Annotated in this window: 101 protein-coding genes and 6 pseudogenes (2 of these 107 only partly in view); 49 read left to right on the top strand and 58 right to left on the bottom strand. The window is 68.6% G+C overall.

Features of this window, described 5'->3' with window-relative positions:
• A protein-coding gene (locus tag OG963_RS02990; protein ID WP_371798306.1) for an RNA-guided endonuclease InsQ/TnpB family protein crosses the window boundary here: on the top strand, nucleotides 1-528 show its 3' portion. Its footprint begins 690 nt before the window's first position; 528 of the gene's 1,218 nt are visible here — the last part of the coding sequence; its start codon lies off the left edge, out of view; it ends in the stop codon at nucleotides 526-528.
• A gap of 671 nt (nucleotides 529-1,199) precedes the next feature.
• Complete coding sequence (locus OG963_RS02985) at nucleotides 1,200-2,366, top strand: alanine--tRNA ligase-related protein (RefSeq protein WP_371798305.1); 1,167 nt, start codon at nucleotides 1,200-1,202, stop codon at nucleotides 2,364-2,366.
• 213 nt (nucleotides 2,367-2,579) lie between these two features.
• On the opposite strand, the pseudogene OG963_RS02980 reads toward OG963_RS02985, so the two are convergent.
• Together OG963_RS02980 and OG963_RS02975 are read right to left on the bottom strand one after the other, a co-directional pair.
• Nucleotides 2,580-3,146, bottom strand: a pseudogene (locus tag OG963_RS02980) (amidohydrolase family protein); the annotation flags it as partial.
• Between the two features lie 395 nt (nucleotides 3,147-3,541).
• Complete coding sequence (locus tag OG963_RS02975; protein ID WP_030922574.1) at nucleotides 3,542-3,889, bottom strand: hypothetical protein; 348 nt, start codon at nucleotides 3,887-3,889, stop codon at nucleotides 3,542-3,544.
• Nucleotides 3,890-4,491: 602 nt separating this feature from the next.
• On the opposite strand from OG963_RS02975, the gene OG963_RS02970 reads away from it, so the two are divergent.
• On the top strand, nucleotides 4,492-5,250 hold the full coding sequence (locus tag OG963_RS02970; protein ID WP_371798304.1) for a hypothetical protein: 759 nt from the start codon (nucleotides 4,492-4,494) through the stop codon (nucleotides 5,248-5,250).
• Nucleotides 5,251-5,437: 187 nt separating this feature from the next.
• Here the strand turns inward: OG963_RS02970 and OG963_RS02965 are convergent, their stop codons facing one another.
• The 9 genes and pseudogenes from OG963_RS02965 to OG963_RS02925 form a co-directional block, all read right to left on the bottom strand.
• Nucleotides 5,438-5,986, bottom strand: a complete 549-nt coding sequence (locus tag OG963_RS02965) for a DUF1062 domain-containing protein (protein ID WP_319739892.1) — start codon at nucleotides 5,984-5,986, stop codon at nucleotides 5,438-5,440.
• 225 nt (nucleotides 5,987-6,211) lie between these two features.
• A pseudogene (locus OG963_RS02960) lies at nucleotides 6,212-6,532 on the bottom strand (IS5/IS1182 family transposase); the annotation flags it as partial.
• A gap of 13 nt (nucleotides 6,533-6,545) precedes the next feature.
• Nucleotides 6,546-6,725, bottom strand: a pseudogene (locus OG963_RS02955) (cysteine hydrolase); the annotation flags it as partial.
• Nucleotides 6,726-6,771: 46 nt separating this feature from the next.
• Complete coding sequence (locus tag OG963_RS02950) at nucleotides 6,772-7,317, bottom strand: hypothetical protein (protein ID WP_319739893.1); 546 nt, start codon at nucleotides 7,315-7,317, stop codon at nucleotides 6,772-6,774.
• 93 nt (nucleotides 7,318-7,410) lie between these two features.
• A complete protein-coding gene (locus OG963_RS02945) occupies nucleotides 7,411-8,205 on the bottom strand; it encodes an oxidoreductase (RefSeq protein ID WP_319739918.1) in 795 nt (264 codons plus the stop codon).
• Between the two features lie 276 nt (nucleotides 8,206-8,481).
• Entirely contained in the window at nucleotides 8,482-8,856 is a 375-nt protein-coding gene (locus OG963_RS02940) for a VOC family protein (protein WP_319739894.1), read from the bottom strand.
• Nucleotides 8,857-9,462: 606 nt separating this feature from the next.
• Nucleotides 9,463-10,080 carry a TOPRIM nucleotidyl transferase/hydrolase domain-containing protein gene (locus tag OG963_RS02935; RefSeq protein WP_093771275.1) on the bottom strand — a complete coding sequence of 206 codons (618 nt, stop codon included), beginning with the start codon at nucleotides 10,078-10,080 and terminating at the stop codon, nucleotides 9,463-9,465.
• A 277-nt stretch (nucleotides 10,081-10,357) separates the two neighbouring features.
• Nucleotides 10,358-10,603, bottom strand: a complete 246-nt coding sequence (locus tag OG963_RS02930; protein ID WP_093771277.1) for a hypothetical protein — start codon at nucleotides 10,601-10,603, stop codon at nucleotides 10,358-10,360.
• Nucleotides 10,587-10,838, bottom strand: coding sequence for a DUF6400 family protein (locus OG963_RS02925; RefSeq protein ID WP_093771279.1), 252 nt, complete (start codon nucleotides 10,836-10,838; stop codon nucleotides 10,587-10,589). The genes OG963_RS02930 and OG963_RS02925 overlap by 17 nt, the downstream gene beginning before the upstream one ends.
• 310 nt (nucleotides 10,839-11,148) lie before the next feature.
• Between OG963_RS02925 and OG963_RS02920 the strand changes: the two genes are divergently transcribed.
• Nucleotides 11,149-11,376: a hypothetical protein gene (locus OG963_RS02920; protein WP_143019970.1), complete on the top strand. Its 228-nt coding sequence runs from the start codon at nucleotides 11,149-11,151 to the stop codon at nucleotides 11,374-11,376.
• 276 nt (nucleotides 11,377-11,652) lie between these two features.
• Here the strand turns inward: OG963_RS02920 and OG963_RS02915 are convergent, their stop codons facing one another.
• Nucleotides 11,653-11,940 (bottom strand): YkvA family protein, encoded by a 288-nt coding sequence (locus OG963_RS02915; RefSeq protein ID WP_093771283.1) that lies wholly within the window; start codon nucleotides 11,938-11,940, stop codon nucleotides 11,653-11,655.
• 17 nt (nucleotides 11,941-11,957) lie between these two features.
• Entirely contained in the window at nucleotides 11,958-12,212 is a 255-nt protein-coding gene (locus OG963_RS02910) for a WhiB family transcriptional regulator (protein WP_093771285.1), read from the bottom strand.
• A 559-nt stretch (nucleotides 12,213-12,771) separates the two neighbouring features.
• Between OG963_RS02910 and OG963_RS02905 the strand changes: the two genes are divergently transcribed.
• A complete protein-coding gene (locus OG963_RS02905; RefSeq protein WP_176902070.1) occupies nucleotides 12,772-12,933 on the top strand; it encodes a hypothetical protein in 162 nt (53 codons plus the stop codon).
• A gap of 274 nt (nucleotides 12,934-13,207) precedes the next feature.
• A complete protein-coding gene (locus OG963_RS02900; RefSeq protein WP_256327999.1) occupies nucleotides 13,208-13,342 on the top strand; it encodes a hypothetical protein in 135 nt (44 codons plus the stop codon).
• Nucleotides 13,343-13,486: 144 nt separating this feature from the next.
• Here OG963_RS02900 and OG963_RS02895 read toward each other — a convergent pair whose 3' ends face one another.
• Nucleotides 13,487-14,326 (bottom strand): GntR family transcriptional regulator, encoded by an 840-nt coding sequence (locus tag OG963_RS02895; RefSeq protein ID WP_093771287.1) that lies wholly within the window; start codon nucleotides 14,324-14,326, stop codon nucleotides 13,487-13,489.
• A gap of 261 nt (nucleotides 14,327-14,587) precedes the next feature.
• On the opposite strand from OG963_RS02895, the gene OG963_RS02890 reads away from it, so the two are divergent.
• The 5 genes from OG963_RS02890 to OG963_RS02870 all read left to right on the top strand — a co-directional run bounded on the left by OG963_RS02890 (nucleotide 14,588) and on the right by OG963_RS02870 (nucleotide 20,807).
• The gene (locus OG963_RS02890) at nucleotides 14,588-15,850 is read left to right on the top strand and encodes an extracellular solute-binding protein (protein WP_371798303.1); all 1,263 of its coding nucleotides are present in this window, start codon (nucleotides 14,588-14,590) and stop codon (nucleotides 15,848-15,850) included.
• 26 nt (nucleotides 15,851-15,876) lie between these two features.
• Nucleotides 15,877-16,872, top strand: coding sequence for a carbohydrate ABC transporter permease (locus OG963_RS02885; protein WP_093771289.1), 996 nt, complete (start codon nucleotides 15,877-15,879; stop codon nucleotides 16,870-16,872).
• Nucleotides 16,873-16,982: 110 nt separating this feature from the next.
• Complete coding sequence (locus OG963_RS02880) at nucleotides 16,983-17,732, top strand: carbohydrate ABC transporter permease (protein ID WP_256328030.1); 750 nt, start codon at nucleotides 16,983-16,985, stop codon at nucleotides 17,730-17,732.
• A 57-nt stretch (nucleotides 17,733-17,789) separates the two neighbouring features.
• On the top strand, nucleotides 17,790-19,322 hold the full coding sequence (locus OG963_RS02875; RefSeq protein WP_093771293.1) for a beta-N-acetylhexosaminidase: 1,533 nt from the start codon (nucleotides 17,790-17,792) through the stop codon (nucleotides 19,320-19,322).
• A 48-nt stretch (nucleotides 19,323-19,370) separates the two neighbouring features.
• Nucleotides 19,371-20,807: a cellulose binding domain-containing protein gene (locus tag OG963_RS02870; protein WP_371798302.1), complete on the top strand. Its 1,437-nt coding sequence runs from the start codon at nucleotides 19,371-19,373 to the stop codon at nucleotides 20,805-20,807.
• Nucleotides 20,808-21,015: 208 nt separating this feature from the next.
• Here the strand turns inward: OG963_RS02870 and fabV are convergent, their stop codons facing one another.
• Nucleotides 21,016-22,227, bottom strand: a complete 1,212-nt coding sequence (gene fabV, locus OG963_RS02865; protein WP_371798301.1) for an enoyl-[acyl-carrier-protein] reductase FabV — start codon at nucleotides 22,225-22,227, stop codon at nucleotides 21,016-21,018.
• Nucleotides 22,228-22,767: 540 nt separating this feature from the next.
• Between fabV and OG963_RS02860 the strand changes: the two genes are divergently transcribed.
• Both OG963_RS02860 and OG963_RS02855 read left to right on the top strand, forming a co-directional pair.
• Nucleotides 22,768-23,571, top strand: a complete 804-nt coding sequence (locus OG963_RS02860; RefSeq protein ID WP_371798300.1) for an SDR family oxidoreductase — start codon at nucleotides 22,768-22,770, stop codon at nucleotides 23,569-23,571.
• A 410-nt stretch (nucleotides 23,572-23,981) separates the two neighbouring features.
• Nucleotides 23,982-24,155, top strand: a complete 174-nt coding sequence (locus tag OG963_RS02855) for a hypothetical protein (protein ID WP_158715936.1) — start codon at nucleotides 23,982-23,984, stop codon at nucleotides 24,153-24,155.
• A gap of 178 nt (nucleotides 24,156-24,333) precedes the next feature.
• On the opposite strand, the gene OG963_RS02850 is transcribed toward OG963_RS02855, so the two are convergent.
• Together OG963_RS02850 and OG963_RS02845 are read right to left on the bottom strand one after the other, a co-directional pair.
• Nucleotides 24,334-26,775 carry a phosphoketolase gene (locus OG963_RS02850; protein WP_371798299.1) on the bottom strand — a complete coding sequence of 814 codons (2,442 nt, stop codon included), beginning with the start codon at nucleotides 26,773-26,775 and terminating at the stop codon, nucleotides 24,334-24,336.
• An 814-nt stretch (nucleotides 26,776-27,589) separates the two neighbouring features.
• Nucleotides 27,590-28,327 carry an SDR family NAD(P)-dependent oxidoreductase gene (locus tag OG963_RS02845; RefSeq protein WP_218133074.1) on the bottom strand — a complete coding sequence of 246 codons (738 nt, stop codon included), beginning with the start codon at nucleotides 28,325-28,327 and terminating at the stop codon, nucleotides 27,590-27,592.
• Between the two features lie 535 nt (nucleotides 28,328-28,862).
• Between OG963_RS02845 and OG963_RS02840 the strand changes: the two genes are divergently transcribed.
• The 4 genes from OG963_RS02840 to OG963_RS02825 all read left to right on the top strand — a co-directional run bounded on the left by OG963_RS02840 (nucleotide 28,863) and on the right by OG963_RS02825 (nucleotide 32,581).
• Complete coding sequence (locus OG963_RS02840) at nucleotides 28,863-30,068, top strand: NAD(P)/FAD-dependent oxidoreductase (RefSeq protein ID WP_371798298.1); 1,206 nt, start codon at nucleotides 28,863-28,865, stop codon at nucleotides 30,066-30,068.
• Nucleotides 30,065-30,985 carry an RNA polymerase sigma-70 factor gene (locus OG963_RS02835; RefSeq protein ID WP_319739901.1) on the top strand — a complete coding sequence of 307 codons (921 nt, stop codon included), beginning with the start codon at nucleotides 30,065-30,067 and terminating at the stop codon, nucleotides 30,983-30,985. Before OG963_RS02840 ends, OG963_RS02835 begins: the two co-directional genes overlap by 4 nt.
• A 241-nt stretch (nucleotides 30,986-31,226) precedes the next feature.
• Nucleotides 31,227-31,835: a DJ-1/PfpI family protein gene (locus tag OG963_RS02830; protein WP_093771307.1), complete on the top strand. Its 609-nt coding sequence runs from the start codon at nucleotides 31,227-31,229 to the stop codon at nucleotides 31,833-31,835.
• Nucleotides 31,836-32,113: 278 nt separating this feature from the next.
• Nucleotides 32,114-32,581: a Rieske (2Fe-2S) protein gene (locus OG963_RS02825; RefSeq protein ID WP_093771309.1), complete on the top strand. Its 468-nt coding sequence runs from the start codon at nucleotides 32,114-32,116 to the stop codon at nucleotides 32,579-32,581.
• 188 nt (nucleotides 32,582-32,769) lie between these two features.
• Here the strand turns inward: OG963_RS02825 and OG963_RS02820 are convergent, their stop codons facing one another.
• Nucleotides 32,770-33,477 carry a DUF2470 domain-containing protein gene (locus tag OG963_RS02820; protein WP_319739902.1) on the bottom strand — a complete coding sequence of 236 codons (708 nt, stop codon included), beginning with the start codon at nucleotides 33,475-33,477 and terminating at the stop codon, nucleotides 32,770-32,772.
• A 140-nt stretch (nucleotides 33,478-33,617) separates the two neighbouring features.
• Between OG963_RS02820 and OG963_RS02815 the strand changes: the two genes are divergently transcribed.
• Nucleotides 33,618-34,124, top strand: coding sequence for a hypothetical protein (locus tag OG963_RS02815; protein WP_371798297.1), 507 nt, complete (start codon nucleotides 33,618-33,620; stop codon nucleotides 34,122-34,124).
• A 288-nt stretch (nucleotides 34,125-34,412) separates the two neighbouring features.
• Here OG963_RS02815 and OG963_RS02810 read toward each other — a convergent pair whose 3' ends face one another.
• From OG963_RS02810 to OG963_RS02785, 6 genes are all read right to left on the bottom strand, one after another.
• Nucleotides 34,413-35,123, bottom strand: coding sequence for a cytochrome b/b6 domain-containing protein (locus OG963_RS02810; protein ID WP_371798296.1), 711 nt, complete (start codon nucleotides 35,121-35,123; stop codon nucleotides 34,413-34,415).
• Entirely contained in the window at nucleotides 35,065-35,793 is a 729-nt protein-coding gene (locus OG963_RS02805; protein WP_256328001.1) for a molybdopterin-dependent oxidoreductase, read from the bottom strand. Before OG963_RS02805 ends, OG963_RS02810 begins: the two co-directional genes overlap by 59 nt.
• 2 nt (nucleotides 35,794-35,795) lie before the next feature.
• Nucleotides 35,796-35,942 (bottom strand): hypothetical protein, encoded by a 147-nt coding sequence (locus OG963_RS02800; RefSeq protein WP_176902072.1) that lies wholly within the window; start codon nucleotides 35,940-35,942, stop codon nucleotides 35,796-35,798.
• Between the two features lie 555 nt (nucleotides 35,943-36,497).
• A complete protein-coding gene (locus tag OG963_RS02795; protein WP_093771317.1) occupies nucleotides 36,498-37,094 on the bottom strand; it encodes a TetR/AcrR family transcriptional regulator in 597 nt (198 codons plus the stop codon).
• A gap of 154 nt (nucleotides 37,095-37,248) precedes the next feature.
• On the bottom strand, nucleotides 37,249-38,265 hold the full coding sequence (locus tag OG963_RS02790; protein ID WP_093771319.1) for an alcohol dehydrogenase: 1,017 nt from the start codon (nucleotides 38,263-38,265) through the stop codon (nucleotides 37,249-37,251).
• Nucleotides 38,266-38,677: 412 nt separating this feature from the next.
• On the bottom strand, nucleotides 38,678-38,854 hold the full coding sequence (locus OG963_RS02785) for a hypothetical protein (protein ID WP_319739905.1): 177 nt from the start codon (nucleotides 38,852-38,854) through the stop codon (nucleotides 38,678-38,680).
• A gap of 213 nt (nucleotides 38,855-39,067) precedes the next feature.
• On the opposite strand from OG963_RS02785, the gene OG963_RS02780 reads away from it, so the two are divergent.
• Complete coding sequence (locus OG963_RS02780; RefSeq protein WP_093772229.1) at nucleotides 39,068-39,493, top strand: Ohr family peroxiredoxin; 426 nt, start codon at nucleotides 39,068-39,070, stop codon at nucleotides 39,491-39,493.
• Between the two features lie 407 nt (nucleotides 39,494-39,900).
• Here OG963_RS02780 and OG963_RS02775 read toward each other — a convergent pair whose 3' ends face one another.
• Entirely contained in the window at nucleotides 39,901-40,977 is a 1,077-nt protein-coding gene (locus OG963_RS02775; protein WP_371800254.1) for a nitronate monooxygenase, read from the bottom strand.
• A 101-nt stretch (nucleotides 40,978-41,078) separates the two neighbouring features.
• On the bottom strand, nucleotides 41,079-41,696 hold the full coding sequence (locus tag OG963_RS02770; RefSeq protein ID WP_030922493.1) for a TetR/AcrR family transcriptional regulator: 618 nt from the start codon (nucleotides 41,694-41,696) through the stop codon (nucleotides 41,079-41,081).
• Between the two features lie 286 nt (nucleotides 41,697-41,982).
• Between OG963_RS02770 and OG963_RS02765 the strand changes: the two genes are divergently transcribed.
• From OG963_RS02765 to OG963_RS02755, 3 genes are all read left to right on the top strand, one after another.
• Nucleotides 41,983-42,285: a muconolactone Delta-isomerase family protein gene (locus OG963_RS02765; RefSeq protein WP_093771323.1), complete on the top strand. Its 303-nt coding sequence runs from the start codon at nucleotides 41,983-41,985 to the stop codon at nucleotides 42,283-42,285.
• Nucleotides 42,286-42,448: 163 nt separating this feature from the next.
• Nucleotides 42,449-43,093, top strand: a complete 645-nt coding sequence (locus OG963_RS02760) for a DsbA family protein (protein WP_030922487.1) — start codon at nucleotides 42,449-42,451, stop codon at nucleotides 43,091-43,093.
• Between the two features lie 490 nt (nucleotides 43,094-43,583).
• Nucleotides 43,584-44,300, top strand: a complete 717-nt coding sequence (locus OG963_RS02755) for a hypothetical protein (protein WP_371798295.1) — start codon at nucleotides 43,584-43,586, stop codon at nucleotides 44,298-44,300.
• A 287-nt stretch (nucleotides 44,301-44,587) separates the two neighbouring features.
• On the opposite strand, the gene OG963_RS02750 is transcribed toward OG963_RS02755, so the two are convergent.
• Nucleotides 44,588-45,622, bottom strand: coding sequence for a PQQ-binding-like beta-propeller repeat protein (locus OG963_RS02750; protein ID WP_319739908.1), 1,035 nt, complete (start codon nucleotides 45,620-45,622; stop codon nucleotides 44,588-44,590).
• Nucleotides 45,623-45,970: 348 nt separating this feature from the next.
• Entirely contained in the window at nucleotides 45,971-46,621 is a 651-nt protein-coding gene (locus OG963_RS02745) for a DsbA family oxidoreductase (RefSeq protein WP_093771329.1), read from the bottom strand.
• 763 nt (nucleotides 46,622-47,384) lie between these two features.
• On the opposite strand from OG963_RS02745, the gene OG963_RS02740 reads away from it, so the two are divergent.
• The 3 genes from OG963_RS02740 (at nucleotide 47,385) to OG963_RS02730 (ending at nucleotide 49,482) form a co-directional block, all read left to right on the top strand.
• A complete protein-coding gene (locus OG963_RS02740) occupies nucleotides 47,385-47,570 on the top strand; it encodes a hypothetical protein (protein ID WP_093771331.1) in 186 nt (61 codons plus the stop codon).
• A gap of 170 nt (nucleotides 47,571-47,740) precedes the next feature.
• Complete coding sequence (locus OG963_RS02735) at nucleotides 47,741-48,316, top strand: ABATE domain-containing protein (RefSeq protein WP_078878886.1); 576 nt, start codon at nucleotides 47,741-47,743, stop codon at nucleotides 48,314-48,316.
• A 299-nt stretch (nucleotides 48,317-48,615) separates the two neighbouring features.
• Complete coding sequence (locus OG963_RS02730; protein ID WP_319739910.1) at nucleotides 48,616-49,482, top strand: GNAT family N-acetyltransferase; 867 nt, start codon at nucleotides 48,616-48,618, stop codon at nucleotides 49,480-49,482.
• Between the two features lie 398 nt (nucleotides 49,483-49,880).
• Here OG963_RS02730 and OG963_RS02725 read toward each other — a convergent pair.
• Nucleotides 49,881-50,102: pseudogene (locus tag OG963_RS02725) on the bottom strand (GNAT family N-acetyltransferase); the annotation flags it as partial.
• A 128-nt stretch (nucleotides 50,103-50,230) separates the two neighbouring features.
• On the opposite strand from OG963_RS02725, the gene OG963_RS02720 reads away from it, so the two are divergent.
• From OG963_RS02720 to OG963_RS02710, 3 genes and pseudogenes are all read left to right on the top strand, one after another.
• Nucleotides 50,231-50,533 (top strand): hypothetical protein, encoded by a 303-nt coding sequence (locus OG963_RS02720; protein ID WP_093771335.1) that lies wholly within the window; start codon nucleotides 50,231-50,233, stop codon nucleotides 50,531-50,533.
• Between the two features lie 96 nt (nucleotides 50,534-50,629).
• Nucleotides 50,630-51,503, top strand: a pseudogene (locus tag OG963_RS02715) (IS5 family transposase).
• Between the two features lie 27 nt (nucleotides 51,504-51,530).
• The gene (locus tag OG963_RS02710) at nucleotides 51,531-51,812 is read left to right on the top strand and encodes a hypothetical protein (protein ID WP_093771337.1); all 282 of its coding nucleotides are present in this window, start codon (nucleotides 51,531-51,533) and stop codon (nucleotides 51,810-51,812) included.
• 51 nt (nucleotides 51,813-51,863) lie between these two features.
• On the opposite strand, the gene OG963_RS02705 is transcribed toward OG963_RS02710, so the two are convergent.
• The gene (locus OG963_RS02705; protein ID WP_371798294.1) at nucleotides 51,864-53,216 is read right to left on the bottom strand and encodes a mycothione reductase; all 1,353 of its coding nucleotides are present in this window, start codon (nucleotides 53,214-53,216) and stop codon (nucleotides 51,864-51,866) included.
• Between the two features lie 707 nt (nucleotides 53,217-53,923).
• Here OG963_RS02705 and OG963_RS02700 point away from each other — a divergent pair.
• The 5 genes from OG963_RS02700 to OG963_RS02680 all read left to right on the top strand — a co-directional run bounded on the left by OG963_RS02700 (nucleotide 53,924) and on the right by OG963_RS02680 (nucleotide 61,005).
• Entirely contained in the window at nucleotides 53,924-55,291 is a 1,368-nt protein-coding gene (locus tag OG963_RS02700; RefSeq protein WP_319740842.1) for an MFS transporter, read from the top strand.
• 27 nt (nucleotides 55,292-55,318) lie between these two features.
• Entirely contained in the window at nucleotides 55,319-55,924 is a 606-nt protein-coding gene (locus OG963_RS02695; protein ID WP_176902075.1) for a TetR/AcrR family transcriptional regulator, read from the top strand.
• Nucleotides 55,925-56,222: 298 nt separating this feature from the next.
• A complete protein-coding gene (locus OG963_RS02690) occupies nucleotides 56,223-56,675 on the top strand; it encodes a MarR family winged helix-turn-helix transcriptional regulator (protein ID WP_093771341.1) in 453 nt (150 codons plus the stop codon).
• Between the two features lie 990 nt (nucleotides 56,676-57,665).
• Nucleotides 57,666-58,655, top strand: coding sequence for a nitrilase-related carbon-nitrogen hydrolase (locus OG963_RS02685; protein WP_093771343.1), 990 nt, complete (start codon nucleotides 57,666-57,668; stop codon nucleotides 58,653-58,655).
• Nucleotides 58,656-59,574: 919 nt separating this feature from the next.
• Entirely contained in the window at nucleotides 59,575-61,005 is a 1,431-nt protein-coding gene (locus tag OG963_RS02680; protein WP_093771345.1) for a selenium-binding protein SBP56-related protein, read from the top strand.
• Nucleotides 61,006-61,293: 288 nt separating this feature from the next.
• Here the strand turns inward: OG963_RS02680 and OG963_RS02675 are convergent, their stop codons facing one another.
• A complete protein-coding gene (locus OG963_RS02675) occupies nucleotides 61,294-61,671 on the bottom strand; it encodes a nuclear transport factor 2 family protein (RefSeq protein WP_093771347.1) in 378 nt (125 codons plus the stop codon).
• Nucleotides 61,672-61,818: 147 nt separating this feature from the next.
• Here OG963_RS02675 and OG963_RS02670 point away from each other — a divergent pair, with 147 nt between their 5' ends.
• Complete coding sequence (locus OG963_RS02670) at nucleotides 61,819-62,643, top strand: glutamate racemase (RefSeq protein ID WP_093771349.1); 825 nt, start codon at nucleotides 61,819-61,821, stop codon at nucleotides 62,641-62,643.
• Between the two features lie 153 nt (nucleotides 62,644-62,796).
• On the opposite strand, the pseudogene OG963_RS02665 reads toward OG963_RS02670, so the two are convergent.
• Both OG963_RS02665 and OG963_RS02660 read right to left on the bottom strand, forming a co-directional pair.
• Nucleotides 62,797-63,275 (bottom strand): annotated as a pseudogene (locus tag OG963_RS02665) (cupin domain-containing protein).
• Between the two features lie 319 nt (nucleotides 63,276-63,594).
• Nucleotides 63,595-64,029, bottom strand: a complete 435-nt coding sequence (locus tag OG963_RS02660; RefSeq protein WP_093771351.1) for a tautomerase family protein — start codon at nucleotides 64,027-64,029, stop codon at nucleotides 63,595-63,597.
• Nucleotides 64,030-64,663: 634 nt separating this feature from the next.
• Here OG963_RS02660 and OG963_RS02655 point away from each other — a divergent pair.
• Together OG963_RS02655 and OG963_RS02650 are read left to right on the top strand one after the other, a co-directional pair.
• The gene (locus OG963_RS02655) at nucleotides 64,664-65,308 is read left to right on the top strand and encodes an HD domain-containing protein (RefSeq protein ID WP_093772235.1); all 645 of its coding nucleotides are present in this window, start codon (nucleotides 64,664-64,666) and stop codon (nucleotides 65,306-65,308) included.
• 26 nt (nucleotides 65,309-65,334) lie between these two features.
• On the top strand, nucleotides 65,335-66,285 hold the full coding sequence (locus OG963_RS02650; protein ID WP_319740844.1) for a GlxA family transcriptional regulator: 951 nt from the start codon (nucleotides 65,335-65,337) through the stop codon (nucleotides 66,283-66,285).
• Nucleotides 66,286-66,547: 262 nt separating this feature from the next.
• Here the strand turns inward: OG963_RS02650 and OG963_RS02645 are convergent, their stop codons facing one another.
• Both OG963_RS02645 and OG963_RS02640 read right to left on the bottom strand, forming a co-directional pair.
• Nucleotides 66,548-67,615: an aldose 1-epimerase family protein gene (locus OG963_RS02645; protein ID WP_093771355.1), complete on the bottom strand. Its 1,068-nt coding sequence runs from the start codon at nucleotides 67,613-67,615 to the stop codon at nucleotides 66,548-66,550.
• Nucleotides 67,612-68,358 (bottom strand): SDR family NAD(P)-dependent oxidoreductase, encoded by a 747-nt coding sequence (locus OG963_RS02640; RefSeq protein WP_093771357.1) that lies wholly within the window; start codon nucleotides 68,356-68,358, stop codon nucleotides 67,612-67,614. Before OG963_RS02640 ends, OG963_RS02645 begins: the two co-directional genes overlap by 4 nt.
• Nucleotides 68,359-68,557: 199 nt before the next feature.
• On the opposite strand from OG963_RS02640, the gene OG963_RS02635 reads away from it, so the two are divergent.
• The 5 genes from OG963_RS02635 (at nucleotide 68,558) to OG963_RS02615 (ending at nucleotide 73,955) form a co-directional block, all read left to right on the top strand.
• Nucleotides 68,558-69,766 (top strand): CaiB/BaiF CoA-transferase family protein, encoded by a 1,209-nt coding sequence (locus OG963_RS02635; RefSeq protein WP_093771359.1) that lies wholly within the window; start codon nucleotides 68,558-68,560, stop codon nucleotides 69,764-69,766.
• Nucleotides 69,763-70,857 (top strand): carbohydrate ABC transporter substrate-binding protein, encoded by a 1,095-nt coding sequence (locus tag OG963_RS02630; protein ID WP_371798293.1) that lies wholly within the window; start codon nucleotides 69,763-69,765, stop codon nucleotides 70,855-70,857. The genes OG963_RS02635 and OG963_RS02630 overlap by 4 nt, the downstream gene beginning before the upstream one ends.
• Nucleotides 70,854-71,657, top strand: coding sequence for an enoyl-CoA hydratase/isomerase family protein (locus tag OG963_RS02625; protein ID WP_319740846.1), 804 nt, complete (start codon nucleotides 70,854-70,856; stop codon nucleotides 71,655-71,657). Before OG963_RS02630 ends, OG963_RS02625 begins: the two co-directional genes overlap by 4 nt.
• 10 nt (nucleotides 71,658-71,667) lie before the next feature.
• Nucleotides 71,668-72,840, top strand: coding sequence for a fumarylacetoacetate hydrolase family protein (locus OG963_RS02620; RefSeq protein WP_319740847.1), 1,173 nt, complete (start codon nucleotides 71,668-71,670; stop codon nucleotides 72,838-72,840).
• Between the two features lie 74 nt (nucleotides 72,841-72,914).
• Nucleotides 72,915-73,955: a LacI family DNA-binding transcriptional regulator gene (locus OG963_RS02615; protein ID WP_371798292.1), complete on the top strand. Its 1,041-nt coding sequence runs from the start codon at nucleotides 72,915-72,917 to the stop codon at nucleotides 73,953-73,955.
• A 55-nt stretch (nucleotides 73,956-74,010) separates the two neighbouring features.
• Here OG963_RS02615 and OG963_RS02610 read toward each other — a convergent pair whose 3' ends face one another.
• On the bottom strand, nucleotides 74,011-74,703 hold the full coding sequence (locus OG963_RS02610; protein WP_371798291.1) for a ThuA domain-containing protein: 693 nt from the start codon (nucleotides 74,701-74,703) through the stop codon (nucleotides 74,011-74,013).
• Nucleotides 74,704-74,721: 18 nt separating this feature from the next.
• Complete coding sequence (locus OG963_RS02605; protein WP_371798290.1) at nucleotides 74,722-75,864, bottom strand: mandelate racemase/muconate lactonizing enzyme family protein; 1,143 nt, start codon at nucleotides 75,862-75,864, stop codon at nucleotides 74,722-74,724.
• Between the two features lie 268 nt (nucleotides 75,865-76,132).
• On the opposite strand from OG963_RS02605, the gene OG963_RS02600 reads away from it, so the two are divergent.
• On the top strand, nucleotides 76,133-76,882 hold the full coding sequence (locus OG963_RS02600) for a FadR/GntR family transcriptional regulator (RefSeq protein WP_030922404.1): 750 nt from the start codon (nucleotides 76,133-76,135) through the stop codon (nucleotides 76,880-76,882).
• A 54-nt stretch (nucleotides 76,883-76,936) separates the two neighbouring features.
• On the opposite strand, the gene OG963_RS02595 is transcribed toward OG963_RS02600, so the two are convergent.
• The 11 genes from OG963_RS02595 to OG963_RS02545 all read right to left on the bottom strand — a co-directional run bounded on the left by OG963_RS02595 (nucleotide 76,937) and on the right by OG963_RS02545 (nucleotide 92,430).
• Complete coding sequence (locus OG963_RS02595; protein ID WP_371798289.1) at nucleotides 76,937-80,359, bottom strand: carbohydrate-binding protein; 3,423 nt, start codon at nucleotides 80,357-80,359, stop codon at nucleotides 76,937-76,939.
• Nucleotides 80,360-80,550: 191 nt separating this feature from the next.
• Nucleotides 80,551-80,892: an L-rhamnose mutarotase gene (locus OG963_RS02590; protein ID WP_030922401.1), complete on the bottom strand. Its 342-nt coding sequence runs from the start codon at nucleotides 80,890-80,892 to the stop codon at nucleotides 80,551-80,553.
• Between the two features lie 158 nt (nucleotides 80,893-81,050).
• Complete coding sequence (locus OG963_RS02585; RefSeq protein WP_371798288.1) at nucleotides 81,051-81,893, bottom strand: carbohydrate ABC transporter permease; 843 nt, start codon at nucleotides 81,891-81,893, stop codon at nucleotides 81,051-81,053.
• On the bottom strand, nucleotides 81,890-82,801 hold the full coding sequence (locus tag OG963_RS02580) for a carbohydrate ABC transporter permease (protein WP_093771379.1): 912 nt from the start codon (nucleotides 82,799-82,801) through the stop codon (nucleotides 81,890-81,892). Before OG963_RS02580 ends, OG963_RS02585 begins: the two co-directional genes overlap by 4 nt.
• Nucleotides 82,802-82,803: 2 nt before the next feature.
• Nucleotides 82,804-84,069, bottom strand: coding sequence for an ABC transporter substrate-binding protein (locus tag OG963_RS02575; RefSeq protein ID WP_256328004.1), 1,266 nt, complete (start codon nucleotides 84,067-84,069; stop codon nucleotides 82,804-82,806).
• A gap of 84 nt (nucleotides 84,070-84,153) precedes the next feature.
• Complete coding sequence (locus OG963_RS02570) at nucleotides 84,154-85,599, bottom strand: hypothetical protein (RefSeq protein WP_371798287.1); 1,446 nt, start codon at nucleotides 85,597-85,599, stop codon at nucleotides 84,154-84,156.
• A 21-nt stretch (nucleotides 85,600-85,620) separates the two neighbouring features.
• Complete coding sequence (locus OG963_RS02565) at nucleotides 85,621-86,640, bottom strand: aldo/keto reductase (RefSeq protein ID WP_371798286.1); 1,020 nt, start codon at nucleotides 86,638-86,640, stop codon at nucleotides 85,621-85,623.
• Between the two features lie 5 nt (nucleotides 86,641-86,645).
• A complete protein-coding gene (locus OG963_RS02560) occupies nucleotides 86,646-87,668 on the bottom strand; it encodes a hydroxyacid dehydrogenase (RefSeq protein ID WP_327420035.1) in 1,023 nt (340 codons plus the stop codon).
• Complete coding sequence (locus tag OG963_RS02555) at nucleotides 87,665-88,894, bottom strand: mandelate racemase/muconate lactonizing enzyme family protein (RefSeq protein ID WP_371798285.1); 1,230 nt, start codon at nucleotides 88,892-88,894, stop codon at nucleotides 87,665-87,667. Before OG963_RS02555 ends, OG963_RS02560 begins: the two co-directional genes overlap by 4 nt.
• A 928-nt stretch (nucleotides 88,895-89,822) precedes the next feature.
• The gene (locus OG963_RS02550; RefSeq protein WP_093771391.1) at nucleotides 89,823-91,223 is read right to left on the bottom strand and encodes a glycoside hydrolase family 28 protein; all 1,401 of its coding nucleotides are present in this window, start codon (nucleotides 91,221-91,223) and stop codon (nucleotides 89,823-89,825) included.
• A 43-nt stretch (nucleotides 91,224-91,266) separates the two neighbouring features.
• Nucleotides 91,267-92,430 (bottom strand): GntR family transcriptional regulator, encoded by a 1,164-nt coding sequence (locus OG963_RS02545; protein ID WP_256328006.1) that lies wholly within the window; start codon nucleotides 92,428-92,430, stop codon nucleotides 91,267-91,269.
• 593 nt (nucleotides 92,431-93,023) lie between these two features.
• Between OG963_RS02545 and OG963_RS02540 the strand changes: the two genes are divergently transcribed.
• Both OG963_RS02540 and OG963_RS02535 read left to right on the top strand, forming a co-directional pair.
• Nucleotides 93,024-94,910, top strand: a complete 1,887-nt coding sequence (locus tag OG963_RS02540) for a right-handed parallel beta-helix repeat-containing protein (protein WP_371798284.1) — start codon at nucleotides 93,024-93,026, stop codon at nucleotides 94,908-94,910.
• 515 nt (nucleotides 94,911-95,425) lie between these two features.
• Nucleotides 95,426-97,861 carry a glycoside hydrolase family 95 protein gene (locus OG963_RS02535; protein ID WP_362277881.1) on the top strand — a complete coding sequence of 812 codons (2,436 nt, stop codon included), beginning with the start codon at nucleotides 95,426-95,428 and terminating at the stop codon, nucleotides 97,859-97,861.
• Nucleotides 97,862-98,183: 322 nt separating this feature from the next.
• Here OG963_RS02535 and OG963_RS02530 read toward each other — a convergent pair whose 3' ends face one another.
• Complete coding sequence (locus OG963_RS02530; RefSeq protein WP_030922368.1) at nucleotides 98,184-99,686, bottom strand: SulP family inorganic anion transporter; 1,503 nt, start codon at nucleotides 99,684-99,686, stop codon at nucleotides 98,184-98,186.
• 448 nt (nucleotides 99,687-100,134) lie between these two features.
• Nucleotides 100,135-100,767 carry a TetR/AcrR family transcriptional regulator gene (locus tag OG963_RS02525; protein ID WP_093771403.1) on the bottom strand — a complete coding sequence of 211 codons (633 nt, stop codon included), beginning with the start codon at nucleotides 100,765-100,767 and terminating at the stop codon, nucleotides 100,135-100,137.
• A gap of 55 nt (nucleotides 100,768-100,822) precedes the next feature.
• On the opposite strand from OG963_RS02525, the gene OG963_RS02520 reads away from it, so the two are divergent.
• Both OG963_RS02520 and OG963_RS02515 read left to right on the top strand, forming a co-directional pair.
• A complete protein-coding gene (locus OG963_RS02520; protein ID WP_371798283.1) occupies nucleotides 100,823-101,698 on the top strand; it encodes an ABC transporter ATP-binding protein in 876 nt (291 codons plus the stop codon).
• Nucleotides 101,685-102,446 (top strand): ABC transporter permease, encoded by a 762-nt coding sequence (locus OG963_RS02515; protein ID WP_371798282.1) that lies wholly within the window; start codon nucleotides 101,685-101,687, stop codon nucleotides 102,444-102,446. The genes OG963_RS02520 and OG963_RS02515 overlap by 14 nt, the downstream gene beginning before the upstream one ends.
• 257 nt (nucleotides 102,447-102,703) lie before the next feature.
• Here the strand turns inward: OG963_RS02515 and OG963_RS02510 are convergent, their stop codons facing one another.
• Nucleotides 102,704-103,192, bottom strand: coding sequence for a hypothetical protein (locus OG963_RS02510; RefSeq protein ID WP_371798281.1), 489 nt, complete (start codon nucleotides 103,190-103,192; stop codon nucleotides 102,704-102,706).
• Between the two features lie 748 nt (nucleotides 103,193-103,940).
• Here OG963_RS02510 and OG963_RS02505 point away from each other — a divergent pair.
• Complete coding sequence (locus tag OG963_RS02505; protein WP_093771411.1) at nucleotides 103,941-104,843, top strand: MBL fold metallo-hydrolase; 903 nt, start codon at nucleotides 103,941-103,943, stop codon at nucleotides 104,841-104,843.
• Nucleotides 104,844-105,262: 419 nt separating this feature from the next.
• Here the strand turns inward: OG963_RS02505 and OG963_RS02500 are convergent, their stop codons facing one another.
• Nucleotides 105,263-106,066: an SDR family NAD(P)-dependent oxidoreductase gene (locus OG963_RS02500; RefSeq protein ID WP_093771413.1), complete on the bottom strand. Its 804-nt coding sequence runs from the start codon at nucleotides 106,064-106,066 to the stop codon at nucleotides 105,263-105,265.
• 102 nt (nucleotides 106,067-106,168) lie between these two features.
• Here OG963_RS02500 and OG963_RS02495 point away from each other — a divergent pair, with 102 nt between their 5' ends.
• Nucleotides 106,169-107,011 (top strand): helix-turn-helix domain-containing protein, encoded by an 843-nt coding sequence (locus OG963_RS02495; protein ID WP_371798280.1) that lies wholly within the window; start codon nucleotides 106,169-106,171, stop codon nucleotides 107,009-107,011.
• A 154-nt stretch (nucleotides 107,012-107,165) separates the two neighbouring features.
• Here OG963_RS02495 and OG963_RS02490 read toward each other — a convergent pair whose 3' ends face one another.
• A complete protein-coding gene (locus tag OG963_RS02490; RefSeq protein ID WP_093771417.1) occupies nucleotides 107,166-107,582 on the bottom strand; it encodes an SRPBCC family protein in 417 nt (138 codons plus the stop codon).
• 52 nt (nucleotides 107,583-107,634) lie between these two features.
• Entirely contained in the window at nucleotides 107,635-108,645 is a 1,011-nt protein-coding gene (locus tag OG963_RS02485; protein ID WP_371798279.1) for an aldo/keto reductase, read from the bottom strand.
• A 138-nt stretch (nucleotides 108,646-108,783) separates the two neighbouring features.
• Between OG963_RS02485 and OG963_RS02480 the strand changes: the two genes are divergently transcribed.
• The gene (locus OG963_RS02480) at nucleotides 108,784-109,710 is read left to right on the top strand and encodes a LysR substrate-binding domain-containing protein (RefSeq protein WP_371800253.1); all 927 of its coding nucleotides are present in this window, start codon (nucleotides 108,784-108,786) and stop codon (nucleotides 109,708-109,710) included.
• 223 nt (nucleotides 109,711-109,933) lie between these two features.
• Here OG963_RS02480 and OG963_RS02475 read toward each other — a convergent pair whose 3' ends face one another.
• The 4 genes from OG963_RS02475 to OG963_RS02460 form a co-directional block, all read right to left on the bottom strand.
• Nucleotides 109,934-110,812 (bottom strand): ABC transporter substrate-binding protein, encoded by an 879-nt coding sequence (locus OG963_RS02475; protein WP_319740861.1) that lies wholly within the window; start codon nucleotides 110,810-110,812, stop codon nucleotides 109,934-109,936.
• Between the two features lie 139 nt (nucleotides 110,813-110,951).
• On the bottom strand, nucleotides 110,952-111,707 hold the full coding sequence (locus OG963_RS02470; protein WP_371798278.1) for an SDR family NAD(P)-dependent oxidoreductase: 756 nt from the start codon (nucleotides 111,705-111,707) through the stop codon (nucleotides 110,952-110,954).
• A 91-nt stretch (nucleotides 111,708-111,798) separates the two neighbouring features.
• The gene (locus OG963_RS02465; protein ID WP_319740863.1) at nucleotides 111,799-112,026 is read right to left on the bottom strand and encodes a hypothetical protein; all 228 of its coding nucleotides are present in this window, start codon (nucleotides 112,024-112,026) and stop codon (nucleotides 111,799-111,801) included.
• A gap of 817 nt (nucleotides 112,027-112,843) precedes the next feature.
• Nucleotides 112,844-113,512, bottom strand: partial view of a translation initiation factor 2 gene (locus OG963_RS02460; RefSeq protein ID WP_093771429.1) — the 3' portion only. It continues 342 nt past the right edge of the window; 669 of the gene's 1,011 nt are visible here — the last part of the coding sequence; its start codon lies off the right edge, out of view; the stop codon is at nucleotides 112,844-112,846.

Here is a 113,512-nt window from a genome sequence, read left to right as displayed (position 1 = left end):
TTCCCCCGAGTCCGCCGGGACAAGCGGACGAAGAAGCACCGCCTGGCGGTCGAGAAGGTCGCCGCCCTGCACGGCAAGGCGCGCCGTCAGCGCCTCGACCAAGCGCACAAGACCGCACTCGGCCTGGTCCGTCAGCACGATCTGATCGCGCACGAGAAGCTGACGATCCGCAACATGGTGCGCGCCCCTAAGCCCAAGCCCGACCCCGAGACTCCGGGCAACTTCCTGCCCAACGGGGCCGCTGCGAAGGCCGGGCTGAACAAATCGATCCACGACGCGGGTTGGGGGGTGTTCCTCGCGATCCTGACCAGCAAGGCTGAAAGCGCCGGCCGGACAATAATCGCCGTAGACCCCCGCAACACCTCCCGGACCTGCCCCGCCTGTGGGCACGTCTCAGCGGAGAACCGCACCACTCAGGAGAAGTTCCACTGCGTCGCCTGCGGCCACCTGGCGCACGCTGACACGGTGGGCGCGATCAACGTTTTGAACCGGGCCGGGCTGGTCCGCTGTGACGCCAACCCGGCGTAACAGGAAGCCCCGTCATTTATGGCGGGGAGGAGTCACGACGGCATTCTCCTCCAGCGCGATCGCGACCCACCGGCCCCTGACGATCCTCGTTCGACGACAGCGCCTGGCGGCCGACTGCGCTTCAGTCGGTGGGGGCCGGCGACACCGAGCGGTTCGCGGCGTGCTCGCGGAGTCACCAGGTCAGTTTCCGGCACGTTGTATGCCGGGAAGCTCACCTGGAGCAGCTGCAGGCGAAACCGCGAGTAGCGTTTCCTGGAACATCGCCACGTCCATCGGATTGACCGTCACGTCCCATGATCAGTCTGTGACCGTGCCCTCCGGTCGGCACCCGAGCGCTTCGTCCGTCCAGCGTCTCTGATGCCTCGCAGACGTGGTGAGAGGCCCCCACCACCTTGTCTCGCGGGACAGTCGCGTAGGAATCCTGGCAGCAAATTCGGATGCCGCGGTGGGCAGGAACGCGTTATGGTCATCCACATGAACGTCACCGGCCCAAGCACCATCGCGACCGCGCGAGCGACCAGCTCGCCGGTTGCCGCCGCCTGACCTTCCCCTCCTCCCGGCGACCGGAAACGGTCCGTCGGTAGTGCTGTGGCGCCCTTGGCCCCCGGCCGGGCGACTGAACGGTCCCGTTCTCCGGTGCCTCCCCCGCTACGACGCGAAGGAGTCATCCCATGAAGACAGAACAGCTGGTCAGTACGTTCATCGAGTACTTCGAAGAGCGCGCCCATCGCCGGATCGTCGGCTCGACGCTGCTGCCACCGTCAGGCGACCCCGTGCTCTTCACGACCTCCGGTATGCACCCGCTCACTCCATACCTTGAGGGGCGTCCCCATCCGCTGGGCAGGCGGCTGGTCAACGTGCAGCGCTGTCTGCGCACCACGGACCTGGAGGAGGTCGGCGACGCCACTCACCTGACCGTCTTCGAGATGCTCGGCACATGGTCGCTCGGTGACTACGAAGGGCCGCTCAGTCTCGACTGGGGATACGGGCTGCTGACCGAGGGATTGGGTATCGATCCCGGCCTGCTGCATGCCACGGTCCATGCCGGTGACAGTCAGACCGGGCCGGACACCGCTTCCCATCGGCTGTGGCAGGACCGCGGAGTCCCGGTCGAACTCACCGTGGAGGACAACTGGTGGTCCAACGGACCTGTCGGACCGTGCGGTCCTGACTCCGAGATCTTCCTGTGGAGCGGTGACTGCCCACCCGAGGCCACACCCACCCGCGACGACCGCTGGGTGGAGGTGTGGAATCACGTGATGATGACCCACCGCCGGCTCGACGACGGTTCCCTCGTGCCTCTTCCTCAGCGCAACGTCGACACCGGACTCGGCCTGGAGCGGCTGGCCTCACTGCTCCAGGGCAAGTCGTCCGTGTTCGAATGCGACGTCTTCGAGCCGTGGCACCGCCTCGTGCCGACCCTGTGGCCCATGGACGAGCCCTCGCTGCGGCTGGTGTGCGACCACCTGCGCTCCGCCGTCGTGGTGCTCGGCGACGGCGTGCGCCCGGCCAACACCGGACGGGGCTACGTGCTGCGCCGCCTGGTACGACGGATGCTCACCGTTCTCTGGCGGGACGATCCTTCGCGTGGTGTCGACGACCTGCCGGTACAACTGGTCGAGCACACCCTGGACCACTTCCGGCAGGACATGCGCCCAGGCGACGTGCTCCGGCTGTTGCTCGAAGAGGAGCGCCGGTTCCGTCGGCTCCTGGAGCGCGGTCGTCAGGTGCTCGCCCGACCCCGGTTCCAAGGCCGGCTGACCGAGGAGGACTTCCACTACCTCCACGACACCCATGGTCTGCCACGTGAGATGGTCACGAGCCTGCGGCAGGAGTGAGGCCCGCGGGGGTGACGCGCTCTTGCCGCGTGGCGCATGCGCATGGCTGACCGTGTCGTACCAGAGGCGGCCGACAGCCACCGAAGGCAGCTCGGGCGTCTCGGGGGATTCGAACGCCAGATGATTGTCGAGTCGGCGCGGCAACAATGGCAGCGCCCCGCCCAGATGAGAGGCCAGGATACGCATCCGCGGATAACGCACGGGGATACCCGCCAGGATCAGATGCATGACCGCCACCGTGTCCTCGACCGGAGCTCCGACCATCCACGTCATGTCGTGCCCGATGATGAGCGGGCTGGCGGCCCCTTCGCCGGCCGGGTGGATGTACAGGACGGCACCGCGCCGGTCGAGCTCCTCGTAGAGGGGTTCGAAGAGCGGGTCGGCGAGTGTGCGGCCGAGTACGGTCGTGGTCACGCCGACACCGACCGCGCCGAGGTCGTCCAGGGCATGGACGGCTTCACGCAGGGCCGCGTCGACATGGGGGAGGGGCAGCGCGGCGAAGGCGCGGAAGCGCCCGGGGAAACGGCCCACCAGCTCTGCGTACGACTCGTTCGCCGAAGCCGCCAGCGCCACGGCGTCGGATTCGCCCGTCAGGTGCGGGGACTGCGGTGCCACGGAGAGCACCTGAAGGTCGATGCCGGCCTGATCCATCAGTGCGAAACGGCGGTCCAGATCGGCCTCGGTGGCGTCGGCGCCGATTCCGCGCTGGGTGTCGGTATCGGTCTTCCCCAGTCGTTCGAGGCGGTCCAGGTACGCCGGGGTCCACAGATGGGCGTGCACATCGATACGCAGATGGGTCACCCTTCGATGAAACGCCCACCGCGCGGTGCGGGCCAGTCGGCGGTCCGAGCGTCACGCGTTAGGCGGCGCAGTCCGCGACCCGGCGTCGCAAGTCCGTCTTGGCCGAGCCTGCCATGGGTGGCACGGGGCCCAGGCCTTGGGCAATCAGACATGGGGCATGGCTGAGCACGCTCCTCGATCAGCCTGGCAGGCGAAGAGCCAGGTCCGCTCCGCGATCGCGGGGGCGGTTCGCCGAGGGAGTCGCGACCCTGGCCGGAGCCGCACGGTCCTTGCCCGCCGGTGTTCCCGTTCCCCCGGCCCCGGTCCGCCGCGGACATGCCGGAGTGGTCCAGGAATCCCTGGCCCACCCCGGCCTCGCGCTTCATGGCCTCGTGTCAGAGGCGGGGGGCGTCGTAATATTCACCGACCGCGTCGTGATAGCCCGGGTCGCCGAGGTGCTTGTCCTTGTCGAACTCGGGTGAATCCTTGATCTCGGCCTTCGTGCGCGAGACGTGGATCTTCTTCTCCGAGGCGTCGATGAGGGTGATGGTTCCGGCAGGCAGCAGTACGTGCTTGCCGAAGATCCAGACGCCGATGTCGACCACTATGCAGGAGGAGCCGACCTCATCGGAGTGCTTGTCGACCTTGCCGATGCTTCCGTCGGTCGCCTCGACCTTGTAACCGGTCAGGTTCGTCCCGGCGGTGTAGCCCGTGGTCGGCTGGTATCCCCAGATGTCGCTCATGCCTAGCTCCTTCATTTGGTGCGGGTCGAGAGATCTGTAGTCCGCCGTCGATCAGAGTCGGCGTCTCCCTCTCGATCATTCGCGTGCCCAACCTCGGAGCTCTCACACGGTCGGATCCACCCGCCCACAGGCATGTACCTCCGGGGCCCGGTGACGGTGCTGCGTACTGGCGGCCGTCAGCGCAGGGGACGGCTCCGCGCTCTCATGGCGCAGTACTGAGAAAGGCGCCAGCGGACCTCGTCAGCACCTCGTCGGTGTTCGAACCTCACGCATCGCATCCGGTCGGTGTCCTTTGAACTCGGCGCAGAGCTTGATTGCGTGGGGGCAGTCCTGGCCGACCTGTCAGCCTGTCCGCCGTACCAGCTGGACGCGAGTGGCCACCGAGGCGGTCCGGCGGGTCACCACCCGCTCATCCGTCGTTTCACTGGTTGCCTGGCCTCGGCAGATCCGGTGGGCCGTGTACTGCCGGCGGTGGGCATGAACGCTCATCGGCCGGCGTGCTCAAATATGTGTGCGGGGGACACGTGGGAAGAGTGAGGGGCGCGGTGGGGTCGGCGGGGAACAAGGCGATACGGACGGTGTCATGGCTGCTGATCGCTGTCGTGGCTCTCGTCTTGGGGGTGGCGACGGCCTTCGAGATCCGCGGAGCGCTGGAGCGGGAGCGGGAGTTCCGTGCCGCGCCGACGTGTGCCTCCGTCCCGGTGAAGGCGTCGAGGTGCCTGTGGAAGCAGGAATTCACCGTTCGGAAGGCCGACGCGCACCGCGGAGAGAGGAACGCGTCACCGGAGGCCGAGTTGTTGCTGCCATCCGGTATGCCGTGGAAAGTGACGTTCCCGCAAACTGACCCGGTGGTGTCGGAGATGGAGCCGGACGACAAGGTCGTCGGCCTGATCTGGCACGGGCAGGTCGTCGAGGTCCGGGACGCCGACGGACAGCGGCAGCAGACGTCCTCCGGGCCCGTGGGGCAGCCCGAGGACCGCCTCGGCGGCGCCCTCGCTTGTATCTCGATCGGCTTGACCGCCCTCGTCGGAGGGCTGTGGCCACTCTTCGCGCCGGGCAAGCGGCGTCACGCGAAAGCAGCGGCTGTGGTGCGGTGGCACGGCGTCGGCATGGGCGGCGCGGCCATCCTGACGCTGTGGGCGCAGGCTGCCAACGACTGGCCGCTATGGGCGATCCCGGCGATCTGGGGGCCGCTCGCGCTGCTCACCCTGGCATCCATGGTGGCCTTCGCCATCGCTGCCCTCCGCGGCGACTTCGATGACGACGGTCCGTCCGTCCCGCCGGTACCCCCGCCACTGCCGCCGCCGTCCGTGGGCCGACCGGACGGGGCAGCAAAGGGGCCAAGGAACGCTCACCCCTGATCCGGGATGACGTCGGCCTGTGAGGCGCGGAGGTGGCGGCGGAGGACCGGCCACGCGTTGAGGCGGACCCCTGCCGTACAGCAGTAAACGCAGCAGCTGCCATGACCGGAACCGAACTGAACAGTGGCGGAGGACCTGGAGCCTGTCCGGCGGTTCATGCCGGACAGGCCCCCCTGGACCCGCGGGCTCAGCGCTTGAGCATGAAGGTGAAGTCGTCGGAGAGCTTGCCGCTCAGCGGAACTGCCGAAACAAGCTTCCCCTCCGAGATCAGTCTCTCGACCTCCGCCCGCGAAAGACCGCAACCTTCAGCGATCAGTCGCACCGACCGGACAGGGATCCGCGCCGCAAAGCGGACCGAGACGTCGATCACCTCGTGGTCGAGTTGATCCGATCCGCCGGTGTCGAGGCGCCATGCATTGTCCCAGTCGAGGGCGATGCGATTACGGTGCCGCACGACCGGATCCTGGAGCAGCTCAGCCGTCAGGCCAGGGTCGTTGCCGTGCAGCCGGTCCAGCAGCTCAGGTCGTACGGAGCGCACATTCATCCGCTCCAGGACCGTGAACTTTGCAGTTTCCCCGCAAGTGGTACAGAGCGCGAGGAACCAGGCGTCGATGAGCTTGTGGTGCGCGTTGACGCGGAATTTGCCGTTTGCCCGGAAGCGCTCGGACGCGCACGCGTGGCAGCGCCGGAGAACGAGCGGCAGGCAGGTGGGCACGACCACCCAGTTTTTGAGCACAGAAGTACACCGGTTTCAGTGAGAAGTCCGCAGCAAAAAGGAGCGCGTCGCACATGCGCGACGCGCGACTGATCAGCGCTCGGGAGGACTCACAGGGTGTACAACGGAACGTCCTTGACTAGACGACGACTAGACGACGTGGATCGGCAGCACGGTAACGGCGCACAGTGGCGCCGTTCCACCGGTTTTCGAGCGCCTCACCGCCAGGTTCCGTCCGGCGGGCCATGGACGAAGCCAGAGCCAGATCGCGGCAACGGGACGTTGTCGTGGAAGACGTGGGCCCGTCTGCCGTACCTCGTGGCCACGGTCCGGGAAGTTCTTGAACCTGTTGGTCGTCCGCTCGCCCTCGCTCCCGCGCTCGTAGATCGTCTTGTCGAAGCAGGCAGGCCGACCACCTTTGCTGCCCCGGCGCTTGAGGTTGGCCCGCTGGTCCTTCGGCTCGGGGACGGTGTGCTCCATGTGGCGTCCGCGGAAGCAACGGCGGTTGCGGAGGGAGCTGTACGCCTGGTCGCCGCCGAGGTGATCGGGGCGGGTGCGAGGACACCCACTGCCCAGGCACCCGCCTTCTGACTTCCGGACGGCACGGACGTGACCCGATGACCATGTAGATCACGGGGAGGCTTGCCGCTCGGGCGCCGTCCATCGCTCGGCGCAGACGCGGGAGATATCCGGAGCGGCCGTCCGAGACGTCGACGACGTCCCGTCGGACGTCCATCACGAGGAGGGCGCGGTTTGCCATGCCTGCCGTCCCCTTTTCACCGGGGAACACCAGCAAGTACCGGGACTCAGTCGAGCTGTTGCGGGGGATCGCGGGGATCGTCATGAGCGCGAGTCCGCGGCGTCGAGGGTTGGCGCTCCCCTTCCTGTCGCCGCCCCGGCGGCCTGTGGGGTCCCTCATGAGACGGCAGAGGAAGCCCGGCGCGTATGGAGGGAAGCGTAAGGACTGCCGTGACGGCCGTGACCTGCCACACGGCGCCGAAGCCCAGGACCCCCGGGGCACCCAGGAGTGTGGAGATCGGCCCGGCGGCGGCCGGCCCGATGGGGCCGAGAGCGAATGCCCCGAAGGAGGCATAGGCGTTGGCGCGAGCGAGCATGCCCGGCGGAACCTGACGCTGCGTCGCGGTCGCGTAGAGAGTGCCGCACACCGCCGATCCGGCGCCGGCGACCAGCGTGGTACCGCAGACCCACGGCAGCGACCGACCGGTGGCGAGGGCGGCAGACGGCAAAGACCGGCCCGCCGTCGCCACCGTGGCCACGAGCAGTGGCCGGCGCGGTGGGCGGCCGAGCATCACCAGGCCGCCGGCCACCGCACCGACCCCGTAGAGGGCCATGAACAGATCCCACGAAGCGGCCCCACCGAGCCGCCGCTCCGCGATGACGGGGCCGAGAACAAGAAGCGGTACCCCGCTTCGCCCGAGCCCGCATCAGGTGGTCTTGATCTGGCCTCCATCAATGACGAATTCGGCACCGGTGATATTGCCGGCACGCGGGGAGGCAAGGAAGACAGCGAGGTCGGCCACCTCCTGGGGTTCGGTGATCCGTCCGGTGGAGATGCCCATCTGCTGGGGCACGACCTCGTCCAAGGCCTCCTCCGCTGTACGGTCCGTGCCGGCCGTCACCGTTTCGGCGAAGCCGCCGGGGGCGGTCCAGAACGGAGTGCGTACGGGGCCGGGAGCGATGGCGTTGACGCGGACACCGCGGGGGGCGAACTCCTCGGACAAGGCCTTGGTGAGATTGCTCAGGGCGGCTTTGGCTGCTGAGTAGTCCACCACCGTGGGAAAGGGCAGCCGGGCGTTGATGGAACTGATGTTGACGATCGCCCCTTCGCCGTGGGCCAGCAAGTGCGGCAACGACGCGCGGCTGGCACGCACCGCACTCAAGAGCGTCACATCGAGGGCACGTACCCATGCTGCGTCATCGACATCGAGGAAGCTGGAGCGTGGGCTGGTGGCGCCAACGTTGTTGACCAGCACGTCGATCCTGCCGTGCCGGTCCGCCGCCTCCTGGATCAGAGCGTCCCCGCCGTCGGCATCGGCCAGATCGACCGGATGAAAGGCCACGTCGAACCGTTCGCACAAGGCAGCCAGCTCAGGTGTTTCCGTGCGGCTGCCGACAACGACGCGCGCGCCCTCACGGCCGAATGCCTCGGCTACGGCCAGGCCGATGCCCTTGCTTCCTCCAGTGATGACGGCGACCTTGTCCGTGAGATTCAGATCCATCGGATTCTCCTCCGCGGCATACATCGCCACGATAAAGCAACGCGAACCAGGTGTTTTGAGTGAGTATCGGGCCTGGGTTCGGTACAGATGCCCATCGCCACGCGGCGACCGCTGAGGACTGCCGCCTCCGCCTACACCTGCCAGGTGGGCAACCGTCTCGCGCGCCAGGACCACGTCATCGGCTCCTGCATCTCACGACAGGTAAGGGCACCTCTCACAAGGTGAGTTCAGAGCTAAGGGAGGCAGAGCGTCGACTGGCGGATCGAGCACGAGCAGTCAGCGTTTGACCAGGCAGAAGGGATGTCCAGCCGGGTCGGTGAGGACCCGCGCCCTGTCCTCGTCATGAGGCTGGTGACCGGGCTTGCTCGCACCCAACTCCAGCAGCCGGGCCTCGGCGTCGTCCAGGTCGTCCCCGACGTCGAAGCAGATGTGAAGCTGCTGGGGGACGGTTTGGTACGGCCAGCTCGGAGCTCGGTAGGCGTCGACTCTCTGAAAGCCGATGAGGAGTCCGTCCTCACTGATGAGACCGGCGAAGTCGGCGTCCGACTTCGGATGAGGTTCGAGGCCGGTGGCCTGTTGATAGAACGCCGCCAGAGCCGGCGGATCGGGGCAATCGAGTGTTATCGCACCCAACTTCATCTGCAGAGGCATGGCATCTCCGGGCCGATCGGTGGACCGTTCGATGCACACCCTAAAGGCTGACCCGTATGTCCAACTCGCGCGTCGGGAACCCGGTGAGGCCACGTCGGTGAGGGATGAGCAGGCCGGTTCCCTGGTAGCCACCGGCGATGACCGAGGCGCCGCCCGCGTCGTAGGCCAGCGGCCGCCAGGGGCGACGCAGCGTCCACCACAACGGCCGGTTGCGGTCGCGTGGCGCCCCCTTCCGCCGGCCTCCTCCTGGTGAGAGCCCGCCGAACGACGCGACGATCCCACCTCGTCCAGGCCTTTGTGCTGTGACCACGGGCGCCGGCCTTCTCCCAGCACCCTGCTGTCAGCTTCGGTGGGCGCCTTTCGTCGGTGAGGCGGGTGGTGGAACACGGCCAGGGCGCGATCGCAGCCGGTCGTCATGACCAGGATGTCTTCTTCGAACTATGTCTCTGAGACGATGAGTTGGGCACCTCGACGAGGCGTGAGGCAGGCTGCTGGGGTGCTTCCTGCCCTGCTTGACTTGGCCGCGGAGCCCTTCAACCGTCCACCTCGGGTGGACGGGCGGGACGGGGCGCCCGAAGCGGCTTTGACGGCGCTTCCGTGCCTCGGTCACAGGCTCGTGACGAGGTTGTCCAGCGGGGCCGGTACTTGGCGGAGGTCGAGGGTCTCCACCAGGAGACGGCCGTAGCGGATCTTGCGGCCCTTCTTCGTGCCGAGGAAGCGCCGCAACTGTTGCTGCCGGGGTCGACCGTGTTGTGCAGGCTGGCGCAGGAAGGTCTGCCAGGCCCGCAGGTCGCCCTCGGTCCCGATGATCTCCTCCACCCGAGACGTGCCCAGCGCGCGGATGAGTTCGTCCTCCAGGTCCGCCACGCACACGAAGAAGCCCTGGTGCGGTGCCCGGGCCCGCTCCAGGCCACGGGCGTAGAAGCGCTGCTCGCGCTCGTCGCACAGTCCCGTCAGACGCAGGCCGAGACCGGGTGGCCCGAGAAGACCGGCGTAGCGGCCGACACTCATCGCCCCGCCCATCGGCACGACGCACACGCCTTCGGAGGCCAGGTCCCTGCCACGCCGTGCGGCCAGCGTCTCGACGGCTTCGAGGTCACTCGGTCCTTCCAGCAGCACCGCCGTCCGCAGCCCCAGTTGCACAGCCAGATCATTCGCTGCTTCGCCGGCACCGCCGGCCGCCCAGCGGCTGACCGCGTCCCGAAATGCCTGCATGTCCGCCATGGAGGGAGTCTGCACTCCGCCGACCGGCACTGCACGGAATATTCGACGACCTCGCTCGACATGTCCGGCCCCTCGTCACGTGGGACCAGTCGACCGACCCCGTCACTTGTGGCATCGAGTCGGCAGAGGCTCGGGATGCCGATGGCGGGTGGTCGGCCATCGGCTCACAACGCGGCCTGCGCCGCCGCAAAATTGCTCTGACCTGCATGAATGGCAGGACAGACCGGCCAGCGCCCAGTGCTATGACCAACAGGGCACGCCGTGGGCCTGCCGTCGGTCACCAATCGGTGGTGTTGTCGTCGCGGCGGGTGATGCCCGGCCGCGTGTTCACTGACCACATGTGTGTGCACTGCGGACACTGAAGGTGGACGACCGGTCCGTTGCTGGATATCAGGTAACGCCAGTGTTCACCGCAGTTACGGCGGTCGGCGCAGGGCCCGCAGTGGCGGGCGTCGTCGCAGACGGGGCAGGCGAGCCAGGCGCGGCGGGCGATGTCGGCCTGCGGATCAATGGGCAGCCGCACGGCCCGGCTCCCCTCCTGGCAGGACTCCGGCTGCCACGAGCAGGTCGTAGGTGCGCTGCTGCTCGGCGTCAAGGTTCGAGTAAAGGAGTGTGTAGGCCTCGTCCTCGCTCTGGAGAGCGGCGACCGGGTCCCAGTCTTGCCCGAGTGCGGTCACGACCTCTGCCCGTCGTCGAGCTTCCTCGAAGGTCAGATCGATGGTGAAGGGTATGTGACCGGTGAGATTTTCCTCGTTCATTGTGCGGCTTTCGATGAGCTGTCGGAATTACACATGTATCAGGCGACTGCGGCTACGGGGAAGGGTGGCCTAAGTCGACCCGGCGCGACGCAGGGCCCGGCGCGTCGACGGGGAACCCTCAGATCGGCCGACAGCGGCGGGCCGTTGTCGGCACGGGGTGCCCACGGCGATCACGGTCCCGCGCACGGCGATGTGACGTACTTCACGGGGCTGGCGCATGGATCCGGGTGCGGTGACACGCAAGCGGGCGGTGCAGGACCGGTGCGCTCCGCCAGGGACCCGGCACCGTTCGGCAGGGCAGGTGGCCGTGGTGGACTCCGCCCAGTTCGCCGAGGCCCGGGCTATCGCACCCGTCATGGCGGTACAGGACGGGCATGCCGGTGACTGGGGGCTGCACGTGGAATGCGAGGAAGCGGGCTTCGCGCACGTGCGGTGCTTCCCGCTCGGCGGTGGTGGCAGCCCACTCGGCACCGTACGGCCCGGCAAGGTCGGAGCACGCCTGGGCGCGCCCATCGCGCGGGCGCGATCGCCTCGCTGATCGCGACTCGCCGTCGGTGCCGGCGATTCCGGGCACCGGTATCTCTCGACCACCTGGAGGAGAACCTCGCGGTGAACGATCTCGGCCGCGGTGACGAGGCCCTCTCCGATCTGCGGGGCTGATGCGTCGGCGTCGGAGGCCGACTTGCCTGCCATACCCGCTTCGACCTGGACGACCTGCCGGCCGGGTTCGACCGGCACACCACCGGTCACCAGGAGGACAAGTCCGTACGCCACCGGTCGACCGGGACCCGGTCGGGCGTGGGGCGGGCCGCCCTTATGCGGGAGGGCGGCGCCCGAGTTGTCCGCGGCCGTGGGCGGAGAGCGAGCGCAGCGCCAGCAGCAGGAACCCGATGTCGTCGAGATAGACGGGGTCAGGGATGAGGTCGACGGGACACACGGTGTAGATCGCCGCCGCCCACACCAACGCCTTGTTCCGCAGCGGAATCCCTGCGTCGATCAGCAGCCTTCTTGCCCGGACCAGCCGGATCAGAAGGACGCCGGCGACCCCCATGGTGAGCAGTGCGGCGACCGCGCCGACGAGAAGCCAGGCCGTTGAGTCCATGGATGCATCATCCGTCCTTATCCGGATTCCTGAGCACGCCTGCGGGTGCGGCGCTTCAGCGCACGCCGTTCGGCCTCACCCAGGCCACCCCATACGCCGGAGTCCTGACCGTGTTCCATGGCCCACTCCAGACACAGCTCCCGAACCGGGCATCCGCGGCACACCGCCTTCGCCTCCTCCGTCTGCACGAGTGCAGGGCCGGTGCTTCCGATGGGGAAGAACAGATCGGGGTCCTCACCACGGCAGGCCGCCTGCGTACGCCAGTTCTCCATGTGCCTCACTCCCGATGGTCGTCCTCGTTCGGTTGATACGTTTCGGGTGACCTGCAACAGGCCCCTGAAACCCCATCGGCTTCTGTCGGCCGCAATGCAGACCCTCGTACAGGCGCACGCGCCTCCTGCGTCCATGGCAATCGTCACAAGAGGGCGCACGAGATCGGCGGGATCGGGTACGGCAGGGCGAACCCGCACAACTGACGTACCGGAGAAGCCGACACGACCGCGGAGTGCGCCGCGGCCTTCACGGACCTCGGCGAACGATGAACTCGCCGAGCGGCGCCGGGCATATGCAGTGACAGCTCGCCAGGTCCGCACGGCTGTTCGTAAAAACCGGCCCTACCTGCGCCGATTCGGGATACCATCCCGATCTGGAACGAATCCCGGGGGGGACGATGACCACCAAAGTACTACCACCGTCTGTTGAAATGCCCGCCGTGCCCGCTATGCCACCCGCGCCCGCACGGCCGTCCGCCGAACGACTGGTGACCCCGCGGTCAAAGGTCTCGTAGACCTGGTCCCAGGCGCAGGAATCGTCGAGGCTGCCTGAGCCGTCATGGCCGGCAGTGGCTTCGACGAACCGGCCACGTTCTCATTCACCGGCGCATCCGCCCTCACTGACGGAGTCGTTCGCACCACCGACACCGGAAGTTGGGGAACCGGAGGCTTCGACGACTTCGTCGACGGAACCTCCGTCTACGACGCCGCCGGGACGTAGCGGTCAACGGCAACTTCGGCCCCTCCGAGTACGCATAGGGGCACTGCATCGTCAAAGTCGCCGTCGATGACGTCCCGAAAGGCGAGAAGTTCCGTCAGGTCGAGGTGCCACACCGGAGGAAGGTCCGGCTCGGCGGCATGGAAGCCGAGGACGGCAAGCTCGCCATCACGCTAGGCCAGACATCACCGCACGACCGGGTTCCGGACCTCATGGCCCGGTGCCCGACTGCGGCCGCCGCCATTTGACGCGCTGCCGCAAACGAGAGGATGACCCTATGACCAGGCACACCGAGCCCTGCGGCGACCGCAGTTGCGTCTGCTACTGCTTCAGCGCCGCCCACTTGTGCGGCTGCGACTGCGGCCACGCCCGCGAGTGCGACTGCCTCGACTGCCTCGAAGAGGACGAGTAGTTCTTCATCGCAGGGACGGCCCCGGACCTCGTGGTCCGGGGCCTTCGCCGTTTCGGCGTGACGTGTGTCCGCCGGCTCGCCGGGGTCGGGCTCCGGCTGCCCCGCCTTCTTCGAACAGTCCGCGAAGTGCCTGACGGACCTGTGCTACCTGCCTGACTGCACATCTCCGACAGTGGACGAGGAGATGGGGTCGCGGTGTGCGAAATCCCCTGGAGGGATGCCGGGATGGTGCTCGCTGCGCGCCTCGGGGTCGGCGGGCGCCGGACCAAGGGTGATCCGGGAGACGATGCGGTAGCGGTCGCCGCGGTAGAGCGAATGGACGTATTCGACGGGGTGCCCTCCGGTGTCGGTGGTGAGCCGCTCGAAGAGCAGGGCGGGGGAGAGTTCGGGCACACCGAGCAGAGCGGCCTCCGCCTGTGTGACGACCGTGGGCTCGATGGCTTGGACCGCCTCATGGACCTGTACCTGGTGATGGTCCCTCAGGTGCTCGTAGAGGTCGCCGGCCTCCAGTTCCTGCTCCGACAGATCGGGTACGAGCTCTGCCGGGATGTGCAGATGCTCGATGGCGATGGGGGCGCCGTCGACCAGTCGAAGCCGTGCGATGTAGACGATCGAGGCCGCGGGGGACAGCTGCAGTTTGCGGCCCACGCGGGCCCCGGCCTGCACGGTCGCGAACTCGAGGAGCCGACTTGACCAGCTGCCGCCGGCCAGAGGCGCGCTCAGCGAATGCTGCCCGGAGACCAGCTCCTGGGTGATCTTCTGCGGAGCGACGAACATGCCGCGGCCGTGCTCGCGCACGAGAAGGCCGGTGGCCACCAGTTCGTCGGCTGCCGCCCGCAGGGTGGGCCGGGAGACGCCGAGCTCGGCGCTGAGTGCGCGCTCCGAAGGGATGGCATCGCCGGGCCTGCGGGCCTCGATCAGCTCCAGGATGTGGTCGCGCACCCGCTCCCGCTTGAGCAGAGTCTCTGGCGCCTTGTTGTCCATGTGTCGCCCTTTCTGGTCTGCCTCAAAGTTAACCAGTTGGTTGCGACGAGCTGCAATCGGCCTGCTGGTCAAACTGCTTCGGAGTCAAAGATCGGGGATGGCTGGTCCCATATTCCCGTCATGGGACGCCAACGGTGGCTTCTGCACGGGTACTTGACGACGTCAGTGGTCTATGCCAACTTCATCCACCACCGATAGGTAAGTTGTCCAGTTGACCACTGGTGGTCAACTGGTTGGAGCCCCGTCCCTCAGAGGTGAACAGTGAAGTTCCGATTGCTTGCCGGCCTTTCCGTGCTCGTGTTGACAGCCGGGCTCAGCGCGTGCAGCTCCTCCGACTCCTCCGATTCCACGGACGGTCCTCAGAAGCTCACCGTGTGGATCATGAAGGACAGTGTCACGGACGACTACCTCAAGCGGTTCAAGGCGGACTTCGAGAAGACCCACAAAGACACCACCCTGGACATCCAGATCCAGGAGTGGGACGGCATCGGGCAGAAGGTCACCGCTGCGCTGGCCAGCAACGACGCCCCGGATGTCATCGAGGTGGGCAACACCCAGGTTGCGCAATACGCCGCCAGCGGCGGCGTCAAGGACTTCACGGACAAGACCTCCGACCTCAAGGGTGAGGACTGGCTGCCGGGTCTCGCCGAACCTGGCCGGATCGACGACAAGCAGTACGGCATCCCCTGGTACGCGGCCAACCGCGTCGTGGTCTACAACAAGGACCTGTTCGAGAAGGCCGGCGTGGACGCGGGCGGCATCAAGACCCGGGAGCAGTGGATCACGGCGACCGAGAAACTCAACAAGGGGGGCAACCAGGGGATTTACCTGCCGGGCCAGAACTGGTACCTGCTGTCGGGGTTCATCTGGGACGAGGGCGGCGACCTCGCCACCGAGTCCGGCGGCACGTGGAAGGGTGCGCTCGACACCCCTGAAGCGGTCAAGGCGATGGAGTACTACAAGCAGCTCCAGGCACTCGGAAAGGGTCCCAAGGACTCTGACGAGGCCAAGCCGCTGCAGCACGACGTCTTTGCCAAGGGCATGGTCGCCCAGGAGATCTCCGTACCCGGCGGCGCCAAGATCATTGAGCAGGCCAACCCCGAGCTGAAGGGGAAGATCGGGTTCTTCCCGATCCCCGGCAAGACGGCCGACAAGCCGGGCTCGGTCGTCCTCGGCGGTTCCGACCTGATCGTCCCCGTGGCCTCCTCCCACCAGGATGCCGCGTACGAGGTGATCAAGGCGCTGGCGGGCGACAAGTGGCAGACCGAGATGGCCAAGATCATGAGCTATGTGCCCAACAGGACCGCGCTCGCCGAAGTCCTCAGCAGTGACGAGGGTGCTTCCGTGATGGCAGCAGCCGCCCCACAGGGTCATGCAACCCCCAACTCGCCCAACTGGGCCGCAGTCGAGGCCAACAACCCGATCAAGGCCTACCAGACGGCCGTACTGACCGGGAGCGACCTGGCGACCGCCGCGAAGAAGGCATCGGACTCCATCACCAAGACCCTGAACACCAAGTCCTGAACCCGTCTCCGAGGAAGGAGTAGGCCGTGACCGCAGCCACGCGGACCGGAACAGCGCCCGACACCCCGCTACCGGAGAAGGCACGGCCTCCCGGTAGGACGCGCACCGCGAGACGACGCACCCCGGCTCGGACGACAAGCGCCGGCCTCTGGCCCTATCTGCTCGTCGCACCCACCGTCGTCGGCGCCGCCTATCTGCTCGTATATCCACTGATCCGCAATGTGGTCATCTCCTTCCAGCACTTCGGCATGGGCGAACTCATCCGCGGCGGCCCCGGCTTCGCAGGATGGGACAACTACCGGGAGATCCTCGGCGGGGACGAGTTCTGGTCGGTGGTGCGCCGCACATTCCTGTGGACGGCTGTCAACGTCGTACTGATCATGGTGCTGTCCACCCTCGTCGCGTTGATGCTCCAGCGCCTGGGCGCGCGCATGCGGACCGTCGTGATGAGCGGTCTGGTGCTGGCCTGGGCCACCCCGCAGATCGCCGCGACCACTGTCTTTCAGTGGCTCTTCCAGTCCCAGTTGGGTGTCGTCAACTGGCTGCTCGTACGGATCGGGTTCGACTCCTTCGAGGGCTACACCTGGTTCGCCCACGGCCCGGCCACTTTCACCATCCTGGTGATCCTCGTCGTCTGGCAGTCGGTGCCGTTCGCCGCGATCACCCTGCACTCGGCCTTGACGACCGTTCCCGTCGAGGTCTTCGAGTCGGCCCGGATCGACGGCGCCGGCGCCGCCCGCATCTTCCGATCCATCACCCTGCCGATGCTCCGCCCGATCTTCGGGCTCGTCCTGTGTCTCGAAATCATCTGGGTCTTCCGATGCTTCGCCCAGATCTGGGCCATCAGCCAGGGTGGCCCGGACACCGCCACCACGACCCTGCCCATCTACGCCTTCCAGGTCGCCCAGTCCTTGCACCGCTACGACCTGGCCGGCGCCGCCTCCACCATCACCGTGCTTCTGCTCGTCGCCGTACTCATCGCCTACTTCCGCCAGATGTTCAAGCAGGAGGCTGAACTGTGAGCCTCACAGCGATACGTGCAAGCAGCGTCCGGAGCCGCTTTCTCCGCAGGCTCCCGCTCAACGCCACGGCCCTCGTCGTGTTCGCGCTCTCCATCTTCCCCGTGTACTGGATGGCGCTCACCGCCTTCAAGCCCACGGAGGACATCACCGCCGACACACCGGTCTTCCTGCCCACCCACCTCACCTTCGACCACTTCACCGAGGCCGTGCAGGCGGACGGCTTCTGGACGTTCTGGCGCAACAGTCTCACCGTCACGCTCGGCGGAGTGCTGCTCGCCCTCGTCGTGGCCCTCGGTGCGGCCTTCGCCGTGGCACGGATGAAGTGGCGGGGGCGGCGCAGCTTCATCCTCATGGTGTTCATCGCCCAAGTGGCTCCCTGGGAAGCCATGCTGATCCCGATGTACCTCATCGCCCGCGACACCGGCATGCTCGACAAGCTGTCGATGCTCACCCTGATCTACTTCATGATCACGCTGCCCTTCACCGTCGTGACACTACGCAGCTTCCTCACCGCGATCCCCGTCGAACTGGAGGAGGCGGCACAGGTCGATGGCTGCACCCGCACCCAGGCCTTCCGCCGCGTCACCCTCCCGCTCCTCGCTCCCGGCCTGCTCGCCACCTCGCTCTTCGGATTCATCACCGCCTGGAACGAGTTCGCCTTCGCCAACATGCTGATCATCAAGAACCAGGACGACCGCACCCTGCCCGTCTGGCTGTCCTCGTTCTCGAATGTCTTCGGCACCGACTGGGGCGCCACCATGGCGGCCTCCACACTCTTCGCGCTCCCCGTCCTCATCCTCTTCCTGGCCCTCCAGCGACGCGTTTCGACCGGGATGACCGGCGGCGCAGTCAAGGGCTGACCTCGGCCATACCCCTGCCCGCGAGGACCGCACCCTGCCAGCACCGGAGGCCGACCCATGCCCGCGCACACCGACTTCCCGCTCATTCCCCGACCCAGCAAGCTCTCCGCCAGGGCAGGCAGCTTCACCCTCGACGCGGACACGTCCATACGGGCTGCCCCGGGCACCGAGGGCGCCGCAGACCTCCTGCGCTCCTTCCTCGCCCCGGCCACCGGGCTGCCACTGCTTCCCTCCCCGAACGGGCAGTTAGGCCTCCTCCTCGACCCGCAGATGGGCAGGCTCGGAGACGAGGCCTACGGGCTCACCATCGCACCGCACGCCCTGCTCCTGCGCGCCGCACACGAAACCGGACTCCTGCACGGCATCCAGACCATCCGCCAACTGCTGCCGTCCGAAGCCCTGCTGGACACCCCGCAGCGCCGTAGCTCCTGGCAGCTGCCCTGCGTCGAGATCACCGATGCTCCGCGGCATCTCTGGCGCGGAGCGATGCTCGATGTGGCCCGCCACTTCCAGCCGGTCTCCTTCGTACGCCGCTACGTGGACCTGCTGGCCTTCCACAAACTCAACGTCCTGCAGCTGCACCTCACCGACGACCAGGGCTGGCGCATGCCGGTCTCGGCCTACCCCGGACTCACCGACATCGGTGGCCACCGGGCCCAGTCGATGATCGGCCCCTCGGGGAGCGGGGTGTACGACGGGACGCCGCACGGCGGCAGCTACACCCGGCGGGAGCTCAGCGAACTTGTCGCGTACGCCGCCTCGCGGGGCGTCACCATCGTGCCCGAGATCGGGATGCCCGGACATGCCCGGGCGGCTGTCGCCGCCTACCCCGAGCTGGGCAACCGCCCCGAGCGGCACCTGGGTGTATGGACCGAGTGGGGCGTGTGCGACACCACTCTCGGCGTCCACGACCTGGTCCTGGACTTCTGCCGCACCGTCCTCGAAGAGGTCATGGACGTCTTCCCGGCTACACATGTCCACGTCGGCGGCGACGAGTGCCCCACCGTCGAATGGGCGGCCTCCGCGGACGCACTGCGCAGGGTTGAGGACGAGGGACTGGAGGGCCCCGAAGCACTGCACGGCTGGTTCATGGGCCGCATCGGGAAATTCCTGACCAGCCACGGCCGGCGCCCCATGGGCTGGGCCGAGACCGGCACCGTACTGCCGCCCGAGTTCACCGTGTCGACCTGGCGCGACCCGTCGCACGGCCTCGCCGCGGCGAGGCGCGGCCAGCAGGTCGTGATGGCCCACTACCGCTCCACCTACCTCGACTACGCCCAGTCCGACGACCTCACCGAACCACCCGGCCAGCCCGGCGCCGTCGTCGACCTGAAGTCCGTGCACACCTACCGCCCCGTGCCGGCCGACTGGGAGGACGAAGCCGCAGCACAGGTGATCGGTACCCAGGCCCAGCTGTGGACCGAGTTCGCCGCCACCCCCGCACACCTGGAATACCTCAGCTTCCCCCGGCTGTGCGCGCTGGCCGACCGCGCCTGGTCGGACGAGCCCGGCTGGGCGGACTTCCTCGCCCGGTTGCGGCTGCACGAAGGCCGCCTGGACGCGCTCGACGTCCGGTACCGCCCCCTGTAGGTGCCGCGCGAGAATCCCCCGCAACCCCCCATAAAGGAGAGCACCGTAGTGACAACACGAGCGAAGAACCGTCTGCGCACCGTCGCGGCAGCCGCCGCCGCGGTGAGCCTCGGCTGCGCAGGACTGATTGCGCTGCCGTCCACCGCCAGCGCGGCCGGAGGACTCACGGTCCAGTACAAGACCGGCGCATCGGGTGCCACGGCCGACCAGAGCGAGCCCTGGCTGAAGGTCATCAACTCCGGCAACAGTTCCCTGCAGCTCAGCCAGGTCAAGGTCCGCTACTACTTCAAGGCGGACTCGGCGGACGCCACGTACAGGTTCGCCTGTTCCTGGGCGGTCAAGGGGTGCGCCAACGTCACGGGAACCTTCGGAACCCTGGCCCATCCGACCGCCACCGCCGATCGCTACCTCGAGGTCGGCTTCACCTCGGGGGCAGGATCCCTCGCGGCGGGCGCCGACAGCGGAGATCTGCAGCTGCGCTTCTATCAGTCCAACTGGCAGAGCGTGAAGCAGAGCGACGACTACTCCTTCGGAGCCGCACAGAACTCGTACGGGGACTGGAACAAGGTCACCGCCCAGGTCGGCTCCAGCCTCGAGTGGGGCACCGCCCCCGAAGGCAACGACCCCGGCGGCCCCACCGACCCGCCCACCGACCCGCCCACCGATCCGCCGGGCGACGGCGCCACGCTCTTCGACGACTTCAACTACACCAGCCACAGCGACGCAAAGCTGTCGGAGCACGGCTGGAACGTACGCTCCAACGCAGGCGGCCCCGGAGTCCCCGGCGCGACCTGGTCGCCGCAGAACGTCACCTTCTCCGCCGTGTGCGGCAACTCCCTGATGAACCTGGAGACCTCGTCGTCCGGGACCGGCGAGTCCACCCAACAGACCGAAGTCCTCACCAAGTCGATGAAGTTCAGGAACGGCACCTATGCGGCCCGGGTGAAGTTCAGCGACGCGCCGAAGTCGGGGCCCGACGGCGACCACCTCGTCCAGACCTTCTTCACCATCAACGACCTCAAGGCGCCGATGGCCGACGACTACTCGGAGTACGACTTCGAGTACCTGCCCAACGGCGGCTGGGGGGAGTCGGGCAACATCCTCTACACGACATCCTGGGAGACGTACAACCCGGACCCCTGGCAGGCCGTCAACCAGCACACAGAATCACGTCAGAGTTTCACCGGCTGGCACGACCTGGTGCTGACCATCGACAACAGCACCATCAAGTACTACATCGACGGACAGCTGTTCGGCACGCATGACGCCGCGTATCTCCCCGAGCGTGGCATGTCGATCAACTTCAACCAGTGGCTGATCGACCTCAACGGCCAGACCAGCACCACCGCGCGCGCGTACGACGAGGGTGTCGACTACGTCCTGCACGTCAAGGACCAGGTACTCACCCCCGCCCAGGTGGCCGCCAAGATCAACGCCTACCGGCAGGCAGGCACCACCTTCGAGGACACCGTTCCGGCGAGCTGACCGTGCGGGAGCGGGCGTCCGCAACGGGCGCCCGCTCCTGTGGCGCCGCATGCCTGGCAGGGCGGTTCCTCGGATCCGGAGGCCTGCCGGAGCGCGTCGTGGGCGGTGGCGTGGCCGCCGCGTCGGGTGTGGAGGTCTTCTCGGAGGCGCTGCTGCCGGCGGACCAGGGTGTCGTCGGACGGCGCGTGCACGGCGTTCCTCCTGGGTGTCAGGAGGTGGGCTGGGGCCAAGGGACATCGGTCTCGACGGGCGCGGCGTAGTCGATGCCTGGCACGGCGAAGCCGTAGAGCTGCCGTACCTGGACGGTGAACCAGTCGAGGTCGGCGAGGGCCGGGATGTTCTCGGTGGTGGCGGTCTGCCAGCGTTCGGCGACGGCCTCCTGGACGGCGGGGGTCAGTTCCCACGTGTCGAGGCGGACGCGCCCCTCGCCATCGACGTCGAGGGGAGTGACGCCGGTGAGTTGGTCCCAGAGCTGGGTGAGCTGGTCGATCGGCGGAACCATGGCGTCGTCGAGAACGCCGCGCAGCAGCCCGACGTAGAGCGCGATACCGGGGATGGCCGTGCTGGACTGCGTGACAGCGGCCCCGTTCACGGAGGTGAGGGCGCGGCCGTCGACTTCCTCGGCGAGCCAGTCGTTCAGGTCGCGGGCGGTCTGCTCCAGGTGGGCCTTGGCCGCACCGATGGTGCCCTGCCGGTAGATCGCGGCCGTCAGCGGCGATCCGATGTAGGACAGGGCCACGGTCTTGAAGCCCTGCGCCAACAGGTCGCGCCCGGCGAGGTGACCGATCCAGCGGGCCCAGTCCCTGCCACCCATGACGGCAACGGTCTGTTGGATGTCGTCGCCCTCGGCCGGCCCGGTCTCCACGGTCGTGATCTCGGGTACCCCTTCGCCGTCGAAGACGAGGGTCTTGGTGCGGTACGCCTCACCGATCGGCTTGAGTACGGACGCGTACGTGACACCGGTTTCCGGATCGGTGCGGCGCGGGGCTGCGACGGAGTAGACGAGGTAGTCGAGCTTTCCGCCGAACCGCTTGTCGAGCAGATCGGCGACCTCGTCCTTCAGGGCGTCGGAGAACGCGTCGCCGTTGAGGAACACGAAGTCTCTCCCGGCCTTCGCGGCCAGCTCGGCCGTCGCAGCAGTCCGGTACCAGCCGGCCGTACCGGTCCGGCGGGCGGGCGCCTTCTCGAAGGACACCCCGATCCCACGGACACCGGCCCTGGCAAGTCCCGCGACCGTGGCGGCCAACCCGTATCCGGCGGACGAGCCGATCACGAGCGCGACGGGCGCCTCGTCCGCACTGTCCCGCACCGGTTCGGGCACAGCCTGCCACATGTCGTCGACGAGTCGCCTGCAGCCGGCAGGGTGGGAGTCGAGGAAGAGGAATCCGCGCGAGCGGGAACTGACGATGCGTTCAGTCATGAGCTGTCCTTGCCGGTCGACGTGTCCACGGTCGCGGCGACCACCAGAACGCCCACCGCGTCCTGCAAGTCTCGGACCGTGCGCATCCACGCAGTCACCTCATCGGGGACAGTAATGACGACGCGATCTTGGAGGGTCTCCACCACTTCGACCTGAGCGAGACCGTTCACGCCCGGTCCCGCCTCCAGCACCCGATGCCGCCGAACACTCGGTCACCGACCTGCCCGTGACCGCGGCAAGGACCTCAGCGATCGTCCGGGCGATCACGTGCCCGCCCCGGTGCCGATCCGGGACAGCAGCGCACCGGGATCACCGGGATTCCGCGGTGCCCATCGAGGCGGACGGCCGGTGGGAGCCCTGGGCCTGTCCGCACGCTCACGCCCGCCGTTCGGGCGAACGAAGCGGGTGACGGGACAGCGCCCGGCCCGCCGGACGGCCCGGCAAGGGGAGCATCCGCGGGCCTTTCGGGTACGACTCGTTCCGGCACCGGACTCGGCCACCACGGGTCGACGGCACACGAGCGGGAGGAACGGAATCACCATGCACGGCACCCAGGGGACCAGGAATGCCCGCACTGCGGGCCGGGACGGATCCGCGGCGCACGCCGGCGTGGCGCTGGTGACCGGGGCGTCCAGTGGGATCGGTGCCGCCATCGCCCGGGCGCTGGCCAGGGAAGGCTTCGCGCTCGCGCTGGTCGCCCGCCGCGCCGACCGGCTGGCGGAGATTGCCACGGCCCTCGGGGAGCGGGGGAGCGGTGCGGCCATCGAGCTGACCGCCGACCTCTGTGACGCAGCACAGGCGGCCGTGGCCGTCGAGCAGACCGTGGACCGCTTCGGCCGGCTCGACGTCCTCGTCAACAACGCCGGCTTCAGCATGCGCAGCCCGGTACTGGACAGCGATCCCGAGGACTGGGACCGGATGGTCGACCTCAACCTCAGGGCGGTGCTGCGGATGTCCCACGCCGCGCTCCCGCACCTGCTGCGCGCGGCGGACGCGGGGCCCCGGGGCGTCGCGGACCTGGTGAACGTCAGCTCGGTCGCCGGCCGGGTACCCCGCAAGGACAACAGCGTGTACTCGGCGACCAAGCACGCGGTGTGCGTGTTCAGCGAGGTGCTCCGCCAGGAGGTGACCGGGCGAGGCGTCCGGGTCGGTCTCGTCGAACCGGGCATGACCAGGACGGAGATGACCATCGGCGGTGGCCGGACGTCGGTCCCCCAGAGTCCGCCGCAGGACAGCTGGCTCCGGGCCGAGGACGTCGCCCGGACCGTCGTCTTCATGGTCACCCAGCCGGCGCACGTCGCGATCAACGAGATCATGGTCCGGCCGACCGCCCAGGAGCGCTGACCGGCGCAGTGTTCGTGGAGTCCCCGGCCGGACGGCGGCCGCCATTCCGTGCGATTCCTGCTCCTCGCCGACACCCGCCTGTCCCCGCGAGACATGGCCCTCCCGCACCGGCCGCTCGATGAGGCCGCGCAGACGTGGTCGTCCACGCCGGCGACCGGGTCGGCACCTCGACCCTGGACTGCCGGGCCTGGACCGAGGGACTGATCGGCGCGTACGGCAACAACGCGGACAGGGTGGCGGCCGGGTGGGCGAGACGTCCTCCATTCGGCCCGCAGTGGTTGCTGCAGCGCGTAGTTGGGGGTGGGCTGTCAGTGCGCCTGGCGATAGTCGCGGGCGCCAAGAGGGCGGGGACGGCTCCTGCCGAACGAGCGGGGCACCCCAACCGACCTACACGAGACTTGGAGATTCCCATGCCCTATCGCAAGGGACAGTACGTGGAGTACCGGGACCAGCAGGACGAGCTTCAGCGGGGCGAGATCCGCAGTGCCGAGGGCAGCGGGGCGCAGGCTCGCTATGCCGTCCAGAACGAGGCGACCATGCGCGAGGACAAGGTCAGCGAGAACCAGATCGAGCGGGAGCTGTAACCAGCTGCCCTGCTGACCCGGCCGCCGTTGCACCGAGCCAAGTGCAACGGCGGCTGTCTTCTTCGTCTTTGAGCCCGGTCTCGTCGCGCCACCGGACCCGCACGCTTGAAAGTTTGCGGGTCGCGCGACCGGAATCACCGTCCCGGACGTCCCCGCCTCCGACGGCTGTCGGCGGATGTCACCGAGCGGTCGCCTGCGGCTTCTCGGCGGGCGTGTTCGGTCCCGGGACCGCCGACCACTGCCAGTCGCGGACCTCGGGGAGGTCCTCGCCATGGGTGCGGACGTAGTGGCGGTGCTCGATCAGCTTGTTGCGCAATTCCTCCCGCCGGTGTGCGGAGATCCCCTGCAGCCGGGGCACCCGGTCGATGACGTCGATGGCCAGGTCGAACCGGTCGATCCGGTTGAGTACGCACATGTCGAAGGGGGTGGTGGTGGTGCCCTCCTCGAGGTAGCCACGGACGTGCAGCTGGTCGTGGTTGGTACGCCGGTAGGTCAGGCGATGGATCAGCCACGGGTACCCGTGGTAGGCGAAGATGACCGGCCGGTCGGTGGTGAACAACGCGTCGAACTCCTGGTCCGACAGCCCGTGCGGGTGTTCCCGTTCACTCTGCAGCCGCATCAGGTCCACCACGTTCACCACCCGCACCCGCAGGTCCGGGAACCAGCCGCGCAGGATCTCGGCCGCGGCCAGGGTCTCCATCGTGGGTATGTCCCCGGCGCAACCCAGTACCACGTCGGGCTCGACGCCGGCGTCCGTGCTGGCCCAGTCCCAGATCCCGATGCCCTTGGTGCAGTGCACGATGGCGTCGTCCATGTCCAGGTACTGCAGTTGGGGCTGCTTGCCGGCGACGATCACGTTGACGTACTGCTTGCTCCGCAGGCAGTGGTCGACCGTGGACAGCAGAGTGTTGGCGTCCGGCGGCAGGTAGACCCGGATCACGTCGGCCTTCTTGTTCACCACATGGTCGATGAAGCCCGGATCCTGGTGGGAGAACCCGTTGTGGTCCTGCCGCCACACATGGCTGCTCAGCAGGTAGTTGAGAGAGGCGATGGGGCGCCGCCATTCGATGCCCTCGGTGGTCTTGAGCCACTTGGCGTGCTGGTTGAACATCGAGTCGACGATGTGGATGAAGGCCTCGTAGCAGGAGAAGAACCCGTGCCGGCCGGTCAGCAGATAGCCCTCCAGCCAGCCCTGACAGGTGTGCTCGGAAAGGATCTCCATCAGCCGTCCGTCGACGCCGAGGCCCACGTCGTCCGGCTGCATCCGGGCCACCCAGGTCCGTTGCGTGGCCTCGAGGACGGCGCCCAGCCGATTGGAGTTGTTCTCGTCGGGCGCCAGGACCCGGAAGTTGGTCATGTTGCGGCGCATCACGTCCCGCAGGAAGGTGCCCAGGACCCGGGTCGACTCCACCGCTCCCGTGCCGGGTGACTCGACCGGCACCGCGTAGTCGCGGAAGTCCGGCATCCGTAGGTCGCGCAGCAGCACGCCGCCGTTGGCGTGCGGGTTGGCGCTCATCCGCCGGTCACCCATCGGGTGCAGGTCGCGGATCTCGGGTACCGGGGCGCCGGATTCGTCGAACAGTTCCTCGGGGTGGTAGCTGCGCATCCACTGCTCCAGGACCGCCCGGTGTGCGGCGTCGCCGCGGGCGTTGCTGAACGGCACCTGGTGCGAGCGCCAGGAGCCCTCCACCTTCAGCCCGTCGACCTCCTTGGGGCCGGTCCAGCCCTTCGGCGTGCGCAGGACGATCATCGGCCAGCGGGGGCGCTCGGTGACTCCGTCGTGGCGGGCGCGCCGCTGGATCCGTGCGATCTCGTCGAGGCACCGGTCGACGGTGGCCGCGAAGTCCTGGTGCATCCGTTCCGGGTCGGAACCCTCTACGAGATGGGGGACGTAGCCGTAGCCGCGCAGCAGTTGGTCCAGTTCCTCGGGTTCGATGCGGGCGAGCACGGTCGGGCTGGCGATCTTGTAACCGTTGAGGTGCAGGATCGGCAGCACCGCGCCGTCGCGCTGCGGGTCGAGGAACTTGTTGGAGTGCCAGCTGGTCGCCAGCGGTCCCGTCTCCGCCTCTCCGTCGCCGACGACCGCGGCGACGATGAGCCGGGGGTTGTCGAACGCGGCGCCGTAGGCGTGCGACAGGGCGTATCCGAGCTCGCCGCCCTCGTGGATCGATCCCGGAGTCTCCGGGGCCACATGGCTGGGGATGCCGCCGGGGAAGGAGAACTGGGTGAACAGCTTCTTCAGCCCGGCCGTGTCCTGGGACACGTCGGCGTAGACCTCGCTGTAGGTGCCTTCCAGCCATGCCGCCGCCACCGGTCCCGGCCCGCCGTGACCGGGACCCATCACGTAGATCATGTCCAGGTCGCGCTGGGTGATGCAGCGGTTGAGGTGCGCGTAGATGAAGTTGAGCCCCGGGGTGGTGCCCCAGTGCCCGAGCAGTCGGGGCTTCACATGTTCGGGGCGCAGCGGTTCATGCAGCAGCGGGTTGTCCATCAGGTAGATCTCGCCGACGGACAGATAGTTCGCCGCCCGCCACCACGCGTGGATCCGGTGCAGTTGCTCCGGATCGAGCGGGCCCGCGACGACCGGGGCCGCCATCGTCCGCGTTCCGTCCATGTCCATCCCAACCTTCCCTTCGGTACAGCTCGGCTGTCACGACCGGGGAGTGCAGCGCCCTGACGGCGGACCGTCGGCCCACGGCAGGATCAGCGGTGAACAACGGCAGGCGAGCTGTCCACGAGGGTCGCGCCTCGCCCCTCGTGGTGACGACGAGGCCGACGGCTTCGCAGGCTCGTCCCGCGGCCGTCGGGAAGCTTGGGCAGACGGTGTCTGCGCCTGAGCGGTGACCTGCCGGTGTCCCCGCAGACGTCGAATCGGTGGCGCCCACGGCGGCGGACGCGTTCTCGGCGCCACGGGCAGACAGCGGACAGGTCCAGCGCCTCCGCTCGGAGCCGCCCGACCCTTGCCAGGAGGTTCTCGCAGCCGGTTGTCGCACCGTGGGCAACGGTGCCCGGGGCCGGATCGGGCGGTAACGACGACCCCCAGCTCGTCGAGCACACCGGCCCATTCCTTCCCAGCGTGAATCCTCGCCCGACCGGGCGCAACCGTGCCCCGCATCGTCCTGCCCGGCACGGGATCCCGACCGTCACGGGTGACCATGACCGTTGTGGCGGGCGCTCCCACGGTCCGCGCCGCTGCCGACGTCGCTCCTTCCGGCGTCCGCGACGGAGCGACCGTGAGCAGCAGGTCCGTGCCAGGGTCGGCGGGGACGCGGCGTGGTCGCGTCGGGTGGGCGCCGGTTTCGCTGGTGGGGCGGGGCCGGCCAGGGGTCGGCGGGCGGTGCGCGGGGTCGTACGGACCGCCGGGCACCCCGGCACACCGTGGACCCGAGGCGATGCCCTGGGGTGCGGGCCCGGTGGTGGGCCCGCACCCGGGTTCAGCGGGTCTGGTCGGTCGGGCGGATGAGGATCTCGTTGACGGCCACGTGTGCGGGCTGGGTGAGTGCGTACACGACGGCGGCGGCGATGTCCTCGGGTTGGAGGGTCCGCATGGACTCGGCCATGTCCTTGGCTGCGGCCTGGATGTTCGGGTCGGTGATGTGGCTGGTCAGTTCGGTCGAGACGAATCCGGGCTCGACGACGACGACGCGCACGCCGTGCGTGGTGACCTCCTGGCGCAGCGCCTCCGCGAAGGCGGTGATGCCGAACTTGGTGGCCGCGTACACACCGCTCGCGGCGGAGGAGATGCGTCCCGAAGTCGAGGAGATCTGCACCACGGCGCCCTTGGATTCCAGCAGGTGCGGCAGCGCGGCGTGGACGGTGTACATCGAGCCGAGCAGGTTCGTCTCGATCATGCGCGTCCACTCCGTGGTGTCCGCGCCGAGGATCGCCCCACTGAGCATGATGCCGGCGTTGTTCACCACGGCGTCGAGTGCGCCGAAGCGCTCGACGGTCGCCGCGACCGCCTCCTGCACCGACTGCTCGTCGGTGACGTCCAGCTCAACGACCAGGATCTCGCCGGGGGCGTCCTGGGCCAAATCCTTCAGGCGGTCGGCCCGGCGGGCGCCGACGGCCACCCGCGCGCCCGCCTCGGACAGGGCGAGCGCCGTGGCCCGGCCGATGCCCGAGGACGCGCCGGTGACCAGGACGACCTTTCCTTCAAGGGTGTCGCTCACGTTTTCCTCCCAGGAATGCGTGGTGAGAAGGGGTGATACGCCGGGCTGTCCTCTCGGCGGATCACCCGGTGACCGACAGGCATAAAGTGACCGTCGAGTCATGTTGAGCGTAACACTTAACCTGACCGCTTGGTCATGTTGTGGGTGGGCTCCGTGTCGGACGGTGGCGCGTATGGCCGGGAGAGCAGCCGCTTCGGGCGCCGGGTCAGAAGTACTGGTCGCGGCCGGCCTCCCGAGCGCGGAGCGATCCAGGCCCGCGCATGCCTCCGGCGTCCTTCGGTGGGGCGCGCCGTGCGACCTGGGTGACGGGGTCGAGCCGTCGGTGTGGGTCTCACACGGGTCTCATGCCGACGGGAGTGGGTCGGCGGCTCGCGGCCGAGCCTCCGGGGGCGGTGTGGCTTCGCGGACCCCTCTGACGACCTGCTGCGGGGCTGCAGATCTCGACTGTGTCGCGCGTCACATCGTTCTCGTGTCACGGACGGGGCGGCAGCTTGCATCTGGTGGTCGTCAACAGGCAGCGGAGGAAGGCGAAGCGATGACCACACAGCATGAAGCCGGCAGGGTTCCCACCTACCGCGTTCTGATCCTGGGAGCGGGTTACGCGGGCGTGTCCGCGGCCATCCAGCTCGCGGCTCGGGTCAAGCGGCGCGAGGGCGTGCAGGTGACTCTGGTGAACGCGCAGGAGCGATTCACCGAGAGGCTGCGGCTGCACATGACGGCGACGGGTCAGCAGCTCGCCGAGTTGAGTGTTCCGGAGCTGCTCGAGGACACGGGCGCGCAGTTCGTGCGCGGCTGGGTGACAGCGGTGGACGTGGACGCGAAGACGGTGCGGATCGACGACGACCGGGTCCTGCGCTACGACACGCTCGTGTACGGGTTGGGCGGCGTGACCGACACGGCGGCGGTGCCGGGTGTCGAGGACCACGCGTACAACCTGAACAGCGTTCAGGACGCCGAGGTGCTGGCCGACCGGCTGGCGCGGCTCGGAAGCGGAACGGTGGTGGTCGGCGGCAGTGGGTTGACCGGTATCGAGGCGGCCGCGGAGATCGCCGAGCGGTACCCGGAACTGAACGTGCTGTTGCTGGGCCGACAGGAACCCGGTGCGGCCATGAATGTGAAGGCCAAGGCCTATCTGCAGGGCGCGCTCGAACGGTTGGGGGTGGCGGTGCGCAGCGGAGTCGAGGTGGTGAAGGTGCTGTCCGATTCGGTGGAGCTGGCCGGCGGGGAGAGCGTCGCCGCCGATGTGGTCCTCTGGACCAGCGGTACGCGGGTGTCACCGATGGTGGCCGCCGCCGGGCTGACCGTCGATGAGCGCGGACGCATCGTCACCGACACCACGCTGCGGTCGGTGTCGCACCCAGAGGTGTACGCCGTCGGCGACGCGGCCGCGATCCGCCAGGGCTACGGCGTCATGCACGGCACCTGCCAGAGCGGCATGCCGACCGGTGTGCACGTCGCGGTCTCGATCGTCCGTGAGCTGAAAGGGCGGCGGCCCAAGCCGTTCCGCTTCGGCTACTACCACACGCCGGTGAGCCTGGGGCGGCACGACGCGGTGGTGCAGTTCACTCGCCCCGACGACAGTCCGCGATCAATTCATCTGACTGGTGGTACGGCGGCCCGGTATAAGGAGACGGTGACTGCCTCGCCCTGGCCGACCTACGGCCGCATGAAGAAGATGCCCTCATCGGGCGCGTTCTGGCCCCGCGGCGGCCGCTTCACCAAGGTTCGGGGGACGCAGTGACCCACCTGTCCGGGGACCGCGACCAGCAGGTGTTCCACAAGCATCGAAACCTGCTGTTCTCGGTGGCCTACCGGCTCCTCGGCATCGCGGCTGATGCCGAGGACGCGGTCCAGGACGCCTGGATCAAGTGGTCGTCCGCCGACCGCTCGCAGGTGGCGGACCCCAAGGCGTACCTGACGCGGATCGTGTCGAATCTGTCGCTGGAACGGCTGCGCTCCACCCGGTACAAGCGTGAGACCTATGTGGGGCCATGGCTTCCCGAGCCCATCCTCACCAGCGGGGACACCGCCGAGGCCGTCACGGACGCCGAGTCGGTGTCGATGGCGATGCTGGTGGTGTTGGAGACGCTGAGCCCGCTCGAGCGCGCGGTGTTCGTGCTGAAGGAGGTCTTCGACTTCAGCCATGCCGAGATCGCGGAGGCGGTGGAGCGTTCCGAAGCCGCGGTGCGGCAGGCCGCACACCGTGCTCGTGAGCATGTGCGGGCCCGGCGGCCGCGCTTCACCACCGACCGGCCGCGGCAGCGCGAGATCACCGAGCGGTTCTTCGCCGCTGCGACCGGTGGTGACGTCAACGCCCTGATGGAGCTGCTGTCCCCGGACGTCACCCTGTGGACCGACGGCGGCGGCAAGGTCCGCCAGGCCCTGCGTCCGGTCGTGGGCGCACAGACGGTGGCCGCTTGGTTCGCAGCCATCGGCACGGTGACCTACCAGGGCGTCGAGCCCGCCGACATGAATGCCGAACTCGTCGAGATCAACGGCGGGCCGGGCATGCTGTTCAGCGGATCGGGCCGCGTGATCGCCACTGTCACCTTCGACTTCGACGCGGACGGCCGGATCACCTCCATCCACAACGTGGCCAACCCGGACAAGCTTCAGGCCGTCGCCGACGGTACCGCTCACGACGTCGGGACGCGGTGACCCCTGGGTGAGCCCGGACCGCGGCCGGCGTCAGAAGGACTGGGCGTTCCTGTCGGCGGGCCGGGAGGGCCCGGGCTCACACGTGGCCGACCGGTGGGACGGTAGGTGCGGTGCGGTACTCAGGCTCGGAGCTCGGGACGCGGAGCGGCGGCAGGCGTGCCACCAGTCGCCGATTGGCTGTGGACCCGGAGTGGCGTGTTGGAGAGACTGGCGGCTTGACGCCGTACGTGAAGGGGTTGTGATGCAGGTCGCCGTGGTCACCTTTGACGGGTTCAACGAGCTCGACAGCTTCATCGCTTCCGCGCTGATCAACCGGTGCCGCAAGGACGGCTTGGAGGCCTTCATCACGACGCCGACGCCGGTGGTCACGTCGATGAACGGCGTCGAGGTGACCGGGCAGCGCCCGATGGAGTTCGTGACCGAAGCCGACGTCGTGCTGATCGGTAGTGGGGTGAAGGCGCGAGACGTGGTCGCCGACGACCGGCTGATCTCCAGGTTGTCGCTCGACCCTTCACGACAGCTGATCGGTGCGCAGTGCTCCGGTGCACTGGTGCTCGCCCGGCTCGGGTTGCTGGATGGCATGCCGGTTTGCACGGACATGAAGAGCCGGCCCTTTGTCGAAGCGTGCGACGTCACCGTGCTGGACGCGCCGTTCCACGCCGAGGGGAACATCGCAACGGCGGGCGGTTGCCTGGCGTCCCAGTATCTCGCCGCGTGGGTGATGACCAGGATGCTCGGCGAGGAAGCGGCGCGCGACGTCATCGACTACGTGGCTCCGGTCGGCGAGAATCGGGAGACTGTCGAGCGCGCCATGCACGCCGTCCACGCGGGCGAGGTTGCACTGCGCTGACGCCACCCGATCAGCCTTCGGGTGGCCGCCTGCAGTCATGGCGACGGCTCCCGAGCGCGTCGAGCGCATGGCATCGTCCGAGGTACGCGTGACCATGGCGCGACGCTCTCGCCCGTTCGGGCCGAGCGGCTCTCCCGCAACTGTCGACCGGAACCGGGCTTGTGGCACTCGGGCGAGCCTGCCGCCAGGTTGCTAGGACCTCAGGGCCCCGGGGTAACGATGCCTGTGCCGGGAGCAGACGGCTCACGGTGTCGTGGCCACCACACAGGGAGCAAGCGATGCACGCACGGCGAAGGACGGTCCTCACGGCTGGCGCGGCGGGGGCCGCCGGGCTGGTGACCGCTTGCGGCTCGTCCGGGGACGGAGACACGGGCACGGCATCCGCACCGAAGACCTCCCGCGGCGCGACGCCGAGCACCGGGACAGGCAAGGCGAGCGCCGCCGGTTCCGCGCCGCGAGGCGAGGCGCTCGCCAAGACCTCGGACATTCCGGTCGGAGGCGGCAAGGTCTTCGAGGAGCAGGAGGTCGTGGTGACCCAGCCCGAGCAGGGCGAGTTCAAGGGCTTCTCCGCCATCTGCACCCATAAGGGGTGCACCGTCGTCTCGGTCAGCGACGGCACCATCAACTGCCCCTGCCACGGCAGTCGGTACCGCATCACGGACGCAGCGGTCGTGGCCGGCCCCGCGCCGCGGCCGCTGGCCGCCGAACCGATCACCGTCACGGGTGACACCATCCGGCTCGGATGACGGCCTTGCCCGGTGAGCTCGCAGGTCTTCGATTCGCGTACAGGCATCGTTGATGCTGCCCGGTACCGGTACGAGTGATGGACCCGGACGTCGGTGTCAGTGGTCCGTCTCGGTGGAGCCATCGGTCGATCGTTCCGCACGGTTCCGTGAGAGCCGAGCGGTGAGCCCCTCGGCTGATCGGGGGTCGTTCAGGCGATCAGGCGGTTGGGGTGGGAAGCGCGTCGGGCCGCGGTCAGGAGGGAGTGGATCTGCGGGCCGGCCTGGTCGATGTCGGTTACGGGCCTCGCGAACGACAGCCGCATATCGCGATGGCTGCTGGGGTACTCCAGGCGCAAGGTCACGCCGTAGCGGTCCATCGCCACCGGGACGGCGCGGAGAATGCCTCTGTCCGGCTGCGGTCGCACCAGGCGCAGAAGAAGGGGAACGAGTTCGCTGTGGCTGTCCATGAGATGAGTCAGCATGCCCGCCTCGCTCGTGGCGATCGGATCGAGCTCGGTGGCCTCCATCTCGGCCAGCGTGACGAAAGAACGTCCTTCTGAGTCTTCGAGAACTGCCTGGCCGAACTCCATGCAGGTGCTCTCCGTGGCCTCCGGTCTGTAAGGGGCTGCCAGCAGTCCGGTCACCGTGACGCGGGCGCGCAGTCGGTCACGTACCGGTGTGGGCGCGATGTCGGTGAACTCCAGCCGGACCGGGATGCGCGTGACCGACTGGGAAGTGCTGTCCTCGGATTGCTCGTGCAGGTGAATGTGGCCCATCGCGCCCGTGCCGTCGAGACGGTGCACCTCGGTGTGATGGAGCCCGTCGCTCGTCACTGTCATCGAATGGGCTGCTGTCAGGATCGACCGCACACGTTCGGCGGGGGTCGGCTGAGTGGCGCGGGTACTGAAGGGGCGCATCCAAGTTCTCCAGAGGAGCGGTCAGAGAGATCTAGGGTTACTTAGGTATGCCTAACCTAACTCGTTGGATCAGGTTTGGGTAGTCCACCTATGGGACGTCACCTGGTCAGGGGCGCGCGTCCGCGGCCCGGATCGCCTACGTGCTCGCCGCGGACGGAGCCGTGCTCCCGGGCGGCGGACGACTGCCGCAGCCCGTCGATGGCAGAATCCGCCTGCGCGGCGTCTCGTACGGCACCCTCGAGGATCTCGACCTCGACATCGCACCAGGCGACATCGTAGGCGTGGCCACCCCCGACCCAGCCGACGCGACCGCCCTGCTGCGCTGCCTGCCTGCCGGCCGCGCCGATCCCGACCGCGGCACGGTCGACCTGTACGGAATTCCGCTCACCACGCTCGATCCCGCGGAGATCCGCACCGCGATCCTGGTCCGCCGAACACGACGCCGACGTCTTCGAGGGCACCCTCGTCGGCAACGTCTCCGCCGCAGCGCCCCTCGGGGCCGACATCGGACCGGCGCTCACCGCGTCGGGCGCGGACGAGGTCGCCCGCACACTGCCCCAGGGCGGCTCGCGGCGAGCCCCGACGGCGCGTACTTGTACGTCGGCACCATCAGCGGGGGAGTACACCGGCTGAAGCTGCGGCGCTGACAGCCAGCAGCTGCGTGGGGGCGACTCGGTTCGAGTCGCCCCCGTGCCCGCCGGGGCGGCACGAGGGCGACAGGGGCGCTGCGCCGCCCCCGCCCCGACGCCTCGTGCGGAGTCACAGCACGGTACGGGCGGGGCCGCAGCCGGCGACCCCGCCCGTGTGTCGTCCATGGGAAGTTCCCGGGGCGTCGGAGAGTCGGCCCGAGCGACCATGACACCGACGCCGACCACGCGGTCCGACCGATCGGCGGCCGACGACCGACCGTTTCGCCGCATCGGTGGAACTGCGACTCAGCGCTCCGGTCCGGCCGCACCGGAATCCGTGCCGTTCGGGGGCGACCGGTCTTCCTCCAGCCAGTGGGGATGCCATGTCCTCGCCCACTCCCGTTCCACGAATCCCGTGCGCATCCCGCGCCTTGCCTGCGGGTCGCGGTACGCCATTCGTATGTGCCCGATCAGGACGAGGACGACGGCCCAGGCCACTACGTCGTGTACGAAGATCGCGCTGGTGCGGGAGATCGGCTGCAGCACCCCTGTGAACCACATCAGCAGACCGGTGCACATCATCACCAGGACCGCCCCGGCGATCCAGCCCGCGTACAGCTTCTGGCCCGCGTTGAACTTGCCGGCAGGACGCGCGGCGGGTGAGGTCACGCGCCGGAGGACCGCACGCAGCCACTGTCTGTCGTACATCGCGAAGCGGTTCAGCCTGCGCAGGCCGGCCCGGAAGGAGGGCGAGGCGAGGCCGAGGAGGAAGGGCACCGGCAGCAGGATTCCTGACCACTCGTGGACGGTGGCGACCAGGTGGCGGCGGCCGACGAGCTGGGCGAGCGGCGCCACGTACAGACAGGCCGCGGTCGCAAGACACAGCAGCATCAGCCACCCGGTGGTGCGGTGGACCAGGCGCTCGGCCCGGCTGAACCGGAGGATGCGCCCGGACCGCTCAGGCGGCGGAGGTGCCACCGCGCCTGTCCGCCCCTTCGAGCCAACCGTCGATGTCATAGCCCCGCTCCTCCCAGTAGCCGGGTACGACCTCGTCGGTGACGGAGATCCCGGACAGCCACTTGGCCGATTTGTAGAAATACATGGGGGCCACATAGAGCCGGACCGGTCCACCGTGCTCGTGGGTGACCGGTTTGTCCTGCATCTTCAGGGCCACGAGCACGTCCGAGCGGCGGGCCTGGGACAGCGTGAGACTTTCGGTGTAGGCCCCGTCGAAGCAGGTGAAGCGGATCGCTCTGCCGTCGGGTCGCACCCCGGCGGCGTCGAGCAGGTCCGAGAGCTTCACGCCCTCGAAGGGGGTGTCCTTCACCCGCCAGCCGTCGGTGCATTGCACGTCGTGGACGACGCGGGTCTGCGGTAGCGCGCCGAGCTCGTCGAGCGTGTACGTCTTCGGGCGGTCGACGAGGCCATCGATGCGCAGTCGGTAGTTCGTCGCGTCCTTGCGCGGCACCGAGCCCACGATGCTGTAGTAGCGAAAGCCCCCCGGGTTGGGCAGCAGTCCGGTGAGGCCGGTGGAGTCGATCTGCGATGCGGCGCCCAGGGTCTTCTCCCAGCCGCGCTGCAGGTAGGGCGCGGTGGCGACCCCCGTGATGCCCGCACCGAGCATCATCAGCATCGCTCGCCGCGCCACCGGAGCCCCGTCGGCGGGCCGCTTCCTTCGGTCGGTCATGGTCACCACCGCCCGGGGTGGGTGATGATCTCTGCGACCCGCTGCGCGATGCCACGGATGGTCGCGTTCGTGTCGCCGGACACGATGGACGGCATGGCGGATGCGGCGGCGATCCGCACGACGTAGTCGTAGCCCACAGCCTCGCTCATGAAGCCTCTTCTCGGTTTCTTGCGGAGTCGACAGGTGTCGGCGCGGTATCCGAAGAGCCGGGGGCAGCAGGCAAGTGCCGCATCAACCCCGTCCGCGCACGGTGATCATCTTCGTCACCTGTCAAGGGGGTGATGACGATGGCATGTGTCAAAGTCACCTGTCAAGATGGTGATGAATTCAGGGTGTCGATGGTCCGGCGCCTGCTGTCGCTGTGGCGTTGCGCCGAGCCGGACGTCGGGCAATGCACGGGTCGCCACCCGGTCGCGGAGAGGGCCGCGGTCGTCGCCGTCACGAACCTCTCGTCGTCCGTGGTCCGCGCGATGTGCCGTCCGGGTGCGACGAGCGCGACCCGCAGGGCGTTCCGGTCAAGAAACAACTGGCTGGGGTGGTCTGCCCGGTCGAGGGCGACGGCTGCCCTTCGCGGATCGCGCCTGCCGGTGCGGCGTTTCTCCGTCCCACGGGTGCGCCGTACCGCGGGTCATGTCCCGAGTCGAACTGCCGCGTAGGGAGTGGTGCCCCGTGCTCTCATGGCGCGTAGTACCCACCCGTGGGTACTACGGCTGGGCCTGTTCCGGATGCGGCGCGAGAAGTGCTCCGAAGGCGGTGTCGAAGAAGTCGTCGAAGGCGTCGCCCGACCGACTGGAACGCGCGGCGATGAGCGTGCCCTCCCATGCGTTGAGGAGGAACCGTGCCGTCTTCTCCGGATCGAGATCCGCTCGTACCGTGCCCGCCTGCTGCGCCTCGACGAGCGCACCGGAGATCATCGAGGCCCAGTGGCCGAGCGACTCGCGGACGCCGGTACGGATCGTCTCGCTGTGGTCGGCGACCTCGGCCCCGAAGTTCCCGATCAGGCAACCTCGGGCGAATCCCGCATCCACGGTCTCGTCACGCAGGAACTCGAAGTGCTTGCGCAGACGCACCAGTGGCGCGATGTCGGACGCCGCCAGATCCTGCAGCCGTCGGCTCGCGCCGTAGCGCTCCAGAGCGACGACGGCCAGCGATTCCTTGCTCTCGAAGTGGTTGTAGAACGACCCCTTGGGAGTGCCCGCGGCATCGGTGATGTCCTTGACCCCTGCGGCGTTGTACCCCTTCGAGTGGAACTGCGCGACTGCCGCGTCGACGATCTCTTCGCGCATGCTCTGTCGGGCCATGATGCCACCTCCCCCTCGCAATATGGTCGGTCGCCTCGGCGGAGTCAAATGACGCCGGGCCGGGCGCCGGGCACGCCCGGCCCAGGCCGTCCTCACGTGTAGCAGGGCGGCCCCGCCTGGGGTGTCGTCGGCTCGCACGCACCCCAGGCCGGAGTCAGCCGGTCATGTCCAGTACGACCCGGAAGCGGGCCTGGCCGGACATCATCCGTTCGTACGCCTCGGGCGCCTGAGCCAGGGGCATCGTCTCCACCATCGGACGGATACCGAAGCGGTTGCTGAAATCGAGGTTGTCCTCGTTCTCGATGGAAGAGCCCGTGAGGCTCCCGCTGACGGTGCGGGTGCCCAGGACGAGGTCCGGCGTGGAGATCGAGAGGGGGTCCGGTGCCACGCCGACCACGACCATGTGCCCGCGCGGGGCGAGGCCCGGGACCAGCGGCGTCATCGAGGTGCCACTTGCCGCGGTGGCGATGACGGCGTCGGCCCCACCCAGCTTCTGCAGTGCGGAGCCGGGGTCCTCCGCCGAGCTGTCGATGTAGTGGCTCGCACCCAGCTCCACGCTGAGCTGCTCCTTCTCCCGGCCCCGTGCGATGGCTGCGACGCGGAAGCCCAGCCGTGCCGCGTACTGGATGCCGAGGTGCCCGAGACCGCCGATGCCCTGGATCGCCACCAGTGCGCCGGGGCGGGCGTCGAGTCGGCGCAGTGCGCTGAACGTCGTCAGGCCCGCGCAGAGCAGCGGGGCCGCGTCTACGGAGGACAGGCCGTCCGGTATCCGGACCAGGCCGCTGCTGCGGGCCACCAGCACCTCGGCATATCCGCCGTCCGTGGTCGTCCCGGTCTGGGGCTGGCTCGCGCAGTTGACGAAGTCTCCGCGGCGGCAGGGCGGGCACTCACCACAGTGGCCGTTCAGGAAGCCAACGCCCACCCGGTCCCCGACGTGCCAGGTGCTCACCCCCTCTCCGACGGCATCGATGACGCCGACGACCTCGTGTCCGGGAACGATCGGCTGCGCCGGATCGGCCCGAAGGCCCTCCACGGCGAGCACGTCGGAGTGGCAGACCCCGCAGCTCTCCACCCTCAGCCTCACGTGCCCGGCGGGCGGTGTGGGGACTTCTCGGGTGACGAGCTCGAAGTTCCGCGCCCCTGTGACCTCGAATGCACGGTAGGTGGACATGGCTCTCCTGGATGAGTGACGTGTGTGGGTGGGCCGGATCCCCGAACCACGGGAACGGGCGGCGCTGAACGCCTACGACGTGCGCCGGAACTGCTTCGGAACGGCAGACGGACCCGTGTGCCGCGTTCCAATATGGTCGGTCGTCTTAAATGCGTCAAGTGAGTCTCGCTACTGCTCGCGGCGGGTGGTCGGCCATGAGGCGTCGATATGCGTCCGGCCCGCTCCGGAGCGCAGGACGGGCCGGGGTGGTTCCGGAAGTCCGGCCCGGCGTGCCGGTCGAGCGGCGGTTGCGCTCAGGAGGGCCGGGCGCAGTAGTCAAGGGCTGCGGCCCCGAGAGCGCTGCCGGCGACGCTGCCGTCAGGGGGTTCGGTTGTGCGCGGGCCGGAAATTTCCATCAGGTGGTCCACGGGGCTCACAAGCAGTAGCGGACCAGCCACTCGTGGACGTTGTAGGTGTCTCTTGCGGGGTCCGAAGCCGTGGCCTTCCTCTCCTCGACCGTCTCCTCCGGTCGGATTCGCCTGGGCAGTTCGCCGAACCGTGCGCGGCGGACGGTTTCGGCGGCGTCCGGACTGACGGGTGGGTTCTGCATCTTGTCTCCTTGCCGTGTCCGGCGGCCGATCGGTCGCGGGACCCATGCGGTCGTACCGCCTCGACCATGCGCACGCGCCTGTCACTGGTCAAGAGGGTGACATGAATCTCCGTCACCTGTTTGACAGGTGACGGCATGCATGTCAAGGTCATCACCACTTAGGCAGGTGACGCCCTGGACGGTTCCGCCGGGGCGAGCGAGAAAGGCATGAGCATGGCTGAAACGAAGTACACCGCCGTAGTCGCCGCGACCGGCGAGGGCCGCAACGGAGGCCGCGCCGCGTCCAACGACGGACTCCTCGACCTCACCCTGGCCATCCCGAAGGAGCTGGGCGGCGCCGGCGGCGCCACCAATCCCGAGCAGCTCCTCGCCGCGGGATGGGGGTCCTGCTTCCTGGGTGCCGTCAAGATCACAGCCGCGAAGAAGAAGGTGACACTGAAGGACCTGGCGGTTGTCGCAGAAGTCACCCTGCATCACACGCACGAGACAGGTGACTACAGCCTCAGTGCCGTTCTGCACCTGGAGCTCAGCGGAGTGGACCAGCAGACGGCCGAGGAGCTCGGTGCCGGCGCTCACCAGATATGCCCGTACTCCAAGGCGCTCAACATTCCGGTCACCATCGACGCGACCGTCGCCTGAGGCCGCGGCGGCCGTCCCGCCCGGTGACGTATTCCCGTGCTTCGCTCCCGAGGCGGGTCCTGGTGCGACGGGAGTCGTGGACGGGCTTCCTCCGTCGGACCCGACGGTGCTGTGGACCGTGACTGTCCGGTGTGGTTCCGTGCGGAGGTGGCAGTATCCGGCCGCGGTGCTCGGACCCGGCGGTCGGGGCCGGCCAGTTCGCCCCGGACCACCACGTGGGGCGTCGGCCAGGAAGCGGTGACTTCATCCTCGGTGGAGACCGGGGCCGCGCTCGCAGCGCATCGGCCTGCGCCGGTCCTGCGGTGCCCTGCTGCCCATGGGCGGCGGGGCGCCGCGAGACACACACTTCCCGGAACGGGAACCAGAGCCGCCGGGAGCGTGGCCGGGCATGGGGAACGGAGCGCCGGTCAGAGTCCGGACGCCAGCCGCTGCAGGATCTGCGCGGTCGGCTCGGCGGTGGCATGGCGGTATCCGGTGCCGGCCCACAGGTTGATCCGCTCAGGGTCTTCCGCGGCAGCGGCAGCCTTGCGCATCGGGCTGGTCAGGTGGTGCAGTGCGGGATAACCGGCCGGGGCGAGGGCGCTGTACCGGTCGGTGAAGTCGTTGCGCAGCGCCCTTGCGGGACGGCCTGTGAACGCCCGGGTCACCACGGTCCGGGTCCGCGCCGGGTCGGCCAATGCGGTCCGGTGAGGTTTTGATGTGCCGGCCTCGTCCGCGCGCAGCAAGACGGTGCCGACCATGACCGCCGTGGCTCCGGCACGCAGCGCCCCGGTCACGTCCGCCGGGGTGGCCACTCCACCAGCGGCGACGAGTGGCAGGGGCACCGCTCGGCGCACCTGTCCCAACAGGTCGGCCAGGGACACGGGTTCCGGAATGCGCTGCGGGGTCAGTGTGCCGGAGTGCCCTCCTGCCGCCGAGGCCTGTACGGCCAGCAGGTCCGCTCCGGTTTCCTGGGCCTGTCGGGCCTCGGCGGGCGAGGTGACCGTCTGGACGACCAGTGTCCCGGCGGCGTGGAGCGCGGCGATCACGGCTGCCTCAGGTATGCCGAAGGTGAAGCTGACGACCGGCACCGGGTCGGACAGCAACAGGTCGATCTTGTCCGACCAGTGGTCGTCGTCCTCGACGATTCCAGCTGCCCGGACGTCGACGCCGTGCGCCTGGGCGTCAGGTGCGATCGTGCCGGCGTACCGGTGGAACGCCTCACGGTCGACCGGCGCAGGGTTGGGCGCGAACAGGTTGACGCCGAAGGCCACGCCGTCGGAGCGCACTTGCGCGATCTGCTCGGCCAGCGCGTCGGCGGTCCGGTAGCCGCCGGCGAGGAACCCGAGTCCGGCAGCCCGAGCCGCCGCGGTGACCAACGCGGGCGTGGTGGGGCCGCCGGCCATCGGCGCGGCGAGGACCGGGGCGCTCACCCCGAGGTCGAGCAGTGGCGAGAGCGTCCTGGGCGAGACTGTCATGGGTGTGTTCCTCCTGTGCGGTGGCACCACGAGCCTTGTGGAGTCCTGTGGTGAGACGAACCCGGTCCGCGCGGAGCCGGTCGGCCCCTGCCGGTGGGCGGCGCGGACCGAGTGCTGCAGCTGTCGTGTCAGGCGGCGGTCGGCACGTGCGGGCTGTCGGCGCCCAGCAGCGCAAGACAGTTCGTCCAGAGCGCGCCGAGTTGCGAGGCATTGTTGTAGAGCTTGGCGAAAAGGACCTGGCCCTCAAGCTGTGCGACCACGGATCGCGCGGCGGCGCGGGTGTCGCTCACCGCGACCTCGCCACGTTCGAGCGCCTCGGTGATGACCGCGTCGACCATGTCGACCTGGGCGTCGAAGATCTCCTGCAGGCGCGTGCGGACGGCTTCGGTCTGGTTGCTCATCTCCAGGGTGAGATTGCCGAACAGGCAGCCCGAAACGGTCCCGCAGGTCTGCTGCCCGGCCAGCTGTTCGGCCTCGGTCTCCTCGAAGAGCTGCCGCAGCCGCTGCAGTGGCTGCGCGTCGCTCTTGAGGACGCGGGTCCAGTCGCTCCGCTGCGTGGCCCACTGATCGTCGATCACGGCGAGGGCGAGAGCCTCCTTGGACTCGAAGAAGTAGTAGAAGCTGCCCTTGGGTACCCCTGCCGTCCGGCAGATCTCGGCCACGCCCAGAGCCGAATAGCCGCGCAGCTCGATGAGCGAGTGCGCAGCCCCGAGAATCTTCTCTCTGGCATCACTTGTCCGTCCCATGTTGCCACTATACGACCGCTCGTCTATGTTTTATTAGACCGGTCGACTAGCGATCGCTGCTGTACCTCTGCCCGGATGCGCCGCCGGTCATCGGCATCGGCCATGACGGTCCGGCTCGAGCGTCGTCGGCCACTGGGCTCGGTGCCGCTCCACGCCCACCGGCCCGGCCGTCCGCCCGATCTTGACCGCATGCGGCGGGCGTGGGCGGCCGGGGGTGTACCCCTGTTTCTTCCATGCCTGCCCGGCGCCGCCGGAGGCCGCAATCGAATGCAAGGAGAGGAAGGCCATGAAGGAGTTTTTGGTCGAGCTCACCACTACCGTCCCCGAGGGCACCGAGCAGGCGGAGGTCGACCGTCGCCGCGCAGCCGAAGCCGTACGAGCGGGGGAGCTGGCTGCTACGGGACATCTGGTCAGGCTGTGGCGCCCGGTGGGTGAACTGCGCAGCATCGGATTGTGGCGCGCCGCCGACGAAGTCGAGCTGCATGAGAAGGTGCTCGGTACCCTGCCCCTCTGGTCGTGGATGACCCCGGTGGTCACCTCCCTCCAGTCACACCCCAACGATCCGGGTCGGGCCGGCGGCGCCGACTGACCCCGCCCGCTCCGTCCCGTATGTGGCTACCCATGTCGCACTGTCGTCATCGTGCTACGGGGTCGCGATCAGCTCTTATAGGCGACCGGTCGGTTACTCCTCTTCCCTCAATTGACCTCTGAACCATCCCCGTCACGCTTCGTCACCACGTTTGGATCACCTTGTGAACGACTTCCGCCCCCGCACACCCGTCGACTTCTGGTTCGACCCCGTCTGCCCGTGGACGTGGCTGACCTCCCGCTGGATGCTGGAGGTCGGCAAGGCCCGGCCGGTCGACATCGCCTGGCACGTGATGAGCCTTGCTGTCCTCAACGAGGGCCGCCTCGACGAACTGCCCGAGCGCATCCGTCTTCTGATGGGGCAGGCATGGGCACCGGTCCGTGTTCTGACCGCGGCGTCGCAGGTCCACGGCTCCGAGATGCTGGAGCCCCTGTACACCGCGATGGGAACCCGGTTCCACCTGCAGAACCAGCCCAGGACCCGCCCCACCGTCGAAGCGGCGCTTCGCGACGTCGGCTTGCCCGTGGACCTTGCCGACGCCGGCGACGCGGACACGTACGACGAACTGGTGCGAGCATCGCATCTCGAAGGCATCGCGCTGGTCGGCCAGGATGTCGGCAGTCCGATCATCGCCGTACCGGGCCCGGGCGCAGGCGCCGACAAGGTGGCATTCTTCGGCCCGGTCGTCACGCCCGCCCCCAAGGGTGAACAGGCCGCGCAGCTGTGGGACGGCACCCTCGCCGTCGTTTCCACCCCGGGCTTTTACGAGATCAAGCGCACCCGAACGGTCGGTCCGCTCTTCGACTGACAGGGGCGCGCCATGCCGGCCGTCGCTGTCGTCACCGGTGAGAGGTGTGCCCGGGAGGATCCGGAATCCAGTGCCGAAGGCGGCCTCGACGTCCAGGAGTGCAGCGGTACCCGACGCAGGGCTGCCGTGCACCGCCAGAAAATCGATGCCGGTGCCGACCGTGACGTGCCCCTCGAGGTCGGCGACCCGGTGTGGCCCGGCCCGCCCATGGCTGTCCCGGACGCTGGGCAACAGCCGCTTCCTGCCGGCCGAGATCGAACATCTTCCTGCGTACTCGAGGAGGTGTCCCATCTGCGGCCCGGGCGGCCCGTCTCGGCGGAAGCAGGCTGCTCCGAGGGCCCGAGGTGCGGTCGTGGTGTTCGAGCAAATAAGAGCATATGCTCATAATTGGAGGGTTCGCCGGACGGCCGGTGTGCCGCTTCTGCTGCCGGAGCACGTCAGCCGGTCATTTTTCCGACGACACATCCCACAGATCAAGGAGAGATACGGCATGAGCGATCTCCTCGCCACTGTCATCGAGGCGCATGGCGGCCTGGACCGCTACAACCGGTTCAGCTCTGCGACCGTGCATCACCGGGTCGGGGGCTCGCTGTGGAAGCTGAAGGGGCGGGAGGGGATACTCCGCCATCTCGCTGTACGGCTCGACCTGCACCAGCAGCACGCCAGCCACTATCCCTTCACCGCGTCCCACCTGCGGACGTCCTTCACTGCGCAGCGGGTGGCAGTGGAGACCGTCACCGGAGAGGTGACGGCCGAGCGGGCCGACCCTCGTGCGTCGTTCCCGAGCGACGTGCGGGCTCCCTGGGACGATCTGCAGGTCGCCTACTTCGCTGGGGAGGCCATGTGGACGTACTTGACGTCCCCGTTCACCTTCGCCTCTCCCGGATTCGAGGCCGTGGAACTGTCCCCCGTCACGGAGGAGGGGGAGACCTGGAGGCGGCTCAAGGTCACGTTCCCTGATCGCATCGCGACGCATTGCCCTGAGCAGATCTTCTACTTCGACTCGAACGGACTGCTGCGGCGGCATGACTACACGCCCGAGGTCATCAACGCCGGGCCTGCTGCGCACTACCCCTCCGAGTACAAGGAGTTCGACGGGATGATGATCCCTACCCGGCGGCGCGTCTACCGGCGAGGGGAGGGCGGAACGGTGAGCAGGGACGTGGAACTCGTGACCATCGATGTCGAGAGTGTTCTGTTCGTCTGACGGCACAGGGGAGTTCTTGCTCCCGCCACCTGAGGGGTGCGCGGGCGCGCTCGGAGGACTGCAGTGTGCTCGGGCACCTCGACTACGAACAGTCGCGCTCCGGACAAGGTCACTGTTTCCAGGCGCGCGTTCGGGTCATCCGGCGGCCGGTGCAGGCGCTGGGTTTGACGAGCGTGGAGTGGTAAAGCTCCCTGATCCACCTGGGACCTTGTGCCTGCCCTGCCCTCAGGTCTGATCGATCCGGTGCTGAGAGCCTGAATGCGCTTCCTTGGTGGGCCGGCCCGATCTCAGCGCCAGTGGAAGACCCGCAGGGGGGAGCGGCCGCCGCTGCGGCCGATCACGGCGAACCGGGCGCCGGCCACGCGGAGCAGCGCGGAACCTCCGTAGCCGCGCAACCGGCGACGGGCGACTACACGGCCGTCGCGGGCATCGAGCGCAGTGATCTTGCTGCCGAATGAGTGAAGTACCAGAAGTAGTCCGCGATGTGGCAGCAAGCTCTGAACGCTGATCCCGCCGGGGCGTCGCTCCCAGCGGAGCTTGCCCGTGGACAGATCGAAGCCGCCGATCCGCGCATGCTCGTCGGACGAGGCGTCCGGGTGGACCAGTCCGGTCACGAGCACCCCGTTCACGACAGCCGCAGGGAGGGCCACGTTTCTGTATGCAGGGGGAAGCGAGAGCGACGCCGTCACGTTCCCGCTGTCGTCGAAGACGGAGATCCGTCGTTCACCACGTCTGCCATGCCCTGTACTCGCGACGACCAGTGGGTCGGCACACATGATCCACGCATCGCGGTTCCCGGCCTCGCCCGGCAGCGGGCTGCGCCAGAGCGCGGCACCGTCCTCGGGGTCGACCGACTCGACGTGCTCTTCGCTGATCGAGGCGATGCGCCGACCACTCAAAGTGGTGTGTGGAGTGTGTGAGTGGAAGTAGCTGAATTCCATGTCGTGATGGTCCCTGGACCACGCTTGCTTGCCTGCGGCGAGGTCGATGGCCGCAACTGTCGGCAGGTCGCCGCTGGATGACGCCTCGTCGTGATGAAGCACCAGGGCGATGCCGTCATCGGCGTTCGGGGAGACAGCCATGAGCACGTCGCGGCCCGGCACGGGCCAGGTCCAACGGACGGTGCCTGTACCGATGTCGTACGCCCGCAGCCGGTCGAAGTCGGCACGTACGACGAGTTCACCGATCAGCCAGCCGCCCAGCGGTTCATCCTCGTAGGTATCGCCGCGGCTGCTGTCCTTGTCGGATTTCCATACGGGGCGCAAGGCCCTCAACCGCCGATTGCGCCCCCAGGCGGTTTCCGGCGCACTGTCCTCGTACATCCCTGCCCCCCCGCGGTTCCGATGAGATCAGACGCGGATTGTAAAGATACCCAAGTTGTCCCGCCAAGGGCTGTCCCGTAATCCCTGGTGGATCGGTGCGCGGCGTCGGATGCGGTGCATCGCGAGGCGGAGGGCGTCATCGCGCCGGTCGTATTCGGGCGTTCCGGCGACGCGGCGAGGTGCCGTGGCTGTCGTTGTGCGCCCGCCGGGGATTGCGGGACAGCCCATAGCCACCGCTGGGACGAATGCCCGAACCGCCGGACATGACCGCACCCCAATCGGTGCGGCCACTTGCTTCATGCAAGCCGGATGGTTGGGCAGGCGGTCGTCTCCTTCGGTCTGCGGGTGTCAGTGCCGCGGCGCCGGACGGTTCTGCCATGCCTGCTCCAGTGCCTGGCTGAACAGCTCGATGGACTGCAGTCCGCTTACGCCGTACTGCCGGTCCAGCACGAAGAACGGCACGCCGCCTGCGCCCAGTTCGGCGGCCTGTCGCTCGTCGGCCCGTACCTCCTCGGCGTACGCCTCGGCATCGGCGAGCACCTGGCGCACCTCTGCGTCGTCGAGGCCCACTTCGACGGCCAGGCTCACCAGCGTTGCCCTGTCGTAGATAGAGCGCTCGTCAGCGAAGTTCACCCGGAAGGCGAGATCCATCAGCTCGACCTGGAGGCCGCGGGCCTTCGCGAAGTGCAGCAGGCGGTGGACGTCGAAGGTGTTGCCGTGGACGCGCGCACCGACCTTGAAACCGAGTCCCTCGGCGTGCGCTTCGGACGCGGCGTACTCCTCTCTTGCGACCTGCTGCCCGCGGGTGCGGCCGTACTGGGCCGCGACGGCGTCGATGATCGGTGTCGTACCGTTCTCGGCCTTCGGGTTGAGTTCGAATGACCGGTGGACCACCTCGACGTCGTCGCGATGATCGAAGGCTGCGAGGGCTCGCTCGAATCGTGCTTTGCCGATGTAGCACCAGGGGCAGGCGATATCGGTCCAGATCTCCACGCGCATGTGTCGTGTCTCCATGGTGCAGTGGGTCCGCCGGATGCGGAGGCCGCGCCGAGCCGACGGCGGCGCCCGGTCCGTCCGGACTCAGGTAAGTGGTGTTCCGACCGCGGTGGGACAGTTCGCGATACGCGTGTCGAACGGTCGGTCGACTCAAAGTAGACGACCGACCGTCTAGGTGCAAGCGAGGTCGGCGGCAGCGAATGCGGCGTCGGAGGTCGCGGCCGGCCTGACGGGCGGGTCGAGCTGTGCGGCACGCCGCCCGCCACTTGTGGGCCACGGCAGGCTCGGGGGGTATCGGCCTCGCGACCCTTCGCTTGCCCGGTCATGCGCGGTTCTGCCCTTCCTCCAGCCGTGGCGGCGCCCCCAAGCGTTCGTCACCTTCTTGACTGGTGACGAATTTCGTGTGAGTGTCGGTAGCGAACGCAGTAGAGGGAGCGTGTGAGCCGGTCACGGGTGGGGGAGTCGGCTCTCGCGTCTGGAGCGTTACCGCTCTCCGGAACGGAATCACGCCGCTCAGTGTTGAGTCCCATGTTCATGCAGCGCCCGCGACGCTGCGGGCAGAATGTGTTCCGCCTATCCCACCAAAGGATTCCCGTGAAAATACCCACAGCGTTGAAAACGGTCACGGTAGCAGTGGCAGTGATCGCCATCTCATGCGGATGTTTCCTCCAGGTCTTCTGAGGATGGTGGTGGGCCGCCGACGCTGGGGTCCACGCCTTTTCGTCATCACCGAATTTCCGGCGCAGAAATAGAAGGACGCGGAAAAATGGCGCACACGCAGAAGCTCAATATGGTCAGGGATGTCGATGCACTGGCTCGCCAGGCCCGGTTCGGGGCTCTGCCCGAGCGTATCCGGCCGGAGGACACGACAGAAGTGGTCCCCATCATTGCGCGGTATCCGTCGCAGGATCTCTATGACCATGAAAAATCGCTCACCTGCAAGTTCATATAGCCGCTGCTGGCGGATCGCCCTCCTGCTGGAGCGCGGCAAGGGCGGCCCGCAGGCCGCGCCCGCCCTCGGGAACTCTCCGTGGAGTTCCCGAAGGTGCAGCCGTCCTGTGCCAAGGCGTGCCGGGCGTGGTTCTTGCTCTCTTGTCCGTCACCTGTCAAGCTGGTGACATGATGCATGTCTTTAAGTGCGGCACCCCGGCGCTGGACTTCGTAGGGACGCTGCGGGCGCGGCACAACCCTGAACCTCTGGAGATGCTCTCGTCGCCGGAGAGTCTCGACGCCTGGTACAGCGAATCCGGCGTCGTCGACGGCGACTCGAACTGCGGTCCGTCCGACGTCGCGGAGGCGGTGGCTCTTCGCGAGGCGATCTACGCGCTCGTCGTTGCCAAGCTGGCGGGGGAGAGTTACCAGGCCGACGCGCTCTCGCTGGTCAACCGCACGGCGCGTACGCCCTCGGCGGTCCCGCAGCTCACCCGGTCGGGCCGCCGGATCGAGGCGACTGCGCAACAGGCGCTGTCCTCGGTGGCGCGAGAGGCAATCCGCATTCTCAGCGGACCGGAAGGGTCGCTGCTCAAGGAGTGCAGCAGGCCTGAGTGCACGCAGATCTACATCGACCGGTCGCATGGAGCTCGCCGGGAGTGGTGCGCCATGGATCCGTGCGGGAACAGGGTGAAGGCGGCCGCTTATCGTGCCCGCAAGAGGGTGAACAAGCCGAGGACTTCCGCCACGGCATCCGTGAGGCCGTAGGCCTTCGCCCTGATAGGGCTTCGAGTGCAGACCCTCAACGGGTCGATGTCCTATGTCTGGAGTTGTGGACGGACTCCGACGACGACACGGAATCGTTTGCCGATGCGGAACAGGCCCGCGTTACGTTCTTTCCGATCCGCCCCACCTCCCAGGACGCGGTCCTGGTACGCCAGCCGTAGTTCGTTGTCGGTGCGAGTGGGGTGGCCGGAGAGACGAAGCTCGGTTGGGCCGCACCAGGAGCTACCTGTGAGCCGCTTAATGGGTTGCAGACCGCCGGGACGGGGTGTCGGATCCCGGCTATGACGATTGTGCTGGGAACGCCGACTGCAGGCGGGGTGCGCGAGGCCATGGGCGCGCTGCGGGAGTGGCAGTACGACGGAGCGCCGATGCAGCTGCATTCGGGGGACATCGGCTGGAACTATCGGTTCGGAACGGCTGAGACGGCCGCGGTGGTTCGGACCTGGAGCCGGCGCGGACGGATTCTCGCCGTCGGGATGCTGGACTCGCCGACGGTGTTGCGGATGACGGTCGCTCCCGAGGCTTTCCAGGACGAGGACTTGGCACGGCGGCTTGTCGAGGACCTTTCGCTGCCTGAGCGCGGCGTGCTGCCGGAAGGAGCGGTGTCCATCGAGGCACCGCTGGGCCTGCTGCTTCACGACCTGCTGACCAAGGAGGGCTGGGGCGTCGACGAGCCGTGGACGCCGCTCTTCCGCGACCTCGCGGAAGCGGTGGAGGACCCCGGCGTGCGGATCAAGGCGATCGGTCCGGAGCAGGCGCAGGACTTCGCCGACGTTCTGCGGTCGGCGTTCAACACCTCGCGGCCTACGCGTGAGTACTGGCATGCGATGTCGGCGGGGCCGTTCCATTCCGACGCCCGCTGCCTGGGCGTCTACGACGCCCAGGGCAACCCAGCGGCGATGGTGACGGTCTGGTCGGCCGGCCCGGGGAAGCCCGGACTGGTCGAGCCGATGGGCGTCCACGAGGACCACCGCGGTCGCGGATACGGCCGGGCGATCACCGTCGCCGGGGCGGCCGCGCTGCGGGAGATGGGCTCGTCGAGCGTTCGTGTGTGCACACCGAGCTCCAACGTCGGTGGCGTCGCCACGTACAAGGCGGCCGGGTTCGAGGCGAGGCCGGAGATCGGCGACCGGATCCGCAAGGTCTGACGCTGACACAGCCCGGGCCCTTCGATGTGGGGGGAGAACTCACGGACGAGCACTGGGCAGTGCGGGAATCGTTGTTGCCGAAGCGCGCGAAGGCGGTGCGATCGCCGGACTGGCGTCGGGCGGGGGCTGATCGACGGCATGCGATTTCGGGTTCGGACCGGTGTTCCGTGGTGAGACGTGCCCATCGAGTACGGACCGTGGGGCCGGATCTACGGCCTGTTTCGCCGATGGCAGCGGGACGGTATCCGGTATGGAGTCTCACCCGACTTCAGACCCTGGCCGACGCGAAGAACGGAGAGTCAGGCGGGACCTGACCGAGAGGGCCACGCGGTCGAGTGTGGGATCCACAGCCTCAGGCGACACCGCGCCGTGGGGCCATCAATGAATGGCTGTGACCGTTATGCAGCACGCTGCATGCAGACCAGCTGATCCCGTTTGTCCCACGACTCGGTGACGGTGAAGCCGAACCGTTCGTATAGTGCAATGGCCCCGGTCCGCCATTCCCACACGGAAAGCCGCACCGTGTCCACGCCGTTCTCCACGGCATGGGCGAGTGCGGCTTCGAGCAAACTGGACGCGATGCCCTGGCCACGGAAGACAGGGGCCGTCCAGAGCCTCTCGCACGATCTTCAGGAGTCCACACAGCCCCCGATGATCACGCGGTGGCAACTCTCGCTCCAGGCCGGGTACTGGGCGGTGCCGAACTCTTTGCAACGGTCCGACGGCTCCTGATCGACAGAATGAGCACATGGACAGCGAACCTCTGCAGATCCCGCTTGATCGGCTGCGGAATGCCTTCGAGCTGGCACTGCAACACATCGAAGCGTCAGCCGGCAGCGCAGTGGCGCTCGAGCACGACTACTTCTGGTCTGTTCCGGGCGACGAACTCTATGACGTCGCCAACGAACCGAGAACGATCACCATCGGGCAGCTCTCCGAGTCGTGGCAGCACCTTGAGGACCTCCTTTCCGACCCGAACCGGGCTGTGGACCACCACCTGGTCTGGCTCGCCGATGTCCTCCGTGCGATCGGGCAGCCCGCCGTCCAGTAGCCACCACACGCGCGACGTGACGTGGAACTACGAAGTCACACTGGAGTACTAGGGTCTGTTGCGAAAGTGGATCTTGATCATCCATGATCACACGCTGTGGGGCGTAGTGATCTGACGAACGAGCAGTGGGCCCGGCTGGAGCCTCTGCTGCCGCAAGGCGTGAAGCCGGGCCGTCCGCGGGTCTGGACACGGCGGCAGCTGATAGACGGCGTACGGCGGCGGACCCGTACGGGTGCACCTTGGCGGGACGTCCCCGACCGGTACGGTCCTGGGACCGGGTCTACGACCTGTTCCGGCGCTGGCAGCGCGATGGCACCTGGAAGCCGGATCTTCGAGCAGTTGCAGGCCGAGGCTGAGGCCAAAGGCCTGATCACGTGGACTGTCAGCGTGGATTCCACCGTTGCCCGAGCCCATCAGCACGCTGCTGGTGCGCGTAAAAAGGGGACCTTCAGCGCCAGCCGCCGGGCGGGGCCGACACCGAGCCCGACGACCACGGCCTTGGACGCTCACGTGGCGGGCTGACCACCAAGCTGCACCTGGCGGTCGAGCAGGAGCAAAAGCCGCTCGCACTCATCGTCACTGCTGGCCACTGGCACGACAGTCCGCAGTTCCAAGCGGTCCTGGAGGCGATACGGGTACCGCGGCTCGGCAGAGGTCGGCCGCGCACCAAACCCGACAAGGTCAGAGCGGACAAGGCGTATGGCTCCCGAGCCAACCGCGCCTACCTGCGCAGACGCGGTATCGGCTGCACAATCCCGGAAAAGGCCGACCAGGTCCGCAACCGCAAGAAGTTCGGTTCGCGCGGAGGACGGCCGCCGAAATTCGACAAGGACGACTACAAGGACCGTCACGCCGTGGCGTGCGGATCAACCGCCTCAAACGCCACAGGTCCGTGGCCACCAGATATGACAAACTCGCAGTCCGCTACGAGGCAACCGTGCTCATCGCTGCCATAAACGAGTGGCTGTGAAGCGCGGTCCGCTGCAATCATGCGGCAGTGAATGAAGGCCTTCCCGATGGGTGGACGATCGAGCGGGTGCGCTCCGCTTCGCAGGACCCTCAAGCCGCCCTGCTCTCGCTTGAACGACTTGTTGTCGTTGAAGAGCACGATCTAGCTGACTACACACTTCTTCACCCTGACGTCATCCTCTCCTTCACAGGTATATGCCTCGCGAGAGCAGGCGGCGACTGGTTCATGGGGGAGGTCGACACCGACGGATCGGTCATCTGCTGGGCCTCTTACGGCCCCGACCTCGGCGAAGCCATCCGCGGGTTGTGAGCTGCCGATCAGCAGCGGTCTACAGCACTTTCACAACAGGCCCTAGGGGCACTACAAAGCCAGCAGAGCCTGTTCGACCACTTCGGTCAGGGCCGGGTGGATGTACAGCACGTCCCGGGCGACCTGGTCCACCGTCAGGCCCAGCGTCATCGCCTGGATCAATGGCTGGATGAGTGTCGCTGCCTGCGGGCCGATGATGTGCGCGCCAAGGATCGTGCGATCGAGGGGATCGGCCAGAACCTTCACGAAGCTGGTGGTGTCCTCCAGCGCCCATCCGTATGCGGTCTCCGCGTAGTCACGCGTACTGACCAGGTACTCGATCCCGCGGCGGTGCGCCTCTTGCTCGGTCAGTCCGACACTCGCGATCTGCGGGTTTGTGAAGACCGCATGCGGCGCAACGTTGTTGGCCAGTGTGCGCACGTCCTTTGGATGGAGCACGTTGTGCCGCACCAGCCGCGCTTCGGCATTCGCCATGTGTTTGAGCTGGAAGTGGTTCGCAACGTCGCCGAGCGCCCAGACGTCCGGTACTGACGTGCGGTAGGCGCTGTCGGTCACGATGTGGCCGTGTCCGTCGAGTTCCAGCCCGCCTGCGGCCGCGTCCAGCCGGTCGGTGTTGGGGCGGCGGCCGACGGACACCAGCAGCGTCGCCGCCCGCACGACATGGCCGCCACCCGGGCAGGTCACGGTGACCGCGACGCCGTCGGCATCCCGTTCGACGGAGGTGACGGCGGCCTCGACCAGTACCCGATGTCGCTGCGACGCGAGTTCGGTGAACCGGGCCGACACCTGCTCGTCCTCCGCCATCAGCAGGCGCGGCCCCCGCTGCACGATCGTGATATCCGTACCGAACGCACCGAACACATGACTGAACTCGGCCGCGATGAAACCTCCACCGATGACGGCCATGGATGCGGGCACCTCGTCGACCCGCATGATGGTGTCCGAGGTGTGGAAGGGCACGGTGTCGAGTCCGGGGATGTCCGGCACCACAGGCCGTGACCCGACGGCGACGATGAACGTGTCAGCGGTGATCTGCTCGGTTCCGACCTGCAGCACCTTCGGCGCGACGAAGCGTCCCTCTTCGGTGTACACGTGGACGCCGTTTTCCCTGCGGTAGTTCAGCGCGCTGTCATGCAGGGGATCGATGCGGTGGAACACCCGGTCACGGATGGCCTGCCAGTCGGCGTGCTCAACGGTGGCGTTGACGCCGAGCCGCGCCGCCGCCCGCGCGCCCTCGACCGCGTCGGCGGTGACGACGAACATCTTGCTCGGGATGCAGCCCCGGTTGAGACAGGTACCACCGAAGCGGGCCGGTTCCACGACAGCGACGCGCAGATGAGCAAACCCGTCGAGCAGCATGTTGCCGCTGCCCGTCCCCAGAACCACAAGATCGTAATGCCGCACGCCCGTGCACCTTCCGCCGGCGAAATGTTCGGCCCTGCAGCGCATGGCCGTCCCGTGACGCCGCGAGTTCGATTCACCCCGGCTTCAGCCTCACGGCCCCTCTTCCACACCCACTCCCTTCACGTATGTATCACGGCAAATGGGGCCTCGGTGGGCAATGCCGATGCGGGAGCGTGGCGTCCACGCGGACAGGGGGGCATCCGAGCAGCACCCCGACGGGCGTCGGCGGCCGCCGTGGTTCCCCCGGCTGCACGACGGCCCAGGCGTCACTGCCGCACGCGCCCGCGGTCGGTGGCCAGGCGCCCGGCCTTGCGGTGCCTCGGCCTCACTCCGCGTACGCGACCTGTCGCGGCTGACGTTTGCAACCGGGGGCACCCTCGTTCGCTCGCCCCCGCCGGGGAGGCCCCTCTCATCCGCCGATGTCTCTCGCGGGCTGCGAACGGAGACGTGTTCATGTCGGCCGACGAGGGTTCACGGCAGCTCGTGCGTCTGTTGCGCCACGTGTGTCTCGTGCCGCTCCCTGCGACGGCTCTCCGACCACGTTGCTGGTACATGCCCTCTACCGCGAGGCCCGTGGACGGAACTACCAGGCAACCCGGTAGTGCCGCGTGACCTTAGTCATGAACCCTTCCGTTGACCGAATCAGACAGACCGGTCTAGTCTACTTCCTTGAAGTAGACAGATCTGTCTAACCCTGAGGGTGACCCATGAGCCACACATCCCCTGCGCGCTACACGGCCCGTACGGACAACGCCGTACGACGGTCTCGTGCGCACCCCGCGCACCGACGAAGGGGCCTGGGGGCCACCGCCTCACTCGCCCTGCTCGCCTCGATCATCGTGTCGCTGCTGGCGGCATCCAGCGCCCCGACGCCGCTCTACGCGATCTACCAGCAGCACTGGGGCTTCTCGCCGATCACCATCACCGTCGTCTTCGGTGTCTACGCGCTCGCCGTGCTGATCTCGCTCCTGGTGGTCGGCAAGATCTCCGACCACGTCGGGCGCCGGCCGGTCCTCCTGGCGGCGCTGGGCGCACAGGCCGTGGCGATGGTCGTCTTCGCGACCGCCGGTGGGGAGGGCGCACTGTTGGCCGCCCGTGTCATCCAGGGCGTGGGCACCGGCGCCGCGCTCGGCGCGATCGGCGCCGGCATGCTGGACATCGACCCGCGCAGGGGCGGCTTCCTGAACTCCTTCGCGCCGGCCTTGGGCACCGCCGGCGGCGCCCTGGTCTCCGGGCTGATCGTCCAGTACCTGCCCGTACCCACCCGGCTCGTCTACGTCGTACTGCTCGGTGTGTTCGTCCTGCAGGCGCTCGGCGTGCTCGCTCTGCGCGAGACGGTGAGCCGCAAGCCGGGTGCGCTGGCCAGCATGGCTCCCGAGATCAAGCTGCCCAAGGCCGCCCGCACCCCGGTTGCGATCGCCGCCCCCGTGCTGTTCGCGGTGTGGGCGCTGGCCGGCTTCTACGGCGCTCTGGGCCCGGCCATCATCCGGACCCTCGTGGACTCGACCTCCGTCGTGTGGGGCGGGCTGCCGCTGTTCGTGCTCGCCGGTTCCGCGGGCCTGGCCGTCCTGGTGCTGCGCGGGACCTCGACGCGCACGGTGATGCTGCTCGGCGCCGGCGCACTCGTTACCGGTGTGACGATCACCCTGGTGTCCATCGGTTCGGGCACCGGCGGCGCAGCCGCCACGACCGGGTTCTTCGTGGGCAGCGCGATCGCCGGCTTCGGCTTCGGCAGCGGCTTCCAGGGCGGTATCCGGATGGTGATGCCGCAGACGCAGCCGCACGAGCGGGCAGGTGTGCTGTCCCTGCTCTACGTGGTGTCCTACCTGGGCCTGGGCGTACCTGCGGTGATCGGCGGAGTGCTGGTCGTGCACGGAGGCGGGTTGCTGCAAACCGCCCGGGAGTACGGCATCGCCGTCATCGTGTTGACGGCCGCCGCGCTGGTCGGGCTGCTGCTCAGCGGCCGCCGCGCGGAGCCGGCGGCAGCGGCTTGGACGGTGGTCGGCCCCACGCCCGAGGCCGTACCCGCTCCCCAGAACGCACGGGTTCCGCAGACCATCGGTGGGATAGAGTAGACTGACCTGTCTGAAAGGGTGAATGTCATGGTGACCAGGACCGCAACGAAGCTGTCCGCGCGAGAGCGTCTGCTCGAGGCCGCCAACGAGCTGTTCTACAGCGAGGGCGTGCAGACCGTCGGCATCGACCGCATCATCGAACACGCCGGCGTCGCCAAGGCATCCCTCTACAACACCTACGGGAACAAGGAAAGCCTGGTCTGCGCCTACCTGGAGTCCCGCAAGGCGCGCATCCAGGACCGGATCCTGCGGACGCTGACCCGCTTCAGGACTCCCCGGGAACGCCTGCTCGGTGTCTTCGACGCGCAGGGCGAGTTTTTCACCGCTTCCGAGTACAACGGCTGCGCGTTCGCGCGGGCCACAGCCGAGGCGCCGGACGACAGCTCGGTCAGCCGCGCCGCCGGCGACTACCGGACCTGGGTGCGCGGCCTGTTCACCGAACTTGCCACCGAGGCCGGGTACGCCGACCCCGAAGGGCTGGCCCGCCAGTTGCACCTGCTTTACGACGGTGCCGGACTGTCCGCGCGGATGGACCGCGATCCCTCGGCCGCTACCACCGCGCGTACCGCAGCAGCCGTCCTGCTCGACGCGGCGCCGCTCGTGGAGCCGGCGAGCAGCGGCCCGGAAAGCTGAAGGCCCGCGGCTTCGAGGTCTGCATGACGAAGTGCTCCGCACCGGGCGGCTCATGGGGCAGGCCGTCGGCTGCCCAGCCAGGCCGAACGCGCAAAGCGGCCATCCGGTTCGCACGCGAACTCGGCATCCCGCTCGAAGTACCGCGCCAGGCTGAGCGCGACGACTGACGCCATCAGCCCGGTTCACGCGGCAGGCGGCAGAGATCTGGGGGCGCGTGGCAAGCCGTCGAACCAACGTCGGCCCGACTTCCATGTGCGAGCACATGCTCCTATCCTGGGAGGGGACCTTGGAGGAGACGATGACCCCTGCGCCGACGAACCTCGACGACGCGTGCAACAACCTGGCCCTGCGCAAGGCGGCCCGGTACCTCGGCGCGACGTACGACAAGGCTCTGGCCCCGGTCGGTCTTCGTGCGACGCAGTTCAGCATTCTGCAGAAGCTGAGTGCTCACGGGGAAACGACGATCACCAGCCTCGCCGACATGATCGCCATGGACCGCACGACGCTGGCCTCGAACCTCAAGCCGCTCGCGCGGGAGGGCCTGGTGACCGTCGAGACGTCGGCAGCCGACCGCCGGGCACGCATCGTCACGCTCACGGCGGACGGCCTCTCCCGGATGAAGGCGGCGCTTCCCCTGTGGAAAGCCGTGCAAGCCCGTTTCGAGGAGAGTTTCGGAGCAGACGACGCAGCCCGGCTGCGCGCATCGCTGGGGGCCGTCCTCGACACCGGCTTCGATCCCTGGGCTGAATAAGGCGGCACGATTCCCGCGCGGACCCCTCTCACCCGCACGTCGCTCCCGGTACCGTGCACCCGCCGGCCGCGGCGGATTTCGGCCCCCCGTGACGCGGCCGGCGTTCCTGCCGGGCGTGAGTGGGGGAGTCTCCGAGGGTGTCGGTGAGATCGATGCGGACCGAGCGGGGTTCGGGGGAGTGCGGACGGCGGCGGCATGGGCTGAGCCGTACGGAACAGCTGAACCGTCCACTGCGGTCAAATGTGGCTCGTAGGCGTGCGTGCGCGCCTACCGGTGGAGGGGGAAGGGCCTGGCTGCCGCAACGCCGATCTGACAGTGCTGCCGGGGGAGAGTTTGCTGCCTCAAGGATGCGGTGGCCGCCCGTACCGACTTCGTGGTCTGCCCCCGCGCGCAGAGCGGGGACCGCGCCGTCCCGACCGCCTTCAGGCCGGGCTGAGGAAGCCCGGACCAGGCCTGCCGGCTGCGCCGTCCGCCAGGTGCGTCGGCCGGCAGGACCCCGGCCGCATCCGGCTGTACGCCCGCGTCGGCACGCGCAGGACTGCCTGTAGTCGAACAACACCACCGCGCACATCCCCCGAGCCCGCGAAACTGCCACGGCACCTCGCCTGCTGCGGCCTCCCGGTCTGCCTGTCGGCGCCGGCTTACCGTGTCGGTCTGCACGGAGTACGCGGAGTCGCCTCCCTGCTCAAGCAGGTGCCGTGCGTACGTTTTCACTGCGCGTCTCAGCCTTCCTGCGGTGGACCGGGCGGCCTCGTCCGGTGGTCCACCCTTGCCCTCACACAGTTAGGAGCATATGCTCGTATCTGTGGAGCTTCTCCTCGCCGGCGTTTGCCACTGCCGCCAACCGCCCTCGGCGCATCGCTCCCGCATCCTGCCGGGTTCCGCCTCCCTCCGGACGGCCCCGGCTCTTCCATCCGCTCTGTGCCTGCCTCCGGACAGGCGCGGCACCACAGGCTCGATCAACCAGACACTTCTTGAAGGAGACTCACCATGACCACCGTAAAAGCCGCTGCAGTCCAGATCAGTCCCGTGCTCTACAGCCGCGCGGGCACCGTCGAGAAAGTCGTGAAGAAGATCCGCGAACTGGGAAAGAAGGGCGTCCAGTTCGCGGTCTTCCCCGAGACCGTCGTTCCCTACTACCCCTACTTCTCCTTCGTGCAGCCGCCCTACACCATGGCCAAGGAGCACCTGCGCCTGCTCGAGCAGGCGGTGACCGTGCCGTCCGCCGAGACCGACGCGATCGCCGAAGCGGCCCGGGAGGCTCACATGGTCGTCTCGATCGGCGTCAACGAGCGTGACGGCGGCACCATTTACAACACACAGCTGCTGTTCGACGCGGACGGCACCCTGATTCAGCGCCGCCGCAAGATCACGCCGACCTATCACGAGCGGATGGTCTGGGGCCAGGGCGACGGTTCGGGCCTGCATGCGGTGGACAGTGCCGTCGGCCGCATCGGTCAGCTCGCATGCTGGGAGCACTACCTGCCGCTGGCGCGCTATGCCCTCATCGCCGACGGCGAGCAGATCCATGCGGCGATGTATCCCGGCGCCTTCGGCGGCCCCCTGTTCGCCGAACAGATGGAGGTCAGCATCCGCCAGCACGCGCTGGAGTCGGCCTGCTTCGTGGTCAACGCCACCGCCTGGCTCGATGCCGACCAGCAGGCGCAGATCGCCAAGGACACCGGCGGCCCCGTTGGCGCGATTTCCGGCGGCTTCTTCACCGCCATCGTCGATCCCGAGGGCCGCATCATCGGTGAGCCGCTCACGTCCGGCGAAGGCGAAGTGATCGCCGACCTGGACTTCGCACAGATCGACCTGCGCAAGCGCCTGATGGATGCGCGCGGCCACTACAGCCGCCCGGAACTGCTCAGCCTGCAGATCGAACGCACACCGACGGCGAACCTCCACGAGCGCGGCACCTGTGCAACGGTCCGGACCGCCCGGGCGGCTGAAGAGGGCGGCTCCGTCGAGGGGCAGTGATCTGTCTCCAACCTGCGCCGCTCGAAAGGCGATCGAGGTGACGAAGTGATGGAGCTCGTGGTGGATGGGGTGTCGGCCGAGGCCAACCTTCTCCACCAGGAGCAACACCGTTGCCTGCGGCCGGTCGGTGATTCATCGAGCTGCCGATGACGGAGAACGGGGCTCTTGGCAGATCAATAGCGTCGAACATGATGACCGGGAACCAGGGCTGTTGTGAGGGGCCATACCCCTTTCGAGGTCGTCGTTCAGCAACCCGAGTGCTGCGGTGTCACTGTCACTCTTCCAGGGCAGGGGCCCCGATGCGTGATGACCGGCTGCGGAGGCTGCACCTTGCAAATCGGAAGCTCCGGTGGCCGCGAGGTTGCCGGCCCAGCCTTTCTGGGCCAAGTCCGCCCGCTGATTCGCGGGCTGTAGCGGTAGGCGGCCCGCGCTTCCTGAGTTGCATGAACGTGACCGGACGGTGCGCCGGCGTCGAGGTCGCCGTACCGACAGGACCGGCTTCATAGGTGAGCTGCGAGAGTGCTGTGGCTGGGAGGATCGACTCCACGGCTTCGGTCGCCGCCCCGATTCGGGACCCTCGTCGAGCAAAACCAGGGGGCCACGCGTTCACCCTGGATGAGTCGGCAGTCGAGACGGGACGAGCCACGCACCCAGGAGACGAACCAGCATGTAGCAGCGGCTGGTTGGACCGTGCTGCGCTTCTGGGAGCACAAACAGCCCGAGAACGCCATGGGAGTCGTTGCCGAGGCGCGCACCCAGGGCGGTCCGCGCCTGCCGCCTTGGCAGTGCTTCGGGGCTGTGAAACGCTGAATTCATGGCATTACTGTCCGGCGTCTGAACATCGATCTCGAACGGCTGAGCCCGGCTGCCTGTCGGGGGTCCCGGGGATCCGGCTCCCGTTCGGGAGAACGGAAAAGCCATGACGACGATCGACCGCGCTCACGACCGCGACGACGACAGGGACCCGACCTTGTACCGCACCCCGGCGGACGCGGTCGCCGCACCCCCGGAGAAGCTCGCCCATGTCGTCGGATTCGACCCGACCGCACAGCGCGCGGACGCGTTGTTCACGGTCGGTACCGACCCCGAATCGTCCGAGTACGGACGCGTGACCTCCCACGTCGAGCTGCCCGGCCTGGGCGACGAACTGCACCACTTCGGCTGGAACGCCTGCTCGAGCGCGCTGGCGCATGCCGGTCATCATCACGCTGCGCGGCGCTACCTGATCGTCCCGGGACTGCGCTCCTCCCGGCTGCACGTCTTCGACACCAGCCCCGATCCCGCTCGCCCGCGCCTGGTCAAGACGGTCGAGGCCGAGGAGTTGGCGGCCAAGGCCGGATACTCCCGTCCCCACACACTCCACTGTGGCCCCGACGGCATGTTCCTGTCCTGTCTGGGTGGCGCGGACGGTGCGGACGGGCCTGGCGGCGTCGCTCTGCTGGACCACGAAAGCTTCGAAGTGCTGCGCGCCTGGGAGAGCGATCGCGGACCTCAGCGGTTCGCTTACGACATCTGGTGGCATCTGCGTCAGAACATTGCCGTGACCAGCGAGTGGGGGAGCCCCTCGATGATCGAGGACGGCCTTGTCCCCGAACTGCTACTGGGTCGCCGGTACGGCCACTCACTGCACTTCTGGGAGCTTGACTCCGGCCGGCACCTTCAGCGCGTCGATCTGGGGGATGAGAACCAGATGGTGCTGGAGCTGCGCCCAGCGCACGACCCCGAGGCAACGTGGGGATTCACGAACACCGTGATCGACGTGGAGGACATGTCGGCGTCTGTGTGGCTGTGGAATCGCGAGGGCGAGCACTTCGTGGTCCGGAAGGTGATCACCATCCCTGCCGAGTCCGCGCGAACGGAGGACCTGCCTCCGGCGCTGCAGCCGTTCGGCGCCGTACCCCCACTCATCACCGACATCGACCTGTCGGTGGACGACCGGTGGCTGTACGTATCCGCATGGGGAACCGGCGAGCTGTTCCAGTACGACGTGAGCGACCCGTTCCATCCGAGGCAGACCTCGTCCGTGCGTCTTGGCGGCGTCGTCGGCCGACAGCCGTTTCCCGCCGAGCCGGATGTTCCGCTGACCGGCGGCGCGCAGATGGTCGAGCTCAGCCGCGACGGGCGGCGCGTGTACCTGACGAACTCCTTGTACTCCGCCTGGGACGCGCAGCTCTATCCCGCGGGTATCGACCCGTGGATGATCAAGCTCGACGCCGACCCGTTGCACGGCGGGTTCTCCGTCGACAGCCGCTTCTTCCCGCACGGCGCGGACTTCCTCGGCTTGCGCGTGCACCAGACGCGTTTGCAAGGCGGCGACGCCTCCTCGGATTCGTACTGCTACCGCCGCTGACCGCCATGCTCCGCCGGCGCCCCAGGCGGTTGCCGCCCCGGTTTCGAAGAGCGTCGCCAAGAATTGGCCGCCCGATGGCGGAGCACCGCGCACCCGGGAGGTCCACCGCATCGAACGACCGCAGCTGCTCCTCGGACAGCTGGGCTCGCGGAGCGGTGCCGTGCGCGCCCTTGACGAGTCGTCACTGGGTGTGAGCAGGTGAGGTGCGGGAAATCCCGATGATGTTGATCATGGGCGGCTGACGACCTCGGGAGCAATTGAGGTCGGGGCTCAGAGGGGCCCGCCGCACTACATCGGTTCGACGAGGGCGGCCCGCCATTCAGGCTGCGGGTCCGCTCCCAGGCTCGTCCAGTACTCCGTCCCACGGACGACCTGCCCGTCACGGACAGTCCAGAATGATGCCGCGCGAAAGACGCCAAGACTGTCGTGTGGCACTTCGACCTCGGAGACGACTTCGTCGCCCTCGGCCACCACCTTGAGTACCCGAATCGACCAGCCCTCCGGATATTCACGGTTCACCGCGACGAAGTTTTCCCGGCCGATGATGCGTTCGAGGCTGATCGGCCACTCGACAACGACATCCTCCGCGATCAACTCGGCGACGCCCGCCCAGTCCCGATCCTGGATCCGGTCCCACAGTGTCTCGATCACCTTTGAAGATTCCATCGACGGAGCTTCCCACAGCGGTCTGACAGAAGCCGCACCAACGGCGAGCCGATCGTGCCCGCGCCTACACATTCGGGGAGCTTCGCAGTGGTCCATGGGCCGTACCGGTCCGGCCAGGCGGCAAGACGTGGCTGGTAACTTGACCCCATGACGGTGGCATTGATCGACTCAGGACTTGGCCTTCTTTCCACCACAGCGTGGCTTCGGCACCTCGCCCCGGAACTCGATCTGCTTCTGTTTCTGGACCCCGACGGCGCCCCCTGGGGATCGAGAACCGCCTCCTTCGTCACGGACCGTCTGTTCGCCGCCGCTCAATTGGCCGTCCAGCGGGGCGCGGTGGCCATCGTGGTCCCCTGCAACACCGCCACCGTCACCGCGATCGACGCTCTGCGCGAGAGGTTCGAACCGCGCGTACCCGTGATCGGAACCGTGCCCGCCGTGAAATCGGCCGCAGCAACCGGCCAAGGCATCGCCGTGTGGGCAACCGTCCGGACCACGTCCAGTGACTACCAGGACCGCCTGATCGCGGACTACGCGAACGGCCGGCCTGTCGCGCGTGTCGCGTGCCCCGGTCTGGCCGAGGCGATCGACCACGGCGACATGGCCGCAGCAACGGAAGCGATCGCCGACGCAGCCGAGCGAACCCCAGAAAATTGCGACTCCGTGGTGCTGGGATGCACGCACTACCCCCTGGTGGCGCCAGAGATTCTGCAGAGCCTGCCCGCCGGAACCACCCTGTACGACAGCGCGGAGGCGGTCGCTCGCCAAACACTGCGCCGATTGAACCGAACCAGGGAATCGCACAGCACCATCGGCTCCATCGATGTGGTACTCAGCGGTCGCCGCGGAAACCTCCCGGCAGGCGCCCACGCCCACCCAGTGGGCCGCGCCCTTGCCGCAGGAGGGCGGGTGCCCCGCGAAATTCTCATCTCCGCCGCAACTCGCTCCCCGATGGCTGCACCGGCGATCTGAGCAAGCCCCAGATCCTCTGCACCTTCTCGGCCAGGCCTACAGCCACTCCGAGGCAGACCCCGGGTGATCACAGGGCGTGGCAACTACGTGATCGCCCAGGTCCTGTGCCTATCTCGCCACAGGGCTCCCCACCGCACCTGTCTGCGTGACCTCCTAGTCGTCGAGCATGTCGGTGTTGTACTGGTCGTGCCTGATCCGGAAGGTCTCAGCTCTTCGCGGCTGCGCTGTGAGTACTCCGCCACCTTCTCGAAGTACTCCTCCCTGGGAGCTCCCGGCGTGAAGAGCAGTAGCAGCGACACCGGGGCGTCGCTGTCGTTCTGGACGGCGTGGAGCCCGCCGGCCGGTACGTAGAGGAAGTCTCCCTCACCTCCTGTGACCCAGCGTTCGCCGTTGTAGAGCCGGACCTTGCCGGACAGGACGTAGAAGGACTCGGAGATCGTGCGGTGGAAGTGTTCCGTGGCACCCATGGCCTTCGGCCCCATGTCGATCTTGTACAGACCGAACTCGCCGTTGGTGTTCTCCCGCTTGGCCACGTAGCTGATGAAGCCGGTGTCGGGCTCCGGGGATGCAGGTCGGAACAGTGCGCTGACCTGGCCCCTTTCGCCGAGATAGCGGGGCTCTGGATAGGTCATCGCGACTTCCTTTCGGGTCGGCCTCAGGTGCCGCACAAGGGGGGGCCTGGGCAGGCGTCATGCGGCACCCCACTGAGCCGACTCCGACCGAAATCGACCATGCACCGACCGCGGTGCCAGTCCGACGGAGACTGCGCGCTTCTTCAGCAAACCTTCTTTTCTTTAAGATCGCTCTGTGGAGCCGCTCGGACCCCGCAGGGTCTTCAAAAACCCCTTGGAGTGCGCGCCGGCGCTGTTGCCGCCGGTCGAAGGCCCGCGAAGTAGGCGGACCCCAACAAGATCGATCTCACCGGGATCTCCTGCCCCCCACTACTCACAGTCAGCCGCCGATCGGCTGCGACGGCTTGTTCTCTTCGGCCCATCGCCGCTCGTCGGGTGAGCCTGTGGGTGGCGGGAAGAACCCGTCGATCGTCCAGAAGTCCCGCGGCGTCTCGTCGATGTGGATCTCCCAGTGAAGCCCGCGCTGCCGCAGGAACGGCGCCAGCCGCTCGTTGATGGTGTCCATCCACTTCTTGCGTCGCTCCGGGTCGGAGGTCAGGCGGGCGATATGGTCGATCGAGATTCGCACGAACTTGGTCGCGGGCTCGGCACCGACGAAGAAGTCCTGCGGGCTGAATGCGTGGAATGCCACGGAGACGTAGAACTTGGGCAGCTTGGCCAGTTCGGCGTACAACACGGTGACCTGCGCGGCGAACTGCTGCTTGTCCTTGGCGCTATAGAGGTTCTCCGGGTGATAAACGTGCCAGATCGGCATGACAGCTCATCTCTTGGGTGGATTGACGTCCTTCTGTGACGGTTGCCCGTCTTGGCAGCATCGCACCTGCTGACGAGGCCCACTACACAGCGGTTCTCGCAGCCTCCCGCCCATTCACGGACGGCCTGTGACTCGCTGGCGAGGCCGCCCATCCCGGAGGCCTTGTTTCGTCTGTCGTCGGTGTCGTCGGTTCAGCCTGGTCTTCGCACCCTTGCGAGGTGCGGACGGCGGCCGGTGTCGTCGCGCTGTGCGCAGCACTTGTCACCTCGACCACTGCCTCCGGTCACCGGGCGGCCGGTTCAGTGCGACCGCGGCGAGTGACCGGAACCCGTGGAGAAAGTCGAACCCACTGCTCGTTACTGGTGTGTCCGAGAGTCGCGGCGCGTCACAGCCACAGAGGCCCGGCTTCCCTGTGGGGTAGGCGTCCGGCGAAGTAGCGGCTGTACCGCCGGCCGTATCCCCGCCCGGGTGGAAGGCGACAACCGGTGATCGTCAGCCCGTCCCGTTCCTGGTGGGACGGGGTGTCCGTATCTGTGGGTTACCCGGCTGTATCGCCATGGCGCACGCGTGCGATGGGCCAGAGACTGGAGATGTCGCCGGAAGGGCCGGCAGACAGAGGGATCAGGTGATGGCGATGGCGAGCGACTTCTCCGCAGCCGGGGTGCGGGTGCCGGACTCGGAACTGGCGCGGGACACCACCGAACTCGTACGGGACGCTGCAAGCGACCTGATCTACGACCACTCGCGGCGGGTGTACTTCTTCGGCGCTCTCCAGGCGCGCAACCGCGATCTGAGCTTCGACCCCGAGCTGCTCTACATCGCGGCCATGTTCCACGACCTGGGCCTGGGCGAATCCTTTCACGACAGCGGCCGACGTTTCGAGGTGGACAGCGCCGATGAGGCCCGCCGCTTCCTGCGGGCGCGCCAGGTACCGGAGGACAGTATCCGCCGGGTATGGACCGCGATCGCCCTGCACACCACCCCGGGCATCCCCGAGTTCATGGAACCGGAGGTGGCGCTGGTGACCGCGGGTGTGGAGTACGACGTGCTGGGCATCGGCTACCACGACCTCACCGAGGCCGACAGAGCCGCCGTCGTCGCCCTGCACCCGCGTCCCGACTTCAAGCAGCGCATCCTTGAGGCTTTCACCGAGGGGATACGGTCCAAGCCGGAGACCACGTTCGGCAACGTCAAGGCCGATGTGCTCGCCCACTACGTCCCCGGCTTCGAGCGTGGGGACTTCGTGCGCACCATCTTGGACTCTCCATGGGCCGAGTAGCTTCCCGGGGGGCTGCGGATCATGTGGTGGCGGTGGTGGGCTTCGACAGCGTGCAGTTGCTGGATGTCACCGGCCCCATCGAGGTCTTCACGACGGCCAACGTTTTCGGCGCCCGCTACGACGTCCGGACGGTTTCCCCGACCGGAGCGGAGGTGCGCACCTCTTCGGGGGTGCGGGTCGGCGTGGACGGTGCGGTGCAGAGCCTGCCCGCGCGGCTGGGCACCGTTGTCGTGCCCGGCCGACGGGACTGGCGGCGGGCTGTCGGCGACCCCGATCTGACCGCCCTGGTGACCGAACTCGTCCGCCGCTCGCGCCGCATCACCTCCGTGTGTGCAGGCGCTTTCGTCCTGGCCCAGGTCGGAGTGCTCGACGGGCGGCGAGCCACCACACACTGGCGGCTCGCCGGTCAGCTCGCGGCCGCCTACCCCCGGGTGAGGGTGGAGACGGACCCGGTGTTCGTCAAGGACGGCCATGTCATCACCTCCGCCGGCATCACGGCGGGCATCGATCTGGCGCTGAGCCTGGTCGAGGAGGACCACGGTGCCGACCTGGCGCGCGAGGTTGCCCGGGAACTGGTCGTCTTCATGGCCCGCCCCGGTGGACAGTCCCAGTTCAGTGCCCGCCTGACCCCCCGCGAAGCCAAGCACCCGGTACTGCGGCAGGTGATGGACGCGGTAGTGGCCGACCCGGCCGCCCCGCACAGCCTGGAGTCCTTGGCCCGCGATGCGGGGGTCAGCACCCGTCACCTGGGCCGACTCTTCCGCAGCGATACGGGAATGACGCCCGGTCAGTACCTCGAATCCGTCCGGTTGGAGAGCGCCCAGCTGCTCCTTGAAGCGGGCAACGAACCCGTCGAGACGGTGGCCGGGCACAGCGGCTTCGGCTCAGCGGAAACCATGCGCCGCGTCTTCCAACACACCCTGGGTATCAGCCCCACCACGTACCGGGCACGCTTTCGTACAACCGCGGGCTCCTGATGACGCGAAGCCCCGACCTCACGCAGTGATCGTGGGCGGGATCGCGGACTTGCCGATGCTCCGGACGGCGGTTCGGGCTCGCAGAACCACTTCACGCCATGCGCCATCGACTCCTCGTTCACCAGTTGCCTCGTCCCCGACCAGGCACCGGGATCGGTCGGATCGCCAGGTCGTCCGTCGAGGGTGATCGCGAAAGGGAGGTCTTCGCACCGTGGCCGGACGCCTCCCGCCGGACATACCGCGGACGCCCGGCCGCGCGCGATCAGCCGGTCCTTCCCACCCGGAACGTCGTCGTGTACAGGCGCTCCTCCCCGGGTTCCAGGAACGTCATCGACCCGTCCTCCCGGGCGGCGGTCTCGCCCTGCACATGGTGGGTGGAGGGCTCGAAGCCCACCGCGTAAGCGCCCTCGCGCAGGTGCATCCACTGGAAGAAGGACGGGAACTGGGCCCCGTCGTACTCCAGCTCGAAGTACATGCCCAGACGGTCGTTCACCAGCCGCGGCCGTACCAGACCGTCTGCGTCCGGCTGCAGTTCGTGCTCATAGACCTGTTCGACGAACCCGGACAGCGGGCCCGGCATGTCGGTGTTCGAGACACCCTGGTCGGTGACGCTGTCGCTCTGCCACAGTGTGCGGCGCAGTGGCATCTCGTAGCGCGCGCCCTCGTCCAGGAAGGGCCAGCCGATGTTGATGTGATACAGGTACATGTGCGGTGTGGGATCGAAGCCCGCGTTGCGCACCCGGTCGGTGAGCCGGATCTCCGTACCGCCGAGGTCGGCCTCGATGCGGCGGGTGAGCCGCAGATGCTCGCCGAAGATCGCCGCCTGACGCACCTCGCCCTCCGCCCACAGGACGCAGCGACCGTCGTCCTGCCACTGCTCGCCGTAACCGGTGAGCCGGGCCGGTAGGTTGGCGACCCGGCCGTGCAGTCCGTTGGAGACGGTGCGGCGCGGTGGATAGCGGTACTGCGAGGCGTCCACCTCGACGCCGAACAGTGTGTGGTCGAGTCCGGCGGTGAGCAGTAGTCCCGAGAAGCTGCGCATCATCGACAGACCGTCGTCGTCACGGTATTCGTGCAGACCGGGATGGCGGAATCCTGTCGCGGAGCGCCAGCCGAAGCCGCGTCCCTCGAACTCCGCCCCGCCGAGGTCCATGGCCCGGTCCACGAGCACGTCGAAGGAGAGCCCCGCACCGGTACGGAACTCCAGTGTGCGGATGCCACGTTCGGAGCCGTCGTCCAGGACGACGGACCGCACCCCGCCGGCGGCGCTGAGGTCGCCGGCGAGCCGCGCGAGGGCATGCCGGTCGTAGTCGCGTCCGTTCAGCTTCACGACATCACCCACCCTCCGTTGACCTCGACGCACTGGCCGGTGACGAAGGAGGCGTCCGGTCCGGCGAGGAACGACACCACCGAGGCCAGTTCGTCGGGGCGGCCGCGCCGCTTCAGTGCCTGATGATCGAGCACGTGCCGCGTGTAGACCGCGGGGTCGTCGTGGATCTCCTCGGCCGCGGTGGGGAAGGCGCCGGGGGAGACGCAGTTGACGCGGATCTCCTCCGGTCCCAGTTCGCGGGCGAGCGCGCGGGTGAACGCGACGGCCGCACCCTTCGTGGAGACGTATGCAGCGAGTGAGTCCCAGCCTCCGTGCATGGTGATCGAGGCGATGTTCACGATCGCTCCGCCGCCCGTGCGGGCCATACGGCGGGCGGCGGCCTGCGCGGCGACCCAGTAGGCACGCTGGTTGACCGCGACCACGTCCTCGTACTCCGCGAGCGGTACGTCGAGGAACCGCCGGCTCGGGTACACGGCGGCGTTGTTGACCAGGACGCGCAGCGTTCCCAGCTCGGTCGCGGTCCGTTCGACGGCCGCCTCGATCGCCTGCGGGTCGCGCAGGTCGGTGGTGAGTGCCAGTGCGCGGGCGCCGGCCTTCTGCACCTTCTCGACCGTCCCTTCCAACGATGCGGCGTCGCGGTCGAGCAGGGCGACATCGTGTCCGTCGGCGGCCAGGCGGGAGGCTATGGCCCGGCCCAGGGCGCCGCCGGCGCCGGTCACGAGTGCGGCTTGCGGTTGTTTCATCGGTGGTTCCCATCTTCCCGGTGCCGGCCGGGCGCCGAGGGGGCGGATCGTGGCGTTGACACTGCGAGCGGTGCCCGCATAGCGTGGATGTTAGCGCTGCCGATAGCGCTAACAAAAGGGTCTGGAACGACAATTGCGGTGCTGACGCGGCGAGTTCCGCCCTCTCCTTCCTCTCCACCCCTTCGCTCCAAGGAGCCCCATGACGACACGCGACAAGCCCGGGATACTCGCCGGGTACCGGGTCCTCGACTGCTCCATCGCCATGGCCGGCCCTTTCGCGGCGCAGCGGCTCGGCGACCTGGGGGCCGACGTGGTCAAGGTCGAGCCGGTCACCGGTGAGTGGCAGCGTCACGCCGCGGCGGGCGGTGCGGGCGGCAACCGGATCAACGTCTCCTTCCTCTCGCTGAACCGCAACAAGCGCTCCCTCGCCGTCGACCTCAAGGACCCGGCGGGCAAAGAGGTGCTCCGACGGCTCGTGGCCGGTGCCGACGTCTTCCTGCAGAACTACCGGCCCGGCGTCGCCGACCGCCTCGGCGTCGACTACGCCTCGCTGGCCGAGATAAACCCGTCCCTCGTGTACGTCTCGATCTCCGGCTACGGGGAGGACGGGCCCTATGCCCAGCGCCCCGGCCAGGACCTGCTGCTCCAGGCGATGTCCGGCGCCATGCTCTCCACCGGCCGCGCCGGCGAGGCGCCCCGCGCCGCGGGTCAGTACCTCGTGGACGCCGTCACCGCGTCCACCGCGTTCGAGGGTGTGCTCGCCGCGCTGTTGCACCGCGAACGCACCGGCGAGGGCCAGCTCGTGACGGTGAACATGCTCGACGCCGTCACCACCCTCCAGATGCAGGAGCTGTCGGTGCACACCGTCGGTGGACTGGCGCAGTCCCGCTCCGAGGAGCCGCACGCACACGTCTACATCCGCGCGCCCTACGGCGCGTTCCAGACCGCCGACGGCTACATCGTCCTCGCTTTCCCATCCCTCAAAACGCTCGGCGAGATCCTCGGCGAGGACAGTTTCCTGTCCATGGAGGACGAGGAACACAGCTGGACCCACCGCGACGAGATCTTCTCCCGTACCGCGTCCCGGCTGCTCGCACGGACATCGCGCCACTGGCTCGACGCCTTCGCAGCCGCCGGCATCTGGGCCGGCCCGGTCTACGGCTACGCGGACCTGGTCGACGACCCGCAGATCCGGCACAACGGCACCTTCGTCACCTACGACCACCCCACCGAGGGCCGCGTGAAGGTGCCCGGATTCCCCTACAAGTTCTCCGCCACCCCGCCCCGCATAGACCGCGGTGCCCCGCTCACCGGCGAACACACCCGCGAGATCCTGTGCGAAGCAGGCCTCGACAACGGGGCGATCGAGGAACTGTTCGCTTCCGGCACCGTGGCGGAGACATTGTGACCTACGCCGGACTGACATGGGACCACCCACGCGGCTACGACGCCCTCGCCGCCGCGGCGGGTGACCTCGTGCACTGGTCGGTCCAGCCGCTGGAGGGCTTCGAATCCCACCCCGTCGATGAGCTCTGCGCCCGCTACGACCTCGTCGTGCTCGACCATCCCCACCTCGGCGAAGCCATCGCGGCGGGTTGTCTTCACCCGCTGGACGACCTGTTCGGCCGGGAGGAACTGGACCGCTGGCGCACCGGCTCGATCGGCCCCACCATGAGCTCGTACGCCATGGACGACAGGCAGTGGGCGCTACCGCTGGACGCGGCGACGCAGGTCGCCGCCACCCGGACCGATCTCGTGGGAGAGCCCCCCGCCGGCTGGGACGAGGTGCAGCTTCTCGCGCGCCGCGCGCCGGTGGCCCTCTCGCTCGGCGGACCGCACGCCTTCCTCACCTTCGCCTCCGTCGCGGTCGCCCTCGGCGAGGAGCCGGCCGCCGGCCCGGACGAACTGATCAGCGACGGGACGGGACGCGCCGTCCTCGACCTCATGGCGACCGTCGACGCACTCGCACCGGCCGAGACGCGCACCCTCAACCCGATCGGGCTGCTGGAGCTGATGTCGCGCAGCGACCGCCTCGCGCACTGCCCGCTGGTGTACGGCTACGTCACCTACGCCGACCGACTGGCGTTCACCGACGCCCCGGTCGCACGTCCGGGGGGACGGCCGGGCTCCACCCTCGGCGGCACCGGACTCGCCGTCAGCGCCCGCTGCACACCAACCCCCGAACTGCTGGACCACGTCCGCTGGCTGATGTCCCCCGCCGCCCAGCGGGAATTCCTGCCCCGGCACAGCGGACAGCCCAGCGCGCGTGCCGCGTGGACCGACCCCGCGATCGTCTCCGCCGACTTCTACCGCCGTACCGCCGCCACCTGCGAGCAGGCGTGGGTCCGCCCCCGGCACGCCGGCTACATCGGTTTCCAGTCCGCGGCATCGGCCGTCATCCGGGACGTCCTCGCGAAGGGGACCGGCCACCGGGCGGCACTCGACCGGATGCGCACCCTCTACCGCACGACCCGGACCACGAAGGAGAGACGCGCGTGAGCGACACCACCAGCATCCCGCCCGACCTCGGCACCGAACACGTACTGCTCGAGGTCGCCGACCGCGTGGCCACCCTCGTCCTGAACCGACCGGAGAAGCTGAACGCCGTCACCCCCGAGATGTCCCGCGCCCTGGTCCGGGCCGTCGAATGGTGCGACACCACGGACGACGTCCGTGCCGTGATCCTGACCGGTGCCGGCGGGCGCGCCTTCAGCGCCGGATCGGACATCCGAGAACTCGACGGCTACCGCACGCCGTGGGAGTTCCGCAACCGCGTGGACTACTGCGACGCCATTCGTGAGGCGCGAACCCCCACCATCGCGGCCGTCGACGGCTTTGCCCTCGGCGGCGGCCTGGAGACCGCCCTGTCCTGCGATATCCGTCTTGCCTCACGGACGGCGTCCTTCGGGGCTCCGGAGATCACGCTCGGCTGGATCGGCGGCGGCGGAATGGCCGCCTTCCTCAGCCGCGCAGCGGGCCCGAGCAACGCCGCACTCATGCTGCTCACCGGCGAACGCATAGACGCTGCAAGGGCATTGGAGTGGCACCTGGTCAGTGAGGTGGTCCCTCCCGACAAGCTGCTCGACCGTGCCCGCGCCCTCGCCGCCGTGATCGCCTCCCGGGCCCCCGTGGCAGCGGAGACCGCCAAGATCAACCTGAGGGCCGCCGGTAATCTGCCCGAGGACCAGGCCCTCGCCTACGAGCGGGACCTGCAGACCATCTGCTTCGCTACCGAGGACGCCGCCGAAGGCCGCCGCGCGTTCGCGGAGAAGCGCCTGCCCGTCTTCCACAAGCGCTGAGAGGAACGCCATGAACCAGTGGCCGGACGCCGCGACCACCCTGCCGGACGACGGTACCGAGGGGGCGCTCGTCGGTCGGGTCTGGCGACCCGGCATCGGACCCTCCGTCGTCGCCGTACGCGAGACCGGCGTACACGACGTGACGGCGTCCTTCCCGACCGTACGCGATCTGTGCGAAACACCGGACCCGGCCGCGCAGTTGTGTACGGCCGACGGCGAGCGCATCGCCGGACTCGACGAATTGCTGGCCAACACGCCACCCGACACGCGCGACCCCGCACTTCCCTGGCTGCTCGCGCCGGTGGACCTGCAGGCGGTCAAGGCCGCCGGTGTGACCTTCGTGGTGTCGTTGCTGGAGCGGGTGATCGAGGAACGCGTACGGGGCGAAGCCTCCGGGGCCGCCGAGGTGCGGGAGCGAATCCGCGGCCTCGTCGGGGACGACCTCGCGTCCCTGCGGCCCGGCTCCGAGGAGGCCGTCGCGCTGAAGGAACTCCTGGTCGCCCAGGGGATGTGGAGCCAGTACCTGGAGGTCGGCATCGGGCCGGACGCAGAGATCTTCACCAAGGCCCCCGTGCTGGCCGCGGTCGGCAGCGCGACGCACGCCGGGGTCCTCGCCTCGTCGCGGTGGAACAATCCTGAGCCGGAGATGGTGATCGTGGTCTCCTCCGCCGGGAATGTCGTGGGTGCGACCCTCGGGAACGACGTCAACCTCCGTGACGTGGAAGGCCGGTCCGCCCTCCTGCTGTCCAAGGCGAAGGACAACAACGCCTCGGCGACCCTCGGGCCGTTCGTGCGGCTCTTCGACCGGAACTTTGGCATCGACGACGTGCGGAAGGCGGCGGTGACCCTGACCGTCGAGGGCGACGACGGGTACCGGCTCGACGCGGTGTCCTCGATGTCCGCCATCAGCCGCGATCCTCTGGACCTCGTCGGCCAGTTGATCGGTCCGCACCATCAGTACCCCGACGGCGCGGTGCTCTACCTCGGCACGATGTTCGCCCCCGTGGGGGACCGTGACGCACCGGGCCAGGGCTTCACCCATCACGACGGCGACCTGGTCACCATCGCCACGCCCCGGCTCGGCGCACTCGTCAACCGGATCAGGCCGAGCGACGCGTGCGAACCCTGGAACTTCGGACTCGCCGATCTGATGCGGTCGCTGTCCGCGCGGGGAGCACTGTGACGCCAGGCGCGTCGGCAGGCCGGCAGAACCGGGAGAACGGGGCGGCGGACGGAGCGATGGATATCGTTTCCGGTGTGACTCAGCTGCCCCGCCGCCCCCGTAAGCGTTCCGCGACCCGTTCCGTCACCCTGTCGGACGTGGCGGCGGCGGCCGGGGTGTCGGCCCAGACGGTCTCCCGTGTCGTGCGTGACCCGCGGTCGGTGTCGGACGCGACCCGGGCCAAGGTCGAGGCGGCCATCGTGGCGACCGGTTATGTGCCCAACCTCGCCGCCAGCAACCTGGCGTCGAACCGGAGTCGAACGGTCGCCGTCCTCGTCCCGCAGATCAACGCGTCGGTCTTCGCGGACACCGTCCACGCCTTCTCGACCGCTCTGGCGGTCCATGGCTACCAGATCTTCGTCGGAACGACCGACTACCGGCCGGAGCGCGAGGAGGACGTGCTGCGCAGTTTCCTCGGCCGGCGGCCGGACGGGCTGCTCATGGTGGGGACCGACCACACCCCGGGCACACTCGCCCTGCTGGGGGCGGCCGGGGTGCCCGTTGTGGAGACCTGGGGCTGGTCGGACGAGCCGGTGGACCTGCTGGTCGGCTTCTCCAACACGGCGGCGGCGTCCGCGATGGTCGCGCACCTGGCCGGGCGCGGCCGGCGCAGGATCACATTCGCGGGCCGGCACACCTGCGGCGATCCCCGGGCCGCGGAGCGCCTCGATGGCTATGTGACCGCCGTCCGCGAGCTGCTGGGGGCCGCCCCGCGCACGGTGGACGCGGGACCGGAGCCGGTCACCATGGACACCGGCGTCGCCTTGCTGGACCTGGCGCTGGAGCGGTATCCGGACTCCGACGCCGTGATGTTCTCCAGTGACGTCTTCGCCGCCGGCGCCCTGCAGGCGTGTGTGCGTCGGGGGATCGACGTGCCCGGCACGCTCGCGCTGGCCGGTTTCGGTGACTTCGAGTTCGCCCGGCATCTCGTCCCCTCGCTGACCACGGTGGCGGTACCCGGCACCCTGATCGGCGAGCTGGGGGCCGAGCTGCTGCTGACGCGGATGCGCGGCGCCCCGGTCGGCACGCCGCACCGCGACGTGGGTTACCGGGTCGTCGTCCGCGAAAGCTCCTGACGGGTGAGCGGTGTCCGGGCCGGGGCCGGGCGTGCCTGTCCTGGGGCCGGAGCACTCAGCGGGCCGCCCACTCCAGGCCCCGTTCCACGATCCTCGCGGTCTGCGGTACTTCCAGGTCCGCGACGCGGTGGCCCAGGGTGCACACGAAGACCCGCCCGGCCCCCCAGCGGCGCGTCCACACCACGGGGAACTCGACCGGTTCGCCCCACTGGTCTCCGGTGGGGGAGAGGACCGAGGTGGCCAGCACCGTGTTCAGGCCGTCCGTCAGTACCCAGTAGTGCTCGGTGACGACGTCGAAGTCTTCGACGCCCTCGGTGATCGCGCCGTCCCGGTCCGGTGAGGTGGCGATGCGGACGGTGAAGTCCTGGAATCCGTCCGGGTGCCAGAGAAACCGCCCCCCGACCATGCGCAGATAGCGCGCGTTGGTGACATTCGTTCCGATGACGCCGCCGTGCCAGCCGGCGAATCCCGTGCCGGCCTCCACGGCCGAGACGAGCGCGCTCTCCTGAAGGGTGGTCAGTTCACCCCCGGACCACGAGTGGACGACGAGGTCGGTGGCGGCGAGCAGAGCCGCGTCCTCGTAGACCGCCAGGCTCTCGGCGACGGTGACCCCGAAACCCGCACGTTCGAGCCGGGGGATGAACGCCTCGGTGCAGCCGACCGGATCGTGGCCCTCCCAACCACCGCGTACCACCAGGGCTTTGCGCTGACCCACTTCGAATTCCTTCCAGCCGAGCCGGTCGTTCATGAACCTGGGTGTGCTGTGTCACCGGCCCCGGGGCGTGAGGCGCAGGCCGGCATCGACGGGGCGCACGTGCGGGCCGGTTACAGCAGACCACTGCCCCGATGCGGTGTGAGCGGCGATCTTCTCCTCGTCGACCTCGATGCCCAGGCCCGGGGTGTCGCCGAGGACGATCCCCCCGTCGGCGATCTCCTGGTCCACCCGCAGCCCGACCGGGGCGGACAGATCCTGCACCTCGGTCACCAGATGGTTCGGTACGGCGGCTGCCGCGTGTGCCACCGGGTTGGCGTTGTACCCCACGGGGCTGACCGGCAGGCTGTGGGCGAGCGCCAGCGTCGACACCCGCAGGAAGTGCGTGATGCCCCACACGCTGCCGGTCTGGACGACTCCGACCGCATCGGCGTCGAGCAGCGGCCGGTAGTGTTCCAGGCCTGTCAGGTTCTCGCCCGTGGCGACCGCGCCGCGGATGCCGGTCGCGACGGCTCGGTGACCGGCCACGTCCCATCGCCGCACGGGTTCCTCGATCCATGTGAGGTCGACCTGATCCTCCACCAGTTGGGCGAGACGCACCGCTTGATGGGCTCCCCAGGACTCGTTGACGTCGTACATCAGCGCGGGGCGCGCGCTGTTGACCCGCAGGACGTCGCGGACGGCGGTGAGACGGCTCACGTCCCGGTCGATGTCGAGCCCGCCCTTGACCTTCGCGCCCGTGAAACCGCGTGCGGCCCATCGTTCGTAGAACGCCACCAACTCGTCGTCGGTGAGTGCGTACTCCAGGCCCGAGGCGTAGCCTGGTACGAAGCGTTCGGCAGCTCCCAGCGTGCGCCACAGCGGCTCTTGCGCGATCTTCGCCTTGAGGTCCCAGAGCGCCATGTCGAGTGCGCCGATGGTCCCGAACGTGTGGCCGCTGTGCCCGGACTTGAAGACGTAGGAGAGCATCCTGTCGTACAGCGAGGTGACTGCCCGCGGGTCCTGTCCCTCGAGCGCGGGGAAGACCCGGTGCACGTCCGGGTGACTTCCGAGTCCGACGCCGGTGAGGCCCTCGTCGGTCTCCAGGAGCACGATCGGGACCTCGGTGATTCCGCTCGGTATGACGCCGTTCACGTCGCCCACCGGTCGTCCCCACTCGTGGACCGTGGCAATGGACCGGTATCCGGTGATTCGCATCGCGCTTCTCCTTGGTCTGCGCGCGTCGCACGGCCGCAACGTGCGACACCTGCCCTGAATGCTCCGGCCGGACGTGCGCGAAGCGCCCGTCGTGAGCGGCCGGGCGCCGAGCGTCTCCGGGAGCCCCCGCCACCGAGGCGGCGCCTGTGCGGCCTCGCCTCCAGCGGCTATCGGTCATAACTTATGATACGAGTGATGACCTTAGCATGTTCCGCTAGCCTTGAGTCCTCGGGCAACACCCGCACACACATTGGGAGTCTCTGACCAGATGAGTAAGCCATCCGCGGACACCGTTGCCGTGTCGCGCCATCAACGGCGCCGGCCGCCCCTCGCCGCCGCCGTCGTGCAGAGCCTGGCGACGGCCATCGTGCTCGGCGAGTACCCGCCCGGAACAGCGCTCCCGCCGGCGGGCGTCCTGTGCGAGCAGTACGAGGTGAGCCGCACCGTCATCCGTGAGGCGACCACGACCCTCTCCGAGAAGGGCCTCGTCGCGACTCGCCAGGGGTGGGGGACGGTTGTGCTCGATCAGGAGCAGTGGAGCCTGCTCGACCCCCTGATCCTCGACGCGCTCTTCCAGCGGAAGGACCGCCTGATCTTCCTCGACAACCTGATCGAGATCAGGACGACTCTGGAATGCGCCATGTCAGCCCGCGCCGCCCGGTTCATCGACGAAGCGCAGGTGGCGGCGCTCTCGGCCAAACTCGACGAACTCGCGTCCCTCAGGGACGATCCGGTGGCCTACTCGCGTGCCGACATCGAGTTCCACGAGATCATTCACCGCGCGTCGCAGGACGCGTTCGGGCGCGCCATAGTGTCGAGCATCCAAGGAAAAGCCGTGCGCTCGCCCCAGTACAGCGGCGACCCGACGCGCGAGGACATCGAGTTCACGCACCAGGCGCACGCGCGGATCGCGACGGCGCTGCTCGCCCGGGACGCCGACGAAGCGGCCGAGGCGATGCGGGACCACATCACGTCCGCCTGGGCCCGCCGGCGCCCGCTCGACGAGTCCGGGACGTGACGGACGCCGGGGCATCCGCGTGCGACGGATGCCCCGGCTCGGAGAAGGGGACAACTACCCGGCGGAGCAGGCGCCCTTGTCGTCCCAGGGGCCGGACCGGTCACCAGGGGCCTGGTTGCGTGTCCACCACTTCGCCGTCCACAGCCGCCCGGCGTGCACGACCCTCGCGCCGGACGTGTAGACCGCGGATTCCGTCCATGCTCGCACCGGGCCGTCCGCACACGTCACCGGAGCGCCGATCTCGGCCCAGGCTCCGGTGGCGGAGGCGCCCGGCTGCTCGCCGCGTGCGAACCACAGGGCCCGATAGGTACGGCCGTCGTGGAAGACGACGTCACCCTCGCCGTAAGTCTTCGTGGCGGACCAGGCGTTCACCGTGAGGGTGGCCGAGCCGCTCGCCGTCTTCTCGTGGGCCGAGGTGGCGGTGATCACGACGCGTCCGGCGCCGACCGCCTTCACCGAGCCGCCGGCCGACACGGTGGCGACCGCCGGGTCCGACGAGGACCAGGACACGGACTGATCCGCCCCGGACGGAGTCACATCGACTCCCAGGGACAGTGATTGACCCACCGTCATGTCATGAGCGCCGGTGACCGTGACCCCGGACGGACGGGTGTCCCGGTACGCCTCGATGGCGTCCTTCAGCGCTGTCACCGCACCGTCGATCCGCTCCTGGGAGGAGTCGGTCGCCTCAGCCGCGACGGTTGCTTCGGCCGCTGACTTCGTGAGTGGGCCGACGTCACCGCCCGGCTCGTCGGCGAGCACCCGCGCGGCCTCGTCGACCGTGCTCCACAGTGCGCCCGTGTCGCCGCGGGACGGGCGACCGATACCCTCCGCCGTTACGCTGCGGTTCCACTCCGCGACCCACCCGGTCCCGTACGACTGCGCCACCGAGCCGGAGCCCGAGAACTTGAGCGTGGCGAGGTCGAGTCCGGTGTCCGCCACCGACGTCGCCAGGACGCTGTTGGTGTTGATCCTGTCGCTCCACCGCGACAGGTTGTACACGGAGGTCGGCTCGCCGAAGGTCGCGTTCGTCTCGACGAAACCGCAGCAGCCGACGATCACCGCGTGGTCGATCTCGACCCGCGACGGCACCCAGACCGAGTCGGGGTCCTCCCACACCGTCTGCCGACTGCACCCATTGGTGCCGGACGTCGTGTAGACCGAGGCGGTGCACTCCTCGCCCGTCTCGGTCACCCGCGGTACGTACCACTCGGTGATCTCCGGATACGAGATCGGCGTCCCGTCGGAGTACTTCTGCTTCCCGTTCGTGTAGTGCTCGTGCCAAGCGGCGACGGTCTGCGGGGTCGCGCTGTACTTCTCGCCCTCGCGGACGTCGAGGAAGGCGTTGTAACGGCTCTCCAGCACCCAGCTGTTGGCCAGCGGGAGGCGAGTCTCCCCGTTCTTGTGGTAGATCCCGCCGTGGCCTGAGTGGTCCACACCGATGAAGACGTTGTCGTTCGCGGTATTGCTGTGGCCGGAGTTGAAGTTGACGCCGGACTTCGAGTCGTTCACGACGTTGTGGTGGAACCGGACGCCGGTCGCTCCGTCGTCCATGTACAGCGCGTCGTTGGAACCGCCGATCTTCTCGAAGTGGTTGTAGGCGATCTCGTTGCCGAGGTACGTGAAGTCACGGCCGGCGTAGATGACGCCCATGTCACCCGCGTTCTTCACCACGTCGTAGAAGTGGTTGTGGTTGACGCGCATGTCATTGCCCATGATCTGCACGGCCATGTGCGGCGCGTCGTGGACGTAGTTGTACTCGAAGGTGTTCCCCACGCCGTACATGTAGCCGGCCGGGGTATAGGTGGCGAGTCTGGAGAAGCGCGTTATCTCGTTGTGGCGAGCGACGTTGTCCCCGCGTTCCAGCGTGGTGCGGTCGCCGCCGCCGAGCAGCACACCTCCGCCGCCGAGGTCATGGAGGTAGGAGTTCTGCACGACGTTGTCGTGCCCGCCCTGCACGGTCTCGTAGTCCGGCATGCTGGTGATCGTGTCGGTCGTGCGCCCGATCCGGATCGCGTCCATGCTCACGTTGGATATGTCCACCCCGTCGATGAGAGTCCCGACGGCGTCCAGCAACTGCACGCCGCTGATGAGCGACCCCGTCATGGCCAGGCCCCGGACCGTCACGCCCCGGGTGCCCTCGAGCAGCATGAAGTTCTTGTCGAACGTCTGCAGTGTGGTGTTCCTGCCCTCGATCGTGCCGCCCTGGGGCCGGTAGTAGAGGACGTCGTTGTCGCTGTAGCGGTCGATGTAGTACTCACCGGCCGTGTCCATCTCCGACAGGACGTTGAGTACCTTGACCTTGGTCCAGGAGTCCTGCGGGATGTACATGGAGGGGTACTTCGTGTAGAGCTTGTCGCCGCTCCACGACAGGATGCGCAGCATGTCGTTGGCGTAGTTGTTGCCGAGGTAGCCCGAGAGCCAGCCCTCGGTCTCGGACTTCGTGTTGTCGATGTTCTCGATCCAGCGCGGGTCCAACTGGACGGGCACGTCGCGGTATTCGCCGAATCCGCGGGTGCCCGGATCGTCCACGGTGGGCACCGCTTCCGGCGCCCACCGCCGGTAGCGGTCGTCGGTGGCCGCGCGGCCACCGACGGCGAAGACCGACGGCGTCATCCGCCGCATCTCCTCCGGGGTCCAGGTGCCCCGTTGCTCGGGGTCGGGAACGAGCTGCTTCTTGTCCTCGAACTGTGCGCGGGGAGTCGTGCCGGAGTTGTTCCAGGCGCTCTCCGGTCCGAAGCGGGCGTCCAGGTCCACGTTCATGAGGTCCTGGGGGCCGTCGGCCTTCCATTTGGCACCCGTACCCCAGAGGTGGCACCCGGTGGCCGTGGTGGAGCAGGTGTTGCCGTTGGGGTACTCGGCCAGGGTCTGGGTGCCGCCGTCGACGACGAGTTCCGGAGCGAACGGCTGCTGGACCCAGTTGAACCCGTTCTTGTAGAGCGTTCCTGGGTCGATGCCGTGCGCCCCGAGGTCGTAGACCCATACGCCATCACGCAACTCGGGTGTGTTCAGGCGGGTGTTGGAGGAGTACTGAGGCTCGGCGAGTGTGTCGTCCGACAGCTCGGTGAGCTTCTTCCACCCGTCCGCCGGGAGTTCGTGCGATCCGGTGAGGGTCACCTTCTCGTTCCGGTACGCGGCGTACGTCACCCACGAGTTCTCCGCCCCCTTGAGCCGGATGGTGTCGTCGAGGACGTATGTGCCGCCCCGGATGTACACCGTGCCTCGGGCCTCGGACGACGTGCGGCCGGCCAGCGCGTCCCGCGCGGCGGCGATCGTCTTCAGGGGAGCGCTCCTGCCCCCGCTGTTGTCGTCGTCGCCGTCGGTCGCCGACACGTAGACCGTGAGGGCCTCGGAGGATGCAGCCGGACCAGGGGCTGCTGCCGCCGCCGTGCCGGCTGCGGGACCGCCGACGCCCGTCACCAGCGCCAGGACGGTGGCCAGCACGGTCCGTGCTGATCGTCTCCCGGTTCTCACCATGGAAGAGCCTTTCGTTGGATGCCATGTTCCGGAGGCGGCCGCGATACGCGGATCCGCTTGCAGCCCGGGTCAGCGCCACCGGGCAGACAAAACATGTATGACATGTGCACAGTAGGGCCCTCATGGACCGCGCACAAGCATCACGACGGAAGGGAGCGGAAGATGACCGGGCGGCGACGGAGGGGTGCGCATCAGTCCAGGTGGAAGACCTCTTCGGCGTCCACCCAGCGCTCCCCGGGTTCCGCCGAGTCGAGGGGCTGCTGGCAGGGGTCGGTGAGGGTCCACCACCGCTGGGTGTCCGGGTCGGCGGCGATGGCGGCCATGTCGGCCTCGTAGTCGTCGCCGGTGTACTCGTAGTAGCCGAACAGCGTGTGGTCGCGCAGAAAGATGGAGTACGAGGTGATGTGGGCGCGGGAGAGGGCGTCCAGCACCGGCTGAGGGACCGTGCGGTGCAACTCCCGGTATCTCGCCTCCTGTTCGGGGCGCAGGTGGATCACCGACGCGACACGGCGCGGGGCGCTGGATGCGGGCATGGCAGGGGACTCCTTCGGTCAGGCGGGGCCGTTTCGGCCGGGAAGGACCTCCGCCGGCCGGGCACGATGGCCGGGCCGGTCGGGTCGAAGGGGAGGAGAGGGGAGGGGCGAGGCCGCCGGTCACGTCGGTGAAGACCGGCCGGCCCCGTCGGACGGGATCATCCCTTCACGGCTCCCGCCGCGAGGCCGCTCATGACGTGACGTTGCATCACGATGAAGATCACCAGGATGGGGACCACGGCGAGCAGCAGGGTCGGGAACACCTTGGTGTAGTCCGTGGAGTACTGGCCGACGGCCGCGTACACACCGGTGGTGACGGTGTACACGCCGCTGCCGGGACCGAGGATCATCTGCGGGCTGGCGAAGTCGTTCCACACGCTCAGCGAGTTGAGAATGAACACGGTGGCGATGATCGGTCGCATCAGAGGCACGATGATCCGCGACAGCGTGTAGTACTTGCCGGCCCCGTCGATCGCCGCAGCCTCGTCCAGCGACCTGGGCAGCATCCGGATGTAGCCGAAGAAGACGAACAGTGTGAACGGGATGGTGGTGGCCGTCATGAACAGGATGAGACCAGGCATCGTGCCCATCAGCCCGACGGCGCGGAGCACGAAGATGACCGGCACCAGGATCACCTGGGTCGGGATGAACATCCCTGCGATGAAGAAGAACAGCAGCAGCCGGGAGATCGGCTTCGACGTGCGGGCCAGTACGTACGCCGCGGGGGCGCACACCCCCATGGCCAGCACGTTCACGCCGAGCACCAGCGCGATGGTCGTGCCGTAGCCCTTGTGAATACTGAAGTCCGGGTTGTTCCAGGCGTCCGCGAGGTGCTGGAAGGTCGCCGTGCCGAGGTCCAGCGTGAACGGGTTGCCGAGGATCTCCTGCTGGCTCTTGAAGGCGTTGACCACCAGGATGTACATCGGCACGAGCATGCCGAGGGACACGAGGGTGATGAACGCGACCCGCACGGTGGCGGCCGAGGTGAGTGTTTTCTTCATCCGATGGACTCCGCGTCGTCCTCGGCGCGCCTGCGCAGGAAGAGGACCGTGAGGGACAGGACCGCAGCCGCGAGGATCAGCAGCACGGCCTGGGCCGATGCCAGGCCGATGTCCCGCTGGGGGAACGAGACCGCGAGGATCGAGTAGGCGAGGGTCTTGGTCGACCCCGCGGGACCGCCCCCGGTCAGCGACACGACGACGTCGTACGTCTTCAGCAGCGAGATGCCCGAGGTGATGACGGCAACCGTCACCGTGGACGCCAGCGAAGGCCATGTGACGGCACGGAAGGTCTGCCACCGGCCGGCGCCGTCGAGCTTCGCCGCCTCCAGCAGATCCGCCGAAACGGCCTGGAGTCCCGCCAGATAGAGGATCAGCTGGACGCCGAACAGGGACCAGACGATGACGAGGATCATCGACCACAGCGCCCAGTCGGGATCGCTGAGGAAGGGCAGGCTGTCCGTGCCGACCTTCTGCAGCATGGTGTTGACCACGCCCTGGGGACCGAGGACGGCCTGCCACAGGAAGCCGACGACCAGTGCGCTGAGCACGTGCGGGTAGAACATGACCACGCGGCCGAAGGTGTTGAACCGATTGGTGCGCTGCAGCAGCAGCGCGAGCCCCAGTGCCGCGAGATTGACGGCGACCGCTCCCACCACCGACACCACGGCGGTGATCACCATGGTGCCGGTCATGTCGTCGGAGCCGAAGATGGTGCGGTAGTTGTCCAGCCCGATGAACTCGGGTACACGGGTGGGGAATCCGTTGTACTCGGTGAAGCTGTAGTAGAACGCGTAGATCACCGGTACGACCAGCAGAGCGCCGTAGATCAGCACCGCGGGGACGACCATGCTGACGGCGGCGCCGGCGCTGCGCCATCCCCGCGGCTTCGAAGAGAGTTTGAGTGCCATGGTCAGCGGTTCTCGTCGACCCACTGGTCGATGGCCTTGGCGGCGTCGGCCGGGCTCGCTCCCGTGTAGAGGCTCTGCGCGACCTCGGTGAACTTGGGGTTGAAGCCCGTCACGGGCAGCCGGACGTTGCCCTGGCCCTCACCGACGGCGACCAGCGCGGGCGCGTTGTCCAGAATGGACTGGATCTGGGAGCCGACACCGGTCTGCTCCACATCGGCGTCCTTGCGGAACACCCCGTCGGAACCGAGCTGCTTCTCGACCGCCGCGGGGTCGCTGACGAGGAACTCCACCAGCTGCTTGGCGCCGTCCTCGTCCGCCGCACCCTTGTGCACCATGTACGGGTTGGCCATGGTGGCGCCCTGCGGGCCCGGGTAGCTCTTGCCGTCGGCGGCCGGAGGGGAGAACACACCGACCTCGAAGGGGAGTTTCCCGGCCTTGGCCAGCGTGGCGGCGAACCAGCTGCCGTTGGTGTAGAGACCCACCTTCCCCGCGACGAAGTTGCCGTCCGCCTGCGAGGGGCTGAGGCCGACATCGCTCTTGGCTATGTAACCGGCGTCGATCCAGTCCGAGTACAGCTGGAACGCAGGCTTGTACGTCTCGCCGACGGTGAGCTTCTTGTCCTTGACGTCGCTCTGCCATTTCGGGTGGATCTGGTTGAGCGCCGGGTGGTAGATCTGCTGCAGCTGGAGGCCGGTCTGGTAGTCGCCGGCGGTCTGCATCGGCGTGTAGCCCGCCTTCTTCAGCTTGCCCAGGTCGTCGGCCAGTTCCGCCCAGGTGGTGGGGGCCGCGGTGATGCCGGCCTTCTCGAACGCCGACTTGTTGTAGTAGACGAGCGACTGGGTCTGGGTGCCCACGCCGACCGCGTAGTGCGCGTCGCCGATGGCGTACTCGTCGAACATCGGAGTGCCCTTGGCCCAGTCCTGACCGCTGAGGTCGAGCAGCTCCGGCGCCGTGTCGTCGTCCGGGAAGATGGACTGGATGACGTCGGGAGCGGTACCCGCGGCCAGTTGTTGGGGGAAGGACTCGGCGACGGACTTGCCGGTCGGGCCCTCGATCTTCACCTTCAGACCGGTCTTGTCCTCGAACGGCTTGACCAGCTTCTCCCAGTAGGCCTGATCCAGGTTGTCGGTCAGATTGACCATCATCCGGATCTGGCCGTCCTCGCCCCCGGACGCGCCGGTGCCCGACGAGCAGGCTGCGAGGAACATCAGCGGAACCACGGCGGCAAGGGCGGTTGCGCGCGCCTTGCTCCCTCTGTTGGCAGACATCATTGTCGTCTCTCTTTTCCTCGGTAGGGAAAGCTGGGGATCAACATCCACTGGACAGTGAGGCGTGGGGAATACGGTCCGGCGTCACAGCTGCCCCCGGTAAGGCAGGGGGCCGACGGCCATGATGTCGGTAGGTGTCTCGTCGCCGTCGACGCGGTAGATGCCGTCGTTGGCGACGAAGAATTCGGGTACGCCCGGGTAGCGCAGGTCCTCGGGCAGCGGCTCGCGGTCCGTCCAGGCGAAGAACTCCCGGGTGAAGGTGTCCTTGTCCTTGCGGCCGTAGATGTGCAGGTCCCCCGCGGTCAGTGGGGAACGGATGCACCAATGGGCACCGGACTCGGCCCAGAAGGCGCGGTCGCTGACCAGTACCGACTGCCGGTCCCTGGGGGCGAGCAGCTTGTCCCAGAAGCCGTCGCCGGGACCGAGCCTGGCCATCAGGAACATCAGGTCGTGGGCGTGCCAGGCCGTGCTGGGCGCGATGTCGGCCTCGTTGTGCCAGCCGCTCGCGGAGGCGAAGTAGCCTGCGGGGGTCTGGTAACCGGCGTAGGTCGCCAGGCACGCTTCGGTGAAGGCCTCCAGCTCGGGATCCGGGCTTTCGGCCAAGACCTCGTGGATGCCGTACAGAGTCAGCCCCATGCCCGCGATCAGCATGGGCGTGTCGGTCTTCAGGACATGGTCACCCTGGACGTACCAGTAGCGGTGGTAGCGGGTGGCGCCGGTGGTGTCGGTCCATGCCGAGCGTGCCACGTGCCGGGACAGGCGTTTCGCCTCGGCCAGCAGCTCCGGGTCGCCCTGAGAGCGGTAGCCGAGCACCAGGGGGACGATCATGAGGCCGTAGTACTCGGCCGGTTCCAGGATGCCGCCCCCGGTGCGGTCCCGCACGGTGCGGAACGTGCCGGCGCTGTCCGCGTCGGGCACTCCGCGGCGGTGGAACAGGCGGACCAGGGTGGAGAGGTCCTCGGCTATCTGGTCCGTGTAGGTCTTGTCGTCGGCCAGCTCCGTGTAGAGCTGCTTCACCCAGACCCGGGCGTACTCCTGGTTGCAGGTGCCGTCTTCGCCGGGCCGCCCGCCCCCGTACATCTCGCACGCGTCGAGATTGCGACGGACGGCCGCCAGGGCGGCGCTCACCTCGTCGGCGGGCAGCAGATGGCGGGCGTGCTTCAGGGCAAGCAGCATGCCGAGGCTGCCGACGGCGTTGTGGATGAGGCCGGTGGTCGCCGACTCGCCCACCTGGAAGCCGATGTGCCGGTACTGGCCGTCGGCCTGCAGTTCGGTGGACTGGTAGCGCAACAGCCGCCGCAGCAGTTCCACGCCCCGTTCATCGGGCTGCTCGGCCAGCGCCTGGCCGAAGGCGGCGACTGCCGGGCCCGCGAAGGTGGTGTGTCCGCTGGTGAAGTCGAGGAAGCTGAAGGGGTTCGTGCCCCACACGCTGTGGTTGTGGAAGCCGTTGACCGCACCGTCGTCCGTCACCCAGCTGTGCAGCCAGCCGGCCAGTGCGGCCGTGTCCGGCCTGGTCGTGCGGTGTTCCATGGCGTTCCTTCCGGGGGTGGTTTACACGGCTGAGTCGCTCGCGGCGTCCAGCCCCGCCGTCTGCGCCGCGGAGTCCTCGGGCAGCAGGCCGAGGTGGGTCAGTTCCTCCCAGAGCGCGTCGGGGACGGGGGCCGCCAGCCGGTCGGCGTTGGTACGGGACTGAACGGCGTCGCGAGCGCCGAGCACCACCGAAGTGACTGCGGGGTGGAGCAGGGGGTAGGCGATGGCGGCCACCGGCAGGCTGCTGTCGTGGCGTTCGCAGACGTCGGCGATCGCGGCCGCACGGCCGAGCAGCTCACGGGAGGCAGGTTGATAGTCGTAGGTCGCGCTGGCCGGCGGTCGGGGGGCCGAGAGCAGTCCGGAGTTGTAGACCGCGGCCGCGACGACGCCCACGCCGCGCTCCTGGGCGAGTGGCAGCAGCTCGTCCTGGGCGGAGTGGTCGAGCAGGGTGTGACGACCGGCCACCATGACGACGTCCACGTCGCAGCGGCGGACGAACTCGGTGAGCATCCCGGCCTGGTTCATGCCGGCGCCCAACGCCTTCACCACGCCCTGGTCACGCAGTTCGACGAGGGTGTCGACGCCGGTCGTGGACGCCTCCTGCCAGTGGTGGTCGGGGTCGTGGAGATAGACGATGTCGATGCGGTCGAGGCCGAGACGCTCCATGCTGCCTTCCAGGGACCGCAGAATTCCGTCCCGGCTGAAGTCCCAGCTGCGGCGGAACGCCGCAGGCACCGCGAATCCGCCGTCGTCCTGGAGGTGTTTGGTCTCCGGGCTGGGCACCAGCAGCCGGCCCACCTTGGTGGAGACGGTGTACTCGGCGCGGGGGCGCTGTGCCAGGGCTGCGCCGAGGCGTCGTTCGGACAGTCCGAGCCCGTAGTGCGGGGCCGTGTCGAAGTAGCGGACGCCGCTCTCCCATGCCGCGTCGACGGCGCCCCGGGCGTCCTCGTCGCTGGTAGTCCGGGCGAGGTTGCCCAACTGGGCCGCACCGAGACCGAGTTCTGTGAGTCGGGGGGTGCGGGCACAGGTGCGGGTGCGCATCCGTCTCACCGGACCCTCGCGCGCGCGGAGGCCGAGAGGTCCTCCGGATGGGCGAACGGGAGGCCCGCCGCGAACCGTTCCACCTCGTCGGCGACGGCATCGCCGATGCGGTGCAGCTCTCCGCCCATCGAGCCGGCCATGTGTGGGGTCAGGACGACGTTGTCCAGCGTCCACAGCTCGCTGTCGGCGGTCGGCGGCTCCGGGTCGGTGACGTCGAGCACGGCGTCTATCCGGCCGGTGCGCAGTTCCGCCGTCAGGGCGTCCTGGTCGACGACGGCTCCTCGCGCGGTGTTCACGAGCGTCGCTCCGTCGCGCATCAGGGCCAGCCGCTCCGCGTCTATCTGCCCCCGGGTGTCGGGGGTCAGCGGCTGGTGCAGGGAGATCACCTGACTACTCCTCATGAGTTCGTCGAGCGGCACCGGTCGCGCACCGAGGCCGATGGCCTCTTCCGTCGTGAGTGTGGGGTCGTACAGGAGTACGTCCAGGTCGAAGGGGCGCAGGAGGGCGAGGACCGCGCGGCCCACGGTGGAGGCGCCGACGATGCCCACGGTCTGCCGGTAGTTGCCGCGCCCCGAGGGGACGGCAAAGGGGTCCGGGTGGCTCCTGGCCCGCCGGTACTCCCGTCCGGCGGGGAGAACCCGCTTGTTGGCGAGGAGGATCATGGCGAGCGTGTACTCGGCCACGGGACCGGAGTTGGCGACGCGGGCGTTGGCCGCGACCACGCCGCGGGCGGCGAACGATCCGGGGTCTTCCAGACAGGTCGCGGCGACCCCGCCCGCGTAGACGATGGCCCGCATCCGGGAGGCGTACGGCAGGTGGGCGGCCCGGACCACGGGTGCGTCCCAGCCCGCGACGAGGATGTCCGCTCCGGCCAGCGCGTCCCGTGACTCCGCGGATTCCAGCTCGGTCAGGACGAGGTCGGTGTCGATGTCGGCGGCACGGCGCAGGCGGGAGAGGGCGTCCTCGTCGAAGAGGGCACGGGTGAGGTCCGGCGGGTTCATGGCGAAGACAGCGCGTGGTCGCGTCACGGGGTGCTCTCCGTCTCGGTGCGCCCGTCGCGGGGAAGGCGTTCGACGGTGTCGGGGGTACGGTCGCCTCCGGTCCGGCCGGCGGGACCGGACTCGGCCACCAGACGCAGCCCGGCGGCGGACGGTCGCACATGTGGTCCGGCGGGTTGGGCCCACCCGGCGGTCTCGTCCAGTCGCGCGAGCGCCGCCTCGTCCACCGTGATGCCGAGGCCCACGGCGTCGCCGAGCACGATGCCGCCGTCGGCGATCACTTGGTCCACGGTGATTCCCACCGGGGCGGAGGTGTCCTGTACTTCGGTGACGAGATGGTTGGGAGCCGCCGCGGCGGCGTGCGCGAGGGGATTGGTCTCGTAGCCCACCGGACTGACCGGCAGGTCGTGGCCGTGCGCGAGGGTGGCGACCCGCAGGAAGTGAGTGATGCCCCAGACACTTCCGGTCTGCACCACCTGCACGGCGTCTCCGGCCAGCAGGGGACTGAACTGTTCCAGCCCGGTCAGGTTCTCGCCGGTGGCGACGGCGGTGCGTGCGGCGCGGCCCACGGCCCGGTTGCCCGCCACGTCCCACCGGCGCACCGGCTCCTCGATCCAGGAGAGTTCGACACGGCTCTCGACGCGGGCCAGCAGCCGCACCGCCTGGTGCCTGCCCCAGGTCTCGTTGACGTCGAGCATCAGGGCGGGGGAGCGGGTGTTGGTGCGCAGCACCTCCGCCACCGCGCCGAGCCGCAGGATGTCGCGTTCCGTGTCGAGACCGCCCTTGATCTTGGCGCCGGTGAAGCCGCGTTCGGCCCAGCCGGTGTACAGCGCCACCAGCTCCTCGTCGCCGAGGGCGATGTCCAGGCCGGACGCGTAACCGGGGACGAAACGGTCCGCGGCGCCGAGTGTGCGCCAGAGCGGTTCGCCGGCCATCTTCGCCTTGAGGTCCCACAGCGCCATGTCGAAGGCGCCGATGGTGCCGAAGACGGCGCCGCCGTGGCCGCTCTTGAACGTGTGGGCCAGCATCCGGTCGTAGAGCGCGGTGACGGCACGCGGGTCCTGGCCCTCGACTGCGGGGAAGATCCGGTCCGCCTCGGCGTGGGCGCCGAGGCCTACTCCGGTGAGGCCGCCGTCGGTCTCCACCAGCAGGACCGGGACTTCGGTGACCCCGCCGGCGACGAAGCCGTTCGCATCGCCGACGGGGCGGCCCCAGTCGTGCACGGTCCGGAGGGTCCGGTATCCGGTGATCTTCATCTGCTCCCCCCTCTGCGTGCTCGTTGTCCGTCCCCTGGACGGAGGCACTTTCGCCTCCGGGGCGCCACCGCGGTGGCTGGTGCACTCCCTGACCGGTGGCCTGTTGTCCGGGGAGGCCGAGCGCGGGCCGTGGGGGAGCGTGCCGGGGCACGCGGCTCGCGGTCGAGGACCGCACCTTGCTGATGTTTCGGGGTGTGTGTTTCGTCGGGCAGGGCAATGGTGCTGCCCGGTCGGGGGGAGGCCCCGCATCACCCCCTCAACAGTCGTAACGTATCATACAAGTGACGACTTGAAAGCCCCGCCGTAACAGCTGGATTCGGCTGCGCAAGCCGGCTCGCAGGCGAGAAATGCCATGTCAGGGGCCCCTGGGGCGGGTGGCGGATCTTGGGTAGGCCCCGGCGCGAAAGGGGTCGTCGAGAGCGGCAAGGCGAGCGCGGGCCGGTCGTACACGATCCACGCGAACCGCCCGTCCGCCTGCCCGTTCGGCCGTGCGGGGAGTCCGACAGCCCTTGCGGTGCGCCGTTGTGCCGACAGCGAGAAGGAGTTGGGCTCACGCCCGCTCCCCGGTGCCGCACACCGAACGGCCGCCGCGTCGAGGGCGGTGGCCCGGAGCTCGGCTGGCTAAGGGCGGTCCCGTAATCCCTGGCGGGCGCACTTCGACAGGTTCGGCACCTCGCCGCGTTGCCGGAACGCCCGAATACGACCGGCACGATGACGTCCTCCGCCTTGCGATGCACCGCATCTGACGCCGCGCGCCGATCCACCAGGGATTACGGGACAGCCCTCAGGCGCGAAACCTGAGCGGCCCACGTCCCCGAACTGGCCGGGGAAGTGGGCCGCTTGGTGTTTCCGTCACGGGGAGGTTCGCCTCCGCCGCCGAGTCCGGGCTATGCCACCCGGTTCGCCCAGTGGGCCGGACCAGCCGGTGTCACGCGAAACCTTGCTGGAGAAAGCCGTTGACCATCACGCGGTGGATGGACAGGTCCGTGACCGACTGGAGCAGCATGTCCTGCGCGGTGTCGTCGAAGGTCAGTCGGTCGAGCCTGACATCGTTGACCGGCGCTTCGGGACGGGCGCGGACGCGCACCGGATACTCGCAGTGGCCGCCGACCGACCAGCGTGCCGCCGACAGGCGCGACACCTCCGCAGGCTGCACCCCACCGGTGTCCCCGGCGTACTGGAACGTGACCTCGAAGGGCACGTAGGTCCAGGCCGGCGCGTGAACGTCGGTGACGCGGACGTCCCGCACGTACCCGCCCCTGGTGGGCGTGGACTTGACCACCAGGACCGAAGCGACGGACGCCTCGCCCAGATCCGGGTCGAACGGCAGGCTCAGCCGACGCGCGACCACGTCGGACACCCCGCCGCTCATCTCGCTGCCGATCGCCACTGCGGCTCCGCCGCTGAGGTACACGCAGTCCTGGATGCGGATGTGCCGCGAGGGCACCCCGACCCGCCTGCCGTCCTGGTCGCGGCCGGACTTGATGGCGATGCAGTCGTCGTGTGTGGCGAAAGTGACCCGCTCGATCGTGACGTTCTCGCACGAGTCGGGGTCGCAGCCGTCGCTGTTGGGGCCCTCGCACTCGATCCGGACGTCGCGCACGGCGATGTTCCGGCTCAGCACCGGATGAATGTTCCAGAACGGGGAGTTGCGCAGTGTGACGCCCTCGATCAGGACATCGCTGCACGCATAGGGCTGGATGAAGCTGGGTCGCAGATAATGCCCCTCGCCCAGAACACGCTCGGTCACCGGAACGCCCTGCGCCCCCCACTGCTCCAAAGTCGCCCAGTCCGCACGCTCGTTGGGCATGCCCGACTGCCATCCGTACTGGCCCGAGCCCTTCCAGGGCCACCAGTGGGCGTTGTCGCTCTGCCCGTCGAGGACTCCTCGGCCGGTGACCGCGATGTCGTGCTGGCCGTAGGCGTAGACCAGGGGCGAGTAGTTGTATACCTCGATGCCCTGCCAGCGCGTCCGGACCACCGGCAGGTAGGCGGCCGGATCGGTGCTGAAGAGCACCGTCGCCCCTTCGGCGACGTGCAGGTCGACACCGCTGAGCAGCTGGATAGCGCCGGTTGCCCAACGGCCCGCCGGTATCAGCACGTGTCCGCCACCGGCCTCGTGGCAGTCCCGCACGGTGGCGTTGATCGCCGCCGTGCAGTCGGTGACGCCGTCGCCCGCGGCGCCGTGGGCGGTGACGGGGAACCAGGCGTCGGGGAAGCGGGGGCCAGGCCGACCGGCGGCTGCCGCGCCCGTGGCGTGGGCCAGCGGGACCGCGGCGGCGGCCAGGGCTCCGAAGCGGAGGAGTTGTCTGCGTACCGGATCACTCACGGATGTGTCCCTCGGTGAGATGGGCTGGTGGTCCGCGGTCGCTCTACTGCCCGGAAGGGGCGCCGGGTTCGGCCTGATCGGGGAGGTAGCGGTCCACCTCGCCCGCGGCGTGGGCGGCGAACATCGGCCCGGCGACGTCGGGGTCGCCGGAGCGCAGGACGTCCAGGAGCTCCGCGTGGTGCTCGGCCAACGCGCCCCAGCCGCCGACGTAGCGGGGGTCGCCCAGCACATGGAGATCCCACAAGCTGGACTCGATCATGCGCCAGAGGCGGATCAGCGCGTCGTTGCGGGCAGCCTCGCACACATGGCGGTGAAAGGACATGTCGGCGCTGCGGAAGGCCGCGATGTCGCCCTTGTTCACTGCTCGGCGTAATTGCGCCACGTCGTCGGCCAGCAGCCGCGTGTGTTCGGCGTCCAGACGGCCGGCGATACGGCGGGCCACGTACTCCTCGAACATGACCCGGATGTCGCGTACGTCCTGAGCCTGCCGCTCGGAGATCCGTGCGACGCGCGTGCCGCGGTGCGGCTGGGAGACCACCAGACCCTCGTACGCCAGCCGCTTGATCGCCTCTCGGGGCGGGGTCTGGCTGGTGCCGACCCGACGGGCGATCTCCGACTCCACCAGGCGCTGCCCCGGCACGAGCTCACCGCTGACGATCCAGTCCCGCAGCAGCGTGTACACCTGGTCGGAGAGCAACTGGCGCGGTATGCGCGCCGGGACCGGCGCCGGCCCGTCCCCGTCCTGCTCGGCCCCCGGGCCGCGCTTGCCGTTCCGCGGCCGGGGCGGCTCGGACAGTCCGGCGGCCTGCTCGCGCCAGATGCGGGCCACCGTGGACTGCGACAGGCCCAAGGTGTCCGAGAGGGCGCGGGTGGACGGCACCGGTGAGCCGTTCTCGGCCTGCGCGAGCACGGCGGCGATGTGCGCCTCCGCCCCCTGCCTGGTGACGCTGCGCGGTCGGCCCGAGCGTGGGGCGTCGCTCAGACCGGCCATGCCCCGGCGCAGGTAGCGGTCCCGCCACTTGGCCACCGTGGCGGGACTTACCTGGAGCCGCTGGGCCACCTCCGTGTTGGTCAGCCCCTCGGCACAGGCCAGGACGATGCTGCTGCGCAGCCGCAGTGCCCCGGGCGGCTGACGGGAGTAGTCGGACAGGGCCGCCCGGTCCTCCTCGCTGAGCTGGGGAAACGCCTGCGGATCGGGAACTGTCATGGCGTCGCCACTCCATGGATGCGTGGATTTATGACTCGGGAGGCCGCAGCGATGCCGTCCCGTGCACATCAACTTATTGCTCGTGCCGGCGTATTGACGGCGCCGGGGCGCGAACATCTTACTTATCGTGCTCGATCAGTGACCCACTAGATCGTGTTCCGCGAGGCGCGCCGAGGAGGAAACGTTGCGTGAACGACGGACCGTAGAGGTGGGGCGTGGCAGGGCCGGCGCCACACCGTCCGTCCGCTCCTGAACCACACCCCCAGCCCGGCCCAGTACACCTGGAACCCCCCGAAGGGGCAGCGGTCCCCGGTAATCACGGCCCGCGCGACGGCATCACCGTGCCCGCGCGTACCCGGCCGAATCCGCTTCTGCACGCATGACGTACCCATGGCCCGGGAGGAGCGTTCCTGCTCCCCGGCGACCGCGAGCGACGACAGGCCGAACGTGAAGCCGCAGTGACGTGTTCAGACCTCGTCACCGCGTATACGGGCACGCCCTGGTGCAGCACGAACTGTGCCTGACCGGCCGTCCACCCGTCCATGGCCGAACGACAAGACAACGCCACACAACGCACGTGGCAAGGAGGCTTCATGCCAATCACCACCCTCGTACGACGAAGGTCAAGACTTCCGCTGCTGCTGGCGGCCGGCGCACTGCTGGTCAGCGGGGCGACACTGAACGTCCCGGACGCGAGCGCGAACGCGAAGTCGACCGGCTGCAAGGCCACCGATCTCTTCGTCGCTCCCGACGGGAACGACAAGGCCACGGGCACCAAGAGCCGTCCCTTCAAGACCATCGAAGGGGCCCGCGACCACATCCGCGACAAGGGCCTCAACCGCTCCGGCCGGATGCGCTGCGACATCAACGTCAACCTGCGCGCGGGCGACTACCCGGTCTCCAGCGCCATCGACTTCGACGACCGCGACTCGGGCGCCGACGGCCACCGGGTCGTCTACCGCTCCTACGACGGTGCCGGCAAGGCCCGAGTGATGGGCGCAACCCCGGTCACCGGCTGGGAGGAGTACAAGGACGGCATCTACCGTGCCGACGTCGGCACGGACAACCCCTTCTACACCCTCTTCGAGGACGGCAAGCGCGCCACCACGGCCCGCTATCCCAACCGCAAGTCCGACGACGAATGGGCGCCCTACCTGACGTCCGTGCTCAAGGAGCCGGAGAAGGAAGCCGTCCATCAGTGGCTGTACTCCAACCCCGGTGAGTGGGACCCGAGCTGGGACCTCAGCAACGCCCAGGCGGTCGTCTGGTCGGGCGGCAGCTGGAGCTGGTTCACCGACACCGTCCCGATCCGGGACTGGAACGTGGCGAAGAACCAGATGACGCTGAAGTACTGGACCCGCTACGCCCTCATGAACTCCCGCGGCGGCTCCCGCTACTTCCTGCAGAACTCCCTGAACTTCCTTGACCAGGCCGGCGAGTACTACATGGACTTCAAGAAGGGACAGGTCTACTACAAGCCACGCGGCGACATCAACGACGTCACCGTGCTGCGGCCCACCGTGAAGACCCTGTTCAACCTGGCCGGGCCCGACCCGGACCGGCGCGTGCAGAACATCTCTCTCGACGGCCTCTCCCTCCAGTACACCGACTTCGTCGACTGGTACCGCTACGGCTGGATCAGCGACGGCGACTCCGGTGAGCCGCACAAGTACCCGGAGTACGACCGGCAGATCGAGATGCCTCGCGACCGCTTCGGCGCCGTCACCGTGACCAACAGCAAGGACATCACCCTGTCCCGGCTGCACATCTCCGACACCGGCTACCACGCGGTCTACGCCCTCTTCGCCAACGACGGGCTGACCGTCCGCGACAGCCTGCTCGAGAACATCGGTGCCGACGGAATCAAGGTCGAGGGGCCCTACCCGGGCGAGGGAAACACCTCCAACGGCCACCTGCTGACCAACAACTACATCACTCACTACGGTGAGCTGGTGCCCGGCGACGCCTCGGGAATCGAGCTCATGAACACCGGTCACAACACGATCAGTCACAGCCACATCAAGCACAGCGCGCGCTACGGCGTGAGCCTCGAAGCGCGGCCCGAGGTCGCGCCCGAGGACGACTACGCCCGTGACAACACCTTTGAGTACCTGCGAATCGACGAAGCCGGCCTGGACAGCGGCGACATGGGCGCCTTCTACACCTACGGCGTCAGCAACGTGGAGCCGCACACGATCGACAACCACGTGCGCCAGGTCGTCATCGGCGACGTGATCCCGGACAGCTCGATGCCGGACAGCGGGACCCGCGGCGTGCACATGGACGCAGGCGGCTGCGGCTTCAGTTTCGAGAACATCGAAGTCGGCCAGGTCACCGACCAGAAGTACCAGAGCTACCAGTGCAACGACGTCAAGAACGCCAACTGGGAAGACGGTTACGACGCCTCGAAGATGGAGTACGACAAGATCGGCGTCACCGCCTCCTTCCCGTACCCGCTGCCCGAGGGCGACACCCAGTGAACGGTCGCTGACCGGACACCCCAGCAGTACGGGCCCGGCCGCCGGGATCGGTGATGTCCCGGCCGGACGGGTCCGTACCCGCCGCGGTCCGTGCCGGCCGCCGGGCCCGCGCGCACGGGCCGGACTTCAGCCGCATCACCCCGATGACCGTCGAGTGCGCCTGGCCGCGCTCGCGCCGGGCCGCCGCCCTGCCTCCCAGGAACGCTCCTCGCTGTCCCTGCGCGAGGGAGTGGAAGCGGCAACAGCGCACGGGAGGCCGCTTGGCGGGCTCGACACCCGGTAGCGCGAAGGGAGCCGGCGGTGAGCACCGTGGCCGGCGCCCCTCGCGCGCCGGGGCTCGCCGGCACCGCGCCCGGCCGCACCGCACGCCAAGGAACGGGAACGGACGGCGTCCGCCGCCGCGCGCCCCGGCCCACCGAGAGCACAGCCGGCGCCACCTGGGCACCCGCACTCCCTTGCGGGTGCCCGGCGGGACCGGCGTGCCCACTGCCCGTACGACGCACCTGGAGGCACCCATGTCCGAGTTGTCCCGACGACACGTCCTCGCCGTTGCCGGAGCATCTGCGGCGGCGACCGCCCTGAGCACCGGAGCCGCGCAGGCCGCATCCGGCGCGGCCGACACCGCCGCGCCCCCGGCCGTCGGCTCCGCCGACGGCCCCAACCCCATGCGCCTGTGGTACCGGGCCCCGGCGGCGGAGTGGCTGGAAGCACTGCCGATCGGTAACGGCCGGATCGGTGCCATGGTCTTCGGCGGTACGGACACCGAACGGCTCCAGCTCAACGAGGACAGCGTGTGGGCCGGCGGTCCGCACGACTACATCCGTCCCGGCGCCGGGGAGCACCTGGACGAGATCCGCCGCCTGGTGGTGGAGGAGAAGTGGAACCAGGCGCAGCGGCTGATCGACACCGACTTCATCGGCAGTCCCTCCGAACAGGTCGCCTACCAGGTGCTCGGCGATCTCGAACTCGCCTTCACCGGGACCGGTGAGGTGACCGACTACGAACGCGAGCTCGACCTGGAGACCGCGGTCGTCCGCACCAGCTACACGCGCGGCGGCGTACGGCATGTGCGCGAGGTCTTCGCCAGCACCCCCGACCAGGTCATCGTCGTGCGGATGACCGCCGACACCGCGGGCGCGATCGGCTTCACCGCCCGCTTCACCACCCCCCAGCGGGCGGCCGATTCCGCCGTGGACGCGCACACCGTCGCGCTCGACGGCGTCAGCGGCGACTGGTACGGCCTTCCCGGTTCCGTGCACTTCCGCGCACTGGCCCGGGCGCGAGCGGAGGGCGGCCGGATCTCCACCGACCAAGGGGCGCTGACCGTCGCGGACGCCGACAGCGTGACCCTGCTGATCTCCATGGCGACCAGCTACCGGAACTACCTCGACGCCGGCGCCGACCCGAAGGCCAGAGCCCGCCGCCACCTCGACCCGGCCACCGGGCGGCGTTACGAACAGCTGCGCAGCCGGCACGTGGCCGACTACCGGAACCTGTTCTCCCGGGTCGGCATCGAGCTGGGCCCGTCGGAGCGGATCGACCTCCCCACCGACCAGCGCATCCCGCTCTTCGCCGACGGGAAGGACCCGCAGCTCGCAGCGCTCTACTTCCAGTACGGCCGCTACCTGCTGACTTCCTGCTCCCGATCGCCGGGCCAGCCCGCCAACCTCCAGGGTCTGTGGAACGACAGCCTCAACCCGGCCTGGGAGTCCAAGTACACCGTCAACATCAACTTCGAGATGAACTACTGGCCGACGGGCCCCGCCAACCTGGCGGAGTGCTGGGACCCCGCCGTACAGATGGTCCACGAGCTGGCCGAGTCCGGAACCCGAACCGCCAAGGCGATGTACGACGCGCCGGGTTGGGTGCTGCACCACAACACGGACGGCTGGCGGGGAACCGCGCCTGTGGACGCCGCACAGTACGGCATGTGGCCGACCGGCGGCGCCTGGCTCTGCGTGATGCTCTGGGACCACTACCGCTTCACCGGCGAGAAGGGCGCTCTGAGCCGCAACTACCCGGTGATCAAGGGGGCGGTGGAGTTCTTCCTCAACACACTCGTCGTGGACTCGAAGACCGGCTGGCTCGTCACCAACCCCTCGCAGTCCCCCGAGGTCACCCACCACCAGGACGAGGGCGAGAGCGTCAGCATCTGCGCCGGCCCCACCATGGACATGCAGCTTCTGAGGGACCTGTTCGACGCCTACCGGCACGCTGCGAAGGTACTGGACCGGGATGCCGGACTCGTCGAGCGGGTCACCGAGATCCGCGAACGCCTCGCGCCGACGCAGATCGGATACCTCGGCCAGATCCAGGAGTGGCTGGAGGACTGGGAGGAGGCCGCGCTGGTGCGCAGCCGTCACGTCTCCCACCTGTACGGCGTCTTCCCGAGCGCGCAGATCAACCCCCGCACGACCCCGGAACTTGCCGCGGCCGCGGTGAAGAGCCTCGAACTGCGCGGAACGGCGGGTCAGGGCTGGTCCCTCGCCTGGAAGATCAACATGTGGGCGAGGCTCCTGGATCCGGCGCGCGCCTACAAGCACCTGTCGGACCTGCTCACCCCCGCGCGTACCGCCCCCAACCTCTTCGACCTGCACCCGCCGTTCCAGATCGACGGCAACTTCGGTGGGGTCTCCGGCATCACCGAGATGCTGCTGCAGAGCCATGCCGACGAGATCGACCTGCTGCCGTCGCTCCCCGACGCCTGGCCCGCCGGGTCGTTCCGCGGACTGCGGGCCCGCGGCGGATTCGAGGTCGACCTCGCGTGGACAGCGGAAGGGATCACGCACGCCGAGGTGCGCTCCCTGCTCGGCAACCCGGTCCGCATCCGGACCCCGCACCCGGTGGACGTCGTCGGCGCCCACGCCGGCCGCCCCGAGGAGTGCGTGGTGTCCTTCGACACTCACCGGGGTGCCCGGTACCGTCTCACCGCCGCGCGCACGGGTCGCTGACCCGGGGGAGCGGCTCGCCGGCTCCGCCACGCGGAGTCGGCCGGCGCCCCTTCGTCGCGCAGCGGCATCCACACCCACCCGACGGATCATCGGCCCCCGGTCGGTCCGCGACCGGACGGCTGCGCGGCCGTTGCCAGTCACCACCTGCGTGGTTGCGCAGTGGCACCTCCGCTACGTGGGCAAGGACTGTCTGCCTGGTCGCCGTGAGGACCTGGAAGACCTCTAATCGACCCGGACCACCGGTGAAGAAGGCCTGCGTCGAGCACCTCTACGCTCGTTCAGGGACCGGGGCGTTTTCCGCTGTGCAGACCTCCGGTTCCTATCAGTGGCTGACAAGCTCGCCACTCAGCTTGCCGTGGATGTCCGCGCTGGGGTCGTTGAGTCCGGTGATCTCGACGGTCTTGCCGCGCTGGGCGTACTTGGTCTCGATCGCGTCGAGGGCGGCGACGGAGGATGCGTCCCAGATGTGCGCGGCGGACAGGTCGATGACGACCTTGTCCGGGTCGGTGGCGTAGTTGAACCGGCCGACAAGGTCGTTGGAGGAGGCGAAGAACAGCTCGCCGGTCACGGCGTAGACGACGCTGCCTCCGCCGGGGTCGGTCACCGAGGTGACGTGGGCGTGGCGGGCGACGCGCTTGGCGAAGATGACCATGGCAGTGATCGAGCCGACCACGACACCGATGGCGAGGTTGTGGGTGGTGACCACACACGCGACGGTGACGAGCATGACGACGATCTCGCCGGCCGGCATCCGCTTCAGTGACTTGGGGGCGAGGGAGCGCCAGTCGAAGGTGGCGAACGACACCATGACCATGACGGCGACCAGGGCGGCCATCGGAATGTCGGAGACGATCGGACCGAAGACGATGCACAGCACCATGAGGAACGTGCCGGCGAGGAACGTGGACAGGCGGGTGCGGGCGCCGGAGACCTTTACGTTGATCATCGTCTGGCCGATCATTGCGCAGCCGCCCATGCCGCCGAAGAAGCCCGTGACGATGTTGGCGATGCCCTGGCCGACGGATTCGCGTGTCTTGTTGGAGTGGGTGTCGGTGATTTCGTCGACGAGCCTGGCGGTCATCAACGACTCCATCAGGCCGACGAGGGCCATGGCGAAGGCGTACGGGGCGATGGTGGTCAGGGTGTCCAGCGTGAACGGCACGTCGGGCAGGCCCGGCACCGGCAGGGAGGAGGGCAGGGCGCCCTTGTCGCCGACGGTGGGCACCGCGATACCGGCCGCGAGTGTGGTCGCGGTGAGGACGACGATGGAGACCAGCGGCGCCGGAATCACGGTCGTGATCTTCGGGAAGAACACCATCAACGCCAGCCCCGCCGCGATCAGCGGGTAGACGGCCCAGGGGACGTTCCGCATCTCGGGGACCTGGGCCATGAAGATCAGAATGGCGAGGGAGTTGACGAAACCGACCATCACCGAGCGCGGGATGAACCGCATCATCCGCGCCACGCCCAGCGCGCCGAGCGCGACCTGGAAGACACCGGCCAGGATGACGGCGGCGATCAGGTATCCGAGGCCGTGCTCACGGTTCAGCGGTGCGATCACCAGGGCGACGGCCCCGGTCGCGGCGGAGATCATCGCCCGCCGGCCGCCGACGACGGACATGACGACGGCCATGGTGAACGAGGCGAACAGACCGAGCGCCGGATCCACCCCGGCGATGATCGAGAACGAGATCGCCTCGGGAATCAGCGCCAGCGCGACCACCAGGCCGCCCAGCACCTCCGTCCGCCACACCTTCGGATCGGACAGCCAGGTCGGACGCAGGCCGCGCAGCCGCGCGACGGGAGACGGAGCGGAGGAAGACAAGACAAGGACCTGTCGTGCTCGGGCACACCCTGTCTCCAGGCAAGTCAGGGCGTACAGGAGGGCGCGGGCGGGCCGGGCCGACTCGCCGCGAACGGCCCGCGCGAGCAGGCCGGAAGTCGAAAAGGGACGAGGGAGCCAGGGGCCGCACCAAAGGCCCGGCAGCACTTTCGTCAGGGGAGAAGCGTCACGGCGGGCAGGCGGCGCCAGGCACCATGAACACGCGCACGCTCTCTCCTGCAGCAATCGGATCTCTTCGCCGGGGGCATCGTCGGCCCCGACACGGCATCGAAGGGCGGCAACACGCAACCCTCGCCGCCAGGAACTCTACCGTGAGGTCGCCGCACGGACCGAGTGTCGCCGTGCGCGATCCGCAGCTACCGGGGAACCGACTCGCTCATCGGGCACCTCAAGGACGCCCTCGAGCCGGTTGATCCGCTCAAGACCAAGTTCATCGCTGTTCCCGTGTTGCGGCTTCGACGAGATGGAGCAGGTCTTCCAAGTCGGCCTCGAACTCGGCGTCGAGGTCGGGGGGAAGGTCCAGCCATGGTGTGAGCCTGCTGTGGCCAGGGAGTTCGCCGTCGGGAAGTTGACCGCGGCGGCTGCGCGGGTCGAGGGCGCCGGGAGCGAAACGGCCCGAGGCTTCCGAGATGGCGAAGCCGATCACGAAGGTGCTGATCATTCGTTCCAGTCGGGGTACTTCGCGATCGGGGACTCCGGCTTCGATCAGCGCGCAATAGATGACATCTACTGCACGTACGGCGTCCGGGGTGACGGCAGGTCGTGAGAACAGCAGTTGTGCTGCCCAAGGGTGGATCTGGATGGTTTTCCTGCAGGCGTGCGCGAGGTCGGCAAGCCGGGCGTTCCAGTTCTGGGGCTTGCCGGTGTCCGGGGGAAGGAAGGCGGCGAGCAGTCGGCCGACGAGGCCGTCCAGAAGGGCGGCCTTGCTGTCGACATGCCGATAGAGCGCCATGGGCGTGACTCCCAGACGATCGGCCAGCGCCCGCATGGAGACCGCTTCGAGCCCGCGCTCGTCTGCGAGAGCCAGTGCCGTGTCCAGGATCTCTTCTCGTCGTCCGCCCATAGTCTACAGTGTATACGTATACGGTGTAGACATCGCATGGTCGCATGGAGGTGACATGCTCATCGCAGAGGGTCTGGTGAAGTCATACGGGGAGCGCCGAGCGCTCGACGGCTTCGACCTCACGGTCCACCCTGGTGAGATCGCAGGCCTGATCGGCCACAACGGTGCCGGCAAGACCACCTTCATCGAAGTGGTCACCGGTCTCGTGCGCCCCGACTCCGGCCACTTGCACATCGGCGGACTTGACGCACTGCGCGCCGGTCACGTCGTTCGCCAACTCCTGGGAGTCGCCCCACAGGAACTCGCCCTGTACAGCGCCATCACAGTGCAGGAGAACCTGCGATTGTTCGCCGAACTACGCGGACTGCGCCGCCGGCGCCGCGACGCGGAGATCACGCGAATTCTGGAGGAACTCCACCTGAGCGCACTCGCGCGCAAACCCGTCGGCATCCTGTCAGGCGGCCAGCGACGCCGGGTGCAGGCGGCCACCGCCATGGTCGGTTCGCCGCCACTCCTGCTGCTGGACGAACCCACGGCCGGCGCCGACCCGGATACCCGCTCAGCGCTCCTGTCCGCTGTAAAGGAGCGCGCCGAACGCGGCGCCGCGGTCCTCTACACCACGCACTACCTGCCCGAACTGGTCGACCTCGACGCCACGTTGGCGCTCGCCCACGCCGGCCGCATCATCGCCCGGGGCACTCAGCATGACCTCACCCGCAACCTGCCCGGAGAACTCAAGGTCAGCTTCGCCGACCCCACCGAACCTGACCTGTGCCTGGCAACAACCGACCCCGGCGCGGACCTCGCCGCCCTCCTTGCGTCCGGACGGACTCCTGTCTCCGTCGATGTGCTCCGCCCCGGCCTGGACGACCTCTACCGCTCCCTGGAACACACGGTGACTGGGACGGAGGGGCACGATGCTGCCGCGTGAGTCACTCGCCCGTACCGGCGCCCTCGTGCGCCACAACGTCCTGCTGATGCTGCGCGAACCCGGCCCCCTGCTGAGCCGGTTGATCATGCCGCTCGCGTTCCTCACCCTGCTGCGCCCGCTCTACGTGTCTGCGCAGGGCCGGACAGCCGGCACGCAACAAGCAGTCATCGGCACCCTGGTCACCTTCTCGCTGCTCGCGCTGAGCATCTCCGGCAACGCAATTCTCACGGAACGCCTCGGCCGGACCTGGGACCGCCTGCGCGGTACGCCGCTACGCCCGGCCGAGATGCTCGTCGGCAAGGCCATCCCCGTCTTCGCGATCCTGTTCGCCCAGCAGATCCTCATTGTCACCTTCGGCGTGTGCGCATTCGGCCTGCGCGTCACGCATCCGCTCCTGCTGCTGTCCGTGCTGTTGACCTGGACCTGCACCCTGCTCGGTTTTGGTGCGCTCCTGGGCGTTCTGGCCCGCAGTGTGGGTGAGCTCTCGGCGTCGTACGACATCGGGGGCATGCTGCTGAGCAGCCTCGGTGGCGCCCTGGTCCCGCTCAGCGTCCTGCCGCACTGGGTCGCCGAAGTGGCCCCCCTCACGCCCGGGTACTGGAGCGTCCGCGGCCTGCGCACCGCACTGGCCGGCGACATGCCGACCGTACTGACCGTATGCGGCACGCTCCTCGGCGTAGCACTCGCTTGCGGTGCTCTGGCCTCCATCCGTCTGCAGGGCCGCAGCGGGCGCATGGTGGCGCTCTAAGCGCTGTCCAGTAACCCCTGGCGGGCGCACGACGACAGCTACGGCACCTCGCCGCGTTGTCGGAACACGTCCAGTAGGATGACGCCCCTCCACCTTGCGATGCACCGCATCCGACGCCGCGCGCTGAGCCACCGGGGATTACAGGACAGCCCTCAGGCACTCATTGCCCACTGGTAGTTCGATTCGGGGCCACCCGTCCCAGCGACTGCACGCCGGCTGTTGCATTCGCCGGCGTCGGCAGAACTACCGCTCAGCTGCTATCCGTCCAAGACTTCCTGCACCTGACGGTGACCGGCTTCATCGCGAGACCAGACGAGCGTCCGGCGACGCGGGTTCTTGGGGTCCCACGAGTCGCGATCCATGACGGCAACGGTGTCGGACAGTCGCCACCGCGAGCGACCCCATGAGGCTTCAGGCACGTCCACCAAGCCGTCGATGAGCGCGATTGCCGTGGCGGCCGGACCGCCCACGGGCCAGGGTCTCCACGTGGCGACGCTGTCGGTGAGGGCATGCGATTCGATCAGGTGCAGGATGGAAGGGGCGATGGGGAGGTAGCGGCTGCCGCCGTCAACGTCGGTGCCCACACTGCCATCGGTGTGGATCAGGTCCCGGCACGGTTTCGACACGCGCTCACCGGTCCATTCGAAGTACCAGCCACCCCTCCGGGGGTCCTGCCATGCCGCCGTCTTCACGCCGAGGTGGTCGTACTCCCACCCGCGGGCAGTCTCGTGCCGGTCTCCGTTCACGACCCAGCTGTGTCGCACCTCGTACCGCAGGCCTCCGAACCTCTGCTCGAATCCCTCGAGCCGGATGATGAGTTCCATGGGGGCAGGGACGAACGTCCCCGCGTGGTCCCGTACTTGCCAGAGCTCTATCGGCAACCCGAACCGAACGGGGCACTCCCGCCGGCCCGTGCGACGCAATAGGTCCTGCGCCCGCTCCGAGAGCTGGGACGGGTCTTCCAGGATGTGCATCCTGAACTTCATTTCCGAAGTAAGGACGGATGTCAGGCAGTCACGGTACCCGACCCCGCCGCAGGCCTCGTCTCGACTTCGCGGGAAGCCATTCTGTGCGCTGCACCGCCGCAGGTGGTGCGACATTCCGCGAGTTCCGATGCGTACCGCTGAGTGACCGAAGCTGTGGCCGAGGGCTTCCCCTTCGAGTGCTCGGTCGGGCCGTGACGCTACTTCGGGGTTCCTGAAGCGTGGCCGGACTGCACGACGGATCCGAGGTCCGGCCGGAGGCGAGAAGGCGTTCTCGGCGTCGACGATCGTGTGCGACCTGCGGGACCTGCGCGAGTACCGGGATCGGATCTCGGCGAAGGAACCGGAACGGTTGGTGATCAAGCCGGAGCTCTCGCCCCTCCATGGTCACTGTCCGACTCCAACCCGTTATCGCGGGTCGCCGACCGGCCGAGTCGCGGCGCATCCCGCTTTCTCCAGGTGCGGCCAGGTGACCTTGGCGCCGGAGTCATCCCGCGCGCAGGCTGGAGGCATGGACACCATCGCGCTCGGAGACGTCGAGATCACTCGCGTGATTGAGCTCCCCGCGAGAGGCGGCGCCCGCCAATACATCTTCCCCGACGTGCCGGTGGAGCACTGGGAGGCGCATGAGAACTGGCTCGCCCCCACCTTCCTGGACCCGGCCGCCGACGAGGTCCGCACCACGATGCAGACCTGGCTGATCCGTAGCCAGGAGGGCCGGACGATCCTGATCGACACCGGAATCGGCAACGACCGGGAGCGCCCGGCCATGCCGTCCTTCCACCATCTGCACACCCACTACCTCGATGAGCTGGACGCGGCAGGGGTCCGCCCGCAGGACGTGGACACGGTGATCTGTACCCATGTGCACGGTGACCACGTCGGTTGGAACACCTGCCGGACGGACGACGGAGAGTGGCGGCCGACGTTCCCCAACGCCCAATACGTCATCTCGCGCGCCGACTTCGACTACTGGAACCCGGCCAACGGGCACCGGACCCGCTCCGGCCCCCGGATGGCCAACGTCTTCGAGGACAGTGTCGCTCCTGTGCACCGGTCCGGGCAGACCGTGCTGTGGGAGGGCGACCACTACGACATCGACGCCCAGCTCCGTATCGAGCCCGCCCCCGGCCATACGCCCGGATCCTCCGTCGTGTGGCTGCGGTCGGGCTCGGACAGGGCGTTGTTCGCCGGGGATCTGCTGCACAGTCCCCTGCAGATCGTGGAGCCGGACGACTGCCCCACCTTCGATGAGGACGAGCCGCGCGCACGGGACAGCCGGCGCCGGGTGCTGGGGGAGGCCGTGGACCGAGGCGCCCTGCTGTTCCCCGCGCACTTCCCCGGGCCGGGCGCCGTCGAGGTGCGGCGCGTCGGCGACCGGTTCGCGGTGAAGAAGTGGGCGGCATGGCGGTGAGGGTCGCGACCGCGACGGAACCGTCGTGCTCCGGCCGAGGGCTGCGCAGATTCGGAACAACCTCAATCCACCTGGAGGACCGCCCACAGGTGTGACCGCGCATCCCGTTGCCGCCGTTCACCAGCTGGGGAGCTGGAACGTTCCATGTGTAGAGGTTCTCGGGGCGGTCGTTCGGGAACGCCGAGGCCGCATCGTTCAGCGACTGTTCGAGGGCGACCGCCGGTCGGCGGCGCCACGGAGCTCCAGGTCCCGCGGATCCGCCATGGACCGTACACGCCCGCAGCGGAACTCCAACCCGATGACCTGCGGGCACCACCGGAACACGAGCGCGGTGCGCCGCCCGCTCTGGAGCGGGCGGCGCGCCGCCGGTCGCCGGTGAGACGGTCGGCCGGCGCCTGACCCCCTGCGCCGTCCGGGGGTCAGGCCGGGCGGGTGGCGGAGATTCCGCCGTCCACGTAGAGCGTGATGCCGTGGACCATGGCCGCGTCGTCGCCGGCGAGGTACAGGACACCCTTGGCGATGTCGTCCGGCCGGACGACGACGCCTGCCGGGGTGGTGGCGGTCATCGCGTCGAGCTCCGCGCGGGCCGCTTCGTTGCCCGGCGTGAGGGTCGCCCCGGGCGCGACGGCGTTCACCCGCACGCCGCGCGGCCCGTACTCCGCGGCCCAACTGCGGGTGAGCTGCTCGTCAGCCGCCTTGGTCGCGGTGTACATCGCCGCGTAGGGGCTGCCGACCCGGGCCATCCAGGAGCCGATGTTGACGATGACGCCGCTGCCCCGCTCGGCCATGGCCGGCGCCATCGCGGCGACCAGGACGTGAGGGGCACGGATGTTCACCGCGAGCATGGCGTCGAGGTCCGAGTCCGGCAGGTCCTCGGTCAGCGTCGCAGGGTAGACGCCCGCGTTGTTGACCAGGATGTCGACGCGTCCGCCGAGCGCATCGGTGGCCTCTACCGCGAAGGCGCGCAGCTGCTCGTAGCTGCCTGCCAGGTCCGCGGTGACGAAGTCGGCGCGGCCGCCGGCCTGCCTGATCTCCTCGACGACCCGCTGCCCGCGGGTCGGCTGCCGGCCGCTGAGGACGACGTGTGCGCCCTCGCCGGCCAGAGTACGGGCTATTGCCGCGCCGATACCGCTGGTCGAGCCGGTGATCACGGCGGTGCGGCCGGCCAGCCGGAAGCCGGGGGCGGTGGTTGCACTGTCATTCGTGCGAAGGGAAGTAGTCATGGGTCCCTTTCTAGGGCGACCCACAGGTACCGGACCAGGTCAGGACGAACCTGGGCACAGCAGGACCACCCAGGACTCGGGCAGCCCGCCTACCCTTGAGCCATGCCGCGCGACCGCGCCGCGCTCGGGGCGTTCCTCCGCTCCCGCCGGGACCGGCTCACCCCCTCCCAGGCGGGCATCGAACCCTTCCCCGGGGCCCGACGGGTGCCGGGGCTGCGGCGGGAGGAGCTCGCTGTGCTGGCCGGCCTGAGCCCGGACTACTACAGCCGGCTCGAACAGGGACGCCAGGCCAACATCTCCGCCGAGGTGCTCGACGCGTTGGCCCGGGCGCTGCGCCTGGATGAGGTCGAGCACGCGCATCTGCGCGACCTCGCCGCACCCACCGCCCGACATCGCGCCGCGACCCCGCACGCGGTCCAGCGCCCCGATCCCGGGCTGCTGCGGCTGATGCGCACGCTCGACCACGTCCCGGTGCTGCTGCTCGGCCATCGCGGCGAGGTCCTCGCCCGCAACGCCCTGCTGACGGAGGTGCTGGGCCGTCCGCTGGAGCCGGGGACATCGTTCGTCCGCTTCATGTTCCAGGACCCGGTCGCCCGCGAGCGGATCGTGAACTGGGCGGACTTCGCCTCGGCCACCGTCGCCACCATGCGTCGGGAGATCGCCCGCCGCCCGCACGACAACCGCCTCGCTGCGCTCGTGGACGAGTTGCGCAGCACTGACGGCGACGTCGCCCGGTGGTGGGACGACCACGCCGTCCGCGACTACGCGTCGGTGACCAAGCGCGTTCAGCACCCCGCCGCCGGCCCGATGTCTTTCGACATCGAGATCGTCTGCGCGCCGCACGAGCCGGACCAGCGGCTCGTCGTCTACACGACCGAGCCCGACTCCCCGACCGCCCGCGTCCTTCCGATGCTGGCCAGTTGGAACGTCGCACCTCATCCCTGACCAGGCCGGCACTCGCCGCTGCGGCGAGCGCTGTTGGCCTGCTCCTCGTGATCGACGTATCGGTCGTCCGGACGGTCCCGCATCATCACCCGCCAGGGGATCGGTCTACGACGTGGCTCGAACCCCTGGGCCTCGAGGGACCCAGGGGGCGATGTCAGCCGAGTGCCTTGTGGAGGGCGTCGAGGCCGTCTCGGTAGATCCCGGTGAACAGGGCGACCGCCTCGTCCTCGCTCGCCCCATGGGGGGTGAACCGTCCGGACCACTGCACCTCGGCTACGTCTTTCCGGCCGGCCACCTCATGCACGCGCAAGGTGGAGATGTAGCCGACGACCGGGAAGGGCGCTTCGAGGATGGCGTAGCTGTAGTGACGTTCTGTGTCGTCGAAATCCACGAGGCGCTCGACGATGGCCTCTCCGTCCGGATTGGCGAGCCGGCGGACGCGGCCGCCCTCCAGTGCCGCGCTCTCGGCGATGTACGGGAGCCAGTCGGGGAGGGAATCGAAGCCGCCGATCAGCTGCCACACGCGCTCGGGGGAGGCCGGTACAACTCGGCTCACTGATGTCGATGCCATGATTTTTCTCCAGAACTCGTTTCGTCTTCGGGAACGGTGGTTGGGCAAGCACTCAGGCGTTGCCGGGGAGCGGCGCCTGGGGGCTGACCAGGCCGGCCTTGCGGAGTTCGGCCCAGAAGTCGGCCGGGACGTTCTCGTTCAGGGCGGAGAGGTCTTCGGCGATGCGGCTGGGCTTGGTGGCGCCGGGAATGGCGGCGGCGGCGACCGGGTGAGCAAGGGCGAACTGCAGGGCTGCGGCCTTGATGCTCACGCCGTGCCGGTCGGCGATGTCCTTGATGCGTCGGACCTTCTCGATGATCTCCGGGGGTGCGTCCTGGTACTCGAAGTGGGTGCCGCCGGCCAGGATGCCGGAGCTGTAGGGGCCGCCGACCACCATGTCGACGCCCTGCTCGGCTGCCATGGGCAGCAGTCGCTGGAGGGCGTGGTCGTGGTCCAGCAGTGAGTAGCGGCCGGCGAGGAGGAACCCGTCGGGCTGCGGCTCGTCCAGGGCAAGGGTCAGTTCGACGGGCTCGGTGCGGTTGACGCCCAGCCCCCACGCCTTGATGACGCCCTCATCCCGCAGCCGGGACAGCACACGGAAGGCGCCGGTGCGGGCCTCCTCGAACTTCTGCAGCCACAGGTCGCCGTGGAAATCCTGGGCGATGTCGTGCACCCAGACGATGTCGAGGCGGTCCACGCCGAGCCGCTTCAGACTGCCCTCGATCGAACGCTTGGTGGCATCGGCTGTCCACTCGTGCACCATCTTGTTGGGGTTCCCGTGCTCGAACAGGCCGCCCTTCTCCCCAAGGTCACGCGAACCCGTCTCGAGCTCGTCCAGGATCACGCGGCCCACCTTCGTGGACAGGACGTACTGGTCCCGGTCCTTTCCGGTGAGAGCAGCGCCGAGACGCTCCTCGGACAGACCCGCGCCGTAGAACGGGGCCGTGTCGAAGTAGCGGATGCCCTGGTCCCACGCGGCCTGGACGGTCGCGGCGGCCTCCTCATCCGGGATGGCGCGGAACATGTTGCCCAAGGGAGCAGTCCCGAAGCCGATACGGTCGGAAAGGAGAGATGTGATGGTCATGGCAGGTCCTTGTACAGAGGGGAAACCGGATTTCCGGCCCTTCAGCCGGTCCGTCGTTCTTTCCTCTTCGACATTAGGATGGGCATATCAGACTGTCCAAGACTTCCTTGGGCACACTTGAGTCCCTTGAGGTCTTACATGCTTGACCTGCGGCAACTTCGCTATTTCATCGCCGTGGCCGAGACCGAACACGTCGGCCGCGCCGCCGAACAGCTCCATATCTCACAGTCCCCGCTCAGCCGACAGATCGCCCAGCTCGAGCAGAAGCTCGGCCTCGCCCTGTTCGAGCGCACCCAGCAGCGCATCCGCCTGACCCGTGACGGCGCGGTGTTCCTGAGCGAGGCCAGAGCGCTGCTGCGCCACGCCGACCGTCTGGAGAACCTCGGCCGCCGACTGGGCCGCGGGGAAGAGGGAGGCCTGTGCATCGGCTACGCGCCCGACGCCATGCACACGGGCGTGCTTCCCGGTGCGCTGCGCCGACTGCAGGAGGAGCGTCCCGGTATTCACGTCGCTCTGTACAACATGTCCGCCTCGGAGCAGTTCGAAGGGCTGCGCCAGCGCAGCCTTGACATCGCCCTGGTACGGGAACCACCGGACCGCGACGATCCTGTGCTGCGAGCGGCGCCCCTGCTGGAGGACCCCTTGCTGCTCGTCCTGCCGGCCGGTCACCCGCTGGCCGCACGGGACACGGTCACGGCTCAGGACCTGGACCGCCAGCCATGGATCGCCATCGAGGAGGAGGGCGACCCAGGATGGCGGGACGCGTTCGTCGCTTCATGTGTTGCCTCAGGCTTCACCCCCGACATCCGGCTCGACGCTCCGGAGCCCCTGACGGCGCTGGGCCTTGTGGCCTCCGGCCTCGGCCTGGCTCTGGTGCAGAAGAGCATGGTGCGAGGTGTGACGGATGCCGTGGTGGTACGTGAACTACCCTGGCGCGAGGCGTGCGTTCACCTGTGGGCCGTCTGGCACCACATCGACCTGCGCCCGGTTGTCTCCTCGTTCCGCGAGACGGTGCTGTCGCACGGGACGAGGAGCGAGGCACCGGCGGCCGCCTCAACGACGTGAGGACGGCGCCCTGAGCACGGCGGGTGTCTGCGCTGGCGGGAGCTGTCCGGTCGACCGTATGACCGCGACCTGAACAGAGGTCAGCAGGTCCCGGACCTCGACCGGACGACTCGTCGTAGGCCTCGCCCCACGAGCCTGTGGGAGACGTCTTGCCGGACAGCGAACAAGTGCCACATGCCGCAGGCTCGTCGATCACGCCGGGAGATCGCCCGGTACGGGAGTACTAGGGAGTGGTGGTCGCGGTGCGGTAGAACTCGCCTGCCGTGACAGTGACGGGGACGCCGAGTTCGGCGGCGACCGCGCTGATCGCGGTGGCGCCGACGACGAGGTCGGCTTGGCCGTCGGTGGTGAAATACGGTGCGATGAACCTCTCGTAGTGGGCTCGGGCTTCGTCTGCGGTGTGCCGGCCGAGGTACGTCTGGATGTGCCGCACCGTGATGTCGGGGTCGTTGTGGATCACCCGCAGAGCGCGTCGGTGGGCGCGTACGACGGCCTGGACCGCGGGGTCGTCCGGGTGGATGTAGGTGGGGTCGACGGCCACGCCCACGGTGGGGATCCGGAAGTGGTCGCCGACCCAGCCCAGCACCTGCCAGCCATGCTCGGCGGCGATCGCCTCCGGTGCCATGGTGCTGCCGACGAGGGCGGCGTCGATCGTGCCGTCGCGCAGCCGGCGCAGGTCCATGCCGTAGTCACCGGGCGGGCGGACAACGGTGTGGATGTCGCGGTCCGGGTCGAGGCCGGCCTGACGCAGCATGATCCGGGCGAAGCACCCGGGTGCGGTGTGGGGCGCGTGTACCGCCAGTCGTCGGCCGGCCAGGTCGGTCAGGGTGGTCAGGCCGGGGCGGGCTAGGAACCAGAACAGCGGGTGGTGGGTGTTGACATCGAGTGCGACCCAGGGGGTGCCATCGGTCAGCCGGGACAACAGTGCCCGGCCGAGCCCGATGGTGGCGCAGCGGCGGAGCCGCTCCTCGCCCCAGGTGCAGCCGTCGCGCAGCGCGACGTGGACGTCCTCCTCCGCGTAGTAGTCCTGCTGGTCGGCGATGTAGGCGGTCAGTTCCTCGTGCAAGCCCCGCCCGACATAGGCGAGATCGATCGTGTGCATGGATGCTTTTCCTTGATCGTGTCACCGTCGTGCGCCGCACGTGTCCGGGGCGCTGCGGTCCATGGTGCTGAGCGCTCGGTGGGCCGGTGCCGGCTGGACCGGGACGGAACGGCCCCGTGCGCGGGGGGACAGCGGCACGTCAGTCCATGGACATGCCGCCGTTGACCGCGGCCGTGGTGCCGGTCATGAAGGCGTTGTCCTCGCCTGCGTAGAAGGCGACCGCTTGGGCGACGTCGGCCGGGTACGCCAGACGGCCCAGGGGGGTGGCGGCCACCTGCCGCTGCTTTTGCGCATCGTCGAACACGTCATCCGCCATGCGTGACTCCACCGGGCCGGGGGCTACGACGTTGACCGTGATGCCCTGCGGGCCAAGTTCCTGAGCGAGGTACCGGGCGAACTGTTCCAGTGCGGCCTTGGCCGTGCCCAGTGCGATCATGCCCTCCCGAGGCCGGCGGCTGAGGCCGGTACCCAGATAGATGATGCGTCCCCAGCCCTGTTCGGTCATGGCGGGCAGGACAGCTTTCGTGACCGCGAACGCCGCATGCATCTCGGCGTCGAGCTTGCCGCCGAGTTCTTCCCACGTCATGTCCTGAAACGACTTGACCGCATACGGGATCAGCGCGTTGTGCACGAGCACGTCAACGCCGCCCCATGCCGATCGGACCTGCTCGACCATGCTCTCGACCGCCGCTGCCTCGCGCACGTCGGCCCGCACGGCCATGGCCTCGCCGCCTGCAGTCTCGATGCCGGCCACGACCTCTTCGGCTGACCTGCTGCTGCGGAGGTAGTTGACCACCACGCGCATCCCACGCGCGGCCAGCAGGCGCGCGATGGCCGCACCGATTCCACTGCTGGCTCCTGTCACCAATGCCACCCTGCCGGTTGCCCCGGTCACGGGCCACCTCCTGCTCATCATCGCGGGTCGTCGGAATGACCGCCCTGAGTCGTTCGTCGTCGGTGCCGGGGTGTGCTGAGCAGATCGCCCCTTACAGCACGGTGTCGCCGGTCGCCCACAACAGACCGGTCGCGCTCCCGTCGCACTTACGCGGCACCCAGGAGGTGAGCAGCCGTTCCGATGCGCAGCGGGTGACCTCACTCAGCAGCTCAGGCGGCGCCTCCGCCGGCAGTCCCCGCCGGTGCCCGTCCCGGAACAGCTCGTCGACCCGCTGGCAGACCACCGCGTCCACGCACTGCCCCACGTACTGGCGCAGCATCGCATCCCCCCGCCCGTTGCGAGCCGAGCCGCGCCGATCTGCCCGAGGTCACTGCTTGCCGCGGTCAGCCCCGCACACCGAACGGCTGCCCCTCCACGTCCTGGGCCACCACCGGCGTGCGCTCCACGATCCCGCTCGTGAGCCCGTGAGCCCGTGAGCTCGGGACGAGTAGGAAGATGTTCCACCGTCATCTCCCGGACAGGCGCAGCCTGCTTCCCGCCGTGTTGGATCATCACCGGAGACCGGAGCTCAACGGTCGGCGCCCCGCAGACGTCGAAGCAGCAACCGACTCAACATCGACAGGGGCAGCCGTCGCTCGCTCAGCAGCGATGCGATCGGAAGAACACTCGTGTCCGCACCAATCGGAGCAACAGGAGGTACGGGTCAGCCCGACGGGCGGCGCACCGTCACACCGTGATCACCCCGCCCGATCCGACCACCCCGCGCCCCGGTCTCGAGCCCTTCCGTGCACGGTGACGGCCGAACGTGCCAACTTGTTGGCGTGCCTCTCACCGGTCCACCCAGGTGCCACCGTCCGTCCTGAGCGAAGTGCTGGGTGTCTCGATCACGAGCGCAGCGTCCCCTGCCTGGATGGGGCTCCGGCGCGAGCTCGCCGAAGTCATTCACCAACTGCGCCAGGAGTGCCTGGGTGTCATCGATGACGAGGACTTTCCTCATGTCCTGGCGGAGGTGCGCGCCGCGGTCCCGGGTCTGGCCTCCCTGCCGTTCCTGCAGCCGCCGTCGGGCGGAAGCCCGACGGCATCACCACAGCCGCTGCGCAGATGCGCCGTCCCGCAGATGACCAAGGAGAGAGAATCTAGGCGACGTCGTCCTCATTGTCGTCGAGCTCGCGCATGACCTTCCGTTCGATCGCCTCGACGTCGTAGCGGGCGTCGGGGTTCCCGCCGGCCGCACGCACCGCGCCGCGGACCAGAGCGAGGTAGAACAGCGCCGGCGCGCACGGCGTCCACTTCTCCTCGGGCTCCTCGCGCATGAACCGCAGGACGGACTCCGGGTTCGCGGAGACGAAGGCGTGGCGGTCGTGCTCCCACTTGTCCTCCACGCCCCGGCTCCAGCGCTCGCGCAGGTCGTCCTCGGACAGGTCGGTGACCACGGCCCGGAAGAACGCGGCCCACTGGTTGTTGCGCAGATCGAACCCGAACCCGAGCAGTTCGAGGTCGACGTCGTCGGAATCCAGGACAGCCAGTTCCTCGCGCAGCGCCCGGCGGGCAACAGCGTGCAGGCTGACGCGCCCATCGGGGGAGAGATCGTGGTTACGGGCGAGGCCCTCGTTCGCGGACGAGTTCCACTTCGACGTGTTCGGCCCCACGACCCGGGCGCTGCGGTGGGAGAACAGCATCTTGCCGTCCTTGCCCGTCTCCAGGGCGACGTTGATGCCGAAGCTGCAGAACATGAACTCGGGAGCGTCGAAGAGATCCCGCCCGTCCATGTACTGCTGACGCAAAGTCAGGCCGTTCGGCTGCTT

Source organism: Streptomyces sp. NBC_01707 (assembly GCF_041438805.1).
In the GTDB taxonomy this organism is placed as follows: Bacteria; Actinomycetota; Actinomycetes; order Streptomycetales; family Streptomycetaceae; genus Streptomyces.
The sequence above is the reverse complement of the archived record's forward strand: the minus strand, read 5'-3'. Positions and strand labels throughout refer to the sequence as shown.

What these genes read in the sequence shown, in the direction of transcription:
- OG963_RS02475 (WP_319740861.1), bottom strand. Translation starts at nt 110,812, where the DNA reads ATGCACACGATCGATCTCGCCTATGTCGGGCGGGGCTTGCACGAGGAA.
- fabV (WP_371798301.1), bottom strand. Translation starts at nt 22,227, where the DNA reads ATGACTGAACGCATCGTCAGTTCCCGCTCGCGCGGATTCCTCTTCCTC.
- OG963_RS02490 (WP_093771417.1), bottom strand. Translation starts at nt 107,582, where the DNA reads ATGGCATCGACATCAGTGAGCCGAGTTGTACCGGCCTCCCCCGAGCGC.
- OG963_RS02545 (WP_256328006.1), bottom strand. Translation starts at nt 92,430, where the DNA reads ATGACAGTTCCCGATCCGCAGGCGTTTCCCCAGCTCAGCGAGGAGGAC.
- OG963_RS02855 (WP_158715936.1), top strand. Translation starts at nt 23,982, where the DNA reads ATGCCCTATCGCAAGGGACAGTACGTGGAGTACCGGGACCAGCAGGAC.
- OG963_RS02720 (WP_093771335.1), top strand. Translation starts at nt 50,231, where the DNA reads ATGGACAGCGAACCTCTGCAGATCCCGCTTGATCGGCTGCGGAATGCC.
- OG963_RS02690 (WP_093771341.1), top strand. Translation starts at nt 56,223, where the DNA reads ATGACCCCTGCGCCGACGAACCTCGACGACGCGTGCAACAACCTGGCC.
- OG963_RS02820 (WP_319739902.1), bottom strand. Translation starts at nt 33,477, where the DNA reads ATGCGCCCCTTCAGTACCCGCGCCACTCAGCCGACCCCCGCCGAACGT.
- OG963_RS02765 (WP_093771323.1), top strand. Translation starts at nt 41,983, where the DNA reads ATGAAGGAGTTTTTGGTCGAGCTCACCACTACCGTCCCCGAGGGCACC.
- OG963_RS02880 (WP_256328030.1), top strand. Translation starts at nt 16,983, where the DNA reads ATGGCGCTCACCGCCTTCAAGCCCACGGAGGACATCACCGCCGACACA.
- OG963_RS02580 (WP_093771379.1), bottom strand. Translation starts at nt 82,801, where the DNA reads ATGGCACTCAAACTCTCTTCGAAGCCGCGGGGATGGCGCAGCGCCGGC.
- OG963_RS02565 (WP_371798286.1), bottom strand. Translation starts at nt 86,640, where the DNA reads ATGCGCACCCGCACCTGTGCCCGCACCCCCCGACTCACAGAACTCGGT.
- OG963_RS02910 (WP_093771285.1), bottom strand. Translation starts at nt 12,212, where the DNA reads ATGGAGAACTGGCGTACGCAGGCGGCCTGCCGTGGTGAGGACCCCGAT.
- OG963_RS02900 (WP_256327999.1), top strand. Translation starts at nt 13,208, where the DNA reads ATGACCAGGCACACCGAGCCCTGCGGCGACCGCAGTTGCGTCTGCTAC.
- OG963_RS02670 (WP_093771349.1), top strand. Translation starts at nt 61,819, where the DNA reads ATGACGGTGGCATTGATCGACTCAGGACTTGGCCTTCTTTCCACCACA.
- OG963_RS02795 (WP_093771317.1), bottom strand. Translation starts at nt 37,094, where the DNA reads ATGGCCCGACAGAGCATGCGCGAAGAGATCGTCGACGCGGCAGTCGCG.
- OG963_RS02825 (WP_093771309.1), top strand. Translation starts at nt 32,114, where the DNA reads ATGCACGCACGGCGAAGGACGGTCCTCACGGCTGGCGCGGCGGGGGCC.
- OG963_RS02515 (WP_371798282.1), top strand. Translation starts at nt 101,685, where the DNA reads ATGCTGCCGCGTGAGTCACTCGCCCGTACCGGCGCCCTCGTGCGCCAC.
- OG963_RS02525 (WP_093771403.1), bottom strand. Translation starts at nt 100,767, where the DNA reads ATGGGCGGACGACGAGAAGAGATCCTGGACACGGCACTGGCTCTCGCA.
- OG963_RS02895 (WP_093771287.1), bottom strand. Translation starts at nt 14,326, where the DNA reads ATGGACAACAAGGCGCCAGAGACTCTGCTCAAGCGGGAGCGGGTGCGC.
- OG963_RS02915 (WP_093771283.1), bottom strand. Translation starts at nt 11,940, where the DNA reads ATGGACTCAACGGCCTGGCTTCTCGTCGGCGCGGTCGCCGCACTGCTC.
- OG963_RS02535 (WP_362277881.1), top strand. Translation starts at nt 95,426, where the DNA reads ATGTCCGAGTTGTCCCGACGACACGTCCTCGCCGTTGCCGGAGCATCT.
- OG963_RS02850 (WP_371798299.1), bottom strand. Translation starts at nt 26,775, where the DNA reads ATGGACATGGACGGAACGCGGACGATGGCGGCCCCGGTCGTCGCGGGC.
- OG963_RS02610 (WP_371798291.1), bottom strand. Translation starts at nt 74,703, where the DNA reads ATGAACGACCGGCTCGGCTGGAAGGAATTCGAAGTGGGTCAGCGCAAA.
- OG963_RS02730 (WP_319739910.1), top strand. Translation starts at nt 48,616, where the DNA reads ATGACGATTGTGCTGGGAACGCCGACTGCAGGCGGGGTGCGCGAGGCC.
- OG963_RS02495 (WP_371798280.1), top strand. Translation starts at nt 106,169, where the DNA reads ATGCCGCGCGACCGCGCCGCGCTCGGGGCGTTCCTCCGCTCCCGCCGG.
- OG963_RS02950 (WP_319739893.1), bottom strand. Translation starts at nt 7,317, where the DNA reads ATGGCCCTCTACGGGGTCGGTGCGGTGGCCGGCGGCCTGGTGATGCTC.
- OG963_RS02590 (WP_030922401.1), bottom strand. Translation starts at nt 80,892, where the DNA reads ATGCCCGCATCCAGCGCCCCGCGCCGTGTCGCGTCGGTGATCCACCTG.
- OG963_RS02790 (WP_093771319.1), bottom strand. Translation starts at nt 38,265, where the DNA reads ATGTCCACCTACCGTGCATTCGAGGTCACAGGGGCGCGGAACTTCGAG.
- OG963_RS02685 (WP_093771343.1), top strand. Translation starts at nt 57,666, where the DNA reads ATGACCACCGTAAAAGCCGCTGCAGTCCAGATCAGTCCCGTGCTCTAC.
- OG963_RS02585 (WP_371798288.1), bottom strand. Translation starts at nt 81,893, where the DNA reads ATGAAGAAAACACTCACCTCGGCCGCCACCGTGCGGGTCGCGTTCATC.
- OG963_RS02780 (WP_093772229.1), top strand. Translation starts at nt 39,068, where the DNA reads ATGGCTGAAACGAAGTACACCGCCGTAGTCGCCGCGACCGGCGAGGGC.
- OG963_RS02750 (WP_319739908.1), bottom strand. Translation starts at nt 45,622, where the DNA reads ATGTACGAGGACAGTGCGCCGGAAACCGCCTGGGGGCGCAATCGGCGG.
- OG963_RS02860 (WP_371798300.1), top strand. Translation starts at nt 22,768, where the DNA reads ATGCACGGCACCCAGGGGACCAGGAATGCCCGCACTGCGGGCCGGGAC.
- OG963_RS02570 (WP_371798287.1), bottom strand. Translation starts at nt 85,599, where the DNA reads ATGGAACACCGCACGACCAGGCCGGACACGGCCGCACTGGCCGGCTGG.
- OG963_RS02875 (WP_093771293.1), top strand. Translation starts at nt 17,790, where the DNA reads ATGCCCGCGCACACCGACTTCCCGCTCATTCCCCGACCCAGCAAGCTC.
- OG963_RS02810 (WP_371798296.1), bottom strand. Translation starts at nt 35,123, where the DNA reads ATGACATCGACGGTTGGCTCGAAGGGGCGGACAGGCGCGGTGGCACCT.
- OG963_RS02695 (WP_176902075.1), top strand. Translation starts at nt 55,319, where the DNA reads ATGGTGACCAGGACCGCAACGAAGCTGTCCGCGCGAGAGCGTCTGCTC.
- OG963_RS02945 (WP_319739918.1), bottom strand. Translation starts at nt 8,205, where the DNA reads ATGGATCTGAATCTCACGGACAAGGTCGCCGTCATCACTGGAGGAAGC.
- OG963_RS02985 (WP_371798305.1), top strand. Translation starts at nt 1,200, where the DNA reads ATGAAGACAGAACAGCTGGTCAGTACGTTCATCGAGTACTTCGAAGAG.
- OG963_RS02770 (WP_030922493.1), bottom strand. Translation starts at nt 41,696, where the DNA reads ATGGGACGGACAAGTGATGCCAGAGAGAAGATTCTCGGGGCTGCGCAC.
- OG963_RS02700 (WP_319740842.1), top strand. Translation starts at nt 53,924, where the DNA reads ATGAGCCACACATCCCCTGCGCGCTACACGGCCCGTACGGACAACGCC.
- OG963_RS02675 (WP_093771347.1), bottom strand. Translation starts at nt 61,671, where the DNA reads ATGGAATCTTCAAAGGTGATCGAGACACTGTGGGACCGGATCCAGGAT.
- OG963_RS02605 (WP_371798290.1), bottom strand. Translation starts at nt 75,864, where the DNA reads ATGCGAATCACCGGATACCGGTCCATTGCCACGGTCCACGAGTGGGGA.
- OG963_RS02505 (WP_093771411.1), top strand. Translation starts at nt 103,941, where the DNA reads ATGGACACCATCGCGCTCGGAGACGTCGAGATCACTCGCGTGATTGAG.
- OG963_RS02840 (WP_371798298.1), top strand. Translation starts at nt 28,863, where the DNA reads ATGACCACACAGCATGAAGCCGGCAGGGTTCCCACCTACCGCGTTCTG.
- OG963_RS02680 (WP_093771345.1), top strand. Translation starts at nt 59,575, where the DNA reads ATGACGACGATCGACCGCGCTCACGACCGCGACGACGACAGGGACCCG.
- OG963_RS02465 (WP_319740863.1), bottom strand. Translation starts at nt 112,026, where the DNA reads ATGCTGCGCCAGTACGTGGGGCAGTGCGTGGACGCGGTGGTCTGCCAG.
- OG963_RS02480 (WP_371800253.1), top strand. Translation starts at nt 108,784, where the DNA reads ATGCTTGACCTGCGGCAACTTCGCTATTTCATCGCCGTGGCCGAGACC.
- OG963_RS02655 (WP_093772235.1), top strand. Translation starts at nt 64,664, where the DNA reads ATGGCGAGCGACTTCTCCGCAGCCGGGGTGCGGGTGCCGGACTCGGAA.
- OG963_RS02905 (WP_176902070.1), top strand. Translation starts at nt 12,772, where the DNA reads ATGGCCGGCAGTGGCTTCGACGAACCGGCCACGTTCTCATTCACCGGC.
- OG963_RS02500 (WP_093771413.1), bottom strand. Translation starts at nt 106,066, where the DNA reads ATGACTACTTCCCTTCGCACGAATGACAGTGCAACCACCGCCCCCGGC.
- OG963_RS02485 (WP_371798279.1), bottom strand. Translation starts at nt 108,645, where the DNA reads ATGACCATCACATCTCTCCTTTCCGACCGTATCGGCTTCGGGACTGCT.
- OG963_RS02575 (WP_256328004.1), bottom strand. Translation starts at nt 84,069, where the DNA reads ATGTCTGCCAACAGAGGGAGCAAGGCGCGCGCAACCGCCCTTGCCGCC.
- OG963_RS02540 (WP_371798284.1), top strand. Translation starts at nt 93,024, where the DNA reads ATGCCAATCACCACCCTCGTACGACGAAGGTCAAGACTTCCGCTGCTG.
- OG963_RS02640 (WP_093771357.1), bottom strand. Translation starts at nt 68,358, where the DNA reads ATGAAACAACCGCAAGCCGCACTCGTGACCGGCGCCGGCGGCGCCCTG.
- OG963_RS02635 (WP_093771359.1), top strand. Translation starts at nt 68,558, where the DNA reads ATGACGACACGCGACAAGCCCGGGATACTCGCCGGGTACCGGGTCCTC.
- OG963_RS02805 (WP_256328001.1), bottom strand. Translation starts at nt 35,793, where the DNA reads ATGACCGACCGAAGGAAGCGGCCCGCCGACGGGGCTCCGGTGGCGCGG.
- OG963_RS02975 (WP_030922574.1), bottom strand. Translation starts at nt 3,889, where the DNA reads ATGAGCGACATCTGGGGATACCAGCCGACCACGGGCTACACCGCCGGG.
- OG963_RS02595 (WP_371798289.1), bottom strand. Translation starts at nt 80,359, where the DNA reads ATGGTGAGAACCGGGAGACGATCAGCACGGACCGTGCTGGCCACCGTC.
- OG963_RS02745 (WP_093771329.1), bottom strand. Translation starts at nt 46,621, where the DNA reads ATGCGCGTGGAGATCTGGACCGATATCGCCTGCCCCTGGTGCTACATC.
- OG963_RS02785 (WP_319739905.1), bottom strand. Translation starts at nt 38,854, where the DNA reads ATGCAGAACCCACCCGTCAGTCCGGACGCCGCCGAAACCGTCCGCCGC.
- OG963_RS02800 (WP_176902072.1), bottom strand. Translation starts at nt 35,942, where the DNA reads ATGAGCGAGGCTGTGGGCTACGACTACGTCGTGCGGATCGCCGCCGCA.
- OG963_RS02940 (WP_319739894.1), bottom strand. Translation starts at nt 8,856, where the DNA reads ATGCCTCTGCAGATGAAGTTGGGTGCGATAACACTCGATTGCCCCGAT.
- OG963_RS02660 (WP_093771351.1), bottom strand. Translation starts at nt 64,029, where the DNA reads ATGCCGATCTGGCACGTTTATCACCCGGAGAACCTCTATAGCGCCAAG.
- OG963_RS02555 (WP_371798285.1), bottom strand. Translation starts at nt 88,894, where the DNA reads ATGAAGATCACCGGATACCGGACCCTCCGGACCGTGCACGACTGGGGC.
- OG963_RS02520 (WP_371798283.1), top strand. Translation starts at nt 100,823, where the DNA reads ATGCTCATCGCAGAGGGTCTGGTGAAGTCATACGGGGAGCGCCGAGCG.
- OG963_RS02755 (WP_371798295.1), top strand. Translation starts at nt 43,584, where the DNA reads ATGAGCGATCTCCTCGCCACTGTCATCGAGGCGCATGGCGGCCTGGAC.
- OG963_RS02935 (WP_093771275.1), bottom strand. Translation starts at nt 10,080, where the DNA reads ATGGCGGACATGCAGGCATTTCGGGACGCGGTCAGCCGCTGGGCGGCC.
- OG963_RS02925 (WP_093771279.1), bottom strand. Translation starts at nt 10,838, where the DNA reads ATGAACGAGGAAAATCTCACCGGTCACATACCCTTCACCATCGATCTG.
- OG963_RS02620 (WP_319740847.1), top strand. Translation starts at nt 71,668, where the DNA reads ATGAACCAGTGGCCGGACGCCGCGACCACCCTGCCGGACGACGGTACC.
- OG963_RS02735 (WP_078878886.1), top strand. Translation starts at nt 47,741, where the DNA reads ATGCATGTCTTTAAGTGCGGCACCCCGGCGCTGGACTTCGTAGGGACG.
- OG963_RS02600 (WP_030922404.1), top strand. Translation starts at nt 76,133, where the DNA reads ATGAGTAAGCCATCCGCGGACACCGTTGCCGTGTCGCGCCATCAACGG.
- OG963_RS02830 (WP_093771307.1), top strand. Translation starts at nt 31,227, where the DNA reads ATGCAGGTCGCCGTGGTCACCTTTGACGGGTTCAACGAGCTCGACAGC.
- OG963_RS02740 (WP_093771331.1), top strand. Translation starts at nt 47,385, where the DNA reads ATGGCGCACACGCAGAAGCTCAATATGGTCAGGGATGTCGATGCACTG.